At 71.6% G+C, this 111,711-nt stretch carries 109 protein-coding genes and 2 pseudogenes (1 of these 111 only partly in view); 81 read left to right on the top strand and 30 right to left on the bottom strand.

What is annotated here, in order from left to right:
- The 4 genes from FV226_RS03280 to FV226_RS03265 form a co-directional block, all read left to right on the top strand.
- A protein-coding gene (locus FV226_RS03280; RefSeq protein ID WP_147761792.1) for an MFS transporter crosses the window boundary here: on the top strand, positions 1–1,195 show its 3' portion. Its footprint begins 140 nt before the window's first position; the window shows 1,195 of its 1,335 coding nt (coding positions 141–1,335); its start codon lies beyond the left edge, outside the window; its stop codon occupies positions 1,193–1,195.
- A 29-nt stretch (positions 1,196–1,224) separates the two neighbouring features.
- On the top strand, positions 1,225–2,544 hold the full coding sequence (locus FV226_RS03275) for a metallophosphoesterase (protein ID WP_147752213.1): 1,320 nt from the start codon (positions 1,225–1,227) through the stop codon (positions 2,542–2,544).
- A 79-nt stretch (positions 2,545–2,623) separates the two neighbouring features.
- The gene (locus FV226_RS03270; protein WP_147761791.1) at positions 2,624–3,877 is read left to right on the top strand and encodes an arsenic transporter; all 1,254 of its coding nucleotides are present in this window, start codon (positions 2,624–2,626) and stop codon (positions 3,875–3,877) included.
- A 43-nt stretch (positions 3,878–3,920) separates the two neighbouring features.
- Entirely contained in the window at positions 3,921–4,850 is a 930-nt protein-coding gene (locus FV226_RS03265) for a DMT family transporter (protein WP_147752215.1), read from the top strand.
- A 26-nt stretch (positions 4,851–4,876) separates the two neighbouring features.
- On the opposite strand, the gene FV226_RS03260 is transcribed toward FV226_RS03265, so the two are convergent.
- Positions 4,877–6,574, bottom strand: a complete 1,698-nt coding sequence (locus tag FV226_RS03260) for a thiamine pyrophosphate-binding protein (protein ID WP_147761790.1) — start codon at positions 6,572–6,574, stop codon at positions 4,877–4,879.
- A gap of 135 nt (positions 6,575–6,709) precedes the next feature.
- Positions 6,710–7,027 carry a hypothetical protein gene (locus FV226_RS27865; RefSeq protein WP_187278699.1) on the bottom strand — a complete coding sequence of 106 codons (318 nt, stop codon included), beginning with the start codon at positions 7,025–7,027 and terminating at the stop codon, positions 6,710–6,712.
- A gap of 333 nt (positions 7,028–7,360) precedes the next feature.
- Here FV226_RS27865 and FV226_RS03250 point away from each other — a divergent pair, with 333 nt between their 5' ends.
- Both FV226_RS03250 and FV226_RS03245 read left to right on the top strand, forming a co-directional pair.
- Positions 7,361–8,071 carry a sigma-70 family RNA polymerase sigma factor gene (locus FV226_RS03250; RefSeq protein ID WP_147761789.1) on the top strand — a complete coding sequence of 237 codons (711 nt, stop codon included), beginning with the start codon at positions 7,361–7,363 and terminating at the stop codon, positions 8,069–8,071.
- A gap of 118 nt (positions 8,072–8,189) precedes the next feature.
- Entirely contained in the window at positions 8,190–8,747 is a 558-nt protein-coding gene (locus tag FV226_RS03245) for a metallophosphoesterase (RefSeq protein WP_147761788.1), read from the top strand.
- 21 nt (positions 8,748–8,768) lie between these two features.
- Here the strand turns inward: FV226_RS03245 and FV226_RS03240 are convergent, their stop codons facing one another.
- Together FV226_RS03240 and FV226_RS03235 are read right to left on the bottom strand one after the other, a co-directional pair.
- The gene (locus FV226_RS03240; protein ID WP_147761787.1) at positions 8,769–9,197 is read right to left on the bottom strand and encodes a GFA family protein; all 429 of its coding nucleotides are present in this window, start codon (positions 9,195–9,197) and stop codon (positions 8,769–8,771) included.
- 70 nt (positions 9,198–9,267) lie between these two features.
- Entirely contained in the window at positions 9,268–10,413 is a 1,146-nt protein-coding gene (locus FV226_RS03235) for an MFS transporter (RefSeq protein ID WP_281406017.1), read from the bottom strand.
- Between the two features lie 21 nt (positions 10,414–10,434).
- On the opposite strand from FV226_RS03235, the gene gcvA reads away from it, so the two are divergent.
- From gcvA to FV226_RS03215, 4 genes are all read left to right on the top strand, one after another.
- On the top strand, positions 10,435–11,325 hold the full coding sequence (gene gcvA / locus FV226_RS03230) for a transcriptional regulator GcvA (RefSeq protein ID WP_147761786.1): 891 nt from the start codon (positions 10,435–10,437) through the stop codon (positions 11,323–11,325).
- A 29-nt stretch (positions 11,326–11,354) separates the two neighbouring features.
- Positions 11,355–11,792: a hypothetical protein gene (locus FV226_RS03225; protein WP_147761785.1), complete on the top strand. Its 438-nt coding sequence runs from the start codon at positions 11,355–11,357 to the stop codon at positions 11,790–11,792.
- 372 nt (positions 11,793–12,164) lie between these two features.
- Positions 12,165–13,610, top strand: a complete 1,446-nt coding sequence (locus FV226_RS03220; protein ID WP_246691473.1) for a PAS domain-containing methyl-accepting chemotaxis protein — start codon at positions 12,165–12,167, stop codon at positions 13,608–13,610.
- Positions 13,611–13,700: 90 nt separating this feature from the next.
- Positions 13,701–14,735: an HD domain-containing phosphohydrolase gene (locus tag FV226_RS03215; RefSeq protein ID WP_147761784.1), complete on the top strand. Its 1,035-nt coding sequence runs from the start codon at positions 13,701–13,703 to the stop codon at positions 14,733–14,735.
- A 30-nt stretch (positions 14,736–14,765) separates the two neighbouring features.
- On the opposite strand, the gene FV226_RS03210 is transcribed toward FV226_RS03215, so the two are convergent.
- Entirely contained in the window at positions 14,766–14,972 is a 207-nt protein-coding gene (locus tag FV226_RS03210; protein ID WP_147761783.1) for a hypothetical protein, read from the bottom strand.
- A 391-nt stretch (positions 14,973–15,363) separates the two neighbouring features.
- Between FV226_RS03210 and FV226_RS03205 the strand changes: the two genes are divergently transcribed.
- The gene (locus FV226_RS03205) at positions 15,364–15,756 is read left to right on the top strand and encodes a hypothetical protein (RefSeq protein ID WP_147761782.1); all 393 of its coding nucleotides are present in this window, start codon (positions 15,364–15,366) and stop codon (positions 15,754–15,756) included.
- Positions 15,757–15,787: 31 nt separating this feature from the next.
- Here FV226_RS03205 and FV226_RS03200 read toward each other — a convergent pair whose 3' ends face one another.
- The 3 genes from FV226_RS03200 to FV226_RS03190 all read right to left on the bottom strand — a co-directional run bounded on the left by FV226_RS03200 (position 15,788) and on the right by FV226_RS03190 (position 19,627).
- Positions 15,788–16,147 (bottom strand): STAS/SEC14 domain-containing protein, encoded by a 360-nt coding sequence (locus FV226_RS03200; RefSeq protein ID WP_147754169.1) that lies wholly within the window; start codon positions 16,145–16,147, stop codon positions 15,788–15,790.
- 80 nt (positions 16,148–16,227) lie between these two features.
- On the bottom strand, positions 16,228–18,399 hold the full coding sequence (locus FV226_RS03195) for a primosomal protein N' (protein ID WP_147761781.1): 2,172 nt from the start codon (positions 18,397–18,399) through the stop codon (positions 16,228–16,230).
- A 64-nt stretch (positions 18,400–18,463) separates the two neighbouring features.
- Positions 18,464–19,627 carry an MFS transporter gene (locus tag FV226_RS03190; protein WP_147761780.1) on the bottom strand — a complete coding sequence of 388 codons (1,164 nt, stop codon included), beginning with the start codon at positions 19,625–19,627 and terminating at the stop codon, positions 18,464–18,466.
- A gap of 174 nt (positions 19,628–19,801) precedes the next feature.
- Between FV226_RS03190 and FV226_RS03185 the strand changes: the two genes are divergently transcribed.
- Positions 19,802–20,200 (top strand): DUF3775 domain-containing protein, encoded by a 399-nt coding sequence (locus FV226_RS03185; RefSeq protein WP_147753183.1) that lies wholly within the window; start codon positions 19,802–19,804, stop codon positions 20,198–20,200.
- A gap of 197 nt (positions 20,201–20,397) precedes the next feature.
- Here the strand turns inward: FV226_RS03185 and rlmN are convergent, their stop codons facing one another.
- A complete protein-coding gene (gene rlmN, locus FV226_RS03180; protein WP_147761779.1) occupies positions 20,398–21,717 on the bottom strand; it encodes a 23S rRNA (adenine(2503)-C(2))-methyltransferase RlmN in 1,320 nt (439 codons plus the stop codon).
- A gap of 255 nt (positions 21,718–21,972) precedes the next feature.
- Between rlmN and FV226_RS03175 the strand changes: the two genes are divergently transcribed.
- From FV226_RS03175 to FV226_RS03165, 3 genes are all read left to right on the top strand, one after another.
- Entirely contained in the window at positions 21,973–23,064 is a 1,092-nt protein-coding gene (locus FV226_RS03175) for an alkene reductase (RefSeq protein WP_147761778.1), read from the top strand.
- A 232-nt stretch (positions 23,065–23,296) separates the two neighbouring features.
- Positions 23,297–25,153, top strand: coding sequence for a PAS domain S-box protein (locus tag FV226_RS03170; RefSeq protein ID WP_246691472.1), 1,857 nt, complete (start codon positions 23,297–23,299; stop codon positions 25,151–25,153).
- Positions 25,154–25,158: 5 nt separating this feature from the next.
- Complete coding sequence (locus FV226_RS03165) at positions 25,159–25,809, top strand: HAD hydrolase-like protein (RefSeq protein WP_246685308.1); 651 nt, start codon at positions 25,159–25,161, stop codon at positions 25,807–25,809.
- A 73-nt stretch (positions 25,810–25,882) separates the two neighbouring features.
- Here FV226_RS03165 and bamE read toward each other — a convergent pair whose 3' ends face one another.
- Complete coding sequence (bamE, locus tag FV226_RS03160; protein ID WP_147753187.1) at positions 25,883–26,380, bottom strand: outer membrane protein assembly factor BamE; 498 nt, start codon at positions 26,378–26,380, stop codon at positions 25,883–25,885.
- 224 nt (positions 26,381–26,604) lie between these two features.
- Here bamE and FV226_RS03155 point away from each other — a divergent pair, with 224 nt between their 5' ends.
- The 11 genes from FV226_RS03155 (at position 26,605) to FV226_RS03105 (ending at position 37,258) form a co-directional block, all read left to right on the top strand.
- Positions 26,605–27,165, top strand: a complete 561-nt coding sequence (locus tag FV226_RS03155; RefSeq protein ID WP_147753188.1) for a ubiquinol-cytochrome C chaperone family protein — start codon at positions 26,605–26,607, stop codon at positions 27,163–27,165.
- Positions 27,162–27,665, top strand: a complete 504-nt coding sequence (locus FV226_RS03150) for a DUF177 domain-containing protein (RefSeq protein ID WP_147761776.1) — start codon at positions 27,162–27,164, stop codon at positions 27,663–27,665. Before FV226_RS03155 ends, FV226_RS03150 begins: the two co-directional genes overlap by 4 nt.
- Before the next feature lie 129 nt (positions 27,666–27,794).
- Positions 27,795–28,829, top strand: coding sequence for a phosphate acyltransferase PlsX (gene plsX / locus FV226_RS03145; protein ID WP_147753190.1), 1,035 nt, complete (start codon positions 27,795–27,797; stop codon positions 28,827–28,829).
- Between the two features lie 130 nt (positions 28,830–28,959).
- Positions 28,960–29,937: a beta-ketoacyl-ACP synthase III gene (locus tag FV226_RS03140; RefSeq protein WP_147761775.1), complete on the top strand. Its 978-nt coding sequence runs from the start codon at positions 28,960–28,962 to the stop codon at positions 29,935–29,937.
- A 119-nt stretch (positions 29,938–30,056) separates the two neighbouring features.
- A complete protein-coding gene (locus FV226_RS03135) occupies positions 30,057–30,374 on the top strand; it encodes an integration host factor subunit alpha (RefSeq protein WP_147761774.1) in 318 nt (105 codons plus the stop codon).
- Between the two features lie 56 nt (positions 30,375–30,430).
- Positions 30,431–30,922 carry a MerR family transcriptional regulator gene (locus FV226_RS03130; protein ID WP_147761773.1) on the top strand — a complete coding sequence of 164 codons (492 nt, stop codon included), beginning with the start codon at positions 30,431–30,433 and terminating at the stop codon, positions 30,920–30,922.
- A 57-nt stretch (positions 30,923–30,979) separates the two neighbouring features.
- A complete protein-coding gene (locus FV226_RS03125; protein WP_238270925.1) occupies positions 30,980–31,399 on the top strand; it encodes a hypothetical protein in 420 nt (139 codons plus the stop codon).
- A gap of 140 nt (positions 31,400–31,539) precedes the next feature.
- Positions 31,540–32,010 carry a 4-aminobutyrate aminotransferase gene (locus FV226_RS03120; RefSeq protein ID WP_246691471.1) on the top strand — a complete coding sequence of 157 codons (471 nt, stop codon included), beginning with the start codon at positions 31,540–31,542 and terminating at the stop codon, positions 32,008–32,010.
- A 229-nt stretch (positions 32,011–32,239) separates the two neighbouring features.
- A complete protein-coding gene (locus tag FV226_RS03115; protein WP_147753194.1) occupies positions 32,240–34,192 on the top strand; it encodes a PrkA family serine protein kinase in 1,953 nt (650 codons plus the stop codon).
- Between the two features lie 101 nt (positions 34,193–34,293).
- On the top strand, positions 34,294–35,595 hold the full coding sequence (locus FV226_RS03110; protein WP_147761772.1) for a YeaH/YhbH family protein: 1,302 nt from the start codon (positions 34,294–34,296) through the stop codon (positions 35,593–35,595).
- A 94-nt stretch (positions 35,596–35,689) separates the two neighbouring features.
- Positions 35,690–37,258, top strand: a complete 1,569-nt coding sequence (locus tag FV226_RS03105; RefSeq protein WP_147761771.1) for a SpoVR family protein — start codon at positions 35,690–35,692, stop codon at positions 37,256–37,258.
- A 327-nt stretch (positions 37,259–37,585) separates the two neighbouring features.
- On the opposite strand, the gene FV226_RS03100 is transcribed toward FV226_RS03105, so the two are convergent.
- Complete coding sequence (locus FV226_RS03100; protein ID WP_147761770.1) at positions 37,586–38,890, bottom strand: leucine-rich repeat-containing protein kinase family protein; 1,305 nt, start codon at positions 38,888–38,890, stop codon at positions 37,586–37,588.
- Between the two features lie 205 nt (positions 38,891–39,095).
- Between FV226_RS03100 and FV226_RS28460 the strand changes: the two genes are divergently transcribed.
- The 5 genes from FV226_RS28460 (at position 39,096) to FV226_RS03075 (ending at position 44,127) form a co-directional block, all read left to right on the top strand.
- Entirely contained in the window at positions 39,096–39,782 is a 687-nt protein-coding gene (locus FV226_RS28460) for a hypothetical protein (protein WP_246685306.1), read from the top strand.
- Positions 39,727–41,004 carry a terminase family protein gene (locus tag FV226_RS03090; RefSeq protein ID WP_246691470.1) on the top strand — a complete coding sequence of 426 codons (1,278 nt, stop codon included), beginning with the start codon at positions 39,727–39,729 and terminating at the stop codon, positions 41,002–41,004. Before FV226_RS28460 ends, FV226_RS03090 begins: the two co-directional genes overlap by 56 nt.
- A 126-nt stretch (positions 41,005–41,130) precedes the next feature.
- Complete coding sequence (locus FV226_RS03085; protein WP_147761768.1) at positions 41,131–42,291, top strand: phage portal protein; 1,161 nt, start codon at positions 41,131–41,133, stop codon at positions 42,289–42,291.
- Between the two features lie 50 nt (positions 42,292–42,341).
- On the top strand, positions 42,342–42,836 hold the full coding sequence (locus FV226_RS03080; RefSeq protein ID WP_147761767.1) for an HK97 family phage prohead protease: 495 nt from the start codon (positions 42,342–42,344) through the stop codon (positions 42,834–42,836).
- A 7-nt stretch (positions 42,837–42,843) separates the two neighbouring features.
- Entirely contained in the window at positions 42,844–44,127 is a 1,284-nt protein-coding gene (locus FV226_RS03075) for a phage major capsid protein (RefSeq protein ID WP_147761766.1), read from the top strand.
- 30 nt (positions 44,128–44,157) lie between these two features.
- Here the strand turns inward: FV226_RS03075 and FV226_RS03070 are convergent, their stop codons facing one another.
- The 3 genes from FV226_RS03070 to FV226_RS03060 all read right to left on the bottom strand — a co-directional run bounded on the left by FV226_RS03070 (position 44,158) and on the right by FV226_RS03060 (position 46,638).
- Complete coding sequence (locus FV226_RS03070; protein WP_147761765.1) at positions 44,158–44,733, bottom strand: PAS domain-containing protein; 576 nt, start codon at positions 44,731–44,733, stop codon at positions 44,158–44,160.
- A 182-nt stretch (positions 44,734–44,915) separates the two neighbouring features.
- Entirely contained in the window at positions 44,916–45,791 is an 876-nt protein-coding gene (locus FV226_RS03065) for a trypsin-like serine protease (protein ID WP_147761764.1), read from the bottom strand.
- A gap of 103 nt (positions 45,792–45,894) precedes the next feature.
- Entirely contained in the window at positions 45,895–46,638 is a 744-nt protein-coding gene (locus FV226_RS03060; protein WP_147761763.1) for a S1 family peptidase, read from the bottom strand.
- Positions 46,639–46,690: 52 nt separating this feature from the next.
- Between FV226_RS03060 and FV226_RS03055 the strand changes: the two genes are divergently transcribed.
- From FV226_RS03055 to FV226_RS03010, 10 genes are all read left to right on the top strand, one after another.
- Positions 46,691–47,248: a phage head-tail connector protein gene (locus FV226_RS03055; protein ID WP_147761762.1), complete on the top strand. Its 558-nt coding sequence runs from the start codon at positions 46,691–46,693 to the stop codon at positions 47,246–47,248.
- A gap of 55 nt (positions 47,249–47,303) precedes the next feature.
- Positions 47,304–47,651 carry a head-tail adaptor protein gene (locus FV226_RS03050; protein ID WP_147754761.1) on the top strand — a complete coding sequence of 116 codons (348 nt, stop codon included), beginning with the start codon at positions 47,304–47,306 and terminating at the stop codon, positions 47,649–47,651.
- Positions 47,648–48,094 carry a DUF3168 domain-containing protein gene (locus FV226_RS03045; RefSeq protein ID WP_147761761.1) on the top strand — a complete coding sequence of 149 codons (447 nt, stop codon included), beginning with the start codon at positions 47,648–47,650 and terminating at the stop codon, positions 48,092–48,094. The genes FV226_RS03050 and FV226_RS03045 overlap by 4 nt, the downstream gene beginning before the upstream one ends.
- Positions 48,091–48,501: a phage major tail protein, TP901-1 family gene (locus FV226_RS03040; protein ID WP_147761760.1), complete on the top strand. Its 411-nt coding sequence runs from the start codon at positions 48,091–48,093 to the stop codon at positions 48,499–48,501. Before FV226_RS03045 ends, FV226_RS03040 begins: the two co-directional genes overlap by 4 nt.
- A 203-nt stretch (positions 48,502–48,704) precedes the next feature.
- On the top strand, positions 48,705–49,025 hold the full coding sequence (locus FV226_RS03035; RefSeq protein WP_147761759.1) for a gene transfer agent family protein: 321 nt from the start codon (positions 48,705–48,707) through the stop codon (positions 49,023–49,025).
- Positions 49,022–49,240 (top strand): phage tail assembly chaperone, encoded by a 219-nt coding sequence (locus tag FV226_RS03030; RefSeq protein WP_147761758.1) that lies wholly within the window; start codon positions 49,022–49,024, stop codon positions 49,238–49,240. Before FV226_RS03035 ends, FV226_RS03030 begins: the two co-directional genes overlap by 4 nt.
- Before the next feature lie 28 nt (positions 49,241–49,268).
- A complete protein-coding gene (locus FV226_RS03025) occupies positions 49,269–49,844 on the top strand; it encodes a phage tail tape measure protein (RefSeq protein ID WP_147761757.1) in 576 nt (191 codons plus the stop codon).
- A 29-nt stretch (positions 49,845–49,873) separates the two neighbouring features.
- Entirely contained in the window at positions 49,874–50,515 is a 642-nt protein-coding gene (locus FV226_RS03020; protein ID WP_147761756.1) for a DUF2460 domain-containing protein, read from the top strand.
- A gap of 13 nt (positions 50,516–50,528) precedes the next feature.
- Positions 50,529–51,404 carry a DUF2163 domain-containing protein gene (locus FV226_RS03015; RefSeq protein ID WP_147761755.1) on the top strand — a complete coding sequence of 292 codons (876 nt, stop codon included), beginning with the start codon at positions 50,529–50,531 and terminating at the stop codon, positions 51,402–51,404.
- A gap of 11 nt (positions 51,405–51,415) precedes the next feature.
- Entirely contained in the window at positions 51,416–51,868 is a 453-nt protein-coding gene (locus FV226_RS03010; RefSeq protein WP_147761754.1) for a peptidase P60, read from the top strand.
- A 60-nt stretch (positions 51,869–51,928) separates the two neighbouring features.
- Here FV226_RS03010 and FV226_RS03005 read toward each other — a convergent pair whose 3' ends face one another.
- Together FV226_RS03005 and FV226_RS28890 are read right to left on the bottom strand one after the other, a co-directional pair.
- Positions 51,929–52,210, bottom strand: a complete 282-nt coding sequence (locus FV226_RS03005; RefSeq protein WP_147761753.1) for an addiction module antidote protein — start codon at positions 52,208–52,210, stop codon at positions 51,929–51,931.
- 80 nt (positions 52,211–52,290) lie between these two features.
- Positions 52,291–52,410 (bottom strand): annotated as a pseudogene (locus FV226_RS28890) (type II toxin-antitoxin system RelE/ParE family toxin); the annotation flags it as partial.
- A gap of 162 nt (positions 52,411–52,572) precedes the next feature.
- On the opposite strand from FV226_RS28890, the gene FV226_RS02995 reads away from it, so the two are divergent.
- The 6 genes from FV226_RS02995 to FV226_RS02970 all read left to right on the top strand — a co-directional run bounded on the left by FV226_RS02995 (position 52,573) and on the right by FV226_RS02970 (position 60,365).
- The gene (locus FV226_RS02995) at positions 52,573–56,466 is read left to right on the top strand and encodes a glycoside hydrolase/phage tail family protein (protein WP_147761752.1); all 3,894 of its coding nucleotides are present in this window, start codon (positions 52,573–52,575) and stop codon (positions 56,464–56,466) included.
- Positions 56,467–56,532: 66 nt separating this feature from the next.
- Complete coding sequence (locus FV226_RS02990; protein ID WP_147761751.1) at positions 56,533–58,128, top strand: DUF2793 domain-containing protein; 1,596 nt, start codon at positions 56,533–56,535, stop codon at positions 58,126–58,128.
- Positions 58,129–58,178: 50 nt separating this feature from the next.
- Positions 58,179–58,799, top strand: coding sequence for a lysozyme (locus FV226_RS02985; protein WP_147761750.1), 621 nt, complete (start codon positions 58,179–58,181; stop codon positions 58,797–58,799).
- A 59-nt stretch (positions 58,800–58,858) separates the two neighbouring features.
- A complete protein-coding gene (locus FV226_RS02980; protein WP_147761749.1) occupies positions 58,859–59,380 on the top strand; it encodes a hypothetical protein in 522 nt (173 codons plus the stop codon).
- A 56-nt stretch (positions 59,381–59,436) separates the two neighbouring features.
- Entirely contained in the window at positions 59,437–59,856 is a 420-nt protein-coding gene (locus FV226_RS02975) for a hypothetical protein (RefSeq protein WP_147761748.1), read from the top strand.
- Complete coding sequence (locus FV226_RS02970; RefSeq protein WP_147761747.1) at positions 59,853–60,365, top strand: hypothetical protein; 513 nt, start codon at positions 59,853–59,855, stop codon at positions 60,363–60,365. The genes FV226_RS02975 and FV226_RS02970 overlap by 4 nt, the downstream gene beginning before the upstream one ends.
- Here the strand turns inward: FV226_RS02970 and FV226_RS02965 are convergent.
- Positions 60,322–61,611 carry a family 16 glycosylhydrolase gene (locus FV226_RS02965; protein WP_147761746.1) on the bottom strand — a complete coding sequence of 430 codons (1,290 nt, stop codon included), beginning with the start codon at positions 61,609–61,611 and terminating at the stop codon, positions 60,322–60,324. The genes FV226_RS02970 and FV226_RS02965 overlap by 44 nt on opposite strands.
- A gap of 459 nt (positions 61,612–62,070) precedes the next feature.
- Here FV226_RS02965 and FV226_RS02960 point away from each other — a divergent pair, with 459 nt between their 5' ends.
- From FV226_RS02960 to FV226_RS02920, 9 genes are all read left to right on the top strand, one after another.
- Positions 62,071–62,442 (top strand): PepSY domain-containing protein, encoded by a 372-nt coding sequence (locus FV226_RS02960; RefSeq protein WP_147761745.1) that lies wholly within the window; start codon positions 62,071–62,073, stop codon positions 62,440–62,442.
- 37 nt (positions 62,443–62,479) lie between these two features.
- Positions 62,480–63,157, top strand: coding sequence for a response regulator transcription factor (locus tag FV226_RS02955; RefSeq protein ID WP_147753953.1), 678 nt, complete (start codon positions 62,480–62,482; stop codon positions 63,155–63,157).
- A gap of 261 nt (positions 63,158–63,418) precedes the next feature.
- Entirely contained in the window at positions 63,419–64,861 is a 1,443-nt protein-coding gene (locus FV226_RS02950; protein WP_147761744.1) for a sensor domain-containing diguanylate cyclase, read from the top strand.
- A 263-nt stretch (positions 64,862–65,124) separates the two neighbouring features.
- Entirely contained in the window at positions 65,125–66,543 is a 1,419-nt protein-coding gene (locus FV226_RS02945; RefSeq protein WP_147753951.1) for a sensor histidine kinase, read from the top strand.
- Between the two features lie 227 nt (positions 66,544–66,770).
- Positions 66,771–68,291 (top strand): c-type cytochrome biogenesis protein CcmI, encoded by a 1,521-nt coding sequence (ccmI, locus tag FV226_RS02940; protein WP_147761743.1) that lies wholly within the window; start codon positions 66,771–66,773, stop codon positions 68,289–68,291.
- A gap of 143 nt (positions 68,292–68,434) precedes the next feature.
- Complete coding sequence (gene ccmE / locus FV226_RS02935) at positions 68,435–68,956, top strand: cytochrome c maturation protein CcmE (protein ID WP_147754465.1); 522 nt, start codon at positions 68,435–68,437, stop codon at positions 68,954–68,956.
- A gap of 30 nt (positions 68,957–68,986) precedes the next feature.
- Positions 68,987–70,990 carry a heme lyase CcmF/NrfE family subunit gene (locus FV226_RS02930; RefSeq protein WP_147761742.1) on the top strand — a complete coding sequence of 668 codons (2,004 nt, stop codon included), beginning with the start codon at positions 68,987–68,989 and terminating at the stop codon, positions 70,988–70,990.
- Entirely contained in the window at positions 70,987–71,454 is a 468-nt protein-coding gene (locus FV226_RS02925) for a cytochrome c-type biogenesis protein (RefSeq protein ID WP_147754467.1), read from the top strand. The genes FV226_RS02930 and FV226_RS02925 overlap by 4 nt, the downstream gene beginning before the upstream one ends.
- A gap of 119 nt (positions 71,455–71,573) precedes the next feature.
- Positions 71,574–72,230 (top strand): glutathione S-transferase family protein, encoded by a 657-nt coding sequence (locus FV226_RS02920; protein ID WP_147754468.1) that lies wholly within the window; start codon positions 71,574–71,576, stop codon positions 72,228–72,230.
- Between the two features lie 209 nt (positions 72,231–72,439).
- Here the strand turns inward: FV226_RS02920 and leuC are convergent, their stop codons facing one another.
- On the bottom strand, positions 72,440–73,852 hold the full coding sequence (gene leuC / locus FV226_RS02915; RefSeq protein WP_147761741.1) for a 3-isopropylmalate dehydratase large subunit: 1,413 nt from the start codon (positions 73,850–73,852) through the stop codon (positions 72,440–72,442).
- Between the two features lie 167 nt (positions 73,853–74,019).
- On the bottom strand, positions 74,020–74,238 hold the full coding sequence (locus FV226_RS02910; protein WP_147761740.1) for a DUF1127 domain-containing protein: 219 nt from the start codon (positions 74,236–74,238) through the stop codon (positions 74,020–74,022).
- Positions 74,239–74,353: 115 nt separating this feature from the next.
- On the opposite strand from FV226_RS02910, the gene FV226_RS02905 reads away from it, so the two are divergent.
- The 3 genes from FV226_RS02905 (at position 74,354) to FV226_RS02895 (ending at position 77,609) form a co-directional block, all read left to right on the top strand.
- A complete protein-coding gene (locus tag FV226_RS02905) occupies positions 74,354–75,682 on the top strand; it encodes a PLP-dependent aminotransferase family protein (RefSeq protein ID WP_147761739.1) in 1,329 nt (442 codons plus the stop codon).
- A gap of 137 nt (positions 75,683–75,819) precedes the next feature.
- Positions 75,820–76,773 carry a 2-hydroxyacid dehydrogenase gene (locus tag FV226_RS02900; RefSeq protein WP_147761814.1) on the top strand — a complete coding sequence of 318 codons (954 nt, stop codon included), beginning with the start codon at positions 75,820–75,822 and terminating at the stop codon, positions 76,771–76,773.
- On the top strand, positions 76,770–77,609 hold the full coding sequence (locus tag FV226_RS02895; RefSeq protein ID WP_147761738.1) for an AprI/Inh family metalloprotease inhibitor: 840 nt from the start codon (positions 76,770–76,772) through the stop codon (positions 77,607–77,609). The genes FV226_RS02900 and FV226_RS02895 overlap by 4 nt, the downstream gene beginning before the upstream one ends.
- 38 nt (positions 77,610–77,647) lie before the next feature.
- Here FV226_RS02895 and FV226_RS29050 read toward each other — a convergent pair whose 3' ends face one another.
- Positions 77,648–78,337: a PRC-barrel domain-containing protein gene (locus tag FV226_RS29050; protein ID WP_147761737.1), complete on the bottom strand. Its 690-nt coding sequence runs from the start codon at positions 78,335–78,337 to the stop codon at positions 77,648–77,650.
- Between the two features lie 215 nt (positions 78,338–78,552).
- On the opposite strand from FV226_RS29050, the gene FV226_RS02885 reads away from it, so the two are divergent.
- On the top strand, positions 78,553–79,122 hold the full coding sequence (locus FV226_RS02885; protein WP_147761736.1) for a glutathione peroxidase: 570 nt from the start codon (positions 78,553–78,555) through the stop codon (positions 79,120–79,122).
- 17 nt (positions 79,123–79,139) lie between these two features.
- Here FV226_RS02885 and FV226_RS02880 read toward each other — a convergent pair whose 3' ends face one another.
- A complete protein-coding gene (locus FV226_RS02880; protein WP_147761813.1) occupies positions 79,140–79,700 on the bottom strand; it encodes an NAD(P)H-dependent oxidoreductase in 561 nt (186 codons plus the stop codon).
- Between the two features lie 428 nt (positions 79,701–80,128).
- On the opposite strand from FV226_RS02880, the gene FV226_RS02875 reads away from it, so the two are divergent.
- Positions 80,129–80,536, top strand: a complete 408-nt coding sequence (locus FV226_RS02875; RefSeq protein ID WP_147761735.1) for a DoxX family protein — start codon at positions 80,129–80,131, stop codon at positions 80,534–80,536.
- Positions 80,537–80,546: 10 nt separating this feature from the next.
- Here FV226_RS02875 and FV226_RS02870 read toward each other — a convergent pair whose 3' ends face one another.
- The 3 genes from FV226_RS02870 to FV226_RS02860 all read right to left on the bottom strand — a co-directional run bounded on the left by FV226_RS02870 (position 80,547) and on the right by FV226_RS02860 (position 84,272).
- Positions 80,547–81,752, bottom strand: a complete 1,206-nt coding sequence (locus FV226_RS02870; RefSeq protein ID WP_187278697.1) for an L-dopachrome tautomerase-related protein — start codon at positions 81,750–81,752, stop codon at positions 80,547–80,549.
- A 13-nt stretch (positions 81,753–81,765) separates the two neighbouring features.
- The gene (locus tag FV226_RS02865; protein ID WP_147761734.1) at positions 81,766–82,743 is read right to left on the bottom strand and encodes an SMP-30/gluconolactonase/LRE family protein; all 978 of its coding nucleotides are present in this window, start codon (positions 82,741–82,743) and stop codon (positions 81,766–81,768) included.
- Between the two features lie 134 nt (positions 82,744–82,877).
- A complete protein-coding gene (locus FV226_RS02860; protein WP_147761733.1) occupies positions 82,878–84,272 on the bottom strand; it encodes a dipeptidase in 1,395 nt (464 codons plus the stop codon).
- Positions 84,273–84,518: 246 nt separating this feature from the next.
- Here FV226_RS02860 and FV226_RS02855 point away from each other — a divergent pair, with 246 nt between their 5' ends.
- The 14 genes from FV226_RS02855 to FV226_RS02795 all read left to right on the top strand — a co-directional run bounded on the left by FV226_RS02855 (position 84,519) and on the right by FV226_RS02795 (position 97,013).
- Positions 84,519–85,070, top strand: coding sequence for a (2Fe-2S)-binding protein (locus FV226_RS02855; RefSeq protein ID WP_147761732.1), 552 nt, complete (start codon positions 84,519–84,521; stop codon positions 85,068–85,070).
- Positions 85,067–86,080, top strand: coding sequence for a xanthine dehydrogenase family protein subunit M (locus FV226_RS02850; protein WP_147761731.1), 1,014 nt, complete (start codon positions 85,067–85,069; stop codon positions 86,078–86,080). Before FV226_RS02855 ends, FV226_RS02850 begins: the two co-directional genes overlap by 4 nt.
- 10 nt (positions 86,081–86,090) lie before the next feature.
- On the top strand, positions 86,091–88,346 hold the full coding sequence (locus FV226_RS02845) for a xanthine dehydrogenase family protein molybdopterin-binding subunit (protein WP_147761730.1): 2,256 nt from the start codon (positions 86,091–86,093) through the stop codon (positions 88,344–88,346).
- A 174-nt stretch (positions 88,347–88,520) separates the two neighbouring features.
- Positions 88,521–88,889 (top strand): fluoride efflux transporter CrcB, encoded by a 369-nt coding sequence (crcB, locus tag FV226_RS02840; RefSeq protein ID WP_147761729.1) that lies wholly within the window; start codon positions 88,521–88,523, stop codon positions 88,887–88,889.
- A gap of 28 nt (positions 88,890–88,917) precedes the next feature.
- Complete coding sequence (locus tag FV226_RS02835; protein WP_147751867.1) at positions 88,918–89,355, top strand: EamA family transporter; 438 nt, start codon at positions 88,918–88,920, stop codon at positions 89,353–89,355.
- Positions 89,356–89,565: 210 nt separating this feature from the next.
- Positions 89,566–89,706 carry a hypothetical protein gene (locus FV226_RS27860; RefSeq protein ID WP_187273716.1) on the top strand — a complete coding sequence of 47 codons (141 nt, stop codon included), beginning with the start codon at positions 89,566–89,568 and terminating at the stop codon, positions 89,704–89,706.
- Complete coding sequence (locus FV226_RS02830) at positions 89,703–90,023, top strand: hypothetical protein (protein ID WP_147761728.1); 321 nt, start codon at positions 89,703–89,705, stop codon at positions 90,021–90,023. Before FV226_RS27860 ends, FV226_RS02830 begins: the two co-directional genes overlap by 4 nt.
- Before the next feature lie 120 nt (positions 90,024–90,143).
- Positions 90,144–90,338 (top strand): hypothetical protein, encoded by a 195-nt coding sequence (locus tag FV226_RS02825; protein WP_147761727.1) that lies wholly within the window; start codon positions 90,144–90,146, stop codon positions 90,336–90,338.
- A 263-nt stretch (positions 90,339–90,601) separates the two neighbouring features.
- Positions 90,602–91,939, top strand: a complete 1,338-nt coding sequence (locus FV226_RS02820; RefSeq protein WP_147751849.1) for an MFS transporter — start codon at positions 90,602–90,604, stop codon at positions 91,937–91,939.
- Positions 91,940–92,087: 148 nt separating this feature from the next.
- Positions 92,088–93,230, top strand: a complete 1,143-nt coding sequence (cyoA, locus tag FV226_RS02815; RefSeq protein ID WP_281406018.1) for a ubiquinol oxidase subunit II — start codon at positions 92,088–92,090, stop codon at positions 93,228–93,230.
- A 43-nt stretch (positions 93,231–93,273) separates the two neighbouring features.
- The gene (cyoB, locus tag FV226_RS02810; RefSeq protein ID WP_147761725.1) at positions 93,274–95,277 is read left to right on the top strand and encodes a cytochrome o ubiquinol oxidase subunit I; all 2,004 of its coding nucleotides are present in this window, start codon (positions 93,274–93,276) and stop codon (positions 95,275–95,277) included.
- A 4-nt stretch (positions 95,278–95,281) separates the two neighbouring features.
- On the top strand, positions 95,282–95,908 hold the full coding sequence (gene cyoC, locus FV226_RS02805) for a cytochrome o ubiquinol oxidase subunit III (RefSeq protein ID WP_147751846.1): 627 nt from the start codon (positions 95,282–95,284) through the stop codon (positions 95,906–95,908).
- A complete protein-coding gene (gene cyoD / locus FV226_RS02800; RefSeq protein ID WP_147751845.1) occupies positions 95,905–96,315 on the top strand; it encodes a cytochrome o ubiquinol oxidase subunit IV in 411 nt (136 codons plus the stop codon). The genes cyoC and cyoD overlap by 4 nt, the downstream gene beginning before the upstream one ends.
- A gap of 5 nt (positions 96,316–96,320) precedes the next feature.
- Complete coding sequence (locus FV226_RS02795) at positions 96,321–97,013, top strand: SURF1 family protein (protein WP_246691476.1); 693 nt, start codon at positions 96,321–96,323, stop codon at positions 97,011–97,013.
- A gap of 418 nt (positions 97,014–97,431) precedes the next feature.
- Here the strand turns inward: FV226_RS02795 and FV226_RS02790 are convergent, their stop codons facing one another.
- Positions 97,432–98,721: a PQQ-dependent sugar dehydrogenase gene (locus FV226_RS02790; RefSeq protein ID WP_147761810.1), complete on the bottom strand. Its 1,290-nt coding sequence runs from the start codon at positions 98,719–98,721 to the stop codon at positions 97,432–97,434.
- Between the two features lie 309 nt (positions 98,722–99,030).
- Here FV226_RS02790 and trxA point away from each other — a divergent pair, with 309 nt between their 5' ends.
- Positions 99,031–99,360, top strand: a complete 330-nt coding sequence (gene trxA, locus FV226_RS02785) for a thioredoxin (RefSeq protein ID WP_147751865.1) — start codon at positions 99,031–99,033, stop codon at positions 99,358–99,360.
- 178 nt (positions 99,361–99,538) lie between these two features.
- Here trxA and FV226_RS02780 read toward each other — a convergent pair whose 3' ends face one another.
- The 4 genes from FV226_RS02780 to trpA form a co-directional block, all read right to left on the bottom strand.
- Positions 99,539–100,447 (bottom strand): porin family protein, encoded by a 909-nt coding sequence (locus tag FV226_RS02780; protein WP_147751843.1) that lies wholly within the window; start codon positions 100,445–100,447, stop codon positions 99,539–99,541.
- Between the two features lie 166 nt (positions 100,448–100,613).
- Positions 100,614–101,939, bottom strand: coding sequence for a folylpolyglutamate synthase/dihydrofolate synthase family protein (locus tag FV226_RS02775; RefSeq protein ID WP_147751842.1), 1,326 nt, complete (start codon positions 101,937–101,939; stop codon positions 100,614–100,616).
- 14 nt (positions 101,940–101,953) lie between these two features.
- On the bottom strand, positions 101,954–102,874 hold the full coding sequence (accD, locus tag FV226_RS02770) for an acetyl-CoA carboxylase, carboxyltransferase subunit beta (protein WP_147761809.1): 921 nt from the start codon (positions 102,872–102,874) through the stop codon (positions 101,954–101,956).
- Between the two features lie 107 nt (positions 102,875–102,981).
- A complete protein-coding gene (gene trpA / locus FV226_RS02765; RefSeq protein ID WP_147761724.1) occupies positions 102,982–103,818 on the bottom strand; it encodes a tryptophan synthase subunit alpha in 837 nt (278 codons plus the stop codon).
- Between the two features lie 307 nt (positions 103,819–104,125).
- Between trpA and FV226_RS02760 the strand changes: the two genes are divergently transcribed.
- The 5 genes and pseudogenes from FV226_RS02760 to gluQRS all read left to right on the top strand — a co-directional run bounded on the left by FV226_RS02760 (position 104,126) and on the right by gluQRS (position 109,113).
- Positions 104,126–104,671: a hypothetical protein gene (locus FV226_RS02760; RefSeq protein ID WP_147751840.1), complete on the top strand. Its 546-nt coding sequence runs from the start codon at positions 104,126–104,128 to the stop codon at positions 104,669–104,671.
- Positions 104,672–104,850: 179 nt separating this feature from the next.
- Positions 104,851–105,699: pseudogene (locus FV226_RS02755) on the top strand (oxidoreductase).
- Between the two features lie 173 nt (positions 105,700–105,872).
- On the top strand, positions 105,873–107,897 hold the full coding sequence (locus FV226_RS02750) for an ATP-binding protein (RefSeq protein ID WP_147761723.1): 2,025 nt from the start codon (positions 105,873–105,875) through the stop codon (positions 107,895–107,897).
- 32 nt (positions 107,898–107,929) lie between these two features.
- Positions 107,930–108,217, top strand: a complete 288-nt coding sequence (locus FV226_RS02745; protein ID WP_147761722.1) for a hypothetical protein — start codon at positions 107,930–107,932, stop codon at positions 108,215–108,217.
- Positions 108,214–109,113 carry a tRNA glutamyl-Q(34) synthetase GluQRS gene (gluQRS, locus tag FV226_RS02740; protein WP_246691469.1) on the top strand — a complete coding sequence of 300 codons (900 nt, stop codon included), beginning with the start codon at positions 108,214–108,216 and terminating at the stop codon, positions 109,111–109,113. The genes FV226_RS02745 and gluQRS overlap by 4 nt, the downstream gene beginning before the upstream one ends.
- 13 nt (positions 109,114–109,126) lie before the next feature.
- Here the strand turns inward: gluQRS and FV226_RS02735 are convergent, their stop codons facing one another.
- Positions 109,127–111,178, bottom strand: coding sequence for a M23 family metallopeptidase (locus tag FV226_RS02735; protein ID WP_238271024.1), 2,052 nt, complete (start codon positions 111,176–111,178; stop codon positions 109,127–109,129).
- Positions 111,179–111,711 lie beyond the last annotated feature (533 nt).

Here is a 111,711-nt window from a genome sequence, read left to right as displayed (position 1 = left end):
GATCGCCGTGCGCGGGCCCGACCAGGGCTGGAACGAGGCGACCACCGGCCTGATCATGACGATCGCCGGCGTGGCCGGCCTGATCGCGCAGACGCCGGCCGGCGTGCTCATCGACGGCACCAACGCCAAGCGCGCCGTGGTGATCGCCGCCGCGCTCGCGGTGACGGCGAGCTGCCTCGCGCTGCCCTTCATCGGCAACTTCTACCTCGTAGCCGCGACCCAGTCGGTGGCGGGCGTCGCCGGGGCGATCTTTCCGCCCGCGCTCGCCGCCATTACCCTCGGGATCGTCGGCCCCAAGATGTTCTCGCGGCGGATCGGCCGCAACGAGGGCTTCAACCATGCCGGCAACGCCGTCTCCGCCGCCCTCGCGGGTGGGCTCGCCTACTTCTTCGGACCCGTCGTGGTGTTCTGGCTGATGGGGGGGCTCGCCGTCTGCTCCGTCGGCGCGATGCTGCTGGTGCCGGCCGACGCCATCGACGACGACCTCGCCCGCGGCATGACCAAGGAGCAGGAGGCGGCCCGGGACGCCGCAGGCAAGGACAACGCGCCGTCGGGCCTCGCCACCTTGCTCAAGAACAAGCCGCTGCTGCTCTTCGCCGGCCTGTGCGCGCTGTTCCACCTGTCGAACGCTGCGATGCTGACCTCGGTCGGGCAGCTCCTCACGCACCTGTCGGGCAAGGACCACGCGACCTCGTTGATCGCGATCTGCATTGTCGCCGCGCAATGCGTGATGGTGCCGGTGGCGATGTTCGTCGGCGCCAAGGCCGACGCGATCGGCCGCAAGCCGATCTTCCTCGCGGCGTTCGGCGTGCTGGCGCTCCGCGGCGTGCTCTACACGCTCTCCGACAACCCGTTCTGGCTCGTCGGCGTCCAGCTCCTCGACGGGGTCGGCGCCGGCGTCTACGGCGCGCTGTTCCCGGTGGTGGTGGCCGACCTGACCCGCGGCGGCGGACGCTTCAACGCGGCCCAGGGCGCGGTGGCGACCGCGCAGGGGCTCGGCGCCGCGTTCAGCGCGACTTTCGCCGGCCTGATCATCGTCTCGGCGGGCTACTCGGCCGCGTTCCTGGCGCTGGCGGCGACCGCCGGTCTCGGCTTCGTCCTCTACCTGACGCTGATGCCCGAGACGCGGGACGAGGCCGCGGTCGGGGGCGGCTCGGACGGCGGCATGTCGTCCGCGATGCCCGCGACCGCCTGATCGGACAGACCGTGGACGAAACCGCCCCCATGCCGCACGAGCCCCCGCCGAACGCCGCGAGCGGGACGCCGACTCCCGAACCGCTCGTGTTCCTGCATGTCGGCGACCTTCACCTCACGACGCCCGACGCCCGTAACGCCGACGACTTCCGCGCGATCCTCGATCAGATCGCGGCGATCGCGCCGCGGCACCTGTTCGATTTCGTCTACCTGCCGGGCGACCTCGCCGAGAACGGCTGGGCCTGCGAATACGCGATCCTCGCCGACGCCCTCGCCCGGCAACCGCAACTGCCGGTCCGTCTGATCCCCGGCGACCACGACCGCCAGCAGGGGGCGATGGACGACTTCCAGGCGTTCCATGCCGGGCTCGTGGCGTCGCGCGGGCTGGAACCGCCGCGCAACTGGACGCTCGACCAGCCGCCGGTGGGATCGCCGGTCGAGACATGGCCGACGGCGGAGATTCCGCATTACTGCGCGTGCGAGGACATCCGCGGCGTCCGCTGCCTGTTCGTCGATATCGTCAGCCCGGGCTACGGCCGGAAGGGGATCGGCCTCGATTTCCGGCTCGGGCCGCATCAGACGCTTTGGCTCAGCGAGGCGCTGGTGCGGGCGGCCGAGGACGGGGTCCCCGTCGCGGTCTTCATGCACGCCTATCCCGACGACCTGCGCGAGCCCGACGACCGGGCCGACGTCGGAGGGCTCTTCTGGGAGGCGGGCGTGCGCCTCGTGGAGATGGGCCACACCCATTACAACGAACTCGCGCATGACGGCTGCACGCTCTACGCGGCGGCGCGCTCGGTCGGGCAGAACGAGGACGGCTCGGTCGGCTACGCGGTGTCGGCGATCGACGGGCCGGTGACGAGCTGGCGCTTCAAGCCCCTCGACCGGCCGTGGCCGTTCGTGCTGATCACCAGCCCCGCCGACCGGCGCGTGGCGACGCGGCCGACGTCCAAGCGGAACACCGGCATGAAGGGGATCAAGCGGGGTCGGATCAAGGTCCGCGCCGTCGTGCTGTCCGACGTGCCGCCGAAATACGTCCACTGCCGCGCCGGGACCGGCGCATGGCACCTGATGACCCTCGTGACGGGGCGCGTCTACGAGGCATGGCTTCCCTGGCCGAAGGGGGCCTCCGAGATCCAAGTCGAGGCCGTCCATCCGGACTGGAAGGGGCACGGGCCGGATCTCGTCGACACCGACGTGATCGAGCCGGTCACCGTCTTCGACGACCCGGACCTTGCGCTTTCGATCCCGACGAAGCCCGGAAGCGACGTGCCGCGAGTCGATGCGTGGCCCGAGAAGGGCGTGCGCGGCGACCAGCTCGGGCCCAACCGGGCCGGGCGCAAGTGGTGAGCGCCTGACACCAGGCTTTCGAGACGCAATGCGCCCTGCGGGGCGCCAGGGGACTATCGACGTGATCGCTGGACTGGCCATGACACCCAACCTCGCGACCTGGGGGATCGCGGGCGCCGCGACGCTCGGCGTGATCCTGCGGCCGTTCGGATGGCCGGAGGCGGTCTGGGCGGTGCTCGGGGCCGTCCTCCTCGTCGTCCTCGGGCTGCTGCCCTGGCACGATGCGCTCGACGGCGTCGCCAAGGGGACGGACGTGTACCTGTTCCTCGTCGGCATGATGCTGCTCGCCGAAATCGCGCGGAAGGAGGGCCTGTTCGACTGGCTCGCGACGATCGCGGTGCGGATGGCCAAGGGCTCGGCCACGCGGCTGTTCCTGCTGGTCTACGTCGTCGGCACGGTGGTGACGGTGTTCCTGTCGAACGACGCCTGCGCCGTGGTGCTGACGCCGGCGGTCTACGCCGCCACCAAGGCGGCGAAGGTCGAGAACCCGCTGCCCTACCTGTTCATCTGCGCCTTCATCGCCAACGCGGCGAGCTTCGTGCTGCCGATCTCGAACCCGGCCAACCTCGTCGTGTTCGCCGACCACATGCCGCCGCTGGGGGAATGGCTCAAGACCTTCGGCCTGCCCTCGGTGCTGGCGATCGTCACCACCTATCTCGTCCTGCGCGTCACGCAGAACGGCGTCCTGAAGAGCCAGGAGATCGCCACCGACGTCGAGGCCGCGTCGCTCGGGCTCGGCGGCAAGGTCGCCGGCGCCGGCATCGTCGCCACCGCGGTTGCGCTGATCGGGTCGTCGGCGGCCGGGATCGAGCTCGGCCTGCCGACCTTCATCGCGGGTCTGGCCACCACCCTCGTCGTCCTCGCGATCAAGCGCGGCGGCTTCGTCGCGGTGGTGAAGGACGTGTCGTGGAGCGTGCTGCCGCTGGTGGCCGGCCTGTTCGTCCTGGTCGAGGCGCTGGAGAAGTCCGGCGTCCTCAAGATGATCGCCGACCAGCTCAAGGCCTACGCCCAGGCCGACCCGGCGGGCACCGCCTGGGGCTCGGGCGTCGTCGTGGCGGTGGGCTCGAACCTCGTCAACAACCTGCCGGCGGGGCTGCTCGCCGGGGCCGCCGTCCACGCCGCCGCGGTCTCGAAGACCATCGCCGCCGCGATCCTGATCGGCGTCGACCTCGGGCCGAACCTCTCGGTCACCGGCTCGCTCGCCACGATCCTCTGGCTCACCGCGATCCGGCGCGAGGGCGAGGATGTCGGCTTCTGGCGCTTCCTCAAGCTCGGCCTGCTGGTGATGCCGCCGGCCCTCCTGCTGGCGCTCGCCGGCCTGCTCCTCGTCTGACCTCTCGCGTCAAAACCCCGTCTCTCGGACCGGAGATCCGCCCTTGAACGCCGCCCTGCTCTATCCCTTCATCCTGGTCGCCGGCGCCCTCCAGGCGCTGGGCAACTCCATGAACGCCCAGCTGCGGGGGCGGCTGGTGAACCCGTGGCTCGCGGCGACGGTGTCGTTCGCGCCGATCGTGTTCGTGTTCGCGACGCTGTTCTTCATCATGCCGACCCCGCTGCCGACCCTCGAGACCTTGGGCAAGATGCCCTGGTACGCGCCGCTCGGCGGCGTCGCCGGCGCGGTCGCGGTGTTCGGGGGCCTCGCCTTCATCGACAAGGTCGGCGCCGGGCCGTTCAACGGCCTCACGCTGACGGCCAACATCCTGGCCTCCCTCGCGATGGATTCGCTCGGCCTGTTCGGGCTTCAGGGCGGCGGCTTCAAGCCGCTGCCGTGGCTCGGCGGGCTGCTGATGGCGGTCGGCGTGGTGTTCATCGCCCGCACCACCGCCGACAAGGGCGGGGAGAAGGACGAGGGCCACGGCCTCAACCCGAAGCTGCTCTACCCGTTCATCGTCGTCGCCGGCATCCTGCAGGCGGTGGGCGTCGTCTGGAATTCGCAGCTGCGCGGCGCCCTCGTGAATCCCTGGCTCGCGGCCACCGTCTCGTTCCTGCCGGTGGTGTTCGTGTTCGCCCTGGTGTTCCTGGTGCGCCCGACCCCGCTGCCGAAGCGCGAGGACGTCGAGGGCGTGCGCTGGTGGATGCCGTTGGCCGGCATCACCGGTGCGGTGGCGGTGTTCGGCGGCCTGCTCTTCGTCGACACGGTCGGCGCCGGCGCCTTCAACGGCCTCCTGATCACCGCCAACCTGCTGACCTCGGTGGCGCTCGACCATTTCGGCTGGGTCGGCATGAAGCAGGTCAAGGCCGGCCCGTCACGGCTCGGCGGTGCCGCGCTGATGGTGGCCGGCATCCTGCTGATCTCGATCTTCTGACGATGCGGGCGCAGGCGGACGACGCGTCAACTGCCGGCGCCCTTGCTCTGCTCTCCCTTGCCCTGCGCCACCGCCCCGGCGCGGATCGCGTCGAGCGTCTGGGTCGGCGTCAGGGCCTGCGGATCGACGAGGCAGTGCAGCATCGCGGGCAGCCCGGAGGCGAGCGCCCGCTCGAAGGCCGGCGCGAACTCCTCCGTCCGCGCCACCCGCTCGCCGTGGCCGCCATAGGCGCGGGCGAGGGCGGCGAAGTCCGGGTTGCGCAGCCGCGTGCCGGAGACGCGGCCGGGATATGTGCGCTCCTGGTGCATGCGGATGGTGCCGTACATGCCGTTGTCGAGCACCACGACGAGGATCGGGATCGCGTACTGCACGGCGGTCGCGAATTCCTGGCCGGTCATCAGCACGTCGCCGTCGCCCGCGAGCGCGACCACGATGCGCTCGGGCCGGATGCGCTTGGCCATGATCGCGGCGGGCACGCCGTAGCCCATCGAGCCCGAGGTCGGCGCGAGCTGGGTGCGGAAACGCCGGAACCGGTAGTAGCGGTGGATCCAGGTGGCGAAGTTGCCGGCCCCGTTGCACAGGATCGCATCGGGCGGCAGCCGTTCGCGCAGCCACGTCACGGCCTCGCCGTACTGGAAGTCGCCAGGCGTCGGGGCCGGGCGCTCGGACCAGTCGCGGTAGCTCGCATGCGCCGCCGCCGCCCGGCCGTGTGGGTTCGAGACGGGTGGCGGCGACGCCCGCAGCGCCGCCAGGAGCGGGCCGGGCGCGGACTGGATCGCCAGCGTCGGCTGGTAGACGCGGCCGAGCTCGTTCGCATCCGGGTGGGCGTGGACCAGCGGCAGGCCGGGATCGGGAATGCCGAGCAGGCGATAGGATTGCGCCGGCATCTCCGACAGGCGGCCGCCGACCATCAGCAGCAGGTCGGCCTCGCGGATGCGCGCGACGAGGGCCGGGTTCGGGCCGATGCCGAGCTCGCCGGCGTAGTTCGGATGGTCGGCGGGAAACAGGTGGGCGCGTCGGAACGAGGTCGCCACCGGCAGGTCCTCGGCCGCGGCGAAGGCGACGAGGTCGTCCCGCGCCGCCTCGCTCCAGCGCGAGCCGCCGACGAGCACGACCGGCTTTTGCGCGCCATCGAGCATCCGGCGCAGCGCGAAAACGTCCTCCGGCCGGGGCGCGGGCTCCGCCGGCGCGACGGACCCCGCGTCCGCGACGGCGACGGCGTCGTCGAGCATGTCCTCCGGCAGCGCCACCACCACCGGGCCGGGGCGCCCCTGCATCGCCACCCGGAAGGCACGGGCGATGAGCTCTGGGATGCGCGCGGCGTCGTCGACCTCGACGACCCACTTGGCCACCGTGCCGAACATCGCCCGGTAGTCGATCTCCTGGAAGGCGTCGCGGTCGCGCATGCCGCGGGCGACCTGGCCGACGAACAGGATCATCGGGGTCGAATCCTGCTGCGCCACGTGGAGGCCCGCCGACGCGTTGGCGGCGCCGGGGCCGCGGGTGACGAAGCAGACGCCCGGCCGGCCGGTGAGCTTGCCCGCCGCCTCGGCCATCATCGCGGCCCCTCCCTCCTGCCGGCAGACCAGCACATCGACGTCCGTGTCGTAGAGCGCGTCGAGGACGGCGAGGTAGCTCTCGCCGGGGACGCAGGTCAGCCGGTCGACGCCCTGCGCCAGGAGCTGGTCGACGAGCACGCGCGCGCCGGTTCGGGTTCGGACCATCGGCGGTTTCCTCGCGCGGACCGGATCGGTCGCGCTCGCCCGACGCAGTCTGGTTCGCCCGGCTCCGAAGGCAAGGCCGTACTGCCCGGCCGGATGGAGGCTCTTCCGTGGGGAGGCCGCCGCGCAGTCGGCGGTTCAGTCCGCCTCGTCCTCGGAGGCGGACATCGCATCGCGGAAGCGCCGCAGCCGGGCGCCGGCCGTCTTCGGTTCGGTCGCGCGCGCCGCGCCGAACGGAAGGGGAGGGGCATCGCGCAGGCCCGGCTCCGGTTGCGCCTGCACCACCGGCGCGCCGATCGCGGCCATCAGGACGCGCAGCCCATCGATCCATTCCTCGGCGTCGGCGAGCGAGGCGAAGCCCTCGCGCCGATACGTCTTGTCGGGCGCGACGGTGGCGGCTGCGTCGAACAGACCGTCGTCCCGGTCGTGGATGCGATAGGAAACTCGGCGAGACATGATGAATAGATACCTCAACCTTCCCCGCGCGAGAAGGTTGCCCGTGATGAAATCGGGCCTGATCGGATCGGTTCCGACTTGAGACCCACCTGCGACAGCCACGCGCGGCCCGTGCCGCGCACCCACCCTAAAGTCCCGCTCCGCCTCGATTGCCCGCCTTCACCATCCGGGCCACGATGAGGCCAGAGCAAAGGGGTTCGTTGCTAAAGCAACGTTCCGTCGGAGTCGGTTACGGTTAAGGGCCGTTCATCACCGGCTCAGAATTTAATATGCAATTACCTTAGACCAGCTCAAAAGAGCTTGACCGTGAGAACCTTGGGACGCTCCATCGGCATGACGCAAGCCATCTCCAACGGCCGGGACGAAACCTTCGACGCCGAGCTGGGCGCGGTCGACGTCGCGGCCGTCGTCCGCAACCATCTCGGCGGCGAGCTCCGCGCGTACTTCGCCTTGCCGGCGGGCGACGCCCTGCCGGAGCCGCTGCGCGCCCTGGTGCGCCGCTTCGAGGACGTGCTCGCGAGCCGCGGCGAGACGCCGACCACGGCGTTCCGCGACGACCTGATGGCCGTTCTCCCGGCGCTGCGCACCTTCGCGTTCTCGCTCGTCGGCGACATGAGCCGGACCGACGACCTGGTCCAGGAAACCTTGATGAAGGCCTGGATGAACCAGCACCGGTTCCAGGCGGGCTCGAACCTGGTGGCGTGGCTGTTCACGATCATGCGCAACCAGTTCTACACCGAGATCCGCAAGCGCAAGCGCGAGGTGGAGGATGCCGACGGCGTCCAGGCCGGCAAGCTGACCGCGGTGCCGGACCAGGAGGACGTCGTCACCCTCAAACGCCTCTACGCGGTCATGGAGACGCTTCCGGCGACGCAGCGCGAGGCGCTCCTCCTCGTCGGCGCCGAGGGCTTCACCTACGAGGAGGCCGCGGTGCGGCTGCAATGCCAGGTCGGCACGGTGAAGAGCCGGGTCAGCCGCGCCCGCGGGCAGCTCGCCGGCCTCCTCGGGCTCGAGAAGGAGCCGCCGCCGCGTCACGCGCCCTGAGGCGCGGCGCGGGAGCGCGGTCCGATGCCGCGTCGGCTGGCGCTGCCGGCGACGGGCGCCATCTCGGGTCTCTGCCGGGCGCACGGGCCCGGGCGGCCGAGGACCGGTCCGAAACCCCATGGCGACCTACTTCACGGCCGACACGCATTTCGGCGATGCCGACCTCGTCCGGCGCCGGCGCGGCGCCTTCGGCTCGGTCGAGGATCACGACGAGGCGCTGGTCGCCCGCTGGAACGCCCGCGTCGGCGTCGAGGACGAGGTCTGGCACCTCGGCGACTTCGCCGCCGGGGCCAGCCGAGACTATTGCGCGGCGATCTTCCGCCGGCTGAACGGCGTGAAGCGGCTGGTGCGCGGCAACCACGACACCAACCGCGTGCTCGACCTGCCCTGGGCGCAGCCGCCGGTGGACAGCGCCCGCATCAGCGTGGTCGACGCCGGCGGCACGTCGCGGAGGCTGTTCCTGTCGCACTATCCGCATCGCTCCTGGCCGGGCTTCTGGCGCGAGACCCGCCACCTCTACGGCCACACTCATGCCTGCCTGCCCGACACCAGCCGCTCCTGCGACGTGGGCGTGGACGCGCAAGACTATCGCCCGGTCGACCTCGCCGAGGTGCTCGCCCGGCAGGACGAAGCCGAGCAGGCGCCCGAGGAGATGGCGATCCGCGGCCTGCGCTGACTTGGCGCTGAGCCGGCGGCGTCAGTCCTCGGCCGGGACGAAGCGCAGCGTGCCCGCGCGCCGGGTCGCCGTGCCGGTGTCGCCGGTGTGGTTGATCCCGTCCATCACAGGCACCTCCGGGAAATCGAACGGGCTGACCCCGTCGAGGCAGGCGACGTTGACCGCGTACAGGTTTTGGTCGGACCGGCGCTGGTGATGGGTGTAGATCCCGCAGCGCGCGCAGAAGAAGTGTTGCGCCGTCCCGGTGTGGAAGCGGTAGCTCGTCAGCGCCGCCGCGCCCTGCAGGATCTCGACCCCGCCCGCCTCCGCCATCGCGACGACGGCGCCGCGCATCCGGCAGTAGGAGCAGGTGCAACGGCGGATCGACCGGAAGCCGGCGCCCAGCGTCGCCGCGAAGCGCACCGCGCCGCAATGGCAGCCGCCGGTCCGGATGGTCGTGTCGTTCGCCATCTCGTCTCCTTCTGCAGGCTTGGTCTGCGCATGCCGGATCACCCGCGCCGGGTCCGGCGCCGAACGGGGCTCATCCGGGGGCGCCCTTCCGTGGCGCGAGCCGGGGCGCGAGGGCGAGCATCAGCGGGACGACCGCCAACGCCGTGACAGCGGCAGCCATGGCCGCCCGGCCCGGGCCGAGCGCGTCGCCGAGCGGCCCGTAGAGCAGCGGCGTCGCCAGCGCGCTGCCACCGAGGGTGCAGGTGTAGAAGATCGCGAAGGCGCGCTCGACCCGGCCGCCCGGCGCCAGCTCCGGCACCGTGCCGTAGAGGACGGAGGAGGTGCCGTTGAGCAGCAGGCCGAGCAGCGGCAGCACCGCGATGGCGGGCGCCAGCGGCAGGGCGACGACGGCGAGGATCGCCGCCGCCGTCCCCACCTCGGTGAGGATCACGCTGCGCGTCACCCCGAAGCGGGCCCCGAGGCGTCCGAACGCCGCCTTGCCCAGTGCTCCGCCGACGGCGACGAGTGCGAACCCGACGCCCACCGTCGCGAGCGCCGCCCCCTTCGCCTGGAGCAGGAACGGCAGGTAAACGAGGAAGGCCGGGCGCGCCGCGTCGTCGAGCATACCGATCGCCACGAGCAGCCCGAACCCGGACTTTTTCTGCGCGCTGCGAGACGAAGCCACCCGCGCGGTCGCCTGTGCCGCCCCCCGCGCCGCCTCGCGGGCGGCGGGCTCGCGCGGCAGCAGGACGGCGACCCCGAGGCCGACCACGGCGCCGAGGCCTGCGACGAGCCAGAGCACCGGTCGCCAGCCGGCATAGGCGAGGAGGAACCCGACGAGCGGCGGCAGCGCCGCCTTCCCGAGGTCTCCGGCGATGTTGTAGGTGCCGAGCGGCCCGCGGGCGGCCTCGCCGTAGGCCCGGGCGATCACCGCCGAGGCGAGCGGATGCTGCGTGCTGCTGCCGGCGCCCGACAGCGCCAGCGCGAGGCACAGGACGACGAGGCCGCCCGAGGCGCCGGCGAGCGCGTAGCCCGCCGCGCCGACGAACGTGCCCAGAACCAGCACCGTACGCAGGCCGAGCCGGCGGGCGGGGCGGCGAGGCTTGAGTCGGCGAGGCTTGAGTCGGCGAGGCTTGGAGGAGCAAGGCTTTCGGCGGGCGAGGTTCGGCTGTCGGCGTTCATGGCCGGCACGATGCCGTCCTCGCGGTCCCCCGACAAACGCCTTATGCTGACGCACGTGTGAGGAAAGCTGACACGCATGCGTCGCCGGTTGCCGCCGCTGAATGCGTTGAAGGCCTTCGAAGCTGCCGGCCGGCACCAGAGCTTCACCCTTGCCGCGGCCGAGCTCCGCGTGACCCACGGTGCGGTGAGCCGGCACGTGCAGGCGCTCGAGGCTTGGCTCGGGGCTTGGCTCGGGGCGCCGCTGTTCGAGCGCCACAACCGCCGCGTGGTGCTCACCGAGGTCGGGCGCGCCTACCTCGCCGAGATCGGTGCCGCCCTCGACCGCGTGGCCCTCGCCAGCGCTCGGCAGATCGAGCGCGGACGAACGCGGGTGTTGCACGTGAACGCGCTCGCGACCTTCACCCTGCGCTGGCTGATCCCGCGCCTCTCGGCCTTCCAGCGGGCCAACCCTGCGATCGAGGTGCGGCTGACAACCTCGAACGTGCCGCTCGCCCACCTCGCCGAACCGTTCGACGTCGCGATCCGCGGCGGCCCGGACGCGTATCCGGATCACGCCGCGGTCGCCTTCCTGCCCGAGCGGCGCATCCCGGTCTGCAGCCCGGCGCTGCTGCGACGCCTGCCGCTTCGGGTGCCGGCGGACCTGGCGCGGCATACGCTGCTGCATGCGGCGACGCTGCCCGAGGTCTGGCCGCACTGGCTGCAGGCCGCGGGCGTGCCGAACCTGCGCCCGCAGCGCTCAGTGACGCTGGAACATTTCTACTTGACGCTGCAGGCCGCCCTCGACGGCCTCGGCGTGGCGATGGGCCCGGAGCGGCTGGTCGCCGACGACGTGGCCGCGGGGCGGCTGACGCTGCCGTTTTCCGGCCCGGCCCTGCCGGCGCGACGCTACCACGCCTACGTGCCGGAGGCCCGGGCCGAAGACCCGGCGGTGCGCGCCTTCTGCGACTGGCTCCCCACCGCCGCCTGAGCGGTTGCCAGCGGCACGCCGTGTCGGGCATGGCGGGCGGCGACGAGACGGCTTTCAGAGCGTTTTCAAGCGCGGTGGATGCCGGCTCGCGTGAAGAAAACGCGACCACACAGCAGGTCGGTGCATTTTTCCGTGATCCGGGGATCACGGAAAATGCTCTCGGGCCAAGCGACGGGATGACGATGGCGATCAATCAGGAAGCGGTCGAGCGGCTCGCGGAGGCCTCCGCCCTGCGGGTGCTGGTCCAGACGGTCGCCGTGCTGGTGTTCGAGCAGAGCGGCCTGCCGCCAGACCGGGTGCGCGCGCTCGGGAAAAGCCTCAGCGCCGAGATGTCGGACATCGAGATTCCCGGCGCCGGAGCCCCCGACCTCGACGCCATCCGCCAGGCCAACGCGCGGGCGGTGGTGGCGGCCTTCGAGAGCGTCGCCGAAGCGATGCGGGACGGCGACGCGACGCCCGGCGCCTGACGGCTTCGGGAGACGCGCCTGCACGGTCGTCGGCATCACGCAGAATTGTCTAGCGTCCGCGCGGGAGCCTGCCGCCCCGCGTCGTCGCGCGATCACGGGTCCTGTCCCCGCACGCGCCTCTGCGGCGGCGCCCCGCGCAATCGACATCGTGATCATGCCGGGGACTATAAGAATTGTGCGCAAGCGATGCCAGAGTGTCGCGGACCCAAGGGTTCGTAAGAAAATAAACCAGATTTAACGTCTCTCGACGTATCGTCCTCCCAAGCCGAGTCAGCCCGCCGCCACCCCTCTTCAAGGGTCCCGCGCGTCGTGGCGTCGATGTTCCATCGAGGGAGCGACATGCTGAGTCTTCTGAATCGCCGAACTTCGGTCATGTCGGATCTGCTGCACAAGTCGCAGGCCGTGATCGAATTCGACGGCAGCGGCAAGATCATCACCGCCAACGCCAACTTCCTCGCGACGATGGGCTACGCCCTCGACGAGATCCAAGGTCGGCACCACAGCCTGTTCCTCGAGCCGTCCGAGCGGACGAGCGAGGCGTATCGTCTGTTCTGGGAGGGCCTGTCGAAGGGCAAGGCGGATTCCGCCGCCTTCCGGCGCATCGCCAAGGGCGGCCGCGAAGTCTGGCTCCAGGCCTCGTACAATCCCGTGCTCGACCGGGCCGGCAAGACCGTCAAAGTCGTGAAGTTCGCCACCGACATCACCGCCTACAAGCTCGCGGCGCTGGAGATGGAAGGCCAGATCGCTGCGCTGCACCGCTCGCAGGCCGTGATCGCCTTCGAACCCGACGGCACGATCCTCACCGCCAACCCCAACTTCCTCGACGCGGTCGGCTACCGGCTCGACGAGGTGCAGGGCCGGCACCATCGCATGTTCGTCACCGAGGCCGAACGCGTAAGCCCGGCCTACCAGGCGTTCTGGGCGGCGCTCGCGCGCGGCGAATTCCAATCGGCCGAGTACCTCCGGATCGGCAAGGGCGGCCGCGAGGTCTGGATCCAGGCGACCTACAATCCCGTCACCGATGCGGAGGGCCGCACGACCAAGATCGTCAAGTTCGCCACCGACATCACCGAACAGGTGCACGAGCGCCAGCGCCGCGCCGAGGCGCAGCGGGCGATCGGCACCGACCTCGACGCGATCGGGACGGCGACGGAGGACGTCACGCGCCAGACGACCGACGCCGCCGCCACGGTGGGGCGCGTCTCCGGCGACATCCAGGCCGTCGCCTCCGGTGCGGAGGAGCTCTCGGCCTCGGTCGGCGAGATCAGCCAGCAGGTCAGCCACGCGGCCCGGATCGCCGGACAGGCCGTCGAGGAGACCGAGCGCACGGGCCTGATCGTCGCCGGCCTGAGCAGCCAGGCGGCACAGATCGGCGATGTCGTCGCGCTCATCCAGGGCATCGCGGCGCAGACCAACCTGCTCGCGCTGAACGCCACCATCGAGGCCGCGCGTGCGGGCGCGGCGGGCAAGGGCTTCGCCGTCGTCGCGGCCGAGGTGAAGGCGCTGGCCGAGCAGACCGGCAAGGCGACGGACCAGATCCGCACGCAGATCGCCGCGACGCAGAACGCGACCCGCGACGCCGTCGACGCGATCGCCTCGATCAAGACCACGATCCAGACGCTCAGCGACGTGTCGAGCGCGATCGCGGCCGCGGTGGAGGAGCAATCCGCGGTCACGCAGGAGATCTCGGGTAGCATGCAGACCGCGTCCTACGGCGTCACGGCGATCGCCTCAGGCATGGACCTGATCGCCCAGGCGAGCGAGCGGGTGGACGACGCGACCCGTCAGGTCCGCTCGGCCGCCCGCGCCTTCGGCTGAGGCCCGGCGGCTGCGGCGTGAGCCGCGTTCGCGACCTGCGCCCGCCTTTCGAGACCCGAACGACCACGATCTCCCCGGTGGACCGCCGTCATGGCCGAATTGCTCCTGATCAGCGACGACACGCATCGAACGGCGCGGCTGGCACGGGACCTCCCGAACGTCGAGCGCTCGACGGTCTTCGACCTCTACGACGACGCCTCCTGCCCGACGGCCGCGGAACTCATCGTCAGCGACGTCAAGGCGCTGACCTCGGAGGCGCTGTCGCGCCTGCGCACGCTGCTCGAGCGCGTCCGCGGCCAGTACGTGCCCTACGTCTGCCTGTTCCACGACAACGGTGCGCGGACCCGCGCCTACGCCGAGCTGCTCGGCGCCTCCAGCCTGCTGAGCGCCGCCTCCGGCCCGGCCGCCCTCGGCAGCGCCCTGGCGGAGCTGCGGAACCGGATCGATCCGATGTCCGACGCGATGCGGCGCCACGGCGAACGGGCCGAGCGGTTCCTGTGCACCACCTTCGTCCCGAGACGGCCGCTCTCGCCGGTCGAGATCGCGGCGGGAACGACGCTCATCGAGACCGCCCTGCAGGAGGGCGGCATCCGCTCCTGGGTGCGGGCGGTGCGACGCTTCGACGACGCCACGCACCGGCATTGCCTGCTGGTCGCCGGGCTCGCGGCCGCGTTCGGCGGCGTCCTGATGCTCGGCGCTGCCGACCGCCATCACCTCGTGAAGGCGGCCCTGTTGCACGATGTCGGCAAGATCGCGATCGACGCCGCCATCCTGAACAAGCCGGGCAAGCTCGATGCCGTGGAGATGGCCGAGATGCGCACCCACCCCGCGCACGGGCACGCCATGCTGGTCGGCCGCGGGTTCGACGAGAGCCTGCTCGCCGTCGCGCACTCGCACCACGAGATGCTCGACGGCTCGGGCTATCCGGACAAGCTGGTCGGGAGCCAGATCTCGGACTTGGTTCGCCTCGTCACGATCTGCGACATCTTCGGGGCGCTCACCGAGCACCGCCCCTACCGTGCGCGGATGGAGAGCATGCCGGCTTACGACATCCTCGTCGGAATGGCCGGGCGGCTCGACGGCGACCTCGTCCGCGCGTTCAAGCCCGTCGCCGACGCGTTCTGAGGCGCACGCGGACGGTCGGCCGCGCGGGCGTTACGAACGCGGGCGGACGTGGAGGAAGCTGCGCTCGCCGGTCGCGGCCTCCGTCACGTGCTGGATCGCATCGAGAAGGTCCGCCATGCGCTTGGGCGCCTGCGCGGACATCAGCCGCGCCGCGTCCACCCGGCGGGCGTCGGTCCGCCCGGTGGCGATCTGCGCCTGGCTCAGGGCATCGAAGTCGCGGCTCGGGCGTCGCTTCATGGCGGTGTCTCTCCTCGGGACAGCGTGGACGCGGCATGGTTGATGAAGCGTTAACGCGCCGCATCGGGCTGGATGCCGGGAGGCGCCCGCCGACGCCTGCAGGCCGCGTCGCCCGCCCGTGAAACCCGTAAAACTTTCGTTTTTGCGGTCATCATGCTATAAGACGTGATCAATGCGGCGGGCGCGCAAGGAACAGGTGCCCTGCCCCCAATCATCGCCGACGCGATCGACGGCCGAACGCGTATCTGTCGGATCCGCGTGGCGTCATCGTCTTGCCGCCACCGCCGTTCATCAATGTGGCACTGCGTCAGACGCCTCGTCGCGGTTTCGTCTTCCGATCTCGCTGCCATCGTGCCCGGTGGTCGCCTTCCGATCTACAGAAAGGTCCCGAATGCTGAAGCTCACCCCGATCGTTCTCGTCGGCCTCCTCTCTGGCGCGACCGTGTCGCCGGTAGCCGCCGGAGAACCGGGTGCCTTCAACGGGACCTGGGCCGTCGATCTCGTGACCGAGAGCGGCCTGTGCGACGCGCGCTACACCACCGCCATCGCGATCCGCGACGGGCAGGTGCGCACGGCGTCCGCGAAGGAGTCCGGCGCGCGGGTCACCGGCCAAGTCGGACCGGACGGCACGGTGGGGCTCAACGTCTCGAACGGGGCCGCGAGCGGCGCGGCCTCGGGCCGGCTTCAGGCGGCCGGCGGGGCCGGGACCTGGAAGGTGTCGGCGTTGTGCTCCGGCCACTGGACGGCGCGGCGCAACACGACGCACACCGCCCAGGCCGAGTAGAACGGTCCCGCCCGCGGCGGGACCGTCTGCGTCACGCGGCGGCGAGCCAGGTGCGGGCCTCGTCGAGGCGGGCGCGCTCGAACACCTTGATCTGGGCCGGGGAGACGAAGCCGAAGGTCTCGGCGACGACCTTGAGCCATTGCGCGTCGGTGACGAGCGCCACGTGGCTGACGCCCTTCATCATCGACAGGCCGAAGCGCGGGTCCTTGAAGAAGGCGGCCGGCTCCATGCCCTCGAAGGCGCGGATGTCCTCCAGCAGCTTGAGCTTGCCGCCCTTGTCGAGGTCGGCCTTCATCGCGGTCATGACCGCGTTCATCTCGTCGTCGGTGATCTTCCCGTCGACCACGATCTCGGCGACGCTGGACTCGGGCTTCTTGGTGTAGCTCAGCACGATGCGCGCTCCTGACAGGCCTGCCGCCGACCGAGTATCTCGCGGCACCGCACACTCCTACAGAACGCGTCCCGGATCGCCTACAAAAAGCTCTGCGGGTCGACGTCGACGGCAACGCGGACGTTGCCGCGCACCTTCGGCCCGCGCCCCAGCCAGTCGCGCAGGTAGCTCTGCAGGTCGACGTTGCGCTCGGTCTTGACCAGAAGGCGGAACCGGTAGCGCCCGCGCACCAGCGCCAGAGGCGCCTCGGCCGGCCCGAGCACCATCACCCCGTCCGGCGGCTCGGCGGCGCGCGCCAGCGCCTGCCCGTGGGCCTCGGCCGTCGCCCGGTCGTTGGCCGAGACGATCAACGCCGCCAGCCGCCCGAACGGCGGCAGGCCGGCCGCCTCGCGGGCGGCGATCTCCTCCTCGTAGAAGCGCTCGGAATCACCCGACAGGAGCGCCGCGATCACCGGATGCTCGGGCTGGTAGGTTTGCACCATGGCGCGGCCCGGCCGCTCGCCGCGGCCCGCCCGGCCGGTGACCTGCTGCAGCAGCTGGAAGGTGCGCTCGGCCGCCCGCGGATCGCCCGAGGTCAGCCCGATGTCGGCGTCGAGCACGCCGACGAGGGTCAGGTGCGGGAAGTTGTGGCCCTTGGCCACGAGCTGCGTGCCGACGACGATGTCGCATTCGCCGGCCGCGACCAGTTCCAATTCCTGCCGCAGCCGCTCGGCGCCGCCGGGAAAGTCGCTCGACAGCACGATGATGCGCTTATCCGGAAACAGCTCGGCCGCCTCCTCCGCGATGCGCTCGACGCCGGGGCCGCAGGGGGTGAGGTTGTCGAAGGTGCCGCATTCCGTGCACGCCTCGGGCCGGCGCTCGCTGTAGCCGCACTGGTGGCAGACGAGCGCCTTGCGGAAGCGGTGCTCCACCAGCCAGGTCGAGCAGTTCTTGCACTGATAGCGGTGGCCGCAGGCGCGGCACAGCGTCAGCGGCGCATAACCCCGGCGGTTGAGGAACAGCAGCGCCTGCTCGCCGGCAGCGAGGTTGGCCTTCACCGCGTTGACCAGCGGCGGCGAGAGGAAGCGCCCGCGCTCCGGCTTGTCGAGGCGCATGTCGATCGCCTGGATGTCGGGCAGGCGCCGCCCGCCGAAGCGCTCGGGCAGCCGCACGCGGCGGTAGCGCCCGCGTTCGACGTTCACCCGCGTCTCGATCGAGGGCGTCGCCGAGGCCAGCACCACCGGGCAGCCCTCGAGCTTGCCCCGCACCACCGCCATGTCGCGTGCGTGGTAGTGGACGCCGTCCTCCTGCTTGTAGGCGCTCTCGTGTTCCTCATCGACCACGATCAGGCCGAGCTTCCGGAACGGCAGGAACAGGGCCGAGCGGGCGCCGACCACCACCCGCACCTCGCCGTTAGCGACCCCTGCGCGCAGCCGCTCGCGCCGCCGTCCGCCGATGCCCGAGTGCCAGGCCGCCGGGCGGACGCCGAAGCGGGCGGCGAACCGGTCGAGGAACTGCGCGGTCAGCGCGATCTCGGGCATCAGGATCAGGGCCTGCCCGCCTGAGCGGACGCACTCGGCGACTGCCTCGAAGTAGACCTCGGTCTTGCCCGAGCCGGTGACGCCTTCCAGCAGGACCGCGCCGCCAGCCGCCTCCGCCGCGGCGGGCGCCCCGACCAGTTCCGCGACCGCCGCGGCCTGCGCCTCCGACAGCGGCACCCGCGGAAACTCCGGATCGGGGGGGAGGGCGATGGGCTCGGGCGCGAGCGCCACCGCCTCCAGTGCGCCGTCGTCGACGAGCCCGTCGACCACCGAAAGCGAGACCTCGGCCGCTTTCGCCAGCGCGCCCTTGCCCCGGACCTCGCCGTCGGCGGCGACCGCCAGCACCTTGTCCCGCGCCTTGGTCGGGCGGGCCGGCGCCTTGCCGGTGGTGCGGACCCCGACGCGCACGACCTCCGCCGCCGCGGCCTCGTCGGGCAGGCGCAGCACCATGGCCAGCGCAGAGCCCTTCGGCGCGAGGGTGTAACGCGCGATCCAGTCCACCAGCTTGCGCACCGGCTCGGAGAGCGGCGCCACGCCGAGCGGCCCGGTGACCGGGCGCAGGTTCGAGCCGCCGGCCGTCTCAGCCACGCCCCAGACCACGCCGACCGTCTCACGCGGGCCCAGTGGCACCTGCACCACGTCGCCGACGGAAAGCGTCAGGTGCGCCGGCACCGCGTAGCTGTAGGCGGTGTCGATCGCGAGGGGGATCAGGATCTCGGCGACGTGCGGCATGGGCGTGGGGCGTCGGTTTCGGAGAATGGCTGCATGTTCCGGTTTTGTACCATAAAACGTACCATCACGCAGAGGTCGTGCGCGCGGGCTCGGCGCGCAAGCGCAGGGCGAGCGGCACGGCCGCGAGGCTGAGCCCAGCCATCGCCCAGAAGGCCCGGCCGTGGAAGGCCGAAAACAGCGGGCCGGAGGCCAGCGTCGCCGCCGCGCCCGCAAGCCCGAGCCCGACGGTGCCGTAGAGCGTCAACGCCGTGGCGCGGGCCGTCGGCGGCACCGCCCGCTCGATCAGGCCGAGGCAGGCGAGGTGCAGCAGCGCGAAGCTCAGGCCGTGCAGGGACTGGATCGCGACGAGCCAGGGCAGCGCGACGGTCTCGGCCTGCACCGCCCAGCGCACGGCGCCGGCGACCGCCGCGACGGCGAGGCCGGCGGCCGGCCCGATCCGCGCCAGCAGCGGCGGCCCGGCGATCAGGAACACGAACACCTCCGCCGCCACGGCTTCCGCCCAAAGCAGGCCGGCGGCGCCTGCCCCGATCCCGGCGCCGCGCCACAGGATCATCGCGAAGGCGTCGTGCATCGCGTGCGCGCCGACCACCAGGGCCGCGACCAGCACCGTGCGGCGGAAGGCGGCGAGGCGCAGCAGGCCGGCAAAGCCGATCTCAGCCTCCGAGGCTTGCGCGCGCGCGCCGCCCGACGCCCGCCCGGCGAGCGCCGTCGCGCCGGCCCCCACGAACAACACCGCTCCGGCGACGAGGCCGGCCGCGAGCCCGAACCCCTGCACCAGCCAGCCGGCGGCGCCGACCCCGGCGATGAAGGCGGCCGAGCCCGCCCCGCGCACCCAGCCGTAGGGAAACGCCGCCCCGCCCCGCGCGGCGGCGAGCGCCAGCACGTCGGCCAGCGGCGCCAGCGGGGCGGTGGCCGCCGCGTAGGCGATGCCGACCGCCAGCAGCGGCCAGAACCCGCTTGCCGCGAGATGCGCGAGGGCCGCGAGTCCGGTGAGGCCGCAGGCGGCGGCGAGGATCGGACGAGTCGCCGCGTGCCGGTCGGCGGAGCGCCCGGCCATCGGTCCCGCCACCAGCCGCACCAGAGTCGCGGCCGCGAGCAGGACCGCGATCCGCTCCGGCGAGAGGCCCCCTGCGGCGAGCACGTTGGGCAAGATCGGCGAGATGCAGCCGTAGGCGCCGTAGAGGGCGACGTAGAGCGCGAGGCAGCCGACGAGCCCGTCCCGCTTCATCCGTGTCCCCCGGCGCGCCCCCGTTCGGGCGGCAGCGTAGCATCGCGCAGGGCCGGCTGGCGCCGCAAACCCTGCGGCTCGGCGCATGATGGGGCCGGACGCGGCGAACCGGCACCGCTCTCGCCAGTTGTCGCTGCTTCAGGGCCTCGACGGGCCCGCCAACCGGAGCTCGACATGGACATCGCCCCCGATACGGTCACCGAGATCATCCTGCGCCTGCGCGCGGTCGAGGTGAAGGAGGGCGCGACCGATCCAGATTCCGGCTCCAACGCCATCGACGACGGCGCCACCGACGTGCTCACCTCCGGCACCGACGACGCCACCGAATCCGAGCTGCGCGGCATGATCGCCGGCCTCAACGACGACGAGCGCGCCGACCTGCTGGCGCTGCTCTATGTCGGCCGCGGCGACATGGAGCCCGAGGAGTGGGCTGAGGCGGTCCGCTTCGCCCGCGAGCGCGAAGGCGCCGGCGACGGCGCGGTGAAGACGCTTCTCGGCACGCCTGACGCCGGCGACCTCCTGGAGGAGGGCATGGACGCGCTCGGCATCACGCCGGACTTGCCGCAGGGCTGAGGCGGGCGGAGATCTCCCTTCCCCCCTCTGCGGGGGAGGGTGGCCCACGAAGTGGGTCGGGAGAAGGGTGCACGTTATCCGGATAGGGTGCATCCCTCTCCCGCCCCTCGCTGACGCGAGGCCCACCCTCCCCCGCAGAGTGGGGAGGGAAGAGGCGGCCACCTTCCACCGGACGACCCACCGATTGGCGGCCGGCCCTATTCCTCGCCGTCGTGCAGGGCGTAGAAGCCCTGCGCCGAAACCGCGCCTTCGGAGTCTCCGCCCGCGTCGAGCAGCATCCGCTCGCGGGCGCGCAGCTTCTCGGTCTCGCTCTTGAGCTGGCCGCAGGCGGCGAGGATGTCGCGGCCGCGTGGGGTGCGGACCGGCGAGGCGTAGCCGGCGTCGAACACGATCTCCGAGAAGCGCTCGATCCGCTCCCAGTCCGAGCACTCGTACTTGCTGCCGGGCCAGGGGTTGAACGGGATCAGGTTGATCTTGGCAGGGATCCCCTTGAGCAGCCGCACCAGCTCGCGCGCGTCGCCGTCGGTGTCGTTGACGCCCTTCAGCATCACGTATTCGAAGGTGATGCGCCGGGCGTTGGTGAGGCCCGGATACTCGCGGCAGGCGCGCATCAGCTCGGCGATCGGGTATTTGCGGTTCAGGGGCACCAGCTCGTCGCGAAGCTCGTCGCGCACGGCGTGCAGCGAGATCGCCAGCATCGCGTGCGCCTCCTCGCCGAGCCGCCGGATCTGCGGCACGACGCCGGAGGTCGAGACCGTGATGCGACGGCGCGAGAGCGCAAGCCCCTCCGGGTCCGACATCGTCGCCACCGCGTCGACGACGTTCTCCAGGTTGTAGAGCGGTTCGCCCATCCCCATGAACACGATGTTCGTGACGAGCCGTCCGACCTCGCCGCCGCCCGAGGCGTCGCGCGAGGGGATCAGGCCGGGCCAGTCGCCGAGCGCGTCGCGGGCGACGACGAGCTGGGCGGTGATCTCGGCGGCCGACAGGTTGCGCACGAGGCGCTGCGTGCCCGTGTGACAGAACGAGCAGGTCAGCGTGCAGCCGACCTGCGACGAGACGCAGAGCGTGCCGCGATCCGGCCCCGGAATGTAGACGCACTCGATCTCGGCGCCGCGGTTGTGGTCGTGCCGCCCCGTCGGCGCCATGCGCAGCAGCCACTTGCGGGTGCCGTCGCGCGAGACCTGCTGGCTGACGACCTCCGGCCGGTCGAGGGTGTAGGCCTCGGCGAGCTGCGCCCGCAGCGCTTTGCCGACGTTGGTCATCTGGTCGAAGTCCTGCGCGCCGCGGACGTTCAGCCAATTCCAGAGCTGGCCCGAGCGCATCCGGCTCTCGCGCTCGGTGACGCCGATCGCGAGCAGGCGCTCCTTCAGCGCGGCCCGCGGCAGGCCGACGAGCGAGCTGCGCTGACCCGGCACGGCCGTCGGCGTCGGCTCGGGCCGGAACTCGGGAGCCTTCTCGATGTCGGAGAAATCGCTGCCCGTGCGCCGGGCGGTGTCGAACGACGCCGTCGCCATGTTCTTGCTAAGACCTTGGAAAAGAGAGGCCAGATCATACCCGATCGGCCCCGCGAACGCGAATGCGTGCCCGGCATGCCCGGATCCTGTGATCAAGGCAGTGCGAAAGACGCCGCGGCGGACCGATGTGCGACCGCGCACGCGGGCTCCGCAGGCCATGCGCCCGGTGCCTTGCGGCGGGCGTCCTCCCCGCCACCTATGCGTCGCACGGGGTGCGACGCTCCGCACCCGCCACAGACAGAACACGGGAATGCCATGCCTTCACTGCTCGATCCGATCCGCGTCGGCGCCATCGACGCGAAGAACCGCATCTGGATGGCGCCGCTGACCCGCGGCCGGTCCACCCGCGAGCACGTTCCGACCCCGCTGATGGTCGAGTACTACGCCCAGCGCGCGACCGCCGGCGTGATCATCACCGAGGCGACCGGCATCAGCCAGGAAGGCCTCGGCTGGCCCTTCGCACCGGGGATCTGGAACGACGCGCAGGTCGAAGCCTGGAAGCCGGTGGTGAAGGCGGTGCACGATCGCGGCGGGCGCATCGTCTGCCAGATCTGGCACATGGGCCGGCTCGTCCACCCGGACTTCCTCGACGGCGCCCCGCCGATCTCGGCCTCCGCCACCACCGCGCCCGACGCCGCCCACACCTACCAGGGCAAGAAGCCCTACGCCGAGGCGCGCGCGCTGCCGGCCGAGGAGATCCCGCGGCTGCTCGAGGATTACCGGCGCGCCACCCGCAACGCGATGGCCGCCGGCTTCGACGGCGTGCAGATCCACGCGGCCAACGGCTACCTGATCGACGAATTCCTCCGCGACGGCACCAACCACCGCACCGACGCCTACGGCGGCTCGATCGAGAACCGCGTGCGCCTCCTGCGCGAGGTCACCGAGGCGGTCGCCGAGATCGCGGGCAAGGACCGCACCGGCGTGCGCCTGTCGCCCAACGGCGAGATCCAGGGCACCAACGATGCGAACCCCGAGCCGCTGTTCGTGGCCGCCGCCAAGGCGCTCTCAGACGTCGGCATCGCCTTCCTCGAGATGCGCGAACCCGGCCCCAACGGCACCTTCGGCAAGGCCGACCACCCGCCGATCGCTCCGGCGATGAAGCGGGTCTTCGCCGGCACGATGATCCTCAACGCCGACTACGACGGCCGCAGCGGACAGGCGGCGCTCGATGCCGGCGCAGCCGACGCGATCGCCTACGGCCGGACGTTCATCGCCAACCCGGACCTGCCGGCCCGCATCGCCGCCGACGCCCCGCTCCAGAAGGACGAGGCCGCGACCTGGTACAGCCAGGGCCCAGAGGGCTACGTCGACTATCCGACTCTCCACGCCGCGAAGGCCGCCTGAGGCTATCGTTCGCGGTTCGCATCGTATCATTTGTTACTTTGCGAACCGCAGCCCTATCGATCATCGATCAATTGCGGCGAAGGTCCTTCGAATTCGCCGGTTCGTCTGCCGGTGAATCTAGGCGTGGCCGTTCCGTGTCCCTATCTGTGACTGCGGAATCCGGGAGCGGCCGATTACGATTGCGAACCAGACGCGTGCGACGGAGCGGGAACGGTGGAACGAGGCCGAGCGCTTGGCGGAGCTTCGCGCGCTGCGGATCCTCGATACAGAGCCGGACCCGGCCTACGACGACCTCGCGCGCATCGCGGCCCTGGTCTGCGCCGTCCCCGTCGCACTGATCGGCTTCGTCGACGCCCACCGGCAATGGTTCAAGGCCGAGATCGGCTACGGCGAGCGCGAGACCGGGATCGACCGATCGGTCTGCGTCCACGCGCTCCATGCCGACGACGTGCAGGCCGACGGCCTCTTCGTCATCACAGACCTGACCGCCGATCCGCGCACCCGTGACAACCCCGCGATCCAGGCCGAGGACGGGTTCCGCTTCTACGCCGCCGCGGTGATCCGCAGCCGCTCGGGAGTCCCGATCGGGACGATGTGCGTGCTCGACCGCACCGTTCGTCCCGGCGGGCTGACGAAGGCGCAGGGCGAGACCCTGGGCGCGCTCGCCCGCCAGGTCTCGACCCTGGTCGAACATCGCCGGACCCTCGCCGACGTCGACGCCCGCGAGACCGAACTCGCCGCGAGCGAGCGCCGCTTCCGGGTGATGACCTCGGCCATGCCGCAGATGGTCTGGACGACGCTGCCCGACGGCTTCCACGACTTCTACAACGATCGCTGGTACGAGTTCACCGGCGTACCCTACGGCTCGACCGACGGCGCCGGCTGGACCGACATGTTCCACCCCGACGACCAGCCGGAGGCGTGGCGCCGCTGGCGCGACAGCCTCGCGACGGGCGAGCCCTACGAGGTCGAGTACCGCCTGCGCCACCACAGCGGTGCCTATCGCTGGACGCTCGGGCGCGCGATGCCGATCCGCGGCGCCGACGGGCGGATCGAGCGCTGGTTCGGGACCTGCACCGACATCCACGAGCTGAAGCAGGCCGTCGCCGACGCGCGCAAGCTCGCGGCCGTCGTCGAGACCTCGAAGGACTTCATCGGCCTGGCCGGCGAGGACGGCCGGATCGCGCACCTGAACGAGGCCGCGTTGCGGCTCGTCGGGCTGCTCGACCTCGCAGCGGCGCGGCGGACCGCGATTGCCGACTACTTCACGCCGGAAAGCCGCGAAGCCTTCGAAGGAACGGTGGTGCCGGCCCTCGCGCGCGACGGTTGGTGGGAGGGCGAGCTCGCCTTCCGGCACTTCGCCACCGGCGAGGCCATCGCCGTCCTGTTCACGGTGTTCGCCGTGCGGGATGCGGCCGGCCACCATGCCGGCTACGGCACGGTCACCCGCGACCTGCGCGAGCGCAAGCGCGCCGAGGAGGCGCGCGACCTGCTGATCAAGGAGCTGTCGCACCGGATCAAGAACATCTTCGCCGTAGTCGGCGGCATCGCCGCGCTCAGCGCCCGCAGCGATCCGGGCGCGCGGTCCTTCGCGAAGGTGTTCCGCGAGCGCCTCGGGGCGCTGGCCCAGGCCCACGAATACGTCCGCCCGCATTCCACCGAGAGCGCACGGCGCGACGGCGGCCAGACCGTCCTCGGGCTGATGCGTCTGATCCTGTCGGCCTATGCCGAGGAGGGGCGCTGCCGCGTCGCCGTCGACGGCGACGACGCTGTGGTCGGCGAGCGCACGGCGACGGCGCTCGCGCTGATCATGCACGAGCAGGCGACCAACGCGGTCAAGTACGGCGCGCTCTCCAACGAGGCCGGGACCGTGACGCTCACCGGGCTGCAGACCGCGTCGCGCTACTGCCTGACCTGGGCGGAGCAGGGCGGTCCGCCCATCGCCGCCGCGCCATCGCGAAAAGGGTTCGGCACGGAACTCGCCGAGCGCAGCGTCGCGGGTCAGCTCGACGGCAGCCTCGAGCACGATTGGGCCCCCGGCGGCCTGGTGTTGCGCCTCGACGTGCCCGCGGAGAATCTGCGGTTCTGACGCGCGTGGCCCCAGGCGGCGGATACCGCCTCGTCGTCCTCGATTTCGATGGGACGCTCGCCGACACCTTCCCGTGGTTCTGCGGCGTGCTCGGCACGGTGGCCGACCGCTACCGCTTTCGCCGGATCGCCGCGCACGAGGTCGACGAACTCCGCACGCTTCCTGCGCGCGCGATCATGGCGCGGCTCGGCGTGCCGCGCTGGAAGCTGCCGCTGATCACCCGCCACATGCACCGGCTCGCCGCCCGCGACGCCGCCGAGCTGCACCTGTTCCCGGGGATCGCGGAGGCGCTGGCGGGGCTGTCGGAGGCGGGGGTGGCGACGGCTGTGCTCAGCTCGAACACCGAGGCGAACGTCCGCCGCGTGCTCGGGCCGACGGTCGCCGGGCGGATCGACCGCTACGCCTGCGGCGCGTCGGTGTTCGGCAAGGCGCGGCGCCTGAGGGGCCTTTTGCGCCGGATGGGAATCGAGCCGGCCGGCGTGCTCTGCATCGGCGACGAGCTTCGCGACCTCGACGCCGCGCGGGCCGTGGGCTGCGCCTTCTGGGCGGTCGCGTGGGGCTACACCGACCCGGCGGCGCTGGCTGCGGCCGGCCCGGATCGCCTGCTCTCTGAGCCCGCCCAGCTCTTGGAGGCCGTCCTGCCCGCGCGGGGCTGATGAGCGATCAAGCGCTCCGTTTTTCCCTCCCCACAGAGGGGGAGGGGATACCGTCGGGCGTCCGCCCGACGCCTCACATGCCGCGCTGGGCGCCCGGGACCACGCTGGCGCCGTTGCCGGAGCCGAAGGGCTCGTACTTGGTCAGGCCCTTGAACAGCTGGCTGAGGAAGGCGCGGTCGGCGCCGCTGGTCGGCGTGGTGCGCTCGATGAAGTCGAACACCTTGCCGTCCTGCAGGCCGTACAGGGCCACGCGCTCGACCTTGAAGCCAGGGGTGAAGTACACCGCCGTGACCTTCTGGTCCTCGACCTGCTCGCCGAGGAACAGGACTGTGCGCGAGGTGTTCTGGGAGATGTAGTACCAGGACTTGTTGCCGACGGTGGAGACCGTGGACGGCGTGCCGAGCGTCTGCAGCACCTGCTCCGGGCTCATGCCGGGCTTCACGGTCGCGAGCGCGGCCTGGTCGATCTGGTAGCCGTGGCGGAGTTCCTCGCCGATGCAGCCGGACAGGCCGAGGCCCAGCAGGCCGACGAGGCCGAGACGCGCGAGGGACGGAACGAGACGGCGCGACATCGGCCACCTTATGTTGCTGATGGGACGGGACGCCGCTAGGCACGCCGGAGCGCGACACCAGGGGCGGTCTGAGAGTGCTTGCACCTTGACCGTGGGTTGCCGTACCGCGGGGTTATGGCTTTGACAAGGCAAGCTCGGCCACAGGCCACAGCGCAGCGGAAACGCGCCGGATCGTTCCGACGGGCCCCGTCCGGGGGTCGACCCATGGGGCCGAGGCGCACCGCATGATCGCCCGATTCTTTCGCCGCAACGACGCGCGGCGGCGGTCCATCGAGACCCTGCACATGCGCATCAACGCCGCCTCGCGGCAGCCCGGCCTCTATACCGGGCTCGGCGTGCCCGACGGCGTGGAGGGGCGCTTCGAGTCGCTGATCCTCCATGTCATCCTGGTGCTGCGCCGGCTGAACCGCCTGCCGGCGCCGGCGGCGGACGTGGCGCAGGACCTCGTCAACTCGGTCTTCCTCCAGCTCGACGCGTCGTTGCGCGAGCTCGGCGTCGGTGATTTCGGCGTGCCCAAGCGCATGAAGAAGCTCGGCGCCGCCTTCTACGGGCGAGCCGCCAACTACGATGCCGCGCTCGACGCGGGCGACGCCGACGCGCTCGCCACGGCGCTGTCTCGAAACGTGCTCGGCGGCGACGACGCGGGGGCGGCCTCGGGGCTTGCCGCCTACGTCCTCGCCGCCGACCGCGAGTTGGCCGAGGCCGACCTCGACGCATTGCTCGGCGCCGGGCCGCCCTTCCCGCCCGCGGACGCCACCCCGACATCCAACCCGGAACACCGATGAGCGCGAGCGAGACCCCCCTGTCCCGATGGGTGAGCGTGGCGCGGCTGCCGCCGGGCCGCGGCGCCGTCACCGTCGAGGCGACGCCGGCGGAGTGCGCGGCCCTCGCCGCCGACTTCAAGATCCAGGCGATCCGCGACCTCGTCGGACGCTTCGCCGTCGCCGGGCCGACGAGGCGCCTCGTCGTCACCGGCACGGTCGAAGGCACCGTCACGTTGGTCTGCACGGTTAGCCTGGAGCCGTTCGAGACGAAGGTGTCGGAGCCGGTCGAGGTGGCGTTCACCGACACCGACCGCCTCGCCGGCACCGATGCCGAGGATGCCGACATCCCCGACCCGATCGTCGGCGGCCGGATCGACTTCGGTTTGCTGACCGCCGAGTTCCTGGCGCTCGGCATCGATCCCTACCCGCGCAAGCCCGGCGTGGTGTTCGAGGAGGTCCAACTCGGCGAGGACGCCAAGCCCTTCGACGTCCTGCGCACCCTGCGCCCCGAGGAGCCCTGAGCGCCGCCCGGCGCGACGCCGCGCGAGAATTCGTTTGCCCGCCGGGGCGGGATCGCTATTTTCCGCCGCGCCGATCCCGGCCGTCGCCCCCGCGACGGCATCCCATCGAAGGCCGCGACAACCCCCCTCATGTCCCAACGCGTGCGCATCTCGCTCGACGCCATGGGCGGCGACCATGGACCGTCGACCGTCGTGCCTGGCGCCGCGATCGCCCGCGAGCGCCACCCCGAAACCACCTTCCTGATCTTCGGCGACGAGGCGGTGGTCGCCCCGCTCGTCGCCGCCGAGCCGCGCCTGAAGGGCGCCGTCGAGATCCGGCACACCACCTACGCCGTCGCCATGGACGACAAACCGAGCCAGGCGGTGCGCCAGGGCCGCGGCAAGTCGTCGATGTGGAAGGCGATCCAGGCGGTGAAGGACGGCGAGGCCGACGCCGCGGTGTCGGCTGGCAACACCGGCGCCCTGATGGCGATGTCGAAGATCTGCCTCAAGACCATGGCGGGCATCGAACGCCCGGCCATCGCCTGCCTGTGGCCGACGGTGCGCGGCGAGAGCGTCGTGCTCGACGTCGGCGCCACCATCGGTACCGATGCCGAGCACCTCATCGAGATGGCGGTCATGGGCTCCGCCATGGCCCGCATCGTGTTCGACCTCGAGCGCCCGACGGTGGGCCTGCTCAACGTCGGCACCGAGGAGATGAAGGGCAACGAGGCGGTGAAGGAGGCCGCGCGCCTGCTGCGCGAGATCGACCTGCCGAACTTTGCCTATCACGGCTTCGTCGAGGGCAACGACCTCGGCCGCGGCACCGTCGACGTGGTGGTCACGGAAGGGTTCACGGGGAACATCGCCCTGAAGACCGCCGAAGGCACCGCCAAGCAGATCGGCACCTACCTGCGCTCGGCGATGACGCGGACGCTGTCGGCCAAGATCGGCGCGCTGTTCGCCCGTCAGGCGTTCCGTGCGCTGCGGGAGAAGATGAACCCGAGCCGGGCCAACGGCGGCGTGTTCCTCGGGCTCGAGGGCATCGTCATCAAGAGCCACGGCTCGGAGAACGCGCAGGGCTTCGCCGCCGCGGTGGACCTCGCCCACGACATGGCGCGCCACGACCTGATGCGCACGATCCGCGAGATGCTCGACCAGACGCCCACCCTCGCGCCGGCGTGAACTCTTAGCCGGCGTCGACCTTTACGCCGATCCGGGACCCGGTTCGGCGGCTGAACGCGATGGAGATCGGAGCGATGCGGGTCTAGCAGCCGATGGTTGTGAAACGCGTTTCGCGACGGGAAGGAAACCGATGACAACCCTGCGTTCCGTCGTCGTCGGCACCGGCTCAGGGCTTCCTGCGCGGGTGGTGACCAACGCCGAACTCGCCGAGCGGGTCGACACCTCGGACGAATGGATCGTCCAGCGCACCGGCATCCGGCAGCGCTACCTGGCGGACGCCTCCGAGACCACGTCGGTGCTCGGCATCCGCGCGGCGCGCGCGGCCCTCGACGATGCCGGTCTGACCGGGGACGACATCGACCTCGTGATCTGCGCCACCTCGACGCCCGACCATACCTTTCCCTCCACCGCGACCCAGATCCAGGCGGCGCTCGGTATCCATGCGGGCGCGGCCTTCGACCTGCAGGCGGTGTGCGCCGGGTTCGTCTTCGCCGTCTCCACCGCGGACAAGTTTCTGGCGACGGGCGCCGCCCGGCGCGCGCTGGTCGTCGGCGCCGAGACCTTCTCGCGCATCGTCGACTGGGAGGACCGCACCACCTGCGTGCTGTTCGGTGACGGGGCCGGCGCGATCGTGCTGGAGGCGCAGGACGCGGCGGGCACGAACGCCGACCGGGGCGTGATCAGCGCGAGCCTGCGCTCGGACGGGCGCCACCGTGAAAAGCTCTACGTCGACGGGGGCCCGGGCTCGACCGGCACCACCGGCCAGCTGCGGATGGAGGGCAAGGAAGTGTTCCGCTTCGCCGTCGGCTCGGTGATGGACGTGATCGAGGACGCGCTGAAGATGGGGGGTGCGAAGGCCGCCGACCTCGACTGGTTCGTGCCGCACCAGGCCAACAAACGCATCATCGAGGCCTCCGCCGACAAGCTCGGCATCCCGCGCGACAAGGTGGTGCTCACGGTCGACCGCCACGGCAACACCTCGGCCGCCTCGATTCCCCTGGCGCTGGACGTGGCCCGCCGGGACGGCCGCATCCGCCGGGGCGACCTCGTGATGATCGAGGCCATCGGCGGCGGCTTCAGCTGGGGCGCGGCGCTGATCCGCTGGTAGCCCGGAATTTCCCCAGCCGCGCCGGTTGACCCGGGCGGGACCGGGGATTAGCGTGGCAGATCATAGAGATACGTCGCAAACGACGGCTCTCGGCAAGAAAATTCGCGAGGGGTCGTGGCATGGCAGGCAAGACGGTGACGCGCGCCGATTTGAGCGAGGCCGTCTACCAGCAGGTCGGCCTCTCCCGCACCGAATCCGCGGCCCTCGTCGAGACGGTCCTGTCCGAGATCTGCTCCTGCCTGTCCGAGGGCGAGACCGTGAAGCTGTCCTCGTTCGGCTCCTTTGTGGTCCGCTCGAAGGGCAAGCGCGTCGGCCGCAACCCAAAGACCGGCGTCGAGGTGGCGATCGAGCCGCGGCAGGTGATGGTGTTCAAGCCCTCGAACGTGCTGAAGGCCCGGATCAACGGACTGAACGGCGCCGCCCACGCCGAGGAATGAACACGTCCGGCCCCGCCGACCGCACCCTCATCGCCGCCTCGTAGCCGGATCGAATCATGGCGCTCGCTGCCCTCACCGAGGATTCGGGACACGCCGACAAGGAACCGGGCGCGTTCCGGACGATCACCGAGGTGGCTGAATCCCTTGACGTGCCGCAGCACGTTCTGCGGTTCTGGGAGACGCGGTTCGGCCAGATCCGTCCGGTCAAGCGCGCGGGCGGCCGGCGCTACTACCGCCCCGGCGACGTCGCCCTCGTCGCGGGCATCCGCCACCTGCTCCACGTCCAGCGCTACACGATCGAGGGCGCGCAGCGCGTCCTCAAGGAGAACGGCGTCCGGTTCGTCCAGGCGGTCGGCCGCGGCGAGGCGGTGGCGGCCGCACCGGCGGTGCAGGAAGCCAGCCTCGCGACGGCGCCCGCCGATGCGGACAACATTGGCCGCACCCTCGATGGGGATACCATCGACCGTGACGCCTTGGCCGGCGCGCTGCAGGAGCTGTACGCCTGCCGCGACGCGCTGGCGGCCTTCCGCGCTCCGCCCGAGGCCTGAGCGCCCGGTGATTCGAGCTTAGGCGAACTTTGCGTGTCGATCCGCGTTGATCGGCGCATGAGCGCCACCCGCCGTTCGATGACGCCGACGCAGGAACTCATCGGCCGCGTGATGCGGATCGTGCGGACCTGCCCGGAAGCCGCCTCGGAAGTGCTGGAACTGATGTTTCTCGTCAGCCAGATCGAGGCCGCGACCCACGTCGACCGGGATTACCGCGATGCCCGGCGGGTGGTCAGCCGCCTGCGCAACCCGCTCTGGGAGATGGGACCGGCCGACAGGGCCGCGCTGCTGGCTGCGGCCGAGACGATCCGTCGGGTCTGCGGCCTCGACGAGGGCGACATCCCGGTCACCCCGACGTCGGATGCGGGCGAGCGTGCGCGGGTCGAGCGCAGCCTCGCGACCGCGCTCGAAGGCGAACTCGACGCCGCCCAGATCGCCCGCGTCACCGGCGTCGTGGCGGCCGCGCTCCAGCAATAATCGGCACCGCAGCCGCGTTCCCGGCCCTGGTCGTCGGCCTGCGGCCTCGACGCGCACACGAGGCGTCCCCACATCGACTCGGCCGGCACGTGGCCTCACGGCCCCGGATGCCGCGCCAAAAGACCTTCGGAGACACGCCCGTGAGCGCCTACCTGACCGCCCTTCGTCCTCTCCTCGCGCGCCCTGTCCTCGCGCTCGCCGCCGGCGGCCTGCTCCTCGCCGCGCCCGCCTTCGCGCAGACGACGATCACCAAGAGCGAGACCGTCGCCTCGGGCAAGACCGTGCGGATCGCCATCGTCCCGAACCTGAAGAAGGACTGCTCGGCCGGGCCGATGCCGGAGTTCAAGGTCTCGGGCGCGCCGAAGAACGGTGCCCTGATCACCAAGGTCGGCAAGCAGAAGACTCCCGCGTCCTATCGTTGCCCGAACAAGGATACCGCAGTTCAGGGTCTGTTCTACCAGCCGAAGGTTGGCTACACCGGAGCCGACGAGGTGACGTTCGAGATCAAGAATTCGGACGGCCAAGTTCAGACCCAGAACATCAAAATAACCGTCGAGGCCGCTTCGGCCAAGAAGGATGGCGATGCCAAGAAAAACAGCAGCGATCTCTGATCGCAGGCAGTCGAAAGCTTTACGTGCATATTTTTTCGGCCGGATCGTTCTTCGGGTCCGGCCGAGCCAACGAGGAGAAGCTTGACGGATGCCGCAACTCGGCCCGACAGGTGTTGCATTCGGCACACGCAGCGTCACCGCGTTCGCCGCACTGCGACAAATGCGGGTCTGTCGGTTGCGTTCGCGGCAGGACAGGATGAAGCTGTTGACGGTCTGAGAGGGTTATCGAATGCCAATGCATGCGACCAACGACCTTTTCCAGAGCTTCGCCCGCGGGTACGAAGCGCGCCGCGACACGGAGATGACGCTCTCCGAATTTCTTGAGGCGTGCCGCGACGAGCCGCTGATGTACGCGAGCGCTGCCGAGCGCATCCTCGACGCGATCGGCAAGCCGGAATTCATCGACACGTCGAAGGATGCCCGCCTCGGCCGCATCTTCATGAACCGGACGATCCGGACCTATCCCGCCTTCCACGAATTTTTCGGCATGGAGGAGACGATCGAGCGGATCGTCTCGTTCTTCCGCCACGCCGCGCAGGGACTGGAGGAGCGCAAGCAGATCCTCTACCTGCTCGGCCCGGTCGGCGGCGGCAAGTCTTCGCTGGCCGAGCGCCTCAAGGCGCTGATGGAGGCCCACCCGGTCTACGTGCTGAAGGCCGGCAACGAGGTCTCCCCGGTGTTCGAGAGCCCGCTCGGGCTGTTCGACCCCGAGACCATGGGCGCCGAGATCCAGAGCCGCTACGGCATCCCGCGCCGGCGCCTGACTGGGCTGATGAGCCCCTGGGCGCTGAAGCGCCTCGACGAGTTCGAGGGCGACATCTCGCAGTTCAAGGTGATCAAGGTCCGGCCGTCGCGCCTGCGCCAGATCGCCATCGCCAAGACCGAGCCCGGCGACGAGAACAACCAGGACATCTCCTCGCTGGTCGGCAAGGTCGACATCCGCCGCCTCGAGACGCTGTCGCAGGCGGACCCGGACGCCTACTCGTATTCGGGCGGCCTGAACCGCGCCAACCAGGGCGTCCTCGAGTTCGTCGAGATGTTCAAGGCGCCGATCAAGATGCTGCATCCGCTGCTGACGGCGACGCAGGAGGGCAACTACGTCGGCACCGAGAACATCGGTGCGATCCCCTTCACCGGCATCATCCTGGCGCACTCGAACGAGTCCGAGTGGCAGACCTTCAAGACCAACAAGAACAACGAAGCCTTCATCGACCGCATCTACGTGATCAAGGTGCCCTACTGCCTGCGCGTGCAGGAGGAGCAGCACATCTACGAGAAGCTGATCTCGAGCTCCGAGCTCTCGGAGGCGTCCTGCGCGCCGGGCACGTTCGAGATGCTGTCGCGGTTCTCGGTGCTGTCGCGGCTGCGCGAGCACGCCAACTCCAACGCGTTCTCGAAGATGCGGGTCTACGACGGCGAGTCCCTGCGCGAGGTCGACCCCCGCGCCCGCTCGATGCAGGAATACAAGGATTCGGCCGGCGTCGACGAGGGCATGGACGGGATTTCGACCCGTTTCGCCTTCAAGGTGCTGGCTGCGACCTTCAACCACGACACCACCGAAGTCTCGGCCGACCCGGTCCACCTGATGTATGTTCTGGAGCAGTCACTCCGCCGCGAGCAGCTCCCGCCCGAGACCGAGAAGCGTTACCTCGAATTCATCAAGGGCGAGCTGGCGCCGCGCTACGCCGAGTTCATCGGCCACGAGATTCAGAAGGCCTATCTCGAATCCTACCACGATTACGGGCAGAACCTGTTCGACCGCTACATCGACTATGCGGACGCCTGGATCGAGGACCAGGACTTCAAGGATTCCGAGACCGGCCAGCTGCTCAATCGCGAGCTGCTGAACCAGGAGCTGACGAAGATCGAGAAGCCGGCCGGCATCGCCAACCCGAAGGACTTCCGCAACGAGGTGGTGAAGTTCGCGCTGCGCTCGCGGGCGCAGCATGGCGGCCGCAACCCGTCCTGGACCTCCTACGAGAAGCTGCGCGAGGTCATCGAGCGGCGGATGTTCTCACAGGTCGAGGAACTGTTGCCGGTGATCTCCTTCGGCTCGAAGAAGGACGGCGAGACCGAGAAGAAGCACGGCGAGTTCGTCGATCGGATGGTCGCGCGCGGCTACACCGAGCGGCAGGTGCGCCGCCTGGTCGAGTGGTACATGCGGGTGAAGCAGGCGGGGTGATCCGCCCCCTCGGGGGACGCGATCGGGATCCGCCGTGATTTCGGACGACCGGTCGGCGCGGAAGCGCCGCCGGATCTTGCGGGCGGGGATTTGATCACCGAATGCACATCGTCGACCGTCGATTGAATCCAGGGGGCAAGAGCCTCGCCAACCGGCAGCGCTTCCTCAGGCGGGTCAAGGACGTGGCCCAGCGGGCCGTGCGCGAGTCGGCGCGCGAGAAGGACATCAAGGACCTGGGCAAGGACGGCCGCGTCACCGTGCCGGCCGACGGGGTGCGCGAGCCGCGCTTCTCCCGGCAGCCGGGCACCGGCCTCCAGGACCATATCCTGCCCGGCAACAAGACCTACGTGGAGGGCGACCGCATCGAGCGACCGCCAGGCGGCGGGGGCGGCCGCGGCTCCGGCGAAGGCGGCGACGGCGGCGAAAACAACGAGGACGCCTTCCGCTTCGTCCTGACCCGCGAGGAGTTCCTGGAACTCTTCCTCGAAGACTTGGAGCTGCCCGACCTCGCCAAGCGCCGGCTCGCCGTGGTCGAGACGGAGGCGCTTCGCCGGGCGGGCTACACGGTGACCGGCTCGCCCGCCAACCTCGCGCTTACCCGGACGCTGCGCAACTCGATGTCGCGGCGCATCGCCCTCAAGCGGCCGAAGCCGGACGAGGTCGCGGCGCTTGAGGCGCGCATCGCCGAACTGCCCGCGGGCGACCCGGCGTTGCCCGGCCTTTCCGAGGCGCTGGCGGCCCTGCTCGAGCGTACGCGGCGCATCCCTTACGTCGACCCGATCGACCTGCGCTACCGCCGCTTCGAGCCCTATCCGCGCCCGGTGGCGCAGGCGGTGATGTTCTGCCTGATGGACGTGTCCGGCTCGATGACCGAGCATATGAAGGACCTGGCCAAGCGGTTCTACATTTTGCTGCACATCTTCCTCACACGCCGCTACCGGCACGTGGAGATCGTGTTCATCCGCCACACCGACCGGGCGACGGAGGTGGACGAGGAGACCTTCTTCGGCTCCCGCGAGACCGGCGGCACGCTGGTCTCCTCGGCACTTGTGGAGATGAAGCGCATCATCGCCGAGCGCTACTCGCCCGACGACTGGAACATCTACGCGGCCCAGGCGTCGGACGGCGACAACGTCTCCTCGGACGGCCCGACCTCGACCGACCTGCTGCGCGCCCACATCCTGCCGGCCTGCCAGCACTTCGCCTACCTCGAGGTGGGCGACGAGAACGGCCCGCGCGCCGGCTTCGTCGAGCACCGCACCACCCTGTGGCGGACCTACGAGGCCATTGCCAAAGCCGGCGGCCCGATCGCGATGCGCAAGGTCAACCACCGCCGCGAGATCTACGCGGTCTTCCGCGACCTGTTCGGCCGCAAGGACGCGCGGGCGGAGGCGGAGGGTTGATGCGCGCCGCGACGCGTCCGTCCCTCCATCTCTGGAGAGGGGAATGCCCGTCCCGAGCCTATCCGGGACATCGTCCGATCGATCGGGAGGTTGCATGACACTCGTCGAGGCACGCACGCCCCAGACCATCTCCGGTGGCGCCAAGCCCCTCTTCACCGGCAACGACTGGGACTTCGACACCATCCGGCGCATCCACGACGCCTGCGAGGTCGAGGCGCGTGCGCTCGGGTTGTCGTGGTATCCGAACCAGATCGAAATCATCACCGCCGAGCAAATGCTTGACGCCTATGCTTCGATCGGCATGCCCTTGTTCTACAAACACTGGTCGTTCGGCAAGCACTTCGCCCAGCATGAATCCGGCTATCGCCGCGGCATGATGGGTCTCGCCTACGAGATCGTCATCAACTCCGATCCGTGCATCTCCTATATCATGGAGGAGAACTCGGCGACGATGCAGACATTGGTTATTGCCCATGCTGCGTTCGGGCATAATCATTTTTTCAAGAACAACTATCTGTTCCGCCAGTGGACCGACGCCGAGGGCATCCTCGATTACCTCGACTTCGCCAAGACCTACATCTCGCGCTGCGAGGAGCGCTACGGGCACCAGGCCGTCGAGCAGGTGCTGGACGCCGCCCATGCCCTGATGAGCCAGGGGGTGCACCGCTACCCGCGCAAGAAGCGGCCGGACCTCGCCTCCGAGCAGCGGCGCGAGCGCGAGCGGGTCGAGCACGGCGAGCAGATCTACAACGACCTGTGGCGCACCCTGCCGGCCAAGGCCGGTGCCGCCCGCCCGGACCTCGCGATCGAGCGGCGCAAGGCGCTGCTCGAGCTGCCGCAGGAGAACATCCTCTACTTCCTGGAGAAGGCGGCGCCGCGCCTGCAGCGCTGGCAGCGCGAGATCCTGCGTATCGTCCGGCTGGTGGCGCAGTACTTCTACCCGCAGCGCCAGACCAAGGTGATGAACGAGGGCTGCGCCACCTATTGCCACTACCGGATCATGAACGCGCTCTCCGAGAAGGGCCTCATCGGCGAGGCGGCCTACCTCGAGTTCCTGCAGTCGCACACCAACGTCATCCGCCAGCCGAACTACGACGACCGGAGCTATAGCGGCCACAACCCCTACGCGATCGGCTTCGCGATGATGCAGGACATCGCCCGCATCGTGGAGCAGCCGACCGCAGAGGACCGGCAATGGTTCCCCGACATCGCCGGCACCGGCGACGGCATGGCGGTGCTGCGCGACTGCTGGGAGAACTACCGCGACGAGAGCTTCATCGCCCAGTTCCTGTCGCCGAAGCTGATGCGGGACATGCGCCTGTTCCACGTGGCCGACGACCCCGACCAGCCGGAACTGCACGTCGCCGCGATTCACGACGAGCGCGGCTACCGCAAGATGCGCCGGTCGTTCGCGCGCCAGTACGACGTGGCATGGCTCGATCCCGACATCGAGGTGGTGGACGTGGACCTCGAGGGCGACCGCCGCCTGATCCTCCACCACAAGGCGCTGAACAAGATCACCCTGCAGAAGGACGACGCCCGCCGCGTGCTGCAGCACCTCGCCGACCTCTGGGGCTACGATGTGGTGCTCAAGGAGATCGAGCCCGGCACCGGCACGGTGCTCGGCGAGCACCACGCGAGCGCACGGCCGATCTTCTTCTGAGATCGCCGACGCGCGAGGCGCAATCCGGTCGACCGTGAACCGCGGAGTTCCCCTCTCCCCGTGGGCGGGAAGCGGAGGCGAAGCCGAAGCGACGGTGAGGGGGAGGTGCCGAGTGAGGCTCCTCCGTTCGCGCCCCCTCACCTTCGGCTGCCGCCTCGCTTTGCCGACGACGAGGTCGGCAAAGCCCTCTCCCCCACCGAAGTCGGGCCTGCCCGACTTCGGCAGGCAGGTTCGGATCTCGGGCAAGCCCGAGATCCGTGCGGGGCGAGGGGATGCGCTGCCGCCGTCAGGACGCCCGGAAGTCCAAAGCAGCGCCGTCCCCACGCCTCACGACAGCGCGCGCAAAACTTCCGCCATCGCCGGGCGGGCGCCCACGTCGGCCTGGATGCAGGCCCGCTCCAGGTCGCGCAAGCCCGCCGCGTCCGAGAAATCCGCGCTCGCCCGGTCCAGCGCTTCCCCGAGCAGCAGCCCGAAGGCGCGGACCTCGATCCGTTGCAGGGCGGCGCCGGCCGGGCCGTCCGGCAGCACCGAGGCGGCGCCGAAATCGCTGAGCGCCGCCGCGCCGGTGGCGGCGTCCCACAGGATGTTGTGGCCGTAGACGTCGCCGTGCAGCAGGCCGCGCGCGTGAAGGTGGGTGAGGCCGGCGGCGACGTCGCGGACGAGGCGGAGCAAAGCCGCCGGGGCGATGCGGAGCGCCGGGTCGTAGACGTCGCGGCTGCAGCTCGCGAGGCTCGGCGGCCCGGCGAGCACCCGCCAGCCCGGCGGCAGCAGCGGCATCACGAGGCCGTCGGCTCCGTCCGGATGTCCGGTGATCCGCCCAAGCGCCCCGGTGAGGTTCGGGTGCGCGCCGGCCGCGAGGCACGCCTCCATCTCGCGCTCGGGCAGGCCGTCGCTGGTCATCGCCCCCTTGAACAGCTTGAGCGCGACGGCCTGCTGCGTCGCCCCCGAACGCCAGAGCGCGCGGTGGACCCGGCCCGACGTGCCCTCGCCGAGAAGCGGGCCTAGATCGAGGTCGGCGAACGGGATCGCGGCCGCCGCGGAGCGGGGCGCGTCGCCCTCGAACGCGTTGCCGGCCCACGAGGTCCAGGCGAGGCCGGGCAGGGCGGTGAGCCAGGCGGGCAGGGCGTCGAGGCGGTTGGCCGCGAGCCGGATCAGCTCGAGGTTTTCGCAACCCGCCAGGCTGTCCGGTAGGGTGCGCAGGCGGTTGCCCGAGAGCATCAGCTTCTGCAGCCTCGGGCGCGCGCCGAGTTCGTCCGGCAGGTGCGCGATCCGGTTGTCGGTGAGCGTCAGCCAGCGCAGGCGCGGCGGCAGCGCCTCGCCCGGCACGTCCGTCAGCCCGCAGCCGCGAAACCCGACCTGGCTCAGCGCGGTGCAATTCCCCAGGCCCGGCGGAAGCTGCGAGACCGGGTTTCCGGAGCAGAACAACACCTCCAGCCGCTTGAGGCGGCCGAGATCGTCCGGGAGGGCGGAGAGCGCGTTGCCCGAGAGGTCGAGCAGCTCCAGCGTGTCGGCCAACCCGAAGATCTCGGGTGGAAACGCAGTCAGTCCGGCGGCCGGCAGGCGCAAGGTGCGGGCGCCCGCGAGGTCGCCGCGGCGGAGGGCGGCGAGGGTGTCGTGCGTCGCGTCCGGCATTCTCGGGATCTGCGCTCCAGCCCGCTTGGTCAACCGGGGTCGTCGCACGAAGCGCAGGCTCCGGGCAAACACCGGATAAAGGATAAAAGGCCGGTAAAAGGATTATGTGCTTGAAATCGGCACGCTCCTCCGGCATAAGAACCGCACGCTCCAGAAGTGTGACGAGACGGCTCGGGAGGCGGCGATGGGCAGTCCGAACTACCGGGTGCCGCCGGAGCTGCGCGAGGCCGCCGCGCGATTGATGCGCGAGAGCGACCTCACCCTCAGCGCGATCGCCCTCACAACGGGCCTGTCGCTCGGTACGCTGTGCAAGTGGAACCGCGCGGAGAACTGGCGCCCGATACGGAAGCGGCGGCGGGACTGGGACGCGTCGCCGCCGAGGCTGGCCGCCCTGCATCGTCTCGCCCGCCCACGGCGCGGTCCGGAGCTTCAACCCAAGGGCGTCACGCCGGCCAGCACGGAACCCGACGCGGTCGTGCGGCCCGCGGTCGAGCACGCCGGGGCCGAACACGCCTTGGACGAACATGGCTTGGACGAGCACGCCTTGGACGAACATGGCCTGGCCGCCGCCGACCTGCCGACGCTGCGGGCGGCCTTGCGCGCCCATATCGGCCGGCAGATCGCGGCCTTCGACGAGGCGCTGCGGGGCGAGGGCGCCGCGGTGATCGATTCGGCACGGGTGCTGCGCGACCTCGGCGGCCTCAAGCGCCTGCTCGACGACCTCACGATCGAAGGGGAGGGGGATGGCCGCACACCGGACCCTTCCGCCCTCGACCTTGCGGGCCTCCGCGCGGAGATCGCGGGCCGCTATGGACGATGCCGCGACGAGCGGCCGGATGACGGCCTTCCTGGCGAGCCTGCCGCCGCCGCTCCTGCGGGCGCTGGCGCTTGACTGGCTCCACCAGGCCCGGCCCGACCAGCTTCCGCCGCCCTGGGAGGACGACTGGATCACCTGGGCGGTGATCGGCGGCCGCGGCTGCGGCAAGACGCGGACGGGGGCCGAATGGGTCGACGCGCTCGCCCGCGGCGACCCGGCCTTCACCGACGCGGCGATCGGCCGGATCGCGCTGGTCGGCGAGACCTTCGCCGACGTGCGCGACGTGATGGTCGAGGGGCCGTCGGGCCTCCTCGGCCTGCCCGAACGCGGCGCCCGCCCGCGCTGGTCGCCGAGCCGGCGCCGCGTCGAGTGGGCCAACGGTGCGGTGGCGACGGCGTTCTCGGCCGAGGAGCCGGATTCTCTGCGCGGCCCGCAATTCGGCGCTGCGTGGTCCGACGAGATCGCCAAGTGGCGGCGGCCGGAGGCCACCTTCGACATGCTGCAATTCGGGCTGCGGCTCGGCGCCCGCCCGCGCAACCTCGTCACCACCACGCCGCGGCCGATCCCGCTGATCCGACGCCTCATCGCCGACCCGCGCACCGTGGTCACCCAGGCGCGCACCGCCGACAACGCCCAGAACCTCGCCCCCGCCTTCCTGGAGGCGGTGGTGGGGCGCTACGCCGGCACCCGCCTCGGGCGGCAGGAACTCGACGGCGAACTGATCGACGACCGGCCCGACGCCCTGTGGACGCGGGACATCATCGAGGCGACCCGCGTCGCCGCGGCGCCCGAGCTGCCCCGCATCGTCGTCGCGGTCGACCCGCCGGCAAGCTCCGGCCGCTCGGCCGACGCCTGCGGGATCGTCGCGGTGGGCGCGCTCGGCGACACCGCCTACGTGCTCGCCGACGCGACCCTGGCGCGGGCCGGCCCGCAGGCCTGGGCCAACGCCGCGCTGGCGCTCTACCACCGGCTCGGCGCCGACGGACTCGTGGTCGAGGTCAACCAGGGCGGCGAGATGGCGACCGCGGTGCTCGCCCAGTGCGATCCCGCGGTGCCGGTGACGCCGGTGCGCGCCACCCGCGGGAAATACCTGCGGGCCGAGCCGGTCTCGCTGCTCTATGCGCAGGGCCGCGTCCGCCACGTCGGCGCGCTGCCGGCGCTGGAGGACGAGCTCTGCGACTTCGGACCGGACGGGCTCTCGTCCGGCGCCTCGCCCGACCGCCTCGACGCCCTGGTCTGGGCGGTGACGCACCTGCTGCTCGCCCCCCGCGCCGAGCCGCGAATCCGAAGCTTTTGAACAAGCCTCGATGAGCCCGGCTCATCGAGGTCCTGCCCCCGCGATTGCGGGGCGGCGGCGATCCGCCGGACCTCATGGGTTTCGACCCATGAGGCATAGGAAAACTTCCATTCCGAGGAGCCGCCTATGCCGACCCTGCTCACCCGGCTGGCGCGCGCCGCCGGCTACGTGCCGGCCGTGAAGGCCGCGCCCCTCGGGGGGCCGAGCGTCGCCTTGTACGGCGACGCCCGCGCCGTCTGGACCGCCCGCGACGGCACCGCGCTCGCCCGCGAGGGCTACCAGCGCAACGCCGTCGTCCACCGCGCCGTGCGCCTCGTCGCCGAGGGCGCCGCGACGATCCCGCTGGTCGTCACCGGCGCGGAGGCCGTCGACCACCCGATCGCCGCGCTGCTGGCGCGGCCGAACCCGCGCGAGGGCGGCACCCGGCTGCTGGAGACGCTGTACGGGCACCTGATGGTGTCCGGGAACGCCTACCTGGAGGCGGTGTCGCTGGACGGGGTCCCGCGCGAGCTGTTCGCGCTCCGCCCCGACCGGATGCGGGTGGTGCCGGGCGCCGACGGCTGGCCCGCCGGCTACGTCTACGAGGTCGGCGGGCGCCGCGTCGTCTACGACCAGTCCGGCGCCGTGCCGCCGATCCTGCACCTCGCGCTGTTCCACCCCACCGACGACCATTACGGGCTGTCGCCGATGGAGGCTGCGGCCGTGTCGCTCGACATCCACAACGCGGCCGGCGCCTGGAACAAGGCGCTGCTCGACAACGCCGCGCGCCCCTCCGGCGCGCTGGTCTTCGCCGGGGCCGGGGCGTCCCTAAGCGAGGCGCAGTTCGTGCGGCTGAAGGCCGAGCTCGAGGCGAACTACCAGGGCGCCGGCAATGCCGGGCGGCCGCTGCTGCTCGAAGGCGGGCTCGACTGGAAGCCGCTGGCGCTCTCGCCGAAGGAGATGGACTTCGTCGAGGCCAAGGCCGCGGCCGCACGCGAGATCGCGCTCGCCTTCGGCGTGCCGCCGCTGCTCCTCGGGCTTCCGGGCGACAACACCCACGCCAACTACGCCGAGGCCAACCGCGCCTTCTACCGGCAAACCCTGGTGCCGCTCGCCCGCCGCACCGCGGAGGCGCTCGCCCACTGGCTCGCGCCGGCCTTCGGCGACCTCCGCCTCGAACCCGACCTCGACGCGATCGAGGCGCTGGCGACCGAGCGCGAGTCGCTCTGGCGCCGGGTGCAGGCGGCGGACTTCCTGACGACGGCCGAGAAGCGCGAGGCGGTGGGCTACCCGCCCGAGCCCGCCTGACGCGGCGGGCCACGCCTGCCTTCTGCCCGTGTTCGCTTCGGAGACCGCCCATGGACGGCCATTTCACCGGCTATGCCAGCCTGTTCGGCGTGCCCGACCTCGGGCGCGACGTGGTGCAGGCGGGCGCCTTCGCCGCGAGCCTGCGGCAGCGCGGCGCCGCCGGGGTGCGGATGCTGTGGCAGCACGATCCCGCCGAGCCGATCGGCCGCTGGCAGGCGCTGGCCGAGGACGCGCGCGGCCTGCGCGTCGAGGGCCGCCTCAACCTCGCGGTGCAGCGGGCGCGCGAGGTCGACGCGCTGATGCGCGACGGCGCCCTCGACGGGCTGTCGATCGGCTTCCGCACCGTGGCGGCCCGCCCGCGCGGCGGCTTCCGCCAGCTCCACGCGGTCGACCTCTGGGAGATCTCGCTCGTCACCTTCCCGCTGCAGCCGGGCGCCCGCGTTGCGCAAGCGCCGCTGCCGGCGGAGCTGCGCGCCTTCGCCCGGCGGCTGGCACCCGGCGGCGGCGTCCGCCGCCCTCCATTTCCCTTCGCTTTCCAACGGTGAGGTTCCCATGACCCGTCACGATACCTTCGAGACCAAGTCCGACTTCGCGCTCCTGGAGAACAAGGCCGGGCGGCCCGCCTCCGATCCGGGCACCGCGCGGGACGCGTTCGACGGGCTGACCCAGGCCTTCGAGGCGTTCAAGGAAACGAACGACATCCGGCTCGGCCAGATCGAGGGCCGCCTCGGGCCAGACGTGCTCACCGAGGAGAAGCTGGCGCGGATCGACGCGGCCCTGGACAGCGCCCGGACGCGGCTGGACCGCATCACCCTGGACCGCGCCCGCCCGCCGCTCGGCCGCCCCGAGCAGCCGCGGGACGCGATGACCGACGAGCACAAGGCAGCCTTCGACCTCTACGTCCGGGCCGGCGAGAGCGGCGGCCTGAAGGGCCTGGAGGCCAAGGCGCTCTCGGCCGGCTCCGGCCCGGACGGCGGCTACCTGGTGCCGCAGACGATCGAGCGCGAGGTGCTCAAGCGCCTGTCCGCCCTGTCGCCGATCCGCGCCATCGCCAGCGTCCGCACCATCTCGGGCGGGCAGTACAAGCGCGCGGTGGCCACCGGCGCCCCGGCGGCCGGCTGGATCGGCGAGGCCGCGCCGCGCCCGGCCACCGACGGGCCGGTGCTGTCGGAGCTGAACTTCCCGGCGATGGAGCTCTACGCCATGCCGGCGGCGACCCAGACGCTCCTCGACGACGCCGTCGTCGACCTCGACGCCTGGCTCGCCGACGAGGTCGAGACCGCGTTCTCCGAGCAGGAGGGCGTCGCCTTCGTCACCGGCAACGGCGTGAGCCGCCCGCGCGGCTTCCTCAGCTACGACACCGTGGCCAACGACGCCTGGGTGCCGGGCAAGGTCGGCATCGTCGGCACCGGCGCGGCCGGCGCGTTTCCGGCGGCCAACCCCGCGGACGTGCTGTTCGACCTCGTCTACGGCCTCAAGGCCGGCTACCGCCAGAACGCCGGCTTCGTCATGAGCCGGCGCACGCAGAGCGCGATCCGCAAGTTCAAGGACGCGGACGGCAACTACCTCTGGCTGCCGCCGACCGCCGCCGACCGGGCCGCGACCCTGCTCGGGTTCCCGGTGACGGAGGCCGAGGCGATGCCCGACATCGGGCCGGCCAGCCTCGCCGTCGCCTTCGGCGACTTCCGCCGCGGCTACCTCGTGGTCGACCGCACCGGGCTGCGGGTGCTGCGCGACCCGTACTCCGCCAAGCCCTACGTGCTGTTCTACACGACCAAGCGCGTCGGGGGCGGCGTGCAGGACTTCGCCGCGATCAAGCTGCTGAAGTTCGCCTGAGGGCAGGGCGGCGCGGGTCTCGCGCCGGCCTCACGCGTCCGGGCGCCTCGCCAGCGCCCGGCCGACTTCGAGGAGGAGCGTGTCGACGAGCGTCCGCAGCCGCGTCTGCCCGGTGCGGTCGATCGCCAGGCGCGCGGCGAGGATCTGGTCGGCGGCCTGCTCCAGTGGGTCGGACGGAGGCAGCACGCGAAGCTTCGGCCCGGACAGCACGCTGAAATTCGGACGTGTGTCCGTGATGTCCACGTAGGCGCCGTGGCCGTGCATCCCGTTTGCCGTGGGCACCAGATGCCCGCGGTTCCGGATCCAGCGGATTTCGCCGGCCTGCGTCAGGATGCGGAACTCGGCGGCGAACGTCCCGCCTGTCCGGCGCACCCGCTTGATCTGTGCGAAGACCCAATCGCGATCCTCGGGATGGATGCGGGCCAGCGCCTCGTCGAGGGTGAGCGGCTTTCCGGCCAACGACGCGTCGCCCGCCATCACGCTGGAGGCCCCCGCATCCAGCACCGACCGCCCCGACGCGACGTTCGTCTCCCAGACGCCGACGAACCCGAAGGCGTTCAGCGCCGAGGCGAGCGAAGGCGTGACGGGTGTCGAACCGTCGAACATGAACGATACCCTTGCACGAAGGCGCATCGGGTTTGCGGGGCCCGGATGCGCCGATGCCGATGGCGCCAGCGGTATCATCCACTGAATTGAAAATACAATCGCGCCGCCACTCCCGGCGATCGACGCGCAGCCGGTACGACGACCGTGTGTTTCGCCGCCATTCCAAGATCAGATGGTGGGTCTCAGCGGGCGCGGCCGGGCCGGGCCATCCAGTCCGAGCGGTTGCCGCGGCCGGCCGGCATCGCCTGGCCGACCTCGATCCGCGCGAGTTCCGCCGAGCGGGCGGCGATCCACCCGGTGTGCTCGGCCACCGGCGTCACCGCGGTGAAGCCGCCGCAGGCGGTGCGGTGGCGGGCGTCCTGGCGCATCGCGCCGCTGGACCAGCTCACGACGCCGACGATCTGGTAGCCGCCGGGGCCGCCCGACAGGATCGGGCCGCCGGAATCGCCCAGGCATGCGCCGGCGCCGGCGGTCTCGGCCATGCGGCGCCGGTCGGTGACGACGGTGACGCGGTTGGCGACCTGCAGCGAGCCGATCGAGACAAGGTGGGCCTGGCGCAGGGTGCGGGCGCTGTTGCGGCGGTTCTCGGCGACGACGCCGAAGCCGGCGATGTCGACCGCGTCGCCGTTGCCGATCGTCCCGGCGCCGCGCGGATCGAGGGGGGCGTAGTCCGCCCCGAGCGGCTGCTCGAGCTTGAGCAGGGCGAGGTCGATGCCCGGCTGGTCCTCCGGCGTGGTGCCGGGCACGAAGTCGGGATGCATCGAGGCGGCGATCGCGGAGACCCGGCGCTGGCGAAAGCCGCGGTCGACCGCCACGATGCTGTAGCCGGCCGGCTGCATCACGCAGTGGGCGGCCGTCAGCACGAGGTCGGGTGCGATCAGCGTGCCCGAGCAGATCTCGCCGAGCGTGCTCTCGATCCGGACGACGAAGTTGCGCGTGCCGTTGGGGTCGCGGGTCACCGCGCCGTTGATCACGGCCGAGGCCGGCGCCGGCAGAAAGCTCAGCAGGCCGAGGGACAAACCGCCGAGGAGGGCGCCGCGGAGGACAGTGGCGAGCATCGTTCACTCCGGGGGCCGAAGGCGCACTCGGCCCGGTGGGACTCAAGCGTAACGTAAAGCAATCCGTCGGCCAAGGTTCCGTTCCTTGAGGGAGTGGGTCCGCTCAGCGCCAGCGCGCCGCGCCGCCCCAGCCGGCCAGCGTGCGGTCGAGCCAGTCCCGCTGCGGCGCGACGAGCACGGCTTGCGTGAGGCCGCCGCAGGCGCCGCCGATCCAGGCGGTGACGGCGACGACGCCCGATCCGTCCGAGACCGGGCCGCCGGAATCGCCCTGGCAGCCGCCGGCGCGGCCAGGACCCTTCAGCCAGACCAGGATGCGGCTCGGGCCGTGCGGCTCGATCACCGGCAGCGCGACGCTGCGGAAGGTGCCGGTGGAGCGTGGGTCGCCGGGCGTGTCGGCGCCGTAGCCGGAGAGCGTCAGGGTCTCGCCGGCCCGCGGGCCCGCGGCGCTGAACGTCGCCGGGGCGAAGCGCGACGGCAGCGGCGTGTCCGTGCGCAGGAGCGCGAGGTCGATCGACCGGCGCCGGCCGGCGATCGCCCCGGCATCGTAGCCCGGATGGACCGCCCGGGCCGCGACCGCGACGAGGACCGGTTGCCCGGAGGCGTCGCGGAAGTGGACGCGGTGCTCCAGCACCGCGGCCGCGCAATGGCCGGCGGTGAGCACCACGTCGGGGGCCACGACCACGGCCGAGCAGACGCCGCCCTTCGAGGACAGGACCATCACCGCGCCCTCGGGCGTCGCCTCGGCGCCGCCGACCACCGCGCCCGCCGGGCCGCCGGCGAGGGCCACGTTCGCGAGCCACGCCAGGCCGATCGCGGCCGGGCGCTGAACGCCTGCTCGGAACACCATCGAGACCCCTCGATCCACCAACCCCTCGATCCCCGATTCATGGAGATGCGCGATGATGCCGATACGCGTGGCCGGCGCCGTCGTCGAGCCGGTGACCGTGCCCGAGCTGCGCGGCTACCTCCGCCTCGATCCGGACGACGCGGCCGAGGACGACCTGCTCGCCGCCCTGATCGCCGCCGCCCGCGCCGAGCTCGAGACCGAGACGCGGCGCATCCTCGTGCCCGGCACCTGGCGGCTGGTGCTGGACCGCCCGCCCGCGGACGGCCGGGTGCCGGTACCGCTGAGCCCCCTCGTCGACTTGGTACGCGCGGGCTTCTCCGCCGCGGATGGCGGCTTCGTCGCACTCGGCCCTGGCCTCGTCGCCCTCGGCGCCGACCGGATCGAGGCGCCCGGGCTGCAGCTCGGCGCCCTTCCCGATGCGGCCGGCCGCGCCCTCCTGGTCGAGGTCGCGGCCGGATACGGCGGCGACGGCCCGCCGCTGGCGCCGCCGCTCAGGCTCGCGGTCCTGCGCCGGGCCGCCGCCCGCTACGAGCACCGCGGCGACGACGCCGCCCCGGATGGCGGCGACCTCGCGGCCTGCGCCGCGCCCTTCCGCCGGCTGCGGCTGTGACCCGCGCCGCCGCATCCGCCTCCCGCTTCCAAGCACCCGTTTCCCGGAGCCCGCCATGCCCGCCACCGTTCCGCCGGCGATCGGCGCGCGCCGCCGCCGGCTCGTGCTGGAGCTGCCGATCGACGAGCCGGACGGCTTCGGCGGCACCCTCCGGCGCTACGTCGCCGGGCCGGTGCTGTGGGGGGCGATCGAGCCGGTCGGCATCGTCGATCGCCTGCGCGGCGGCCGCGACGACGGCGTCGCGACCCACCGCATCACCCTGAGAGCGCGGGCAGGCCTCACCGCGGCGATGCGGCTCGCCGCCGGCCCGCGCCGGTTCGCCATCCGGGCGATCCTCGACCCGGACGACCGCGGCCGCGACCTCGTCTGCCACGTCGAGGCCCTGCCGGAGGCGAGCGCATGAGCGGCATCCCCTCCGTCGCGCCGCCCGCGCCGAGCCCGCTCCTCGCCATGCGGGCGGCGCTGATCGCGCGGTTCTCTACCGACGCGGCGCTCGCCCGTCTGATGGGCGGGGCGTTCCGCCTCTACGACGAGCCGCCGGCCGGCGCGCAGCCGGTCTACGCCCTGTTCGGCGACGCCGAGATCCGCGACGATTCCGTCGACGGCGCCGTCCGCCACCAGCACAGCCACGCCCTCGTGGTGTTCGCCCGGCCGGGCTCGGTCCGCACCGCGCTCGACGCCGCCGAGCGGATGTCGGCGCTGGTCGCCGACCCGGCCCTGGCGCTGACCGGCCACGCCCTCGTGACCCTGCGGGTCCAGGCCATCGCGGCGCGACGCGACGAGCGCACCGGCGAGGCCCGCGCCACCCTCACGCTCCAGGCCGTCACCGAAAGGAACCCACCATGACCGCTCAGAAGGGCAAGGACCTGCTGATCCGCGCCGGCAACGGCGCCGGCGGCTTCGTCGCCGTGGCAGGCCTGCGCGCGCGCCAAGTCGCCTTCAACGCCGAGGCCGTGGACGTCACCAACGCCGATTCCGCCGGGCGCTGGCGCGAATTGCTCGCCGGCGCCGGCGTGCGCCGCGCCGCGATCTCGGGCTCCGGCGTGTTCCGCGACGAGGCCTCGGACCTGCGGCTGCGGCAGGTGTTCTTCGACGGGGTGATCGAGACCTTCCAGGTGGTGGTGCCGGCCTTCGGCACCCTCGAAGGTCCGTTCCAGATCACCGCGCTCGAATATCGCGGCGACCACGCCGGCGAGGTCACCTTCGACATGAGCCTGGAATCGGCCGGCGCCGTCGCCTTCACCGCGCTCTGATCCAGCACGGACATCCCGACGGCAGTCGGCCAGCGCGACCGCGCGCCGCCGCGGGTGCGGCGGGCGCCTTCGACCGGTTTGGGTCGAAGGCCACCAAGCCGAGCATCCCGACCTTGGGAGGCCAGCGCGACCGCACGCCGCCGCCGGTGCGGCGGACGCCTTCGGCCGAGCCGGTCGAAGGCCACCCAAGGAGACACCCATCCATGGCCAACCGCAGGCGCGGCGAGGTGCCGCTCGATCTCGGGGGGACCCGCTACACCCTCTGCCTCACCCTCGGCGCCCTGGCGGAGCTCGAGGACGCGTTGCAGGCGGGCGACCTCGCCGGCCTCGCCGAGCGCTTCGCCGCCGGCCGGCTCGCGGCGCGCGACCTGATCGCGCTGCTCGGCGCGGCGCTTCGCGGCGGCGGCCACGCCCTCGACGACGCGGCGGTCGCGGCCCTGCCGCTGGCCGGCGGGCTGGAGCCCGTCACCACGGCCCTTGGCGAGGCCCTGCTCGCCGCCTTCGGAGCGCCGCCGGACCCTTGAGCGCCACGGGCGGGACGGCGCCGGGCACCACGCCCGCCTTCCCGTGGGACGACGCGCTGTCGCTGGCGCTCGGGCGCCTGCGCTGGCGGCCGCGCGACCTCTGGCGCGCCACGCCGCGCGAGCTGCTCTTCGCCGCCGGGCTCCGAGCCAGTGGCGCCGGGCTCGGCCGCGACGGGTTGGCGCGGCTGATCCAGGACCATCCGGACACGGCGTGAGGCCGGTCCGCGCTTGCAGGAGAGACCCATGGCGGAGACCGACCTCGACCGGGCGAACGCCGCCCGCATCAAGCAGCTCGACACCCTGGACAAGCTCGCCCAGCGCTTCGGGCAGAGCCTGTCGACGGCCCTGACGCGCAGCCTCACCTCCGGGCGCCAGCTCGACGGGGTGCTCGGCTCCCTCGGGACGCGCCTGGCCGGAACCGCGGTCCGGGCGGCGCTGAAGCCGGTCCGCACCGGCATCACCGGCCTGGTCAACAGCCTGCTCGGCTCCGCCGTCGGGGCGGACGCGGCCTTCGCACGGGGCGGCGTGCTCCAGGGCGGCCGGGTGCGGGCCTTCGCCGGCGGCGGGGTGGTCGCGGCCCCGACCTACTTCCCGATGAGCGGCGGCACCGGCCTGATGGGCGAGGCCGGGCCGGAGGCGATCCTGCCGCTCCGGCGAGGCTCCGACGGCCGCCTCGGGGTCGGCGCCGGACCGGGCGGGCGGCCGGTCGCGGTCACCGTCAACATCGCGACGCCGGACGCGGCCTCGTTCCGCAAGTCCGAGGCGCAGGTCACCGCGAGCCTCGCCCGCGCCGTGGCCCGCGGCCAGCGCGCGCTGTGAGAGCGTACGCCACGACCGGAGGAGAACCGATGCCGGACGATTTCCACGAGGTGTCCTTTCCCCTCGACGTCGCGCTGCGCGGCAGCGGCGGCCCGACCCGGCTGACCGAGATCGTCACGCTCGCCTCGGGGCGAGAGCACCGCAACAGCCGCTGGGCCGATTCCCGGCGCCGCTACGACGCCGGCTTCGGCATCCGCTCGCTCGACACGCTCCACGCGGTGCTGAGCTTCTTCGAGGAGCGGCGCGGGCGCCTCTACGGCTTCCGCTATCGCGACCGGGTCGACTTCCGCTCCGGGCCGCCGGGCCGGGTGCCGGCGCCGACCGACCAGCGCCTCGGAATCGGCGACGGGGCGTCCCGGGCGTTCGCCCTGCTGAAGACCTACGGCACCGGGCCGACGCCCTACCGGCGGGCGATCGCCAAGCCGGTGGCCGGCAGCGTGCGGGTGGCGGTGGCCGGCGTCGAGACGCCCGCGCAACGCTTCGCCTGCGATCCCGCCACCGGGCAGGTCGTCTTCGCCGCCGGCGCCGTGCCCCCGGCGGGCGCCGTCGTCACCGCGGGCTTCGCCTTCGACGTGCCGGTCCGGTTCGACGCCGACGACCTCGTGATCAACCTCGAAGCCTTCACCGCGGGCGAGATCCCGAAGGTGCCGCTGGTCGAGATCGTGCCCTAGGGAAACTGCAACCATGCGCGACCTGCCGCCCGCCTTCGCCGCGCATCTCGCCGGCGGCGTGACGACCCTCTGCCGCTGCTGGGCCCTGCGCCGCCGCGACGGCGTCGCCCTCGGCTTCACCGACCACGACCGCGACATGACGATCGCCGGCCTGACCTACGCCGCCCGCACCGGCCTGGAGGCGGCGGAGGCCGCGGCCGAGCTCGGCTTCGCCGTCTCCGGCGGGGATGTCTCCGGCGCGCTGTCCGGGCTCGGGCTGACCGAGGCCGACATCGCCGGCGGGCTCTACGACGGCGCCGCCGTCGAGACCTGGCTGGTGGACTGGACCGACCCGGACACCCGCCTGCTCCTCGACGTGGGCACGCTGGGCGAAATCCGCCGGGCCGGCGACGCCTTCGTGGCAGAGGTCCGCGGCCTCGCCGACCGGCTCGACGCCGAGCGCGGCCGCACCTACCGCGCCACCTGCGGCGCGGACCTCGGCGACGCCCGCTGCGGCGTCGACGTGGCGCGGTTCCGCACGGCCGGCACGGTCGATCGCTTGGCCGAACCCGGCACGCTCGCCGTGTCGTTCGCCGGCATCGTCGCCGACGGGCTGTTCACCGGCGGTCGCCTGACCTGGACCGGCGGCGCCAACCTTGGTCTGTCCGGCGACGTGCGCACGCATCTCGGCGCGCTGGTCGAGCTGTGGGAGGCGCCGCCGCGCGGCGTCGCGCCGGGCGACGCCTTCACCCTCGTCGCCGGCTGCGACAAGCGCCTGTCCACCTGCCGCGGCACCTTCGCGAACGCCCTGAACTTCCAGGGCTTTCCGCACATGTCGGGCAACGACTTCGTCGTGCGCTACGCCCCCGGCGCGGGCCCCGGCCTCGACGGCGGCTCGCTGTTCCGCTGAAGGAATCTCCGATGCGCAACCGGTTCGACGGCGCCGCGGTCGAGGCCGAGGCCCGGCGCTGGCTCGGCACGCCCTACCGGCACCAGGCCTCGCTGCTCGGCGTCGGCTGCGACTGCCTCGGCCTGCTGCGCGGCGTCTGGCGCGGCCTTCTGGGCGACGAGCCCGAGGCGCCGCCGCCCTATGCCGGCACCTGGGCGGAATCGGCCGCCTCCGGCACCGACCCGTTCCTGGAGGCCGCGTCCCGCCACCTCCTGCCTGTCGCGGCCGACCTCGCACGCCACGCGCCCGCTCCCGGCGAGGTGTTGCTCTTCGCCTTCCGCGCGCACCTGCCCGCCCGCCACTGCGCCATCGCGACCGGTGCCGGCATGATCCACGCCCACGACCACGCCGCCGTGACGGAGGTGGCCTTCACGCCGTGGTGGCGGCGGCACCTCGTCGGCGTGTTCCGGTTCCCGGCGGAGTGAGGATGCGACGGGAAGCGCCCCGCGCCCTCGCTTCGGCTGCCGCGGGCACTTCCGACGCGCTCAAACCCGCGACGCGACCGTCAGCTTGACACCGAGGACATCCATGACCTTGCGGATCGTCTCGTAGCGGAGCTTCGACCCCGGTGTCAGAGCCTTGTACAGGCTCTCTCGCCCGACACCCGCCTCGCGCGCGATCTGCGTCATGCCCCGCGCCTTGGCGACATCGCCGAGCGCTGCGACGAACAAGTCGGGATCGGGGTCGGCCAGAGCCGCGGCGAGGTATTCGGCGATGGCCTCTTCGTCGTCGAGGAACTCGGAGGCGTCGAAAGGCGTGAAGCGCATCGGGAGATCCGATCAAGGTCGCCGGCCATCACCTTCGCCTTCTGAACATCACGACTCTGGCTGGCTTTGTCGCCGCCGATCAAGAGCAGGTAGAGAGCCGCTCCTCGACGGAGATAGTAGAGGCGGTAGCCCGGACCATGATGGATGCGCATCTCGTCGACGCCATCCCCCACCGGTTCGACATCTCCGAAATCGCCCAGCGTCGCTGACCGGATGCGTGAGGCGATGCGGGCCTTCGCTCAGCCAGCCCCTGAACGCGTCGGACATCAGGATCGTCGCGACAGTCTGGATCGTATCCGACCGGATACGATTCCACAAGCCTTCGAATGTGCCCGCCCCACATCTCCACCACGGAGCCCGCCATGGCCACGCTGATCCTGTCCACGGTGGGGGCGGCGGTCGGGACCGCGCTCGGCGGGCCGATCGGCAGCGTGGTCGGGCAGGCGGTCGGCGCCGTGGCGGGGGCCGGCCTCGACGGCGCCCTGTTCGGGGCGGGCGCGAGCCCGCGGTACGTTGCCGGCCCGCGGCTGTCGGACGTCGCCGGCCTGTCCTCGACGGAGGGCGACCCGGTGCCGCGCGTCTACGGCCGGGCGAAGCTCGGCGGCACCCTGATCTGGGCGACGCGACCGCTCGAGGTTGCCAACACCGCCGTCGAGCGCGCCGCCGCCCCGTCGAAGGGCGGCGGCGGGCAGAAGACGGTGCGGACCAGCTACGCCTACTTCGCCAACCTCGCGGTCGGCCTGTGCGAGGGCGAGATCGCCCTCGTCCGGCGGATCTGGGCGGACGGGACCGAGCTCGACCGCACCGCGATCACCTGCCGCGTCCACGTCGGCGCGGCGACCCAAGCGCCCGATCCGCTGATCGTCGCCAAGGAGGGCGCCGACGCGCCGGCCTATCGCGGCCTCGCCTACGTGGTGTTCGAGGGGCTGCCGCTGGCCGATTACGGCAACCGCATCCCGCAATTCGCCTTCGAGGTGGTGCGGCCGGTCAACGGCGTCGCGCCGCTGGTCCGCGCCGTGAACCTGATCCCCGGCGCGTCCGAGTTCGGCCTCGATCCCACCGGCGTCACCGTCGACCTCGGCCTCGGGCGGACGCAGGGCGCCAACCGGTTCCAGCTGCAGGCGGCGAGCGACGTGGTCGCGTCGCTGGACGCGCTTCAGGCGCTGTGCCCGAACCTCGCCCGCGTCGCGGTGGTGGTGGCGTGGTTCGGCGACGACCTGCGCGCCGGACAGTGCACGGTCGCCCCGCGGGTCGAGATCGGCGCCAAGGCGACCGTCGGCGACACCTGGCGCGTGGCCGGCCTCGACCGCGCGCAGGCCCGGTCGGTCTCGACCGCGCCGGACGGAACCCCGGCCTACGGCGGCACGCCCTCGGATGCGGGCCTCGCTCGCCTGGTGGCGGAACTCGCCCGCCGCGGCCTCGCGGTGGTGCTCTACCCGTTCGTGATGATGGACGTCGCGGTCGGCAACGCGTTGCCCGACCCCTACCGGCCCGGTGCGCTCGGCCAGGCGGCCTACCCCTGGCGCGGCCGCATCACCTGCGATCCCGCCCCCGACCTGCCCGGCTCGCCCGACGGGACGGCGGCGGCCGAAGCGCAGGTGCTGGCCTACTTCACGGGTGCGGAAGGCTACCGCCGCCAGGCGTTGCACTATGCCGACCTCGCGGCGGGCTGGGCGGCCGTCGGCACGCCGCTCGCCGGCTTCGTGCTGGCGAGCGAGCTCGTCGGCCTCACCCGCGTGCGCGGCGCCGGCGAGGGCTACCCGGCGGTGGCGGCGCTGATCGACCTCGCCCGCGCGGTGCGAACGCGGCTCACCCACGGCGAGACGCTGGTCTACGCCGCCGACTGGACCGAGTACGGCGCCCACGTCCACGACGGCGGCGCGCGCGTACGCTTCCCCCTCGACGCCCTGTTCGCCGACCCGAGCCTCGACGCGGTCGGAATCGACTACTACCCTCCGATCTCGGACTTTCGCGACACCCCCGGCCACGCCGACCTCGCGGAGGCCGACGCGATCTACGATCGCGGCTATCTCAAGGCCCGACTCGGGGCCGGCGAGGCCTTCGACTGGTACTACGCCGACGCGGCCGCCCGCGCCGCGCAGGTCCGCACCCCGATCACCGACGGCGCCTACTCCAAACCCTGGACGTTCCGGGCCAAGGACCTCGTCGGCTGGTGGTCGAACGCCCATGTCGAGCGCGACGGCGGGGTCGAGACCCGCGCCACCGCCTGGGTGCCGCGCGGAAAGCCGATCTGGCTCACCGAGGTCGGCGTGCCGGCGGTGGACAAGGGTACCAACGGCCCCAACGTCTTCCCCGACCCGAAATCCTCCGAGAACGCCTACCCGCCGGCCTCGCGGGGCCTGCGCGACGAGCTGATTCAGCTCCGCGGCCTGGAGGCGATCCTGTCCCGGTTCGATCTCGCCGCGGCGGGGTTCACGGCCGCCGACAACCCGCGCTCGCCGGTCTACGGCGGGCCGATGGTCGATCCGCGCGCGGTCTTCGTCTGGGCCTGGGACGCGCGGCCCTACCCGGCCTTTCCCGACCAGGGCTCGGTCTGGGCGGATGCCGGCAACTGGCGGGTCGGCCACTGGATCACCGGCCGGATCGAGGGCTGCGACCTCGACCGGCTGATCCTGCGGGTTCTCGCCGACCTCGGCGTCGACGTGCCGGTGGCGATCGAGGCCGCGGCCTACCTCGACGGCGCGGTGATCGACCGGCCGCTCTCGGTCCGCGCCGCCCTCGAGCCGCTGGCGCAGCTCTACGGCCTCGACGTGTCGGCGGTCGCCGGCACCCTGCGGCTGCGCGGGCCGCGGCGCGAGGCGGCGGCGGCCATCGCCGAGGACGACCTCGTGCGCGTCTCGGACGACGAGGCGCCGCTACGCCGGGTGCGCGCCGAAGAGAGCGGCCTGCCGCGCTCGGTCGAAATCGGCTTCACCGATTCCGAGAACCCGGATTACCGCCGCGCCTCGGCCGCCGCGATCCGGCCGGCCGGCGGCCGGCGGCGCGAGACCCGGATCGAGGCCGCGATCGTCACCCGGCGCGAGACCGCCGAAAACCTCGCGGAGGCGCTCCTCGACCGGGCCATCGCGGGCCGCGACACCGCCGGAATGACGCTCAGCCCGCGCCGCCTCGACCTCGAGCCCGGCGACCTGCTCAGCACCCCGGCCGGCCTCCAGCGCATCGTCCGCATCGACGACGGGCCGGCCGGCCGCCGGCTGGAGACCCGCGGCATGCCGCTGCACGGGCCGGGCTCGCGGCCGGCGCGGCCCGCCCCGGTTGCCCGGCCGGTCCGGCCGCCGGTATTGGCCGGCGCGCCCTTCGCGCTCGCCCTCGACCTGCCCGCCGACCGTGGCGCGCCGACGGCGCTGCAAGTCCTCGCGGCCACCGCCGAGCCCTGGCCCGGCGCGCTGGCGGTCTGGCGCTCGGACGGGGAGGGCGCGCCGCTGGCGCTCCACGGCACCGTGGACTACCCGGCCTGCCTCGGCCGCACCCTGACGCCGCTGCCCCCCGGGCCGCTCTGGCGCCTCGACCGCGCGGCGCGCCTCGATGCGACCCTCCGCAACGCCGGTGCGCTGGGTAGCGTCGGCCTGGCCGCGATGCTCGCCGGCGCCAACCTGTTCGCGGTGATCGCGCCGGACGGCACCGTGGAGATGATCGCGGCGCAGGACGCCGTGCTCACCGGCCCGGAGACGTTCCGCCTCGGCGGGCTGCTGCGTGGTCTCGCCGGCAGCGAGGCGGCGGCGACGCGCCCGGCTCCGGCCGGCAGCCTGATCGTCCGGCTCGACGACGGCGCGGTGGTCCCGTTGGTCGACCGCCTCGACGAGGCCGGCCGCCGGTTCCGCTACCGGATCGGCCCGGCCGCCCGCGATCCGGGCGACCCGTCCTTCGTCGAGGTCTTCGCCGCGGCCGGCCTGTCGGCGCTGGCGCCCCTGCGCCCGGTCCACCTGCGCGCCCGCCGCGAACCCGGCGGCGTGCGCCTCTCGTGGATTCGCCGGGCCCGCCGCGACGCCGACGGCTGGGAGGCCGCCGACATCCCCCTCGACGAGGCGGTGGAGGCATACGCGGTCACGGTCTTTTCCTCCGACGGGCGCGGCCTGCGCACGCTGACAGCCTCCGGGCCGAGCCTGCTCTACGCCGACGAGGCTGCGGATTTCGGCGGGCCGCAGGCGCTGCTCGACGTGGCCGTCGCGCAGGTCGGGGCGGCGTTCGGGCCGGGTGCGGCGGCCCGCGCGCGGTTGGCGGTCGCCCGGGCCTGACGCCGAGCAGCCTCGGCAGCCTCGTTCGCAAGACGCCCTGGAAGAACTGCTGGAGAGAGCTCGCCGATGTCGGACGCCACGCACAACCTCGCGCTGCCGCTGATCGCGGCCAACCAGGCGCAGAAGCACGTCACCCACAACGAGGCCCTGGTGCAGCTCGATGCGCTGGTGCAGCTCGCCTGCCTCGACAAGGACCTCGCGGCGCCGCCCGCCGCCCCGGCCGAAGGCGACCGCTACCTCGTCGTCGCGGCAGCGCCCACCGGGGCCTGGGCGGGCCTATCGGGTCAGGTCGCCTGCTTCCGCGACGGGGTCTGGATCGGGCTCGCGCCCCGGCCGGGCTGGCTCGCCTACGTCGCCGACGAGGCCGACCTCTACACCTTCGCGGGCGGCGCCTGGACGAGCCTGCGCGCCACCTTCACCACGCTCCAGAACCTCGCCCGCCTCGGAATCGGCACCGCGGCCGACGCCGTGAACCGCCTCGCGGTGAAGTCCGAGGCCGCGCTGTTCTCCTGGGACGACATCACGCCCGGCTCGGGCAGCGTGCGGCTCACCCTCAACAAGCAGGCGGCGGCGCGCGACGCCGGCCTGGCGTTCCAGACCGGGTTCTCGACGCGCGCGCTGTTCGGCACCTTCGGCGCCGACGACTTCGCCCTGAAGGTCAGCCCGGACGGCGCGCGCTTCACGACCCCGCTCGCGGTCTCGGCCGCCACCGGCCGGCTCGCGCTGGGGCGGGTCGCCGGCCCGCTCGAGGTCAGCGCCAACGCCGGCGCGCTGCCCGACGCGCCGCCCCAGACGGTGCTGCGGGTCTCCGGTGCCGACGGGACGCCGCCGCGGCTCGTCCTCGACGGCTTCGGCGCCGGCGCCTCGGGGCATCTCGCCTTCCGGGCCGCGGCCGGGAACGCCGCCGCACCCGTCGCCCTGCAGTCGGGTTCCATGATCGGCCAGGTCTCGGCCTTCGGCTACGGCGCGACGGGCTACGCGGCGACGCCCCGGGCGCAGCTCGCCTTCCTCGCCACGGATGCCTGGTCGGACGCGTCGCAGCCGACGCGGATCAGCCTGCGCACGACGCCCGCCGGCACCGCGGCCAGCGCCGAGGTTTTGGCCGTCGAGGCCAACGGCGCGGTGCGGCTCGCGCCGCTGGCGGCGGACCCCACGGCTGGTCTCGCCCTCGGGCAGCTCTACGCCAGCAGCACCGCCACCGCGCTCAAATGGTACACCGGGGCGGGCTGGGCACGGATCAGCAACTTCGCAAAGGCCGCCGCCAGCACCAGCTTCGACAACTACGTTCCGGCCGGCGCCTGGACGAAGGTGCAGTTCAACGTCGCCGACAGCAACGACCAGGGCGCCTTCGCCGCCGGGACGAACCGCTTCACCGCCCCCGAGGCCGGGCTCTACCGGGTCTCGGCGATGCTCACCTACAAGCGCAACGGGGCCAGCGCGCCGACCGCCTTCGAGGTCCAGTTCTACAGGAACGGCGCGGCCGCCGGGCGCGGGCGCGCCGCCGCCACCGGCGCGCTGGTGGACGGGATCACCGCCCTGTCGCTCGCCTCGACCCTGAAGCTCGCGGCGGGCGACGGCGTCGAGGTCTGGGTCCGCTTCACCGGTGCCGACGGCTACGTCGCTGCGGCCGACTCGTTCTTCGGCGCCCACCAGCTCGGGTGAGACCCGAGCACCCGCCGCGTCGATCGACCTTTTCCCTCTCGGAGACTGCCATGAACCTTTCCCCCATCGGCGAGGCGTGCCTCATCGCGCGCGAGGGCCGGCGCCTGCGGGCCTACCGCGATTCCGTCGGGGTCTGGACGATCGGCGTCGGCCACACCTCCGCCGCCGGACCGCCGCAGGTCGCGCCGGGCCTCGCGATCACCGCCGCCGAGTGCGACGCGATCTTCGCGCGCGACGTCGCGGCCCACGTCGCCGCGGTCCGAAGCGGGCTGACGGCGCCGGTCGGGCCGCACGCCTTCGATGCCCTGGTCTCGCTCTGCTACAACATCGGGCCGTCGGCCTTCGCCGGCTCGACCGCCTTGCGGCGTATCAACGCCGGGGACGCGGCCGGCGGCGCCGAGGCGATGCTGATGTGGGCCAGGCCCGCGGCGATCCTCGGGCGCCGCCGCACCGAGGCCGAGCAGTTCGTCACCCCCTACGCCGCCGCCCTGCCGCGCCCGACCGACGCCGCGGCGCGAATTCGGATTGCGGCCCCCCTCGCGGCGGTGGCGGACCCGCGCGTCGCGACCCCGGTCCTGGTCCCGACCGCACCACGTCCCGCCCGGCTCGCGCGGCTCCGCGACGCGATCCGCGCCTGGCTCGCCGCGACGCCGGCCGCCGGCCGAGCCTGATCCGAGTTCCCGTGCCGGCCGGGCTCCGCCGCGCATCCCCAGCCAGAGGACTTGAAACCATGACCCGCTTCCCTGCGGCGCGCCCGCGCGCCCGTGTCTCGCTTACCGCCTGCCTCGCGACCTGCCTCGTCGCGTCGCCCGCCCTCGCCGCGGCGGCCCCCGCCGTCGTGCTGCCCTGGGGCGAGTGGGTCGTCGCCTTCGCCACCACGGCGCAGGCGGTGCTGATGCCGCTCCTCGTCGCCCTGGCGACCGGCCTGATCGCCCGGTTCGCGCCGCTCCTGAGCTACGTGCTGTCGAAATCCGTGGTCGAGGGCATGGTCCGGCGGGTCACGGACTATGCGCTCAACGCGGTGTCCGGGGCCGCCAAGGGGCAGGTGCTCACCGTGCCGGTGGGCTCGGCCGTGATCGCGGCCGCCGTCCAGCGCGCGTCCGACCAGGCGCCGGGCTTCGTCGTGAAGGCCGCCGGCGGCCTGCCCGGCATCGCCGAGAAGGTGTTTCGCCGCCTCGCGCTGGAGCAAGGCTCGACCGCCGCCAACACCCTCGCGCCGGCGTTGGCCGCCGTCGGCCTCGCGGCGCGCTAGCGAGAGTGCCCAGCCGCGGGTGACGGACCGACACGCTGGCACCCGCGGGAGGCGGCATGGACGCGACATCGCAGAGCCCGGAGGCGCGCGACCCCGCCTGCCGCCGGGCGGCCCTCGACGCGATCGGCGAGGGCGTCGGGCGGGTGCTGCCGCCGCCCGACGACGGCCTCGGCGAGAGCCTGATCCGCCGGGCCTACTCCGGCCGCGCGGCGTCCGAGGCCGAGGAGAATCGGCTGGTCGTCCGCTTCGGCACCGAGTGGCGCACCTTCATCCGGCGCCAGACGCCGGACCGGCTCACCGCCCTCGACGAGCTGATCGACGAACGGATCGAGCGGCGGGCGCTCGCCCGGTTCTACCGGCGGATGAAGCATGCGGCGGTCGTCGTCGTCACGGCCTTCGCCCTGGCGCAGTTCGGGGTCGACCGGCTGCCGCTCGTGCGCCAGCTCTGGCGCCTCGTCCGGGGAGATCTGCGATGAGCGCCGCCCTCGACCGCTGGCTCACCCGGCTCTACCACGCGGTCGGCGGGGGCCTGTTTCTCGGGCTCTGCGCGATCGTCTCCTACGCCGCCGGCGACCGGCACCGGCCCGGCCGGGTCGGGTCGTCCGTGCTTCTGGCGTCGGAGGTCGCGCCCGGCGGCGCGCTGCGGCAGGCGCGGGTGATCGCCGACCTCGCCGAATGTACGCTGCCCGACGCGCGCTGCCTGCACAGCGTCCGACCCGACCGGCACCAAGTGGCGCCGCCTGCCAACGCCGTCGATGCGCCGCCCTGGGACCGCGACGGCAGACCCCGGACCATCGAGACCGAGATCCCGGCCGACTTTCCCTGCGGGCCGGCGATGCCGGTCGAGAGTCCTTCGGCCGCCTGCAACGGGTTCCGGCGCACCGTCCGCCCGCAGCGCCGGCCGGATGCGGTCACGCCGTTCCGGGTGACCTGCGGTGGTGTCACCACAGGTCCGGCGGGGGCGAAGACGGCGCGAGTACCGTGAAGGCCGCGCCCTCATGGACCCAGGCGCCGCCGGCCTGCGCCTGCGTGAAGGCCGCCGTGTCGGCGGCCCCGGCGGTGTAGTAATGCGCCCCGGTCGCGGTTTCGACGAAGCGTTGGACCGTCAGCGCGTCGGCCCCGGCGAGCGCCGGGTCGGCGTAGGCCTGGAACGCCACGCCCTCGGCGTGGAAGCTCGGCAGCATGGCGGCGACGTGGTCGCGCTCCGCCACGCTCGCGGTGTAGAAGTGCTCCCCCGTCCGCGTATCGACGAAGCGGAACACGTCCACCGTATCGGGACTCGCCGCCGGCGACGCCCAGGCCACGCCCTCCTCGGTGTAGGAGGGCAGGTTCTGCGCGATGTAGTCCCGTTCGCTCGCGCTCGTCGTGTAGAGGTCGTCCCCCGTGCGCGCGTCGCGGAAGTGGAACGTGTCGTCGCGCGCCGCGTCCGGTGCGCTCGCGTAGCCCCGGATGTAGTCGATCGTCATCTGCGCCGGATTCGTCCCGTCGGGGTCGCCGGCCCAGGCCCCGCCGACGGCGAGGTTGGCGATCAGGTACATCGGCGTGTTCAGGTCCGCGGGCGTCGCCGCCTGGAAGGTCGGCTGCCCGTCGTAGTACCAGGTGATCGTGTCCGGCTCCCAGTCGACGCCGTAGGTGTGGAAGCCGGACGTCATGTCCGGCACCGCGACGTTCGACTCGTCGAGGTAATGGGTCGCGTCGACCCGGTGTCCGCCCGAGACCTGGCTGTGGACGGTGTTGCGTAGGATGTTCGGCGCGCCGCCGACCATCTCCATCACGTCGAGTTCGGGCGGCCAGCTCCCGTCCGCCGGCAGCATCCAGAAGGCCGGCCACATCCCCTGCGCCGCCGGAAGCTGCGCCCGGATCTCGAAGTAGCCGTAGGTCTGGCTGAACGTATGGGCGGTGTTGAGCATCCCGGACGTGTAGGCCTGCCCCTCGATCGCATCCCGGATGCCGGGCGCGGCCGGCGCCGCGGTGATCGTCAGCAGGCCGTCGGAGACGTGGAACGGGTCGGGCAGGCCGGCCGTGCCGCCCGCGGCCCCGTCCGACGCGGCGACGTAGTATTGCAACTCGTCATTGTATGGCATCGTCCCGGTGGCGTGGATCTTCGTCGACCATTGCGGCGCCCCGACCGTGTCGAGCCCCGTCGTGCCGTTCCAAGGCGTGAAGTCGTCGAACTCCTCCGCGAAGGTCAGGGTCGCGGTCTTCGACAGGTTGTTCGGATCGATCGCCATGGAGGCCCCCGCCGCGTGTGCGCCACCGGAGCGGCTTCGCACACTGAATGCAACTGAGGGTAGAATATTTCGTCTTAAGTTTTGGTTCCGGGCCGCGATCGCGCGATTGCGATCTGCCGGCACCGTTCGGGACGGTTCGTACGTCTTCGTGGGGCGGGGCCAGGTATAAATCACCGACGCCTTCGACGTTCGACAGTCGTTCCGTGCGGCACGTCGATCGCCGAGCTGCGATCTTGTCGCCCGCTTCCGGGCCGCGATCGCGGGGGATCGCACCCTGCACGAGGGAACCGCTGCCGGTCTCGGCCGTAACGCTTCGCAGCTCCCGATGGACCTTCGATGAGACCCGCCGCCCCCCGATCCACTCACCTCGCACACGAGGCTCTAACCGCGCCGCGAGACATGTCTCGGGCCGGGGGCATTCAGGGCGCATTCAGTGCCTTCGGCCGACAGTCCCGATCCATGCGCTACCCCTTCGCCCTCGCAGCGATCTGCCTGACCGTCGCGGCCCTCGCCGGCGGCGGTCTCGGCACGCTGGCGGAGGAGACCCGCGAGGCGGCCCCGGTCGTCTCGTCCGGGGCGTCGCAGCCGCGGGTCGAGGAGTGCCTGTCGCCCGCCGACATGCGCGAGGAGGTCTCCGAGCGCCGGGTGATCGCGCCGGTGGCGGCGATCAAGGCCGCGCGCACGGTGATCCCGCGGGCGGAGATCCAGCGCGCCAGCCTGTGCCGCCACGCCGACGGCCTCGTCTACATGCTGACCGCCTTGCGTCGGGACGGCCACTTCGTGCACGTGATGGTCGATGCCAAGACCGGCCAGGTGGCGGGCCAGTACTGACCGGCCGAGAAGGCCGTGGCTCGAGGGAGAGTGATCCGTGCGTCTGCTCGTGGTCGAGGATGACCGGGACATCAACCGGCAGGTGGTCAGCGCGCTGGAGGAGGCGGGCTACGTCGCCGACAAGGCCTTCGACGGGGAGGAGGGCGGCTATCTCGGGGAGAGCGAGCCCTACGACGCGATCATCCTCGACATGGGCCTGCCCAAGGCCGACGGCGTCAGCGTGCTGCAGAAGTGGCGCCGGGCCGGGATCAAGACCCCCGTCATCATCCTCACGGCGCGCGACCGCTGGTCCGACAAGGTCGACGGGTTCGATGCCGGCGCCGACGACTACGTGACCAAGCCGTTCCACATGGAAGAGCTGATGGCGCGGGTGCGTGCGCTGCTCCGCCGCGCCGCCGGCCACGCCACCAGCCAGATCGCCTGCGGGCCCGTCACCCTCGACACGCGCTCGGGCCGGGTGTTCGTCGACGGCAACCCGGTCAAGCTCACGAGCCACGAATACCGGTTGCTGTCCTACCTGATGCACCACACCGGCCGCGTCGTCTCCCGCGCCGAGTTGACCGAACACCTCTACGACCAGGATTTCGACCGCGATTCGAACACCATCGAAGTCTTCGTCGGGCGGCTGCGCAAGAAGCTCGCGGTCGACCTCATCCAGACGGTGCGCGGCCTCGGCTACCTGGTGGATCCGAGCCAGCCGCCGGCTCGGGTGTGACGCTTGGCGCCCGCTCTGCGCGATCCTTTCAGGACGAGATTTTTCGGATATTTCACAACCTAAAGGTGTGTTAGCAGTATCTCTAGTATGAAAAACGAAGTTTCGGTGTGCGAGATCAAATTTTCGTGGGCCGACGCATTGTGGATCGCGTGACGACCCTACGCCGAACACTGACGCGACGTTAAGGTTCGGTGATTTAGCCTGCGGATCACTTCGACGGGTTCGGCCCAAGGGTTGCCGAGCCTTCGCGCAAGGATCTCCATGGTTCCCCTTCCGCACAATGAGCCTGCGCGCCTGGCGGCGCTGCGCAGCCTCGACGTGATCGGCATGCCGCCCGAGCCGCATTTCGACGCGCTCTGCCGCACCGCGGCGGCCCTGTTCTCCCTCCCCATCGCGCTCGTCTCGCTCGTCGAAGAGAACGACCAGTGGTTCAAGGGCAAATGCGGCCTCGACCTGGACGGCACCTCGCGCGAGGTGTCGTTCTGTTCGCACGCCATCCTCAGCCCCGACGTCATGGTGATCGAGGATGCGACGCGCGACGACCGCTTCGTCGTCAACCCGCTGGTGACGGGCAAGCCGCATATCCGCTTCTACGCGGGTGCCCCGCTCGTCCTGGCGCCCGGTCTGCATGCCGGCACCCTCTGCACCATCGACACCCAGCCGCGGACCTTCTCCACCGAACAGCGCCGGCAGCTGCAGGACGTGGCTCAGGTCGTGGTGGCGCAGCTCCGCCTGCACGCGGCCGAGCGGGCCTTGCGTGAACGGGAGGCGGGCTACCGGCTGCTCGCCGACAACACCACCGACATGGTGGTGCGGTCCGATCTCGACGGAACGCGCCGCTACGTCTCGCCCGCGGCCAAGCTGCTGCTGGGCTACGAGGCCGAGGCGTTGGTCGGCACCCGGCCACTCGACTTCGTTCACCCCGACGATGCGGATGAATATCGGCGCCTCCTCGACGACATCGGCGCGGCGCGCGTCACCCACGCCGTGGGGCAGCAGCGATATCGGCGCAAGGATGGGACCTGGGTGTGGGTCGAGGCCTCCTTCAGCCTGACCTACGACGAGATCACGAGTCGACCGGACGGCTACGTCGCTTCCGTTCGCGACATCACGGTTCGCAAGGAGAGCGAGCAGCGGATGGCGCACCTCGCGCGGCACGACGCGCTCACCGGCCTCGGCAATCGCGTCCTCTTCCGCGAACGCTTCGACGAGGAGACTGCGCGCGCGTCGCGGGCGGAGGGCGGGTTCGCGATCCTCTGTCTGGATCTCGACCGCTTCAAGGGCGTCAACGACACGCTGGGCCATCAGGCCGGGGATCAACTGCTGCGCCATGTCGCCGACCGGCTCCGCTCGGTGGTGCGCATCGAGGATACGGTGGCCCGGATCGGCGGCGACGAGTTCGTCGTCATCCAGACCGGCTCCGGCCGACGGGAGGACGCGACCCGGCTGGCCGAGCGCCTGATCGCGGCGATGTCGCTCCCGATCGATCTCGACGGCCATCCCGTCGGGATCGGCGTCAGCATCGGGATCGCGTTGACGCGAGAGGACGGCTTCGACCGCGAGGCGCTTTATCGAGCCGCCGACCGCGCCCTCTACCGCGCCAAGGCGGAGGGGCGAAACGCTTTCCGGTTCGCCTACGCCCCGGACCAGGCTCAGGTCACGGGTGACGCAGCATTCGACCCCCTCGACCGGCAGGTCGCCTGAGCCGACGCCGGCGCGACCCCTGACACACTCGGTCGCCGCGCAGGGGCGCGCCTGCGCATTCACTCGGTTCGGGCGTCGCGATCTCGCGTCGGATGACCCTTGCGCTCGGCCGGAGGACCGACGAGACGATGGGCCTCCGCATCGCCGGTAGAATGGGCGTACGCGCGCCGCCCTCGAAACGTGGTCACGGCATGACTTCGACCTCCCCACGAGCCGAGCCGAAGGATCGTGAGCATCCGGCGCCCGAACCGCGCGTCGCCCCGATGCGCGCGGTCCTGAGCCTGTTCTCCCTCCGGCGTCGCTCGATCGCGGTGCGCCTGGCGGTCTCGGCGCTGCTGGCCAGCTCCGCGATCCTGCTGCTCGCCGCCTGGATCCTGACGACGCTCTACCGCGAGACCACCGAGCGGGCGTTCGACAGCCGCCTGCTGGTCTTCGCCAACAACCTCGCCACCGACCTCGTCACCCCGAGCGACACCGAGAGTCGCGCCTTCACCCTCGGGGACCCGCGCTTCGACCTGCCGCTCTCGGGCTGGTACTGGCAGGTCGGCAAGCCCGACGCCCGGCCGCGGGACCTGCGCACCTCGCGCTCCCTCGTCGGCGTGCCGCTGAAGCCCGCGACCGATCCCGACGGCAAGGCGGGAGTCGGGCAGATCCGCCAGGGCTACGGCCGCGCCCAGGACGACCGGCTGCTCCGCATCATCGAGCGCGACGTCGACCTCGGCGAGGACGGGCGCTACACCGTGCGCGTCGCCGGCCCGGCCGACGAGATCGTCAACGACGTCGAGCGCTTCCGCAACTCGCTGTTCATGACCTTCGGCCTGCTCGGTTTGTCGCTGGCGCTGACGACCCTGCTGCAGATCCGCTTCGGCCTGGCGCCGCTGAAGAAGATGCGCGCGGCGCTCGGCGCGATCCGCCGCGGCGAGGCCGACCGGATCACCGGGACCTATCCCCGCGACATCGCCCCGCTCACCGGCGAGGTGAACCTCCTGATCGAGACCAACCGCGAGATCCTGGAGCGCGCCCGCACCCAGGTCGGCAACCTCGCCCACGCGCTCAAGACGCCGCTGTCGATCATCGTCAACGAGGTCGGCGCCTCGGACGCGCCGGCCGACCTCGCCGAGAAGATCCGCGAGCAGGCGGCGGTGATGCGCGACCAGGTGAACTACCACCTCGACCGGGCGCGCGCGGCCGCGCTCGCCGGCACGCTCGGGACCTCGACCGACGTCGAGCCGGCGCTCGCCGGCCTCGTGCGGACCTTCGGGAAGATCTACCGCGACAAGGACATCGCCTACGAGGTCCACGTGCCGGCGGGCCTGCGCTTCCGCGGCGAGCGCCAGGATTTCGAGGAGATGGTCGGCAACCTCGTCGACAACGCCTCGAAATGGGCCGCCGGCCGCGTCGCGATCCGGGCCGAGGCGGTGGAGGCCCACGATTATCCCCACCTTCTCGTCGCGATCGAAGACGACGGCCCCGGCCTGCCGGAGGAGGCGCGCTCGGCGGTGCTCGGGCGCGGCCGACGCATGGACGAATCGAAGCCCGGCTCCGGCCTCGGCCTCTCCATCGTCGCGGACCTCGCCACCCTCTATCGCGGCCGCTTCCGCCTCGAGCAGGCGGCGTTGGGCGGCTTGCGCGCGGTGCTGGAGGTGCCGGGCGACCTGCCCAAGGGCGCGGCCGGGCACTGATCGCGGACGTTCGGGAAAGGTCCGCGCCCTCGTCGTCGCGAAAAGCTTGTCATCGCGAAAAACTTGCGTGACACCGTGACGCCGAGAGCGGGCATCGTACCGCCTGCGGCCGGTCTCTACGATCCGGCCGACGGCCATTCGGTCCCGACGAGGGCCGTCTTACAATCTGAGGGGATGAGGCGGCCGCGGTCTCGCGTGAGGCGAACCGGGACCGCTTCGAAGGTGTGATGACGGCGATCTGGTTCATTCTGGCGGGCATGACCGCCGCGGCCGTCCTGGCCCTGCTCTGGCCGATGTCGCGCCGCGTCGCCATCGTCCCCGATGCGGCCGGCACCGTCACCGAGACGGCGTTCTACGAGGATCAGCTCGCCGAGATCGAGCGCGACCTCCAACGTGGGCTGATCGCGCCCGCGGAGGCGGAATCGGCCCGCACCGAGGCCGCCCGCCGGCTCCTTCGCGCGAGCCGCGCCCCCGGCCCCGGCGAGGCGAGCGTGGCCGAGCCGCGCCTGCGCCAGCGCCGCGCGGCCTCGGCCTTCGCCCTGTCCACCATCCCCCTCGTCGCCCTCCTCGCCTACGGCCTCTACGGCTCGCCCGACCTGCCGGCGCAGACGCCGGGAGACCGGCAGGCGGCGCAATCGGGCGCGCAGGACTTGATGAAGGCCGTCGGGCAGATCGAGGCGCGCTTGGCCGCCGACCCGAACGACGCCCGCGGCTGGGCCGTGCTGGCGCCGGTCTACATGCGGCTCGGCCGGTTCGAGGACGCGGCGCGCGCCTACGCGGCGATCGTCCGGATCAAGGGCGAGACTGCGGAATCGCTGTCGGACTGGGGCGAGGCGATGGTGGCCGCCGGCAACGGCATCGTGCCCCCCGAGGCCAAGGCCGCCCTGACCCGGGCCCTCGCCCTCGACCCCAAGGCGCCCAAGCCCCGCTTCTACCTCGCCCGCGCGGCCGAGCAGAACGGCGACACGCCGGAGGCCATCCGCCAACTCAGCGCCCTGAACGACACCAGCCCGGCCGACGCCCCCTGGCTTCGCCTGGTCCGCGAGAACCTGGCGCGGCTGCGGGGCGAGCCCGCCCCGCAGCTGTCGGGAACGCCGGTCAAGGGGGCGGGCAACGGGGCGGCCAAGGGAGCCGGAAAGGACGCGCCCGGGCTGCCGCCGGAGCAGCGCGCCGCGATCCAGGGCATGGTCGACGGCCTCGACGAGCGCCTCGCGGCCAAGGGCGGCACCGTGGACGAATGGCTGCGGCTGGCCCGCTCCCGCAGCGTCCTCGGCGAGCCGGAGCGTGCGCAGGCCGTGCTGGAACGCGCCCGCGCCGCCCTGAAATCCGACCCGGCCGCGCTCGCGAGCCTGGAGGCCGGCGCGCGCGACCTCGGCCTGTCCGGCAAGTCGCCCGACGGCACGCCGCGCGACGCCGGCAGCGCCGTGCCCCCGGCCTCGCTGAACGCCGCCACGCCGGAATCCCGCGCCGAGACCGAGTCGGCGGCCGCCGCGGTGACGGCGATGCCGCCGGCCGAGCGCGACGCCGCGATCCGCGGCATGGTGGCCGGCCTCGACCGCCGGCTCGCGGCCAAGGGCGGCAGCGTCGACGAATGGCTGCGGCTCGTGCGCTCCTACAGCGCGCTCGGCGATCCGGAGCAGGCCGGCAAGGTCCTGAGCCGCGCGCGGATGGCGCTCGCCGCGGACCCGGGCGCCGCCGAGCGGCTCGACACCCTGGCGAAGGAACTCGGCCTTCCGCTGCGCCCCTGACGATCTGTCCCGGCACGGGCGACTTGACCCGCGGCCCGTCGGAGCCGACATCCGAGAGGATAAGAATGAGGACGGCACGGCGCCGGACCGACCTTCGTGGGTCGTACCGGGGCCGGACCACCCGCCGGGGACGGACTGAACTCGTGACGCGCAAGAGCCGCCGCCTGATCCTGATCGCCGCCTGCGGCGCCGTCCTGGCGCTCGCCGTCGGGCTCATCCTGTCGGCGATGAGCGGGTCGATCGTGTTCTTCCGCTCGCCGACCGAGGTGGCGAACCAGGGCGTCGGCCCCGGGACGCGCTTCCGCCTCGGCGGCCTGGTCAAGGACGGCTCGCTCCAGCGCGGGGCGAACCAGAAGATCGACTTCGCGGTGACCGACACGAACGCGACCGTCCAAGTCCAGTATACCGGCCTTCTGCCCGACCTGTTCCGCGAGGGGCAGGGCGTCGTCGCCGAGGGAACGCTGGAGCCGGGCGGCATCTTCCGCGCCGACACCGTGCTCGCCAAGCACGACGAATCCTACATGCCACGCGAGGTCGCCGACGCGCTCAAGGCGCAGGGGCGCTGGCAGGAGGGCGGCAAGGGCGGAAAGGGCTCCGTGAAGACGGACCCGCCGAAGGCCGCCGACGCCGCACCCGCGACCCTCGGCCCGCGCAGCGAGCGCTGAGCCGATGTCATTGACTCGAGGAACCGCCGCTTGATCGTCGAGGTCGGACATTTCGCGTTGGCGCTGGCGCTGGCGCTCTCCCTGGTCCAGTCGGTGATGCCGATCTGGGCCGCCCGCTCGGGCGACGCCGCCCTGCGGCAGGTGGCGACGCCGGCGGCGCTCGGCGCCTTCGCCTGCGTGCTGTTCGCGTTCGCGGCGCTGACCTACGCCCACGCCACGTCCGACTTCTCGGTCCAGAACGTGGTCGAGAACTCGCACACGACGAAGCCGTTCATCTACAAGCTCTCCGGCGTCTGGGGGAACCACGAGGGCTCGATGCTCCTCTGGATCCTGATCCTCACGCTGTTCGGGGCGATGGTGGCGGTGGCCCGCGAGTCGGTGCCGCCTGTGCTGCGCGCCAACACCCTGGCGGTGCAGGGCTTCATCACCTTCGTCTTCGTGCTGTTCGTGATCACCACCTCAAACCCGTTCACCCGGGCGGTGCCGGCGCCGGTCGAGGGCAACGATCTCAATCCGCTGCTGCAGGATTTCGGCCTCGCGGTGCATCCGCCGCTGCTCTACGTCGGCTATGTCGGCTTCTCGATCACCTTCGCCTTCGCGATCGCGGCCCTGATCGACGGCAAGATCGACGCCGTCTGGGCCCGCGCGGTGCGCCCGTGGACGCTGACCGCCTGGAGCTTCCTGACGCTCGGCATCGCGATGGGCTCGTACTGGGCCTATTACGAGCTCGGCTGGGGCGGCTGGTGGTTCTGGGATCCGGTCGAGAACGCCTCGCTGATGCCGTGGATCGCCGGCACAGCGCTGTTGCACTCCACCGTCGTGATGGAGAAGCGCGACGCCCTCAAGGTCTGGACGGTGCTCCTCGCCATCCTCACCTTCTCGCTGTCGCTGCTCGGCACCTTCATCGTGCGTTCGGGCGTGCTCACCTCGGTGCACTCCTTCGCCACCGACCCGACCCGCGGCATCTTCATCCTCGCGATCCTGATCCTGTTCATCGGCGGGTCGCTGACGCTGTTCGCGTGGCGCGCGCCGATGCTGCGGCAGGGCGGCCTGTTCGCGCCGATCTCGCGCGAGGGCGCGCTGGTGATGAACAACCTGTTCCTCGTGGCCGCCTGCGCCACCGTGCTCGTCGGCACGCTCTACCCGCTGCTGCTGGAGATGCTGACGGCGGAGAAGATCTCGGTCGGGCCGCCGTTCTTCAACTACACGTTCGTGCCCCTGGCGATCCCGCTCCTGCTGATCGTGCCGTTCGGGCAGACCCTGGCCTGGAAGCGCGGCGATGCGCTCGCCGCCTCGCAGCGCCTGTTCGCGGCCCTCGGCCTCGCCCTGGCGGTCGGCCTCGCCACCCTGGCCTGGACCTGGGGCGGCCCGGCCATGGCTCCGGTCGGCGTGGGCCTGGGCGCCTACCTCATCGTCGGCTCGGTGCTGGAGATCGTCTCGCGCGCCCGCGGCTTCGGCAGCAGCCGCACCCGCGCGCCCGGCCTGATCTGGCGCCGGGCGATCGGCCTGCCGCGCTCGGCCTGGGGCACGGCCATCGCCCATGCCGGCGTCGGCGTGGTCGTGCTCGGCATCGCGGCGCAGGGCTGGGCGACCGAGGGCCTCGCCACCCTGAAGCCTGGTCAAACCCTGGCGACCGGCCCTTACGTGGCGACGCTGGATCGGGTCGCGCCGCGGCCCGGCCCGAACTACGAGGAGGTCGCGGCCTTCCTCACCATCCGCGACAAGGCTGGCGACGAGATCGGCCAGGTCGACACCGGCAAGCGCTTCTACCCGAGCCGCAAGATGACGGTGACGGAATCGGGCCTGCTCACCCGCGGCGTCAGCCAGGTCTACGCCAGCCTCGGCGAGATCTCGCCCGACGGCAGCATCGGCCTGCGGCTGTACTACAAGCCGCTGGTGCTGCTGATCTGGCTCGGCGCGGTGGTGATGGCGCTCGGCGGCGGCCTGTCGCTCACCGACCGGCGCATGCGCGTTGGCGCGCCCGCCCGCGCCAAGCTCAAGCCCGTTCCCCCGCACGCGGTCCCGGCCGAATGAGCGCCGCGCGCACGCTCCGCGGCCTCCTGCTCGCCGGCCTCGTGCTCGGGGCGGGCGCGGCCCAAGCCGTCCAGCCGGACGAGGTCCTGAAGGACCCGGCCATGGAGCATCGCGCCCGCGAGATCTCCTCGGGCCTGCGCTGCCTCGTCTGCCAGAATCAGTCGATCGACGATTCCGACGCGCCGCTGGCGAAGGACCTCCGGCTGATCGTGCGCGAGCGGCTGAAGGCCGGCGACAGCAACCAGGGCGTCGAGGATTACGTGGTGAACCGCTACGGCGAGTTCGTGTTGCTGCGCCCGGTCCTGGCGCTCCACACCGTGCTGCTGTGGCTGACGCCGCTGCTCGCGGTGCTGCTCGGCGGCTTCGGGATCTGGCGCCTGTCGCGCCGCGCGGCGCCGGCGCCCGAGCGTGGCCTGTCGGCGTCCGAGCAGGCCGACGTCGCGGCTCTGCTCCGGCGCGAGTGATCCCCGTCGGGGTCCGTGGCAATTCGCCCACGCCCGAGGCATGATGTGCGCCTGCGGCGGCGAGTCGGCACGAGTCTTGGATCCGCCTCTCGCGAAAACGATCCGCGAAGGATGCGAGCATGGCCACGGCGACGCTGACGATCTCCAGCCGGAACTACTCGTCGTGGTCGCTTCGCGGCTGGCTGATCTGCAAGATGGCCGGCCTCGACTTCGACACCGAGATGTTGCCCGGCGGCGACGAGACCTCGCGCGCCGAGCTGCTCCACCTCTCGCCCTCGTTCCTCGTCCCCCGCCTGCACCACGAGGGCATCGTGGTTTGGGACACGCTGGCGATCGCGCAGTACCTCAACGAGACCTTCCCCGAGGCCGGCTTCCTGCCGAAGGACGTGGCCGCCCGCGCCCATTGCCGCTCGATCGCCGGCGAGATGCACGGCGGCTTCATCAACCTGCGCTCGGCCCTGCCGATGAACCTGAAGGCCTTCCACCCGAGCTTTCGGGTGTTCAACGGCGCCAAGGGCGACATCGAGCGCATCGTCACGATCTTCGACGACTGCCTCGCCCGCTACGACGGGCCGTTCCTGTTCGGCGAGCGCCCGACGCTGGCCGACGCGATGTACGCCCCCGTCTGCACGCGCTTTCGCACCTACGACGTGACCCTTCCCCCGCGCGCCACCGCCTACCGCGACGCCATCCTGCACTGGCCGCTGATGGTCGAGTGGGCCGAGGCCGCCGCCGAGGAGCCGGAGGAGATCGAAGAGCTCGATATGGAGTTCTGAGGGCGGAGCAGCCCTGAACCGCGTCCGTCGTCGGCGAGCCGAGGCTCCGCCAATCGATCACGAACACTCCCCGTCATCCCGGGGCTGCGCAGCAGAGCCCGGGATCTAGAGCCGCCGCCGACGCCAGCCGAAGCACGACCTGCGGTTCTGGATTCCGGGCTCGCCTTCGGCGCCCCGGAATGACGGCGAGGGGTGGTTGGCGGGAGCCCTTACCCCTTGGGCCAGGCCCGGATGTCGACGAAGCGGCCGGCCACGGCGGCTGCGGCGGCCATGGCCGGGGAGACGAGGTGGGTGCGGCCGCGATGGCCCTGGCGGCCCTCGAAGTTGCGGTTCGAGGTCGAGGCGCAGCGCTCGTTCGGGCTGAGGCGGTCGGCGTTCATGCCGAGGCACATCGAGCAGCCGGGCTCGCGCCAATCGAAGCCGGCGGCCTTCAGCACCGTGTCGATGCCCTCGGCCTCGGCCTGCGCCTTCACCAGGCCGGAGCCCGGCACCACCATCGCCGAGACGCTCTCGTGCACCTTCTGGCCCGCGACCATCTGGGCGACGATGCGCAGGTCTTCGATCCGGCCGTTGGTGCAGGAGCCGATGAACACCCGGTCGAGGGTGATGTCGGTGATCTTCGTGCCCGGCGTGAGCCCCATGTAGGACAGGGCCTTCTCCTTCGAGGCGCGCTTGTTCTCGTCGAGGATCGAGGCCGGGTCGGGCACCGAGCCCAGCACGGAGATCACGTCCTCGGGGCTCGTGCCCCAGCTGACGATTGGCGGCAGGCTGGCGGCGTCCAGGCGGACTTCCTTGTCGAAATGCGCGCCCTCGTCGCTGACGAGGCTCTCCCAGTAGGCCCGCGCCCGCGCGAAGGCCTCGCCCTTCGGCGCCATCGGCCGGCCTTCGCAATAGGCGTAGGTCGTGGCGTCCGGGGCGACGAGGCCGGCGCGTGCGCCGCCCTCGATCGACATGTTGCAGATCGTCATCCGGCCTTCCATCGACAGCGCGCGGATCGCCTCGCCCGCATACTCGATGACGTGGCCGGTGCCGCCGGCGGTGCCGATCTCGCCGATGATCGCAAGCACGATGTCCTTGGCGCTGACGCCGGCCGGCAGCACGCCGTCGACGGTGACGCGCATGTTCCTGGCCTTCTTCTGCAGCAGCGTCTGCGTGGCGAGCACGTGCTCGACCTCGGAGGTGCCGATGCCGTGGGCGAGAGCCCCGAACGCGCCGTGCGTCGAGGTGTGGCTGTCGCCGCAGACGATGGTCTGGCCGGGCAGGGTGAAGCCCTGCTCGGGGCCGATGATGTGGACGATGCCCTGGCGGCGATCGAGGGCATCGTAGAACTCGATGCCGAAATCCTTGACGTTCTGCGCCAGCGCCTCGAGCTGGATCCGGCTCTCCGGATCCTCGATGCCCTTGGAGCGGTCCGAGGTCTGGACGTTGTGGTCCACCACCGCCAGCGTCTTCTCCGGGGCGCGCACCGTGCGACCGGCGACGCGCAGACCCTCGAAGGCCTGCGGGCTCGTCACCTCGTGGACGAGGTGGCGGTCGATGTAGAGCAGCGTCGAGCCGTCGGCCTCGACGTCGACGACGTGGTCGTCCCAGATCTTGTCGTAGAGGGTGCGCGGGCTCGTCATGGATTCTGGTCGCTTCGCGGCGTGTCTGTTGCCGGCCAACGGCCGGCGCGGACGTCTTTAGTAAGGTTCGACGCGCGATTTCGGAAGTGCTCGCCGGCCGGTCGCCGCAAATGGCTGACCGGCATCGGCTGCAGAGGTGGGTGCGAGGTGGCGGCCGGCCGCTCGGGTCACGGCTTCCAGAACGGCTTGCGGGCTTCCGCGCGGACGGCGAAGCGGTCGAGGCCTGCGTCGCGGAGTTGGTCGTCGCGCAGGCTCGCGAGCTCGCGGCGCGCCCGGTGGCGCTTCAGCCAGATCCCTACGATCGACGCGTCGAATCCGAGGAACCGCCTGCGGTCGGGCGCGGATGCCGAGGTGGGGAACGACGCGGGCGACGAGGCGGCTTGCATGGTCGGCGATCCGAAGCGGGGAAGGGGAAGCGATCCGGCCGGGATTGCCTCGACAGGATTGATCCGATACGCATCTCGGTTCAATGTCTTTATTGAACTCGGATCAATTTAGCCGATGACCGATTACAGGAGCGTCGCCGACGCGGTCGCGGCGGAGATCGCCAGCGGGCAGATCGGGCCGGGGCATCGCCTGCCGCCGCAGCGCACCTTCGCCTATGAGCGCGACATCGCGGTCTCGACGGCGGCGCGCGTCTACGCCGAGCTGGCCCGCCGCGGCCTCACCCTCGGCGAGGTCGGGCGCGGCACCTACGTGCGCTCGGACCTGAGCGGGCCGGTCCTGCAGCCCGAGCCCGCGCCCGGCGCGGTGGACTTGCAACGGACTCACTCGAACCTGCCCGAGCAGAACCGCGTGTTGACCGAGGGGCTCGCCGCCCTCGCGCGGGCCGGCGGCGCGAGCGCGGCCTTGAACCAGTTCGGCCCAGCCGGGACGCCGCGGGCGCGGGCCGTCGCGGCGAACTTCCTCGCGCGCGGCGGCTTCGCCCCCGATGCCGATGGCATCCTGTTCACCGGAAACGGGCGCCAGGGTCTGGCCGCGGTGCTGGCGGCCCTGGCACGACCGGGGGAGCGCGTCGGCTGCGAGCCGCTGACCTACCCGGTGGTCAAGGGCATCGCCGCGCGCCTCGGCATCGCCCTGGTCCCCCTCGCCCTCGACGGCGAGGGCATGCGGCCGGATGCGATCCTGCGGGCGCATCGCGCCGCCCCGTTGAGCGGGCTCTACCTTCAGCCGACCCTCCAGAACCCGTTGGGCCTCACCATGGGGCCGAGCCGGCGGGCGGAGATCGCGGCGGTGCTGGCGCAGACCGGGCTCGTGGCGATCGAAGACGCGGTCTACAGCTTCCTCTCGGATGCGGTACCCCTGGCGGCCCAGGCGCCGGACCGGACGATCGTGATCGACAGCCTGTCGAAGCGCGTCATGCCGGGCCTGACGGTCGGACTGATCGCCTCCCCGCCCGATTGGACCGACCGCCTCGCCGCCTCCGTGCGCCAGGGCGGATGGGCCGCGACGGGGTTTCCGCTGGCCGCCGGCACCCACTGGATGGGCGACGGATCGGCGGCGCGGCTCGCCGTCGTCAAGCGCGCGGACGCGGTCGCGCGGCAGGCGCTGGCGCGCGAATGCCTGGACGGCCTGTCGGTAAGCGGCGAACGCGGCGCCTATCATCTCTGGCTCGACCTGCCGGAGACCTGGCGCGCCGAGGCCTTCGCCGCGGCCGCCTTGCGCCAGGGTATCTCCATCACGCCCGCCTCGGCCTTCGCCATCGGCCCTGGGCACGCCCCGAACGCCGTCCGCCTGGCGCTGGCGGCGCCCCCGCTCGACGCGCTACGCCGGGCGCTGATGGCTCTGCGCCGCCTCGTCGACGCGGCGGACGACCCGATGATCGACTAGGTCGGCGTCGGCCGCCCCGGGGCCGTGCGGCCTTGCCGCCAAAGCGGCGGCCCCTCATCATCGCGCCGCGAGACCATGCCCCGACGGCGCCGGGCGCCAGGAGCCGAGCTTTGAGCCTTTCACGACCCGACATCCTCATGCTGAAGCCGATGCACCCGAGCGTGGCGGAGGCCCTGACGCCCACCTTCGCCCTGCACCGGCTCGACACCGCGAACGACCGCGACGCGTTCCTCGCCGAGGTCGGCCCGCGCGTCCGCGGGCTCGCGGTCAAAGCCCAGGCGGTAGTGGACGGCGCGCTGCTCGACCGGCTTCCCAACCTGGAGATCGTCGCCAACTTCGGGGTCGGCTACGACACGATCGACGCCGCCGAGGCCGCGCGGCGCGGCGTCGTCGTCACCAACACGCCGGACGTGCTCACCGACGAGGTCGCGGACCTGGCGGTCGGCCTCCTGCTTGCCACGATCCGCCGGATCCCGCAGGCGGACCGCTACCTGCGCGCCGGGCGGTGGCCGGCGGCGCCGTTCCCGCTCACCGCATCGCTGCGCGGGCGCCGGGTCGGCATCCTCGGGCTCGGGCGGATCGGGCGGGCGATCGCCCGCAGACTCGAAGGCTTCGGCGTCGAGATCGCCTATCACGGACGGCGGCCGCAAGCCGACGCGCCCTACGCCTACCATCCGACCCTGGTCGGGCTGGCGCAAGCCGTCCACGTGCTCATGGTGGTGGCGCCGGGTGGCGCCGGCACGGACGGCCTCGTCGACGCCGCGGTGCTCGCGGCGCTCGGGCCGGAGGGCATCCTCGTCAACGTCGCCCGCGGCAGCGTGGTGGACGAGGCGGCGCTGGTCGCAGCGCTTGAGGCCGGCACGATCCACGGCGCCGGCCTCGACGTCTTCGCCGCCGAGCCGCACGTGCCGGAGCGGCTCGTCGCCCTCGACCGGGTGGTGCTGCTGCCGCATGTCGGGTCGGGCACGCACGAGACCCGCGCCGGCATGGGGCGGCTCGTCGTCGACAACCTGGTCTCGTGGTTCGAGGGCCGCGGCCCGCTGACGCCGGTGGCGGAGACGCCTTGGCCGGTTTCGGGCGCCCGCGCATGAGCACGGCCCACTCCGTCGCCGGCCTACGGTTCGCTGCCGGGGCTTGGCTCGCTCTGGCCGGCGCCGCCCGCGCGCAGGAGCCGCCCGCGGCCGACTCGCCCGCGCCCTTCGCGACGACCCTCCCCGAGGCGCGCGGCGGCGTGCCCGGCACCTGGGACTTGTCGCGCGACGGCACCAACCGGCGCTGCGTGATGACGCTGAGTTCGGAATCCGGCGAGGCCGGGCAGGTGGTGCGGTTTCCTGCCGGCTGCCGGCGGGCGGTGCCGGTGGTGGGGACGGTCGCCGGCTGGCTCTTCGCCGACGGCGTCGTCCGCCTCGTCGACCGAAACGTCCGCCCGGTGCTGGCCTTCGCCAAGCGCCCCGACCAGCGCAGCTACGTCGCCACGGCCGCGTCGGGCGAGAGCTACAGCCTGGTTCCGCTGGAAATCGCGGCGATGGGTACGCCGAGCCTCCTCGATCCGGCGCCGGTCGCGGTCACGCCGCCCGCGCTCGCACCGTCCGCCGCCGCGCCGGAGCCGGTGCCGACCCCGGCGGCCGCGCCCGGGCCCGGCATCGGGGTCCAGGCCGGGATCTACGCCCTCGACCGGCTGCTCAACCGCGACGTCTGTCGCCTCGATCTCGGCGGCGGTCCCGGCGCGCCGGTGCACCTGCTTCCGAATTGCCGCGACACCGGGATCGAGGTGTTCGACCCGGCGACGTGGCGCACCGGCGAGGGCCGGATGACCCTGGTGGCCAAGCGCGGGCACGTGGTGAACCTCGTGCCCGCCGGCGACGGCACCTGGCGGCGCGACCCCGAGACCGGCGTCGCCTTCGTGCTCCGCCGGATCGATCCCTGAGGCCGCCCTGCCGGGGCGCCGTCACATAGCGAGGGCTATTACTTGGCCCCGTCGGCCTTGGTGGCGTCGTCCTTCGGCTTCTCCTTGCCGAGGTAGATGTATTCCGGCGCAGCGCGGAGCTGGTCCTTGTCGGTGTTGATCACCGCCCGCAGCGCCTTGCCGTCGATCCGCTGGAGGTGAAGCGCGCTGGGATCGACCGCCACGTACTTGGTGCCGATCCCGAGGAAGCCGCCGACGCCGACGACCCAGGCCTTCACCTTGCCGTCGAAGCCGATCACCACGTCGGCGATCTCGCCGATGGTCTCGTTGGCGCCGTTGATGATGCTCTGGCCGACGAGCTTCGAGCTGACCATGTCGTCGGGCGACTGCGCGACGAAGGTCGGCCGCAGGTCGTTCGTGAAGGTCGCGGGCTGCCCCGGCACCGGCTCGACCGGCTTCAACGGCGCGGCCGACGCGTCGGGCTTCACCGTGTCAGACTTGGTCGTGTCGGAGCTGGTGGCGTCGGGCTTCACCACATCAGGCTTCACCACGTCAGGCTTCACCACGTCAGGCTTCACCACGTCAGGCTTGGGCGCGTCCGGCGAGATCGTGGCCGGCTTCTCCGGCGGCACCGCCTGGGTGCCCGGCGCTGGCGCGGTCGGAGCCGGCGTCTGCGCGAGCGCGAGGCTCGTTCCCAGGGCGGTCGTGCCCAGGGTGAGGAGGACCGTTCCGGCAATCAGGCTGCGCATCGCGTCTCGTCTTTCCATCGTCGCCCCGCGCCCGATCCGGCCCGAAGTCGACAGTCAAGGTTCCCCCGCAAAAGGCCCGTCGCATCAGAAGGTTCCACCGGTGCCGACGGTGCGCCGGCTCGTGAAATCGCGCGATCGGCCGCCCTGGACCTCTCGGCCGCCTGCGCCATGTGGTGGCTGACGTGATCTGCCACCGTTCCGGAGGCCGCAAGCCCATGATCCTTCACCGCCGCGACGCCCTCGCCCTCCTCGGTGCGGCCGTCGGCGCCGCCACCGCCGGCCGCGCCCAAGCCCTGGATGCCGGGATGCGTGCCACCGCCTTCGCCTTCGACGGGCCGGAAGGGGGCGCGATGCCGCTCTCGGCCTATGCCGGGCGACCGATCCTGGTGGTCAACACCGCCACCGCCTGTGGCTATGCCGGCCAGCTCGCCGGGCTGCAGACCCTGTGGACCCGCTTCCAGGAGCGCGGTCTGACGGTGCTCGGCGTACCGTCGCCCGATTTCGGCAACCAGGAGCCGCTGGACGGGGCCGCCATCGCCGAGGCCGCCCGCAAGAACCACGGCGTCACCTTCCCGCTCACGGCCAAGACGCGGGTGAAGATGCCGGGCGCGCACCCATTCTACCAGTGGGCGGCGCTCGAGAAGCCCGGCGAGACGCCGCGCTGGAACTTCCACAAGTACCTCGTGGCCCGCGACGGCACCCTGGCCGCCGCCTTCGCGACGCAGGTCGAGCCGACCGATCCGCGGGTGATCAGCGCGATCGCCGGGGCGCTCGACAAGGCTTGAAGGTCAAGGCCTGAGGGTCACGCCGCCGGCGCCTTGGCCCGGTCGGCCCCGCGCGTCACGGCGAGCAGGGCGTCGAGCTCGCGGCCGGCCGCTTCGATGCGCGCGGCCACCGTCGCGTCGGCGACGACCCCGTCCGCGATCTCGTCGCCGCCAGCATAGACCGAGGTCGGCGCGATGTGCGCGGAGAAGAACCCGAACAGCGGACGGAGCGAGTGCTCCACCACCAGCGCATGGCGCAGGCCGCCGCCGGTGGCGGCGAGCGCCACCGGCAGGCCGACGAGCGCCTCCGCGCCGACGAAGTCGAACACGTGCTTGAACAGGCCGGAATAGGCGCCCTTGTAGACGGGCGTCCCGACGATCAGCGCGTCGGCCCCCTCGATCGCCGCGACCAGCGCCTCCGCCGACTCCGAGAGGTCGTCGCGGGTGAGCGCACCGAGGCCCGGCCCGGCGTCGATCAGGTCGATCACGGTCAGGTCGATGCGGCGATGGCGGCCGAGTTCCGCGGCGATCGCCTCGACGAGGGTGCGGGTGCGCGAGGGCCGGTTGATGCTCGCCGAGAACGCGACGACGCGGGGCAGGGGCACGGATGGGACCTCGGGACTCGGCGGAGCGCCCTGGCCCGTGGAGGCCGGCGGCGCGATCGGCCCGTTGTGACCGGTCCGGCGACGCTTGGGAACCACCGGGGGGCGCGACTCCGCCGCCGTGTCGGGGGCCGTCCGTCCATTCGGCGGGATGCGCGTGAGGGGACCCGATGTCATGGCATTGGCCCTTCGCACGGGTTGGGGCGGCCCCGGCGGAGCGCCGGATCGGAGGTCGTGGACGGCCTCCCCTGCAAGTCCCTCGCCCGGCGCGTCCGGTGGGAAGGGAAGTATGACACGCACCGGTTGGAATTCCATGAACCGGTCGCGGCTCGCCGCACGGCGGCGGTCACCGAAGCCCCAAGCTTGACAGCGGCCACGAATTCTTCGCGATGGTGTCTCCCCCGGCCTCGGAGACCCGTCCGCTCATGAACTCGCTCGTCGCGCGCCTGAACGGCTACGCCCCCCTCGCCCTGTCGCTGCTGCGGGCGGTGACCGGCCTCGTCTTCCTCCAGCACGGCACGCAGAAGCTGTTCGGCCTGCCGCCCCGCGCGATGCCCGCGCCCGAGCTGCTCTCCCTCGCTGGCGCCGCGGGCCTGCTCGAACTGGTCGGCGGCGCGCTGATCATCCTCGGCCTGTTCACCCGGCCCGTCGCGTTCCTGCTCTCGGGCCAGATGGCGGTGGGCTACTTCCTCGTCCACGCGCCGAAAGCGCCGTTCCCGGCGGTCAACGGGGGCGACGCCGCGATACTGTTCTGCTTCGTCTTCCTGTACCTCGTCTTCGCCGGCCCCGGCCCGCTGAGCGTGGACGCCGCCCGCGCCGGCCGCCGCTACTGAGCCGAGGTCGTCACTGAGACAATCCGTCGACCGGGTCGGCGTCGATCCGCATCCGCAGGATCGCGTAGGGTGGTTGCTGCAGGTCCTTGCCGCGGTTGAACTCGGGGCGGCGGTTCACCTGCGCGCCCGAGATGTAGAGCCAGCGGTCGGCGGTGATCCAGAACGTGTCCGCCCAGATCAGGCGCGGATCCGAGGCGATCACCGTGATCGTGCCGTCGGGGTCGCGCCGGCCGACGGCGTTGTGCTCCTGCAGGCTGAGGTAGACCCGGTCCTTCGAGTCGGTGGTCAGGCCGCCGGTCATCCCCTTCTCGCCGAGATCCTTCACGGTCGCCGCCACCTCGGCATCCGTGACCTTGGGATCGAGGAGGCCCGCCGTCTCCACGGAATACAGCCGCCGCGCCATCAGCGGCGCGTAATACAGGCGCGTGCCGTCGGGGCTCAGCGCGATGCCGTTGGCGCCGCCCTTCGGATGCTGCGGCGGGCCGTCGCCCTTGGTCTGCATCACCGGGCGCTCCTCGACGAACTTCACCACGCCCTTCTGCGACTTGGTGCTGGCATGCTCGGAGAGCCGCCGCGCCACCTGTCCGGTAGCGAGGTCGACCGCGAGGATCGCCCCGTCCTCGCCCTGGCCCTGGTCGGTGATGTAGGCGCGCTGGCGCCCGGCTCGGACCTCGACGCGCAGGTCGTTCAGCGACGAGGTCGGCGTGACGCCGGCCTCGAGCGGGATCATGCGGACGATCCGGTTCGTGGCGAGGTCCATCTGGACGAGCTTGGCCCCGCCCGGCACCGGCGCGCCCTTGCCCTCGGGCAGGCCCGAATCGAGCAGCCACAGGCTGTCGTCGGGGGCGAAGACGCCGTTCGGCACGTGGAAGAACGTCGCCTGCGGCCTCCCCGCGTCCGGGGTGTTGGTCGCCTGGTCGGGATAGGCCTTCACCGAGCCGTCTGGCGACACCTCACCCACCGTGATCGGCTCCTTGCCGGTGAAGCGCGGCATCATCACGAAGACGCGGCCCTTGTGCGAGATCGCCAGCCCGGTCGGGGTCGAGGGCGCGTTCGCGGCGAGCGCCAGCTCCATCGGAGACGCCTTCCGGCTCGCCACCGCGGTCCCGCCTGGCGCGGGCGAGCCGCCCTCGGCCGCGACCGCGGGCAGGGCGAGGGCGGCGAGGCCGCCGGCGAGGAGGTGGCGCCGGGCGAGAGACAGTCGGGCGAAGGACATGGAGCTTACCGTTTCAGCCGCGGGGCGCGACGCGCAGGTCGATGGCGAGGATGGCGTGGCCGGCGGCGACGAACAGCCGGCGCCCGTCCGATCCGCCGAAGGCGAGGTTCGCGGCAGCCGTCGGCATGGCGATCCGCCCGAGCGCCGTGCCGTCGGGTGCGAAGATGCGGATGCCGTCGCCGCAGGCGGCGTAGACCCGGCCGGCGGCGTCGACCTTGAGGCCGTCGGGTACGCCGGCTTCGATCGCCGCGAAGGTCCGCGGCGGCCCAAGCCGACCGTCCGGACCGACCGCGAAGGCCATCACCGCGCGACCCCCCTCTGGGTTGAGCGACGCCCCGGATTCGCTGACGTAGAGGGTGCGCCCGTCCGGCGCGAAGGCGAGGCCGTTCGGCTGGTCGAGGGCGTCGGTCATCGCCTCGACGCGGGCCGCCGACGAGCCCGGCGCGGTGACGCGGTAGACGCGCCGCGCGGCCTGCTCGGGCTCGGCCAGGATGCCCTCTTCGGGCTGGGTGATGCCGAAGACGGGATCGGTGAACCACACCGCTCCGTCGGTGGCGACCACCGCGTCGTTGGGGGAGTTCAGCCTCTTGCCGCCGAACGCGTCCGCCAGCACGGTCTTGGTCCCGTCCGCCTCGCGCCGCACCACTTGCCGGGTGCGGTGCTCGCAGGTGATCAGGCGTCCTTGCGCGTCCAGCGCGTTGCCGTTGCCGTTCTCGGACGGGTCGAACAGGGTCTTCGCCGACCCGTCCTCCGCGAGCACGCGGATCCGGTTGGCCTTGGTGTCGCTGAACACCAGCCCGCCGAGACCGGGCGCCCAGCACGGACCCTCGCACCAGCGCCCGTCGTCGAACAGCGTCCGCAGTTGTGCGGACGGGTCGATCAGCGCGTCGAGCCGCGGATCGTCCACCCGCACCACCGCGCCCGCCGCCCGCGCCGTCGAGGCGGCGAGCAGGCCGAGGCCGCCCGCCAGGATCGTGCGTCGATGCGGCATGAGGCTCCCGGGACGGGCGACCGGCCGGGTTGCCGTCGCGCGGTCAGGGAAGGCGCAGAAGCACGCCTCGGTTCCCGCGAGCCGTCTCGCACCGCACCGCCTGCCCCAGCGGAAGGGGGAGGGAAAGCCGCCGCTCAGTGCCCCCGCCGTGCCCCCAAAGCCGACAGGATGCGCGCCCACGAGCGCGTGCCCTTGTGGAAGCTCCGCAGGTCGTACTTCTCGTTCGGCGAGTGGATGCGGTCGTCGTCGAGTCCGAAGCCGATCAGCAGGGTGTTGCGGTCGAGGAGGCGCTTGAAGTCGCCGACGATCGGGATCGAGCCGCCCGCGCCCACCGTCACCGCGGGCACGCCCCACTCGTCCTGGAGCGCGGCGCGGGCGGTCTCCAGCTCCGGCATGTCGAAGGGCAGGCTGATGGCGCGCGAGCCCTTGTAGCAGATCACGTTCACCGAGCAGTCGGCGGGGATGCGTGCGCGCACGAAGGCCTCGAAGGTCTCGGCGAGCTTCTGCGGGTCCTGGTCGTCCACGAGGCGGAACGAGACCTTGGCGCTGGCCTTGCCCGCGATCACCGTCTTGGTGCCCTCGCCGGTATAGCCGCCGATGATGCCGTTGACGTCGCAAGCCGGCCGCGACTGCACCAATTCGATCAGCAGACGCCCGCGCTCGCCGGCCGGCTCCGACAGGCCGATGGGGCCGAGGAACGTTTCGGGCGTGAAGTCGAGGCCGCGCCACTGCTCCAGCACCTCGGGCGGCCGCTCGCGCACGCCGTCGTAGAAGCCAGGCAGCGTCACCTTGCCGTCGGCGTCGTGCAGGTCGGCGAGGATGCGCGACAGCACGTGGATCGGGTTGCGCGCGGCGCCGCCGAAGAAGCCCGAATGCAGGTCGCGGTCGGCGCAGGTCACCTCGACCTCGAAATAGGCGAGCCCGCGTAGGGACGAGGTGATCGCCGGCGTCGTCGGGTTCCACATCGACGTGTCGCACACCAGCACGACGTCGGCGGCGAGCCGATCCTTGTTCCGCGCCACCCATTCCGGCAGCCCCTGCGAGCCGTTCTCCTCGGCGCCCTCGATCAGGATCGTGACCGCGCAGGGTAGCTCGGCGTTCATCGCCAGATGCGCCCGGCAGGCCTCGACGAAGGTCATCACCTGGCCCTTGTCGTCCGAAGCGCCGCGGGCGACGATTGTCTTCTCGCCCTTCGCGTCGGTGGCGATCCGCGGCTCGAACGGCGGCGTCTCCCACAGGTCCAGCGGGTCCACCGGCTGCACGTCGTAATGCCCATAGAACAGCACGTGCGGCGCCCCGGGCTTCGGCTTATGCGCCAGCACGACGGGGTGGAGCGAGGTCTCCTCCACCGAGGTCTCGAACCCGAGCGCCGTCAGGTCCGCGGCGAGCCAGGCCGCCGCCTCGCGGCAATGGGGGGCATAGGCTGGATCGGTCGAGATCGAGGGAATCCTGAGGAAGGCGAACAGGCGCTCCAGGGCGTTGTCGAGATCCTTGTCGATGTCGTTGAGGACGGAATCGAGGGCGGCCATCGGGGCTCCTGAGGCGGTTCGGCGGTCCGGCCCAGGGTTAGCCGAGGCGTGCGCAAACGGAAACCGCTTGGTCCGCAACGCGACGCCCGACGCGGCGACGACCACGGATTGGAACGGCGGCAGATTGGAACCGTTATCGAGTGCAACGGACAATCCGTGCGGCGAGCCCGGATGCACGCCTTGCGCGCCGTGTTCGCTCCGACCTGTTCGCCCTTTCGCGAAAAACCTTTTCTCCTGGAACGCCTCATGCTCATCGAAAGCGGTTCGCCGGTCGCCGCGGACACCCGGGTCGGCATCAGCCTGACCATCAACGGGCAGCACCGCGAACTCCAGGTCGCCCCCTGGACCACCCTGCTCGACCTGCTGCGCGAGACCCTCGACCTCACCGGCACCAAGAAGGGCTGCGACCACGGCCAGTGCGGCGCCTGCACGGTGCTGGTGGACGGCGTCCGCGTGAATTCCTGCCTCGCCCTGGCGGTGATGAAGGACGGCGCCGAGGTCACCACCGTCGAGGGCCTTGCCGGCCTGTCGAACGGCGGCGCCGGCAGCAACGGCCTGCACCCCATCCAGGCGGCCTTCGTCGAGCACGACGCCTTCCAGTGCGGCTACTGCACGCCGGGCCAGCTCTGCTCGTCGGTCGGCATGATGAACGAGGGTCACGCGCATTCGCGCGACGAGATCCGCGAGGCGATGAGCGGAAACATCTGTCGCTGCGGCGCCTACACCAACATCGTCGACGCGATCGAGGATGTGATGGCGCAGGACGGTGCGGCTCAAGACTTGGGAGCCGCCCGATGAACCGCTTCGATTACGTTCGCGCCGGCACCGTGGCGGAGGCCGTGCAGGCCTTCGCCGGCGCACCCGGCGCGCAGTTCATCGCCGGCGGCACCAACCTCGTCGACCTGATGAAGTACGACGTGACGCGCCCCGGCCGCCTGATCGACATCACTCGCCTGCCGCTCGGCGGCATCGCCGAGCACGACGGCGGGCTGCGGGTCGGCGCTCTCGTGACGAACGCGAACCTCGCCTACGACGCCCGCGTCAGGAGCCGCTACCCGCTGCTGGCGGACGCGATCCTGGCTGGGGCCTCGGGCCAGCTGCGCAACGCTGCGACCACCGGCGGCAACCTCAACCAGCGCACCCGCTGCTACTATTTCTACGACACGGCCACCCCCTGCAACAAGCGCGAGCCCGGAAGCGGCTGCGCCGCGATCGGCGGCCTGACCCGCATCCACGCGATCTTCGGGGCGAGCGAATCCTGCATCGCCACCCACCCGTCCGACATGTGCGTCGCGCTCGCGGCGCTGGAGGCGGTGGTGCAGGTGACGGGGCCGGAGGGCGACCGCAGCATCGCGTTCGCGGACTTCCATCGGCTGCCCGGCGACGACCCGGCCAAGGACAGCACCCTGAAGCCGGGCGAGATCGTCCTCTCCGTCGACCTTCCCGCCGCGGACCTCTCGAAGAACTACACCTACCTGAAGCTGCGCGACCGGCTGTCCTACGCCTTCGCCCTCGTCTCCGTGGCGGCGGCGCTCGAACTCGACGGCGACACGGTGAAGATCGCCCGCCTCGCGCTCGGCGGCGTGGCGCACAAGCCGTGGCGCAACCGGCAGGCCGAGGCGCTGCTCGTCGGCAAGCCGGCCACCCGCGAGACCTTCCAGGCCGCCGCCGACTTCGTCGTCGCCGAGGCCCGCCCCCAATCCGAGAACGCGTTCAAGGTCGAGCTTGCGCGGCGTGCGATCGTGCGAGGCCTGTCCCAGGCCGCCGCCGGCACGCCGCAGTCGCTCACCGACAAGCGCATCCAGTAAGGATCGCCGCATGACACAGACCTTCAGCTCCACCGGTCACGACAGCTTCGTCGGCACCCCCCGCAGCCGCGTCGACGGACCGGCCAAGGTGACGGGCCTGGCCAAGTACGCCGGCGAATTCACCGCCGCCGACCTCGCCCACGGCTACGTGGTGTCGAGCGCGATCGCGCGCGGCCGCATCAGCGCGATCGACACCGCCGCCGCCGAAGCCGTGCCCGGCGTCATCAAGGTGCTCACGCACGAGAACCGCTCGCGCACCGCCTGGCTCGACTACAATTACCAGGACGCGGTGGCGCCCCCCGGCTCGCCGTTCCGCGCGCTCTACGACGACAAGATCGCCTTCAGCGGCCAGCCGGTCGCCCTCGTCGTGGCCGAGGATTTCGAGACCGCACGGCACGCGGCTACCCTGGTGATCGTCGCCTACGAGGCCGAGGAGCCCAAGACCTCCGCCGACGCCGTCCGCGCCTTCGCCTACGACCCGCCGAAGAAGCGCGCCGGCATCAAGCCGCCGCCCAAGCCCTGGGGCGACGCCGACGCCGCCTACGACGCCGCGCCGATCAAGCTGCAGAACGAGTACCGGCTCGCGGTCGAGCACCACAACCCGATGGAGCCCCACGCCTCCACCGTCGTCTACGAGGGCGACGGCAAGTACACGGTCTACGACAAGGTCCAGGGCGTCTCGAACAGCCACAACTACCTCGCGGCGGTGTTCGGCCTGAAGAAGGACGACGTGCGGGTTCTCAACCCGTATCTCGGCGGCGGCTTCGGCTCGGGCCTGCGCCCGCAATACCAGCTCTTCCTGGCGATGCTGGCCGCCCGCGACCTGGAGCGCTCGGTGCGCGTGGTCCTGACCCGCGACCAGATGTGGTCGTTCACCTACCGCCCAGACGCGATCCAGACCGTGTCGCTCGGCTCAGGCGAGGACGGGCAGCTGCAGGCGCTGCGCCACGACGCGATCGGCGTGACCTCGCATTACGAGGATTACCAGGAGGTCGTCGTCAACTGGTCGGGCGTGCTCTACAAGTGTGACAACGTCGCGCTGACGTACAAGATCGCCCAGCTCGACACGGCCTCGCCCGGCGACATGCGTGCGCCCGGCGCGGTCACCGGCGTCTTCGCCATCGAGACCGCGATGGACGAGCTGGCGCACGAGGCCGGCCTCGACCCGATCGCATTGCGCCTGCGCAACTTCTCCGAGGCCGACGCGACCTCCGAGGACAAGCCGTTCGGCTCGAAGGCGCTGAAGGCCTGCTTCACGCAGGGCGCCGAACGCTTCGGCTGGGCCAAGCGCACGCCTGCGCCGCGCTCGATGCGCGAGGGTCACGAGCTCGTCGGCTGGGGCATGGCCACCGGCGTGTGGGAATCGATGATGCAGCAATCGAGCGCCCACGCCATCCTGAGCGCGGACGGCAAGCTCGAGGTCGGCAACTCCACCGGCGACATCGGCACCGGCACCTACACGATCCTCACCCAGATCGCCGCCGACACCCTCGGCCTGCCGATGGAGGACGTGACGACCAAGCTCGGTGACACGCGGCTCCCCGAGGCGCCGGTCGCGGGCGGCTCGTGGACCGCGGCCTCCTCCGGCACCGCGGTGATGAAGGCCTGCCGCAACGTCGGCGAACAGGTGTTCAAGCTCGCCCGCGCCATGGAGGGCTCGCCGCTCGCCAACGTCGATTTCGACCGCGTCGCCTTCGCGAACGGGCGCATCGCGGTGGCGGGCGACGATAGCCGCAGCGTCGCCCTGGTCGACGTGCTGAAGGCCGCCGACGTCGAGACGGTGGAGGCGACCGAATCCGCCGGTCCCGACAAGGATTTCGCCAGCCAGTACGAGGCCTACACCCACTCGGCCGTCTTCGTGGAGGTCCGGGTCGATGAGGAGCTCGGCCAGATCCGCCTCACCCGCGTCGTCTCGGCGGTGGCGGCCGGCAAGATTCTCAATCCCAAGACCGCGCGCAGCCAGATCCTCGGCGGCGTGGTGATGGGCATCGGCTCGGCGTTGCACGAGGAATCGATGATGGACCACCGCCTCGGCCGGTTCATGAACCACAACCTCGGCGAGTATCACGTGCCAGCCAATGCCGACATCTACGACATCGACGTGATCTTCGTGGACGAGGAGGACAAGGCCAACCCGCTCGGGGTGAAGGGCCTCGGCGAAATCGGCATCGTCGGCACCGCCGCGGCGGTGGCCAACGCGGTGTTCCACGCCACCGGAAAGCGCATCCGCCACCTGCCGATCACCATCGACAAGGTGCTCGGATAGCGCGCCCCACACTTGCGCGTTTGAACCTGGAACTTCGCTTGCACGCCGCCGGACCGTGATGGGGCCGGCGGCGTTCGTCATGCTTGCCGGCTTCTTGCATGCCGGCTGCCCGATGACAGACGCGGTGCCAGACGCTAGCGCTCGGGTGCACGCCTGCCCGGGATCGGCAACAGAATGAACCTCCTCTTCGTCTTCCTCGGCGCCGGCCTCGGCGGCGTCGCGCGCTACGGCGTCAGCGCGGCCTCCCTCCGGCTCGGCTCGGATTTCCCCTACGGCACCATGGCGATCAACGTCGTCGGCTCGGTGCTGATGGGGCTGTTCACCGGGTGGTTCGCCCTGCGCGGCGGCGGGCAGCCGCTGCGGTTGTTCATCGCCACCGGCGTGCTCGGCGGCTTCACCACCTTCTCCTCGTATTCCCTGGAAGCCGTGCTTCTGCTGGAGCGGGGCGAGGCCGCCGCGGCGGCGGTCTACATCGTCGGCTCGGTGGCGCTCGGCCTCGCAGGCTTGTTCGCCGGCCTGCTGCTGATGCGCGCGATCCTGTGACGGGCCGGCCCTCGTGATGGCGACGCTGATTCAGTCATCGATCCAGTCTTGGCGCTTCTGGGCCCTGCTCTCGGCGGCCTTCGCCGCGCTTACCGCGATCCTGGCCAAGGTCGGCGTCGCGGGCGTGCCCTCGGACGTGGCGACCCTCGTCCGCACGGTGGTGATCCTGGCGCTCACCGCGGCCATCGTGGTCGTCACCGGCCAGGCCGCCGACTTGGCCCGGATCCCGGGGCGGAGCGCGGTCTTCCTCGTCTTGTCGGGCCTCGCCACCGGTGCTTCGTGGCTTTGCTACTTCCGCGCCCTGTCCCTCGGCGACGCTGCCCGCGTCGCGCCGATCGACAAGCTCAGCGTCGTCCTGGTCGCGCTCTTCGGCGCGACCCTGCTCGGCGAGACGCTGAGCCCGCTGAACTGGCTCGGCGTCGCGCTGATCGCCGCCGGCGCGGTGCTCGTGGCCGTCGGAGCGTGATGGCAGGCGTCTACTGTGGAACGATTTCAAATATAAACTTGGAGATCGACAGCTGAAGACTGGAATTACAACGTTTCCAATATTTGATAAATCGCTTGATAATCGATTTGCGATCCTGCTAGACGGTCTATCGACGGTGTCGGGTTAGTCTGCAGTCAGGCGGCGGCATCGGCGAATGCACGGATGCTGGAGGCCGGAATGAGACGGGTGATGGACCTGATCGATACCTGCGTGACGGTGGCTTGGTGGGACGGCTCCTGCCTCGGCCTGCGCCTGCACCGCCTGCCGGACCTGATCGACCGCGTCGCGTCGGCGCCGCAGCGTGTCCGCCGCACCGGAGCCCGCGCATGATCCCGGAATCCCAAAGCTGCCGCTGCGACGAGACCCGCGGGCAGGCGGCGATCGAGCAGGCGCTGGCGCGCGCGTTCTGGCAGGCCCTCGACGGGCAGGTCCTGCCGGTGATGGCCGCCCTCGAAGCCGCCTCGCGGACCGTCGGCGCGCTCTACGGGCAGATCGCGGCGGCGCACGGGGCGGGCACGACCTGCGCCTGCGGCTGGGTGCCGGACCCGGACGGCGACCTGATCGTGCTCGAAGCGCATCTGGCCGCCGCCATTCTGCAGCCGCGTGCGCCCGACCTCGCCCGGATGGAGGCCGCCGGCAGCGCCTGACGGGACGGGCGGCCCGCCCCGCCCGGTCCTTGCGCCGCCTCGCGAGCGGGCGGACGTTACCGCTCGCTTAACCCGGCCGCGCGATCATTCCGCACCGCATGCGTGGTGGGAGTTCGGGCGATGGACGCAATCTACCACAGCCTCGAGACGTCGCTGCTGGCGTTCGGCTTCGCCCTGAGCGTCGCCGCCTTCGCCCTGCTGGCAAGCCCGCCTGCTGCGAGCCCCCGCTTCCTGCGCCCGCCCTTCGCGGACGCCTCCGCCGGCTCGATCCTCCTGCCGATGCTCACGGTCGACGTTCCTCGAAACGTGAACTGAGACGTCCGCTCGCGCGACTTCACCCGGCATTTCCCCGCGCCGGGGCATGCGCTCGGAACGGCAGGGACATGCCGGATTCATGGGGGACCGTCGCGCACGCTTGCGCTATCAGCCTCGAAAGCCTCTGATCGGCGCTGCGACTACGCGGCGGTGTCGCCGACGGTCCTGAGCGGGTACTTTCCGCTCCCCGGCCGTGGCACGCACGCCCCGTGAATCGCCGCACCGCGTCACCGTCGCCTCATCGAGCAAGCCGGCTGTCCGACATGATTCCTGAGCCCGCCCTGGCAAACTCCACCCCCCTGGAGCGCGACGCGCATCTGGTCTCCACCGACCACAAGGTCGCCCCGGGCGAGATCGCCGCCGGCGTGGTGATCGGCCGGGCCTCGGAATACTTCGACTTCTTCGTCTACGGCATCGCCTCGGTGCTGGTGTTCCCGAAGGTGTTCTTCTCGTTCGAGCCGGATGCGCTCACCGCGACGCTGTACTCCTTCGCGGTGTTCGCGCTGGCCTTCGTCGCCCGGCCGATCGGCTCGGTGATCTTCATGGCCGTCGACCGGCGGCACGGGCGCGGCGTGAAGCTGACGATCGCCCTTTTCATGCTCGGCGGTGCCACCGCGGCGGTGAGCTTCCTGCCGAGCTACGCCAGCATCGGCTACGCCTCGATCTGGCTGCTCGCCGGCCTGCGCATCCTCCAGGGCCTCGCGCTCGGCGGCGCCTGGGACGGCCTCGCCTCGTTGCTGGCGCTGAACGCCCCGCGCGAGCGCCGCGGCTGGTTCGCGATGATTCCCCAGCTCGGCGCGCCGCTCGGCTTCATCGTCGCCAGCGCCCTGTTCTCGTTCTTCCTCGTGAACCTCGACTCCGCCGACTTCCTCGATTGGGGCTGGCGCTTCCCGTTCTACTGCGCCTTCACCATCAACGTCGTGGCCCTGTTCGCCCGCCTGCGTCTGGTCGCCACCGACGAGTTCGTCCGCCTGATGGAGAAGGGCAAGCTCGAGCCGGTGCCGGTGTCCGAGGTGGTGCGCCATCACGCCCTCGACGTGTGGATCGGCGCCTTCGTGCCGCTCGCCGCCTTCGCGCTGTTCCACCTCGTCACGATCTTCCCGATCAGCTGGCTGACCCTGTTCACCGACCGCTCGCCCGGCGAGTTCCTGATCGTGCAATGCTCGGGCGCCATCGTCTGCGCCGGCGCGGTCGCGGCCTCCGGGCTGATCGCCGACCAGATCGGCCGCCGCAACGCGCTGCTGCTCAGCTCCGGCCTGATCGCCGCCTTCGCGCTGGGCAGCATCGTCGCGCCGCTGGTGTTCGGCGACAGCGCCATCGGCCAGACCATGTACGTCACGGTCGGCTTCATGCTGATGGGCCTCGCCTACGGGCAGACCGCCGGCGCGGTGACGGCGCGCCTCGGCGCGCGCTACCGCTACACCGGCGCGGCGTTGACCTCGGATCTGGCGTGGCTGTTCGGCGCAGGCTTCGCTCCGCTGGTCGTCCTCTGGCTCTCGTCCCGCTACGGGCTGTGGATGGTCGGCCTCTACCTGCTCTCGGGTGCGGCGGCATCGCTCCTTGCCCTGACCCTCGACCGTTCCGAGATGCGGCAGATGTAGTCGGGACGCCCGCGTCGTCCCTCACCCCGTCCCGATGCATGATCGCGCCGAACGGCCCCCGGGCCCGCCGGCCAGGCAAACCGAGTTGATCACCGTGGCACGTTCCGCCTCACGTCCCCGTCCTCCGGCCCGCACCGCCGCCCGGCTTCTGCGCGGCTTCTGCGCGGTCTCGCTCTCCGGGCTGCTCGCCGGCTGCAACCTCGTGGTGATGCAGCCCTCGGGCGACGTCGCCCTGCAGCAGCGCAACCTCGTCCTCGCCTCAGTCGGGCTGATGCTGCTGATCGTGCTTCCGGTGATCGCGCTGACCCTGCTCTTCGCCTGGCGCTACCGGGCGACCAACGAGTCCGCCCCCTACGATCCGGACTGGCACCACTCGACCCAGCTCGAGGTGGTGATCTGGACCGCGCCGCTTCTCATCATCATCGCGCTCGGCGCGCTCACCTGGATCAGCACCCATACCCTCGACCCGTTCCGGGCGCTCCGGCGCATCGACGCCACCCGTCCCGTGGCGGCCGGCGTGAAGCCGCTCACCGTCGAGGTCGTCGCGCTCGATTGGAAGTGGCTGTTCTTCTATCCCGAATACGGGATCGCCACCGTCAACGAGCTCGCCGCCCCCGTCGACCGGCCGATCGACTTCAAGATCACCGCCTCCTCGGTGATGAACGCCTTCTACGTCCCGGCGCTGGCCGGCATGATCTACGCGATGCCTGGCATGCAGACGCAGCTCCACGCGGTGATCAACAAGCCGGGTGAGTATGCCGGCTTGTCCTCGCACTACAGCGGCACCGGCTTCTCGCGGATGACGTTCAAGTTCCACGGCCTCGACGATGCCGGCTTCGACGCCTGGATCGCCAAGGCGAAGGCGCAAGGAAGCGAGCTCAGCCGCGAGGACTACCTCAAGCTCGAGAAGCCGAGCGAGGCCGAGCCGGTCAAGTACTACAAGTCCGTCGCCGACGGGCTGTTCGACACGATCCTCAACATGTGCGCCGTGCCGGGCAAGATGTGCATGAGCGAGATGATGACGATCGACGCCAAGGGCGGCGCCGGCAAGGATTCCACCGAGAACCGCGAGCGCCTGCGCTACGACAACCGCCACATCGAGCAGGGCGACGAGGCGCCGGGCTCCACCGCCCCGGCCTCCGGCCGCACCCCGCACGGCCAGGAGCAGCCGCAGGGCATGAAGCCGGACGGCAACAACCCGCACGGCCACGAAAACGGAACGAAACCCGAGAACCAGATGCCGGCGCCGGAGCGGGACTCGATCGCCCCGTCGCAGCTCAACAACAAGTAGGACCGGCGCCTCGCCGCCGCACCACCCTCAACGGATCGAACCCATGTTCTCCAATCCGGATCTCCAGAAGCTCGTCTTCGGACGGCTCTCCCTGGAAGACATCCCCTACCACGAGCCGATTCTGCAGGTGACCTTCGCCATGGTGGCGCTCGGCGGCCTCGTCGTCCTCGGCGCGATCACCTACTACCGCTTCTGGGGCCCGCTGTGGCGGGACTGGCTGACCTCGGTCGACCACAAGAAGATCGGCGTGATGTACATCGTGCTGGCCTTCGTGATGCTGCTCCGCGGCTTCGCCGACGCGCTCATGATGCGCGCCCAGCAGGCCGTGGCGTTCGGCGCCAACGAGGGCTACCTGCCGCCGCACCACTACGACCAGATCTTCACGGCGCACGGCGTGATCATGATCTTCTTCGTGGCGATGCCGTTCGTCACCGGCCTGATGAACTACGTCGTGCCGCTGCAGATCGGCGCCCGCGACGTGGCCTTCCCGTTCCTCAACAACTTCTCGTTCTGGATGACGGTCTCGGGCGCCATGACGGTCATGGCCTCGCTGTTCGTCGGCGAGTTCGCCCGCACCGGGTGGCTCGCCTACCCGCCGCTCTCGGGCGCGGACATGAGCCCGGGCGTCGGCGTCGACTACTACATCTGGGCGCTGCAGATCGCCGGCATCGGCACGCTGCTGTCGGGCATCAACCTGATCGCGACCATCGTGAAGATGCGCGCGCCGGGCATGACCATGATGAAGCTTCCGATCTTCGTCTGGACCTCGCTCTGCACCAACGTGCTGATCACGGCGGCCTTCCCGATCCTCACCGCCGTGCTCGCCCTGCTGTCGATGGACCGCTACGTCGGCACGCACTTCTTCACGAACGACCTCGGCGGCAACCCGATGATGTACTTCAACCTCATCTGGATCTGGGGCCACCCGGAGGTCTACATCCTCATCCTGCCGGCCTTCGGCATCTTCTCGGAGGTCACCTCGACCTTCTCCGGCAAGCGTCTGTTCGGCTACGCCTCGATGGTCTACGCCACGGTGGTCATCACCATCCTGTCGTACCTGGTCTGGCTGCACCACTTCTTCACGATGGGCTCGGGCGCCGACGTGAACTCGTTCTTCGGCATCACGACGATGATCATCTCGATCCCGACGGGTGCGAAGATCTTCAACTGGCTGTTCACGATGTATCGCGGCCGCATCCGGTTCGAGCTGCCGATGATGTGGACCGTGAGCTTCATGGTCACCTTCACCATCGGCGGCATGACCGGCGTGCTGCTCGCCGTGCCCCCGGCCGACTTCGTGCTGCACAACTCGCTGTTCCTGATCGCGCACTTCCACAACGTGATCATCGGCGGCGTGCTGTTCGGGATGTTCGCCGGCGTGACCTACTGGTTCCCGAAGGCCTTCGGGTTCAAGCTCGACCCGTTCTGGGGGAAGATGTCGTTCTGGTTCTGGACGGTGGGCTTCTACTTCGCCTTCATGCCGCTCTACGTGCTCGGCCTGATGGGTGTGACGCGCCGCGCCAACCACTTCGACGACCCGTCTCTTCAGATCTGGTTCGTCGTCGCCGCCTTCGGCGCGGTGCTGATCCTGCTCGGCATCCTGTCGATGATCGTGCAGTTCGTGGTCTCGATCCGAAACCGCGAGGCGCTGCGCGACCTCACCGGCGACCCGTGGAACGGCCGGACCCTCGAATGGTCCACCGCCTCGCCGCCGCCGGACTACAACTTCGCCTTCACCCCGGTGATCCACGACCTCGACGCGTGGTCCGACATGAAGAAGCGCGGCTACGCACGGCCGGTGGAGGGCTACCGGGCGATCCACATGCCGAAGAACACCGCCACCGGCGTGATCCTCGGCGTGGTCTCGATCGGCTTCTCGTTCGCGATGATCTGGTACATCTGGTGGCTCGCCGCGGCGACCTTCGCGACGATGTTCCTGGTCACTGTGATCCACACCTTCAACTACAACCGCGACTTCTACATCCCCGCCGCCGACGTGGTGCGGGCCGAAGGACAGCGTACGAGCGTGATGGCGGGGCGGGCCTGAGCCGATGATGCACACCGACACCGCCCCGCCGGGCGCCGAGGCACCGGCCTTCTACCTCGAGGAGGACCACGCCCACGAGTCGAGCACCATGCTCGGCTTCTGGATGTACCTGATGAGCGATTGCCTCATCTTCGCGGTGCTGTTCGCCACCTACGGGGTGCTCGGCCGCAACTACGCGGCCGGGCCTTCGCCGCGAGACCTGTTCGAGCTGCCGCTGGTGGCGCTCAACACCTCGATGCTGCTCCTGTCCTCCATCACCTACGGCTTCGCAATGCTGGAGATGGAGAAGGACAACCTCAAGACGATGCAGCTCTGGCTGGCCATCACCGGCCTGTTCGGCGCTTGCTTCATCGGCATCGAGCTCTACGAGTTCGCCCACCTGATCCACGAGGGCGCGACGCCGCAGCGCTCGGCCTTCCTGTCCTCGTTCTTCGCCCTCGTCGGCACCCACGGCCTGCACGTGTCGCTCGGTATCGTCTGGCTGATCGTGCTGATGGTGCAGACCGCCCAGAAGGGGCTGATCGTCGAGAACAAGCGCCGGCTGATGTGCCTGTCGATGTTCTGGCACTTCCTCGACGTGGTCTGGATCGGCGTGTTCACCTTCGTGTACCTGATGGGAGTGCTGCAGTGAGTCTAGCGACGGGGGCGGGCACCCACGCCGAGCCGCACGGCCACGGCCACGACGCGCATGGTCCCGGGACCGGCGCGCACGGGTCGTTCCGCAGCTACATGACCGGTTTCGTGCTCTCGGTGATCCTCACCGCGATCCCGTTCTGGCTGGTGATGAGCGACGTGCTCGGCAACGCCGTGCACACCACCTTGATCATCATGGCCTTCGCGGTGGTCCAGATCGTGGTCCACATGATCTACTTCCTGCATATGAACACGAAGTCGGAAGGGGGATGGACCATCCTCGCCCTGATCTTCACGCTGACCCTCGTCGTGATCACGCTGACCGGCTCGATCTGGGTGATGTATCACCTGAACAACAACATGATGCCGGCCTCCCCACACGACCTGATGCACCACAAGCCCTGAGGACGATCCGCCTCGGCCGGGCGGCGTTTAACCTCGCGAGCGCGCTGGCGGTCGCGGGGCTCGTCGCCCTCGGGATCTGGCAGGTCGAGCGCCGGACCTGGAAGCTCGACCTCATCGCCCGCGTCGAAGCGCGGGTGAGCGCTGCGCCGAAGCCTGCTCCTGGGCCCGCTGCGTGGCCCTCGGTCACCGAGGCGTCGGACGCCTACCGGCACGTGCGGGTGTCGGGCCGCTTCCGCCACGAATCCACGACGCTGGTCCAGGCCGTGACGGCGCTCGGCGGCGGGTTCTGGGTTCTGACCCCGCTGGTCTCCGAGGGCTTCACGGTCCTAGTGAACCGCGGCTTCGTCCCGTCCGACCGCCGCGACCCGGCGGGCTGGCGCCGGCCCGAGGGCGAGGTCGTGGTCACCGGGTTGCTGCGGCTGACCGAACCCGGCGGCGCGTTCCTCCGCAGCAACGCGCCGCCCGAGAATCGCTGGTACTCGCGCGACGTCGCGGTCATCGCATCGGCCCGCGGGCTGTGCGACGTGGCGCCGTACTTCATCGATGCGGATGCCGGGCCGGAGGGCGGCCTCCCGGTCGGCGGCCTGACGGTGGTGGCCTTCCACAACAACCACCTCGTCTACGCGCTGACCTGGTTCACCCTCGCCGCGATGATGCTCGGCGCGGCGATCTACGTGAATGGGGAGCGGCGGCGGTAGCGACGCACGTTCGTCGGCTGCTGCGAAGTTGTGGTGCTGTCCCTTCCCGGCAAACCTACCGAATTCACACATCGCCGCTGCTGTCGATCCGCTCTGCGCGCATCCCCTCGCCCCGCCTGCGGGGAGAGGGCATTGCCGAACTCGTCGTCGGCAAAGCGAGGTGGCGGCCGACGGTGAGGGGGCGACGCCGGAGGAGGCTCTTCCGCATACTCCCCCTCACCGTCGCTTCGGCTTCGCCGCCGCTCCCCGGCTGCACGACGGGGTGCAGCCGGGCCTCTCCCCGCCCGCGGGGAGAGGGGAACCCGCGCCTCCCTCGGGATGCGCGGCGAGCTGTGTGAATACAGTCTCTGGCAGCACGTGGAAGGAACACCAACGGGCGCCCGAACGCGTCGCATGCGTTCGGCAAGCGATGCCCCGATCAGCCGGCGTCGGCCCTGGGGGTCAGCTTCAGGATGCGGCCGTCCGCGCCGTCGGTGACGGCGTAGACCGCGCCGTCCGGTCCGACGCGGACGTCGCGGATGCGGGCGTCGAGGGGCACGCGCTCCTCGGTGACGACCTTGTCGCCGTCGCGCTTCAGCACCACGATCCCCTCGCTGACGAGGCCGCCGACGAGGAAGTCGTCCTTCCAGGCGGGGAAGAGCGTGCCGGTGTAGAGCGCCATGCCGGAGGGGCCGATCACCGGGTCCCAGTAGTAGACTGGCTGCACCGTGCCGGCGGCCTGGTTCACGCCCTCGCCGAGCGGCTCGCCGGAATACTCGATGCCGTAGGTCGCCACCGGCCAGCCGTAGTTGAGGCCGGGGCGCGGCCGGTTCAGCTCGTCGCCGCCGCGGGGGCCGTGCTCCACGGTCCAGAGCCGGCCCTGCCCGTCGAGGGCCGCGGCCTGGACGTTGCGGTGGCCGTAGGACCAGATCTCGGGCTTGGCCTTGTCGCTGCCGTAGAACGGGTTGTCCTTGGGGGCTTGGCCCTCGGCGTCGATGCGGAAGACCTTGCCGAGGCCGCTCGACAGGTCCTGCGCCTGCCCGCGCGTCGCCTTGTCGGAGCGCTCGCCCACCGTGACGAACAGCATGCCGTCGGGCGCGAAGACGAGGCGCGAGCCGAAGTGCTTGTCGCCGTCGTAGGTCGGCATCTGCCGGAACACGACCTTCACGTCGTCGAGCCTGCCCCCGCCCTTGCCGTCCTGGAGGAGCTTGGCCTTCGCCACGGTCGTGCCGTTGCCCTTGTCGCGGGGCTCGCTGAAGCTGAAGAACACCTGCCCGTCGGTGGCGAAGGTCGGCCCGAGCACGATATCGAGCAGGCCGCCCTGGCCGCGGGCGTCTACCTTCGGCACGCCGGAGATGGCCGGGCCGACGGTACCGTCCTTCGCGACGATGCGGATCTTGCCCGCCTTCTCGGTGACGATCATCCGGCCGTCCGGCAGGAACTCCATCGCCCACGGGCTCGCGAGGCCCTTGGCCACCGTGGCGACATCCACCTTCACGGCCTCGGCGGGTTTCGGGGAACGGGTCTGGTTCGGCAGCAGCGGCTTGTAGGCGGAGTTCGGCGCCGCAGTCTCGGCAGGCGCGTCGCCGGCGGTCTTGGCCGCGGGCACGCTGAAGGCATCGCCCTCGATGCGCGACGGCCGCGGGGCGGCGCTCTCCTCGCCGAATGCGACCGGTGCGAGCGCGACCGCCGCCACGGTGGCGAGCGTGAGGGAACGGAAGCGCGGCACCTGCAAAAATCCTGTCACCGTCGAGAATCCTCCTGGATCGGGTCCAAACGCCCGGGCGGCGGACACGGACGGTCGCCCGGGCGTTCCGACTCACATGGGGCGGGGCCTCCACCAAAGCGAGCGCGCGGGGACCCGGCCCCCGTCGCACGGCGCTTCGTGTGCGATTCGTCATGAACCGGGTGGGCAGCCGGCATGCGGCCCCGTCCGCCGCCTTGACCGCAGGACGCCCGGTCGCCAAGTCTCATGGCACCGGTCGGCGGGCGGCCTGTTGCAGGCGCCCGGGCGGCCTTTCGAGAAGGGTATTTTCCGATGGCGACGGTGAAAGTGACCGACGCGAGCTTCGAGCAGGACGTCCTCAAGTCCGTCGAGCCCGTGGTCGTGGATTTCTGGGCGGAGTGGTGCGGTCCCTGCCGGCAGATCGGTCCGGCGCTCGAGGAGATCGCCTCCGACATGCAGGGCCGCGTGAAGATCGCGAAGGTGAACGTGGATGAGAATCCCGGCATCGCCTCACAGTACGGGATCCGCTCGATCCCGACGCTGCTGCTGTTCAAGAACGGCGAGCGGGTCGACCAGAAGGTCGGCGCGGCGCCGAAGGGCGACCTGTCCCGCTGGATCAGCGCGCAAACCGCGAGCGCCTGACGCCCGCAGCGGCCGAACAGGCCCGCCTCCTCGAGGAGGCGGGCTTTTTCGTGCGCATCGCTTCACGCGCAAAAAGAAAGCCCGGCCGTGAGGCCGGGCTTTCTCCGTTTCGAAACCCAATTCGAATGGTTCGAGTCGACCCCGGGCTCTGGACGGCCCGTGGGTCGGAGATCGGATCCTAGTAGGAGCCGAACTTGTAGTTCAGGCCGGCGCGGACGACGGCGAACTCGGTGTCGCGACGGACGTTGCCGCCCGACACGAGCGTGACGCCCGGGCTGCCGACGCCGACCGGCGTACCGGCCGAGTTGACAGCGAAGATGCCGTTGTTGCGGTTGCCCTGGTTCAGGTTCACGTACAGGCCTTCGACCTTGAGGGTCACGGCCGACGAACGGAAGAAGTTCAGGAACGAGTCGGTGGGGAGCGCGTACTCGACGCCGCCGCCGACCGCGTAACCGGTCTGGAACGAGTCGGTCGAACGGTTCGGCAGGCCGAAGTCACGACCGCCGCCCGAGCCGTAGGCGAAACCGCCGGTGGCGTAGAACAGGGCCTTGTCGAAGGCGTAGCCGAGGCGACCGCGCACGGTGCCGAAGTAGTCGAGGCTGGAAAGGCCCGACGGGTTGAACACGAGGGTGCCCGGCAGGATGCCGCCGCCGGCGACCGTGGCGGACGAGAAGCGGTTCCGGTTCTGCCCGAAGTCGACGTACTGGGCGTCGGCCTCGATGCCGATCACGACACCCGAACCCGGGGTGAACTGGTAGTTGTAGCCAACCTGGCCACCGCCGGTGAAGCCGTCGTTGCCGCTGTTGTTGCCGAAGGCGAGGACGCCAGCGCGGTTGCCAGCGGGCACGCCGCCGACGGCGGGGCCGGCGAAGATCGCGTTACCCGGCGAGACGCCGACGACGGTCGGGGCGGTGGTGTTGCCGGCGTTGAAGCCGTAGCCGGCGTTCACACCGAAGTAGAAGCCGGTCCAGGTGAACACCGGGACGGGCGTGAAGACCGGCGGCGGAGCGCGACGCGGCAGGTCGGCGGCCGAGGCGGCGGCGGTGAGGGCCGTGAAGGCGGCCAATGACGTCAGAAGCTTGTTCATGTTCTCTTGATCCCCAGCATGTTGCCCGATCGATGCTGAGAATACGGGATTTCCCACAGCCAAGATGTAACATCGGCGCCACAGATGCGGCAGCTCTGCAATGGCGGGCCGACCGGACCTCGCGTGCGGCAGGCTCTAGCCCGCACGCCGCCGGGCCCGTCGGGCGTCAGGTCGGCGGCGTGCCGTTGGCGGTCAGGACGGCGCCGGCGAGGTAGAGCGAGCCGCAGATCAGGATGCGCGGCGGCCGCTCGAAGGCGATGTCGGCGACCGCCGTAAGGGCGGCCTCGATGCTCGGCGAGACGCGCGCGCTCAGGCCGACCTGCTGGGCGATCTCGGCGACCTCCTCGGCCGGCCGCGCCGCCATCTGCCCGGCGATCGGCACCGCGATCAGCGCGCGCGCCAGCCCGACGAAGTGGCGCAGGAACCCCTCGGCGTCCTTGGTGCCGAGCAGGCCGACCACAAGCACCAGCGGCACGTCGCTGCGCTCGCCGAGGTCGGCGAGCGCGGTGGCGAGGATGCGGCCGCCGTCGATGTTGTGGCCGCCATCGAGCCAGAGCTCGGAGCCGGCCGGGACCAGGGCCGCGAGTCGGCCGCGGGCGAGACGCTGCATCCGGCCGGGCCAGTCGACGTTGCGCAGGCCCGCCTCCACCGCGGCGACGCCGATGTCGCCGAAGCCCGCCGCCCGCAGGCCCGCGATGGCGGTGGCGGCGTTGGTGAACTGGTGCCGGCCGACGAGCTTCGGGCGCGGCAGGTCGAACAGGTCGGTCTCGTCCTGGTAGACGAGGCGGCCGCTCTCCTCGTGGACCGAGAAGTCCTGGTTGCCGACCCAGACCGGCGTCGCGCCCACGGCTTCCGCGCGGCGGCACAGGACCGCGTCGGCCTCGGCGTAATCCTGCGCGGCGATCACCGCCGGGCAGCCGCGCTTGAAGATGCCGGCCTTCTCGTTGGCGACCAGCTCGACGGTGTCGCCGAGATACTCGGCGTGGTCCCGGCCGATCGGCGTGACGACGGCGGCGGCGACCGTGTCGATCACGTTGGTCGCGTCGACGCGGCCGCCCAGCCCCACCTCGAGCAGCAGCACGTCGGCCGGCGCCTCGGAGAACAGCAGGAGCGCGGCCGCGGTGGTGATCTCGAACACCGTGATCGGGTCGCCGGCGTTGGCCGCCTCGCAGCGGGCGAAGGCCTCGGCGAGCCGGTCCTCGGGCACGTAGTGGCCGCCGCCGATGCCGCCCAACCGGATCCGCTCGTGGAAGCGAACGAGGTGGGGCGAGGTGTAGACGTGCGCGGCCAAGCCCCCGGCTTCGAGGATCGCCCGCATGAAGGCGATGGTCGAGCCCTTGCCGTTGGTGCCGGCCACGTGGATCACCGGCGGCAACCGGCGCTCGGGGTGGTTCAGGCGGGCGAGCAGGCTCTGGATGCGGCCGAGCGACAGGTCGATCGTGCGCGGATGCAGGGCCAGGAAGCGCGCCATCAGCGCGTCGGAGGAATCCATGGGCGCGCGCCGCGTCAGGCGGGTTCGAGGATCGGCGCGGACGGCGCGGACGGCGCGGACGCCGGCACCGAGGCCGGCCCGACGTTCATCAGGAGGCCGCAGATCCGCACGATGGTGTCCTTCAGCGCGTGGCGGTGGACGACCTGGTCGAGCATGCCGTGCTCCAGCAGGTACTCGGCGCGCTGGAAGCCGTCCGGCAGCTTCTCCCGGATCGTCTGCTCGATCACCCGCGGGCCGGCGAAGCAGATCAGCGCGCCGGGCTCGGCCAGGTGCACGTCGCCGAGCATCGCGTAGGAGGCGGTGACGCCGCCGGTCGTCGGGTTGGTGAGCACGACGACGTAGGGGAGGCGGGCCGCGCGCAGGCGCCGGATCGCCACGGTGGTCCGCGGCATCTGCATCAGCGAGAGGATGCCCTCCTGCATCCGCGCGCCGCCGGAGGCCGCGAACATCACGTAGGGCGTGCGCTTCTCAAGGGCCGTCTCGGCGCCGCGGATGAAGGCCTCGCCGGCCGCCATCCCGAGCGACCCGCCCATGAACGCGAAATCCTGGCAGGCCAGCGTCATCGGCTGCCCGCCGACCCGGCCGAACCCGACCTTGAACGCGTCCTGCATGCCGGTCTTGGTGCGCGCCTCCTTGAGGCGGTCGGCGTAGCGCTTCTCGTCGCGGAACTTGAGCGGGTCGACGGCGACCTCGGGCAGCGGCACGTCGATCCAGGTGCCCTCGTCGAACATCATCTTCAGGCGCGCGCTGGCGCTCATCTTCAGGTGGTGCTCGGAGCCGGGGATGACCCAGTGGTTCCCCTCCACCTCCTTGTGGAACACCATCTGCCCGGTATCCGGGCATTTCACCCAGAGGTTCTCGGGCGTCTCGCGCTTGAACAGGGTCTTGATCTTGGGGCGCACGACCTCCGAGATCCAGTTCATCGGTTCGACCATCATGTAGCGCCCGTCCGGTTCGATCAGACCGAGATCGTCGATCGGCCTTGCTCAGCGTGAGCCCTGCATATCGGGGCCGTCGCCCCGTTTGACCAGCGCCGCCCGCGTCAGGCGGCGCGGGCGGAGGCCGAGCGCACGCCGGCCGCGAGCTCGCGCACCAGCGCCGAGACCGCCTCGACGCTGCCACCGGTGGCCGCGCCCGCGCCGTCCAGCGTCCGGTGCAGCGCGTCGACCAGCGCCGAGCCGACGACGACGCCGTCCGCGCCCTTGGCGATCGCCGCGGCGTGGGCGCCGGTCTTCACGCCGAATCCGACCACTACGGGCAGCGCCGTGTGGCGGCGGATGCGACCGACCGCGGTGCCGACGGCGCCGAAATCCGGCGTCGCCGTGCCGGTGATGCCGTTGATCGAGACGTAGTAGACGAAGCCGGCGGTGTTCGCGAGGACGGCCGGCAGGCGCCGCTCGTCGGTGGTCGGCGTCGCCAGCCGGATGAAGGCGAGGCCCTTGGCCAGCGCCGGGAGGCAGAGCTCGTCGTCCTCCTCGGGCGGCAGGTCGACCACGATCAGCCCGTCGATGCCGGCCGCCGACGCGTCGTCGAGGAAGCGTTCGACGCCGTAGGTGTGGATCGGGTTGAAGTAGCCCATCAGGATCACCGGCGTGTCGACGTTGCCCGCACGGAACCGGCGCACGAGGTCGAGCGTCTTCGCGACGCCCTGGCCGGCCTTCAGCGCCCGCAGGCCCGCGGCCTGGATCGCCGGGCCGTCGGCCATCGGGTCGGTGAAGGGCAGGCCGAACTCGACGATGTCGGCGCCCGACGCCGGCAACGCCTGCAGCACCTTCAGCGAGGTCTCGGGGTCGGGGTCGCCCGCCATCACGTAGGTCACGAGGGCGGCGCGGCCTTCCGCGCGGCAGCGGGCGAAGGTGGCGTCGATGCGGGCGGCCATGGTGCCTGTCCGTTCCTGGTATCGAGACGTGTGCCGCGCGTCGCGAAGGGGAGCGCGGCGAAGGATCGATGCCGCGCCTACACCATCGGCGCCGGCCCGTGAAGCGGAAGCGGTTTCGCGACCCGTCCTCGTGCGCGCGAGGACGGGCAGAGCGTCTGCACCGGAAAGAGGCATGATCATCCACGCGCCAGCCGCCCATTGTGCAGGCAGGCGGGAATACTTTGCACACTATTGTGGCAGATCAAGAAAACCCCTAGGTCTCGAATCACGGTCGCCAAAGATCGACAGTCGAATCCGAGGACACGCCATGACCAACCCGTCAGAGATCAAGAATCGCTTCCACGCCAGCCTCGAAGCCTCCGAGGCGCGCGAGAACGGCTTTCGCAGCCGGCTGCTCGCCGAGGGCGTGCGCGCGCTGCAGCCGGTGCTCGGCGTCCTGACCTTGATGTCCGAGGTGCTGGACGAGCGCGACAACGTCCACGGCCGCATCGCCGGCCTCGACTGCGCGATCGACAAGGAGGACTTCGTCACCCTGCGCGCGGTCCTCAGCGGCACCTCGCAGCCCGAGCAGCGCATCGTCATCAAGTACGGCCCGGAGCTCGGCGGTCGCAACCTGATCTCGGTCTCCGGCATCGGCCAGCTCTACGCCGAGAAGCTCGTGGCCAAGACCCATTGCGCGGCGAGCCTCGGCCGGTCGGTCGGCAGCGACCTGCAACTCGACCTCGCCCGCGCCGACGACCTCGCCGAGGTCGTGCGCGAGATGGTCGAGGCCTACTTCGTCGGCCAGGCCCAGGTGCCGGTGCAGCACCATGCCGGCACCATCGAGGGCCACGCCCGCTACGCCGTCCAGTGATCTCGACGGGCCTGCCGCAGCGCAGCCCAGCACGATCCCCGCCCCGGCGACGGCCCAGCCCGTCGCCGGGGCGTCGCTGCGTCCTATCTGCGTGAGGACGCCGCGCGTCCCGGCCCTGGGCCGGATGCGCGTTTCCCTCACGCATCGCCCCGGCCGCCGGGGCGCACGGGACGATCCGCATGGCCTCCGCGACCACCCCCGTCTGGTTCATCACCGGCTGATCCACCGGCTTCGGCCACGACCTCGCCCGCGCCGTGCTCGCCCGCGGCTGGCGCGCGGTGGTGACGGCCCGCGATGTCGGCCGCGTCGCGGACCTCGCCGAGGCCGCGGGCGACCGCGCCCTGGCGCTCGCCCTCGACGTGACCGACCAAGCCCAGGTCGAAGCCGCGGTCGCGGCGGCCCACGCCGCGTTCGGCCGGGTCGACGTGCTCGTGAACAATGCCGGCTACGGCTACCAGGCTTCGGTCGAGGAGGGCGTCGAGGCCGAGATTCGCGCGCAGTTCGACGCCAACGTGTTCGGCCTGTTCGCGCTGACCCGCGCGGTGCTGCCCGGCATGCGGGCGCAACGCGGCGGCCGCATCCTCAACGTCACCTCGGTGGCGGGCTTCATCGGCTTTCCCGCCTCGGGCTATTATTCGGCGAGCAAGCATGCGGTCGAGGGCTGGTCGGACGCGCTCGCCGCCGAGACCGCGCCCCTCGGCATCAAGGTCACCTGCATCGAACCCGGTCCGTTCCGCACCGACTGGGCCGGACGCTCGCTGAAGCAGACCCCGAGCACGATCCCCGACTACGCCGAGACCGCGGGCGCGCGGCTGACCGCCACCTCGGAGAAGAGCGGCACCCAGGCCGGCGACCCGGTCCGCGCGGCGGAGGCGATGATCCGCGTCGCGGAGATCGACAATCCCCCGCGCCACCTCGTCCTCGGCGCCTGGGGCTACGACGCGGTCACCGCGAAGCTGAAGGCGCGGCTCGCCGAGATCGAAGCCTGGCGCGAGACCAGCCTGGGCGCGGATTTTCCGCAGAGTTGATGACCCGCGGCGGGTGACCGCTTGCGGCGAGGGAACGCTCGAACGGCGACGCGCCGCGACATCGGGAGGCGTGCGCGTCGCAACCTCCGATTAAGCGCCTTTCCCAACCGATCGTTCAGCCTCGCCTGCGATGGTCCACCCTGCCCGGGTGCGTCACGCCGGGGGAGATCCGCATGGACCCCAGGGACCTCGTCGTCGCGCTCGCGCTCCTCGTCACCGTGGGAAGCGTCGCCTTCGCCTGGGCGCGCCGTGGGCGGGCGGGCGCCCAGGACGACACCGAGCATCTTCACGACCGGATCTGGCAGGTCTCCGAGAGCGAGGACCGCTACCGCGCCCTGGTCGAGGCGACCACCGACGTGATCGTCCAGCGCGACGCGGCCGGGCGCATCACCTTCGCCAACGAAGGCTACGCCGCGCTCTTCGACCGGACGCCGCTCGCGATGATCGGCGCGACCCTCGACCTCCAGGTGCTCGAGGCCGCCGGCGCCGAGACAGGCCCGGACGGGGTGCGCCGGAGCGAGGTGCGGGTGATGCCGCCCGACGGCGTGCCGCGCTGGTTCGCCTTCGTCGAGGTGCCGATCGCCCGCGGGAGCGAGCCGATCCAATGGCTGCGCGCCGGCCGCGACGTGACCGGGCGCGTCGAGTCGGCGCGTGCCCTCGATGTGGCGCTCTCGCGCGCCGAATCCGCGAGCGTCGCCAAGTCGCGCTTCCTCGCCACGGTCAGCCACGAGTTCCGCACGCCGCTCAACGGCATCCTCGGCATGGCCGAGCTCGTCCTCGACACGGGCCTCGACGCCGAGCAGCGCACCTACGTCCAGGCGGTCCGCACCAGCGGGCAGGCGCTGCTTTCGCTGATCGACGGCATCCTCGATTTCTCGCGCATCGAGGCGGGCCGCATCGATCTCGCCGCCGAACCGTTCGACGTCGCGACCACCGCCGAGGCCGTGGTCGAGCTGCTGGCGCCGCGCGCGCAGGACAAGGGCATCGAGATCGCCCTCGACGTGGCCGAGGACGTGCCGGCCCTGGTGGTCGGCGACGGCGACCGGGTGCGGCAGATCCTGGTCAACCTCGTCGGCAACGCGGTGAAGTTCACCCAATCCGGCGGCGTCGGCGTCGGCGTGGCGCGAGCCGACGGCGCGATCCTGCTCACGGTCGCCGACACCGGGCCGGGCATCGCCGAGGACCGCATCGGCTCGCTGTTCGAGGAGTTCGAGCAGGGCGACGGCAGCGCCAGCCGCAGCCACGAGGGCACCGGCCTCGGGCTGGCCATCACCCGCCGCCTCGTCCTGCGGATGGGCGGCCGGATCGAGGTGGAATCGAAGCTCGGCCGCGGCTCGACCTTCCGCGTGGTGCTGCCGCTGCCGGAAGCCGACGACCAGCCCGCCCCCGCGCCGCGTCCGGTGCTGGCGGCGCGCAAGGTGCTGATCGTCGCCGACTCGCCGTTCCAGGCGCCGTTCCTGGCGCGCAACCTCGCCCGCTCCGGCGCGGCTGCCGTGGTGATGCCCAACCTCAAGGACGGACTCGACGCGCTGGCCGGCGTCGGCTTCGACGCGGTGATCGCCGACCGGGCGCTCGGCGACGACGCTGTTCGGCGGCTGGCCGACCAGGCCCGGGCCTGCGGCGTGCGCTGCAGCCTCGTCCTGCTCTCGCCGTTCGACCGGCGCGAATTCGGCGCGCCGGGTGCGGCCGGCTTCGACACCTACCTGATCAAGCCCGTTCGCGCCCGCTCGCTGTTCGACCGCCTGCTCGCCCCCGCGCCCCCGGCCGACGTCGCGCCCGAGGCGGCCAGCGCCGCCCCCGCGCGCGTGGGCGCGGGCCTGCGCGTGCTGCTGGCCGAGGACAACCCGATCAACGCGCTCCTGGCGACCAAGGCCCTGGAACGCCTCGGCGCCGAGGTGGTGCACGCGGCCGACGGGCTCGAGGCCCTGGCACGGATCGCGGACGGCGGCGTGTTCGACCTCGCCCTGATCGATATCCGTATGCCGAACTGCGACGGCCACGAGACCGCCCGCCGCATCCGCGCGGCCGAAGCCCGCGCGCGGTCCGGCCGCCTCCAGCTCGTGGCGCTCACCGCCAACGCGGGCCGCGAGGACGAGAAGGCCGCCCGCCGCGCCGGCTTCGACGGGTTTCTCGCCAAGCCCCTCGACCTCAAGCTGCTGCCCGGCCTGCTGGAACGCCGCGTGGCGCGGGCGGCTTGACGGACGCGTCCCCCCAAGCGAACACCGGCACCATGTCCGCTTCCGCCACGACCGCCGACCCGCACCCGAAGTCCCGCGACCCCGGCGGCCTCGCCGCCTGGGGCATCGCCGCCCTCGTGGCGGCGACGGTACTGCTCGGCGTGCTCCTGCCGAACCGCGCCCCCCACGGCCCGGTCTCGCCGGCCGCGGACGCGACCTGCGCCGAATGGGGCGACGGCTGCAGCGTCTGCCGGCGGCAGGCCGAGGGCCCGGCCTGCTCGCTGCCGGGCATCGCCTGCACGCCCGGCCCGCTGCGCTGCCTGCAGCGCGTCGGCGGTTGACGTCTGCCGGCGCGCCTCGGCCCACCTTTCGCTTTGCGCCGAGCCCGAACGGGCGCCTGCATCTCGGCCACGCCTATTCCGCGCTGCTCAACGCCGACCTCGCCGCCCGAACCGGCGGCCGTGTTCTGCTACGGATCGAGGACATCGACCCGGCCCGATCGCGGCCCGAGCTGGTGGACGCTATCATGTCCGATCTCGCCTGGCTCGGCCTCCGCTTCGAAGCGCCCGTCCGCCATCAGTCGCAGCACATGCAGGCCTATCGCGACGCCCGCGACCGGCTAATCGCGCGGGGCCTCGCCTATCCCTGCTTCTGCACCCGCGGCGACGTCCGCGTCGCGAGCGAGGGCAGCGTCGCGCGCGACCCGGACGGCGCGCCGCTCTATCCCGGAACCTGCCGCGGCCTCCCCCCGGAGGCCGCCGCCGCCCGCCGCGCCGCCCGCGCGCCGCACGCCTGGCGGCTCGACATGGCTCGGGCGTTGGCAACGGAATCCGGCACCCATGGGTATGCCGATCTCGCTCTCTCATCACCCGCCGAGCGGGGAGGGGAGGGAGTGTCTCATGAAACGTTTCGGGTCGCCGATCCCGTCCGCTGGGGCGACGCCGTAATCGCGCGCCGCGACGTGCCGACGAGCTATCATCTCGCCGTCGTCGTCGACGACGCGCACCAGGGCGTCACCCATGTGGTGCGCGGTTGCGACCTCGAGGCGGCGACCGACCTGCACGTCCTGCTCCAGGCGCTGCTCGGCTTGCCCACCCCACGCTACTACCACCACACCCTGATCCTCGGGCCGGACGGCGGCAAGCTCGCGAAATCGAAGGCGTCCGCGAGCCTCGCCGACCTGCGCGCGCGCGGCGACACCGCCGAAGCGATCCGCGCGACGCTCGGCTTCGCCTGACCCGAAAACCTTGTCAGCGCACCGCCGCATCGCGCTGCGCCATCGCGGTGGCGCTCTTCGACTTCTGCATCACCGCGTCGATCTGCTCGCGTTGGCGCTTGAACTCGGTGAGCATCCGGCCGTCGAGCTCGCGCCCGCGCGGCACCCGGATCTTCATCGGGTCGACGAAGTGGCCGTTGATGATGACCTCGTAGTGCAGGTGCGCGCCGGTGGAGAGGCCGGTGGAGCCGACATAGCCGATCACCTGGCCCTGGCGCACCCGCGCGCCTTCGGTGACGCCGCGCCCGAACCGCGACATGTGGTTGTAGGTGGTGACGTAGCCGTTGATGTGCTGGATCTCGACCCGGCGACCGTAGCCCGAGGTCATCTCGGCCCGGATCACGGTGCCGTTGCCGGCGGCCACGATCGGCGTGCCGATCGGGTTCGACCAGTCGACGCCGGTGTGGAGCTTGGCGTAGCCGAGCACCGGGTGGCGGCGATAGCCGAAGCCCGAGCGCATGATGCCGTCGGCGATCGGCTTGCGGATCAGGAACTTCTTGAGCGAGCGGCCCTGGTCGTCGAGGTAGTCGATCGAGCCGTCGTCCGGGGACTGGAAGCGGTAGACCTTCCGCTGTTCCCCGCCGAGGTTCAACGAGGCGTAGAGCAGGTCGGGCCGGTCGGCCGAGGCGCCGGCATCCTCGTCGTAGGTGTAGAACACGTCGAGGCCGTCGCCGGCCGAGATTCGCCGCTGGAAGTCGAGGTCGTAGCTGAACACCCGCACGATGTCCTCGACCGTGGCCCGCGGCAGCTCGTGCCGGGCCGCCGTCTCGTAGAGGCTCTGGTACAGGCGCGGACCCGAGCCGCCATCCTCCTCGTCGTCCTCAGCGTTCTCGGCGCTCGCCGCCGGCTTCTGCGACGGCGCCTCCTCGGGGGGAGGGGCCACCGAGACGAAGGCGCCCCGATCGTTGATCGCCGCGATCCCCTCGATCCCGCCCTCGCCGTAGAGCACGACCCGGGTCACTTGGCGCGGGTCGCCGGGCTTCGCGCCGGGGGCGATCTGCAGGCGGAACTGCTGCCCTTCCGCGAGCGCCCCGGTCTTGGTCCTACCGCCGAGCGCCGTGACGATGCCGCGGATCTGCTCTTCCGAGGCGAAGCCGGTGGCGCGCACCACGGCCTCCAGCGTGTCGCCGCGCTTCAATGCGAGGTCGCGCTCCTCGACGATCGGCGTCTCGTTGGGGCGCAACTCGACCTTGGCGAGCTTGGTCACGTTCTCGGGCACGACCAGCACTTCGATCGACTTGAACGGGTTGCCGTCGTTGGCGGTCTTGGGCGATCCCGCGAAGTCCGGCGTCGGCGCGCCCTGCAGGGTGCGCGACAGCAGGATCTGCGGCGCGATCGGGATCGCGGTGCGCCGGCCCGCCTCGGCCGAGATCCGGCGCTCCTCCTCGACCTGCGCCGTCACGTCGTCGTCGGACAGCGCGGCGGAGCCGGCCTCGACCGTCGCGTCGGCGAGGTCGCGCTTGACCACGCTGACCTCCGCGCCGGGCGCGTCGGCGGAGCCGGGATCAGGCGCCCGCTCGACCGGCTCGTCGGAAACGAACTTCATCGGATCGAATTTCGGGATGTCGCCGGCGAACACCCCGGTCGACATAGACAGCGCGGTGGTGATCCGCACGAAGGGGCGGACCTTGATGATCTCGCGGTCCCCCAGACGCACCGTCACCGGCGAGCGGAAACTTTGCTTGGCCGAGGCGATCATCAGGTTGCGCACGAGGCGGTCGCCCTTGCGCGCGAGGTTGGTGCCGCCCTCGCTAGGCTGGGGCCGGGGCGCCACGCTCACCCGTTCCGGGATGGCGGCGAAGGAGGCCTCGCCCTGCAGCGAGACGTGCAGTGCCGCCCCGATCAGCGCCGCGCCGGTGAGGCCGGTCAGCGCCGAGGCGCAGAGCCAGCGCAGGTTGACCTCGCGGCGGTCGATGCGCGTCGCATCCGATCCGAGCAGGTCGAGGGCCGGCTGAATCCCGTGGGCATGACCCGGCGGGGTCCGCGGGCCGCCGGCCTCGCCGATCTTGAGACGGTCGCGGTTCACCAAGAGCGCCTTGTCGGAGGAGGGCGGCTTCAAGGGCCGCCAAGACATGAGCATGTCGAAGGGCAGCATGTCGAGATTGAGGCGCCTCGTGCGCGAGCGCGCTTCCACTCATCGATCCGTCGGATCAGGTCCATCCGTCAGGAGAGATGCGCGACGATCCACTCGGGGCCGCCTTCCAGTCTCTGTCATGTCTCTGTCGTGAAAATCCGCAAAAGTTCCATTTCGCCTGTTGACGGGCTGCGTGGGTGTCCGTATACCCCTGTTCATCGAACGGGGGCGGCGGCGACGCGGTTCTGGTTCGGGACCACCGACATGACGAGCGAAGGGGCAGCTGGCGTGAGCCGGGTGGCCTGGTGTTTGTGTCGGCGGTGTTGTCGGTTTCGGGTCTGGCCTTGGTGTCGGGTTTGGGGTTGACAGGGGGTCTGGGCGGGCTTAGACGCCTCCCACCGCTGAGGCGGACCACCGAGTGGTTGGTTCGGTATCACGGTTCTCCAAGACGGGCAAGGTGGTTTGGGGTTGATAGCCCTGGATTT

It is taken from the genome of Methylobacterium sp. WL12, from assembly GCF_008039475.1.
GTDB lineage: Bacteria > Pseudomonadota > Alphaproteobacteria > Rhizobiales > Beijerinckiaceae > Methylobacterium > Methylobacterium cerastii.
The sequence above is the reverse complement of the archived record's forward strand: the minus strand, read 5'-3'. Positions and strand labels throughout refer to the sequence as shown.

What these genes read in the sequence shown, in the direction of transcription:
- FV226_RS03275 (WP_147752213.1), top strand. Translation starts at nt 1,225, where the DNA reads ATGCCGCACGAGCCCCCGCCGAACGCCGCGAGCGGGACGCCGACTCCC.
- FV226_RS03270 (WP_147761791.1), top strand. Translation starts at nt 2,624, where the DNA reads ATGACACCCAACCTCGCGACCTGGGGGATCGCGGGCGCCGCGACGCTC.
- FV226_RS03260 (WP_147761790.1), bottom strand. Translation starts at nt 6,574, where the DNA reads ATGGTCCGAACCCGAACCGGCGCGCGCGTGCTCGTCGACCAGCTCCTG.
- FV226_RS27865 (WP_187278699.1), bottom strand. Translation starts at nt 7,027, where the DNA reads ATGTCTCGCCGAGTTTCCTATCGCATCCACGACCGGGACGACGGTCTG.
- FV226_RS03250 (WP_147761789.1), top strand. Translation starts at nt 7,361, where the DNA reads ATGACGCAAGCCATCTCCAACGGCCGGGACGAAACCTTCGACGCCGAG.
- FV226_RS03245 (WP_147761788.1), top strand. Translation starts at nt 8,190, where the DNA reads ATGGCGACCTACTTCACGGCCGACACGCATTTCGGCGATGCCGACCTC.
- FV226_RS03240 (WP_147761787.1), bottom strand. Translation starts at nt 9,197, where the DNA reads ATGGCGAACGACACGACCATCCGGACCGGCGGCTGCCATTGCGGCGCG.
- gcvA (WP_147761786.1), top strand. Translation starts at nt 10,435, where the DNA reads ATGCGTCGCCGGTTGCCGCCGCTGAATGCGTTGAAGGCCTTCGAAGCT.
- FV226_RS03225 (WP_147761785.1), top strand. Translation starts at nt 11,355, where the DNA reads ATGGCGGGCGGCGACGAGACGGCTTTCAGAGCGTTTTCAAGCGCGGTG.
- FV226_RS03220 (WP_246691473.1), top strand. Translation starts at nt 12,165, where the DNA reads ATGTCGGATCTGCTGCACAAGTCGCAGGCCGTGATCGAATTCGACGGC.
- FV226_RS03215 (WP_147761784.1), top strand. Translation starts at nt 13,701, where the DNA reads ATGGCCGAATTGCTCCTGATCAGCGACGACACGCATCGAACGGCGCGG.
- FV226_RS03210 (WP_147761783.1), bottom strand. Translation starts at nt 14,972, where the DNA reads ATGAAGCGACGCCCGAGCCGCGACTTCGATGCCCTGAGCCAGGCGCAG.
- FV226_RS03205 (WP_147761782.1), top strand. Translation starts at nt 15,364, where the DNA reads ATGCTGAAGCTCACCCCGATCGTTCTCGTCGGCCTCCTCTCTGGCGCG.
- FV226_RS03195 (WP_147761781.1), bottom strand. Translation starts at nt 18,399, where the DNA reads ATGCCGCACGTCGCCGAGATCCTGATCCCCCTCGCGATCGACACCGCC.
- FV226_RS03190 (WP_147761780.1), bottom strand. Translation starts at nt 19,627, where the DNA reads ATGAAGCGGGACGGGCTCGTCGGCTGCCTCGCGCTCTACGTCGCCCTC.
- FV226_RS03185 (WP_147753183.1), top strand. Translation starts at nt 19,802, where the DNA reads ATGGACATCGCCCCCGATACGGTCACCGAGATCATCCTGCGCCTGCGC.
- rlmN (WP_147761779.1), bottom strand. Translation starts at nt 21,717, where the DNA reads ATGGCGACGGCGTCGTTCGACACCGCCCGGCGCACGGGCAGCGATTTC.
- FV226_RS03175 (WP_147761778.1), top strand. Translation starts at nt 21,973, where the DNA reads ATGCCTTCACTGCTCGATCCGATCCGCGTCGGCGCCATCGACGCGAAG.
- bamE (WP_147753187.1), bottom strand. Translation starts at nt 26,380, where the DNA reads ATGTCGCGCCGTCTCGTTCCGTCCCTCGCGCGTCTCGGCCTCGTCGGC.
- FV226_RS03155 (WP_147753188.1), top strand. Translation starts at nt 26,605, where the DNA reads ATGATCGCCCGATTCTTTCGCCGCAACGACGCGCGGCGGCGGTCCATC.
- FV226_RS03150 (WP_147761776.1), top strand. Translation starts at nt 27,162, where the DNA reads ATGAGCGCGAGCGAGACCCCCCTGTCCCGATGGGTGAGCGTGGCGCGG.
- plsX (WP_147753190.1), top strand. Translation starts at nt 27,795, where the DNA reads ATGTCCCAACGCGTGCGCATCTCGCTCGACGCCATGGGCGGCGACCAT.
- FV226_RS03140 (WP_147761775.1), top strand. Translation starts at nt 28,960, where the DNA reads ATGACAACCCTGCGTTCCGTCGTCGTCGGCACCGGCTCAGGGCTTCCT.
- FV226_RS03135 (WP_147761774.1), top strand. Translation starts at nt 30,057, where the DNA reads ATGGCAGGCAAGACGGTGACGCGCGCCGATTTGAGCGAGGCCGTCTAC.
- FV226_RS03130 (WP_147761773.1), top strand. Translation starts at nt 30,431, where the DNA reads ATGGCGCTCGCTGCCCTCACCGAGGATTCGGGACACGCCGACAAGGAA.
- FV226_RS03125 (WP_238270925.1), top strand. Translation starts at nt 30,980, where the DNA reads ATGAGCGCCACCCGCCGTTCGATGACGCCGACGCAGGAACTCATCGGC.
- FV226_RS03115 (WP_147753194.1), top strand. Translation starts at nt 32,240, where the DNA reads ATGCCAATGCATGCGACCAACGACCTTTTCCAGAGCTTCGCCCGCGGG.
- FV226_RS03110 (WP_147761772.1), top strand. Translation starts at nt 34,294, where the DNA reads ATGCACATCGTCGACCGTCGATTGAATCCAGGGGGCAAGAGCCTCGCC.
- FV226_RS03105 (WP_147761771.1), top strand. Translation starts at nt 35,690, where the DNA reads ATGACACTCGTCGAGGCACGCACGCCCCAGACCATCTCCGGTGGCGCC.
- FV226_RS03100 (WP_147761770.1), bottom strand. Translation starts at nt 38,890, where the DNA reads ATGCCGGACGCGACGCACGACACCCTCGCCGCCCTCCGCCGCGGCGAC.
- FV226_RS03090 (WP_246691470.1), top strand. Translation starts at nt 39,727, where the DNA reads ATGACGGCCTTCCTGGCGAGCCTGCCGCCGCCGCTCCTGCGGGCGCTG.
- FV226_RS03085 (WP_147761768.1), top strand. Translation starts at nt 41,131, where the DNA reads ATGCCGACCCTGCTCACCCGGCTGGCGCGCGCCGCCGGCTACGTGCCG.
- FV226_RS03080 (WP_147761767.1), top strand. Translation starts at nt 42,342, where the DNA reads ATGGACGGCCATTTCACCGGCTATGCCAGCCTGTTCGGCGTGCCCGAC.
- FV226_RS03075 (WP_147761766.1), top strand. Translation starts at nt 42,844, where the DNA reads ATGACCCGTCACGATACCTTCGAGACCAAGTCCGACTTCGCGCTCCTG.
- FV226_RS03070 (WP_147761765.1), bottom strand. Translation starts at nt 44,733, where the DNA reads ATGTTCGACGGTTCGACACCCGTCACGCCTTCGCTCGCCTCGGCGCTG.
- FV226_RS03065 (WP_147761764.1), bottom strand. Translation starts at nt 45,791, where the DNA reads ATGCTCGCCACTGTCCTCCGCGGCGCCCTCCTCGGCGGTTTGTCCCTC.
- FV226_RS03060 (WP_147761763.1), bottom strand. Translation starts at nt 46,638, where the DNA reads ATGGTGTTCCGAGCAGGCGTTCAGCGCCCGGCCGCGATCGGCCTGGCG.
- FV226_RS03055 (WP_147761762.1), top strand. Translation starts at nt 46,691, where the DNA reads ATGATGCCGATACGCGTGGCCGGCGCCGTCGTCGAGCCGGTGACCGTG.
- FV226_RS03050 (WP_147754761.1), top strand. Translation starts at nt 47,304, where the DNA reads ATGCCCGCCACCGTTCCGCCGGCGATCGGCGCGCGCCGCCGCCGGCTC.
- FV226_RS03045 (WP_147761761.1), top strand. Translation starts at nt 47,648, where the DNA reads ATGAGCGGCATCCCCTCCGTCGCGCCGCCCGCGCCGAGCCCGCTCCTC.
- FV226_RS03040 (WP_147761760.1), top strand. Translation starts at nt 48,091, where the DNA reads ATGACCGCTCAGAAGGGCAAGGACCTGCTGATCCGCGCCGGCAACGGC.
- FV226_RS03035 (WP_147761759.1), top strand. Translation starts at nt 48,705, where the DNA reads ATGGCCAACCGCAGGCGCGGCGAGGTGCCGCTCGATCTCGGGGGGACC.
- FV226_RS03025 (WP_147761757.1), top strand. Translation starts at nt 49,269, where the DNA reads ATGGCGGAGACCGACCTCGACCGGGCGAACGCCGCCCGCATCAAGCAG.
- FV226_RS03020 (WP_147761756.1), top strand. Translation starts at nt 49,874, where the DNA reads ATGCCGGACGATTTCCACGAGGTGTCCTTTCCCCTCGACGTCGCGCTG.
- FV226_RS03015 (WP_147761755.1), top strand. Translation starts at nt 50,529, where the DNA reads ATGCGCGACCTGCCGCCCGCCTTCGCCGCGCATCTCGCCGGCGGCGTG.
- FV226_RS03010 (WP_147761754.1), top strand. Translation starts at nt 51,416, where the DNA reads ATGCGCAACCGGTTCGACGGCGCCGCGGTCGAGGCCGAGGCCCGGCGC.
- FV226_RS03005 (WP_147761753.1), bottom strand. Translation starts at nt 52,210, where the DNA reads ATGCGCTTCACGCCTTTCGACGCCTCCGAGTTCCTCGACGACGAAGAG.
- FV226_RS02995 (WP_147761752.1), top strand. Translation starts at nt 52,573, where the DNA reads ATGGCCACGCTGATCCTGTCCACGGTGGGGGCGGCGGTCGGGACCGCG.
- FV226_RS02990 (WP_147761751.1), top strand. Translation starts at nt 56,533, where the DNA reads ATGTCGGACGCCACGCACAACCTCGCGCTGCCGCTGATCGCGGCCAAC.
- FV226_RS02985 (WP_147761750.1), top strand. Translation starts at nt 58,179, where the DNA reads ATGAACCTTTCCCCCATCGGCGAGGCGTGCCTCATCGCGCGCGAGGGC.
- FV226_RS02980 (WP_147761749.1), top strand. Translation starts at nt 58,859, where the DNA reads ATGACCCGCTTCCCTGCGGCGCGCCCGCGCGCCCGTGTCTCGCTTACC.
- FV226_RS02975 (WP_147761748.1), top strand. Translation starts at nt 59,437, where the DNA reads ATGGACGCGACATCGCAGAGCCCGGAGGCGCGCGACCCCGCCTGCCGC.
- FV226_RS02970 (WP_147761747.1), top strand. Translation starts at nt 59,853, where the DNA reads ATGAGCGCCGCCCTCGACCGCTGGCTCACCCGGCTCTACCACGCGGTC.
- FV226_RS02965 (WP_147761746.1), bottom strand. Translation starts at nt 61,611, where the DNA reads ATGGCGATCGATCCGAACAACCTGTCGAAGACCGCGACCCTGACCTTC.
- FV226_RS02960 (WP_147761745.1), top strand. Translation starts at nt 62,071, where the DNA reads ATGCGCTACCCCTTCGCCCTCGCAGCGATCTGCCTGACCGTCGCGGCC.
- FV226_RS02950 (WP_147761744.1), top strand. Translation starts at nt 63,419, where the DNA reads ATGGTTCCCCTTCCGCACAATGAGCCTGCGCGCCTGGCGGCGCTGCGC.
- FV226_RS02945 (WP_147753951.1), top strand. Translation starts at nt 65,125, where the DNA reads ATGCGCGCGGTCCTGAGCCTGTTCTCCCTCCGGCGTCGCTCGATCGCG.
- ccmI (WP_147761743.1), top strand. Translation starts at nt 66,771, where the DNA reads ATGACGGCGATCTGGTTCATTCTGGCGGGCATGACCGCCGCGGCCGTC.
- FV226_RS02925 (WP_147754467.1), top strand. Translation starts at nt 70,987, where the DNA reads ATGAGCGCCGCGCGCACGCTCCGCGGCCTCCTGCTCGCCGGCCTCGTG.
- FV226_RS02920 (WP_147754468.1), top strand. Translation starts at nt 71,574, where the DNA reads ATGGCCACGGCGACGCTGACGATCTCCAGCCGGAACTACTCGTCGTGG.
- leuC (WP_147761741.1), bottom strand. Translation starts at nt 73,852, where the DNA reads ATGACGAGCCCGCGCACCCTCTACGACAAGATCTGGGACGACCACGTC.
- FV226_RS02910 (WP_147761740.1), bottom strand. Translation starts at nt 74,238, where the DNA reads ATGCAAGCCGCCTCGTCGCCCGCGTCGTTCCCCACCTCGGCATCCGCG.
- FV226_RS02905 (WP_147761739.1), top strand. Translation starts at nt 74,354, where the DNA reads ATGACCGATTACAGGAGCGTCGCCGACGCGGTCGCGGCGGAGATCGCC.
- FV226_RS02900 (WP_147761814.1), top strand. Translation starts at nt 75,820, where the DNA reads ATGCTGAAGCCGATGCACCCGAGCGTGGCGGAGGCCCTGACGCCCACC.
- FV226_RS02895 (WP_147761738.1), top strand. Translation starts at nt 76,770, where the DNA reads ATGAGCACGGCCCACTCCGTCGCCGGCCTACGGTTCGCTGCCGGGGCT.
- FV226_RS29050 (WP_147761737.1), bottom strand. Translation starts at nt 78,337, where the DNA reads ATGCGCAGCCTGATTGCCGGAACGGTCCTCCTCACCCTGGGCACGACC.
- FV226_RS02885 (WP_147761736.1), top strand. Translation starts at nt 78,553, where the DNA reads ATGATCCTTCACCGCCGCGACGCCCTCGCCCTCCTCGGTGCGGCCGTC.
- FV226_RS02875 (WP_147761735.1), top strand. Translation starts at nt 80,129, where the DNA reads ATGAACTCGCTCGTCGCGCGCCTGAACGGCTACGCCCCCCTCGCCCTG.
- FV226_RS02870 (WP_187278697.1), bottom strand. Translation starts at nt 81,752, where the DNA reads ATGTCCTTCGCCCGACTGTCTCTCGCCCGGCGCCACCTCCTCGCCGGC.
- FV226_RS02865 (WP_147761734.1), bottom strand. Translation starts at nt 82,743, where the DNA reads ATGCCGCATCGACGCACGATCCTGGCGGGCGGCCTCGGCCTGCTCGCC.
- FV226_RS02860 (WP_147761733.1), bottom strand. Translation starts at nt 84,272, where the DNA reads ATGGCCGCCCTCGATTCCGTCCTCAACGACATCGACAAGGATCTCGAC.
- FV226_RS02855 (WP_147761732.1), top strand. Translation starts at nt 84,519, where the DNA reads ATGCTCATCGAAAGCGGTTCGCCGGTCGCCGCGGACACCCGGGTCGGC.
- FV226_RS02850 (WP_147761731.1), top strand. Translation starts at nt 85,067, where the DNA reads ATGAACCGCTTCGATTACGTTCGCGCCGGCACCGTGGCGGAGGCCGTG.
- FV226_RS02845 (WP_147761730.1), top strand. Translation starts at nt 86,091, where the DNA reads ATGACACAGACCTTCAGCTCCACCGGTCACGACAGCTTCGTCGGCACC.
- crcB (WP_147761729.1), top strand. Translation starts at nt 88,521, where the DNA reads ATGAACCTCCTCTTCGTCTTCCTCGGCGCCGGCCTCGGCGGCGTCGCG.
- FV226_RS27860 (WP_187273716.1), top strand. Translation starts at nt 89,566, where the DNA reads ATGGACCTGATCGATACCTGCGTGACGGTGGCTTGGTGGGACGGCTCC.
- FV226_RS02830 (WP_147761728.1), top strand. Translation starts at nt 89,703, where the DNA reads ATGATCCCGGAATCCCAAAGCTGCCGCTGCGACGAGACCCGCGGGCAG.
- FV226_RS02825 (WP_147761727.1), top strand. Translation starts at nt 90,144, where the DNA reads ATGGACGCAATCTACCACAGCCTCGAGACGTCGCTGCTGGCGTTCGGC.
- FV226_RS02820 (WP_147751849.1), top strand. Translation starts at nt 90,602, where the DNA reads ATGATTCCTGAGCCCGCCCTGGCAAACTCCACCCCCCTGGAGCGCGAC.
- cyoB (WP_147761725.1), top strand. Translation starts at nt 93,274, where the DNA reads ATGTTCTCCAATCCGGATCTCCAGAAGCTCGTCTTCGGACGGCTCTCC.
- cyoC (WP_147751846.1), top strand. Translation starts at nt 95,282, where the DNA reads ATGATGCACACCGACACCGCCCCGCCGGGCGCCGAGGCACCGGCCTTC.
- trxA (WP_147751865.1), top strand. Translation starts at nt 99,031, where the DNA reads ATGGCGACGGTGAAAGTGACCGACGCGAGCTTCGAGCAGGACGTCCTC.
- FV226_RS02780 (WP_147751843.1), bottom strand. Translation starts at nt 100,447, where the DNA reads ATGAACAAGCTTCTGACGTCATTGGCCGCCTTCACGGCCCTCACCGCC.
- FV226_RS02775 (WP_147751842.1), bottom strand. Translation starts at nt 101,939, where the DNA reads ATGGATTCCTCCGACGCGCTGATGGCGCGCTTCCTGGCCCTGCATCCG.
- accD (WP_147761809.1), bottom strand. Translation starts at nt 102,874, where the DNA reads ATGGTCGAACCGATGAACTGGATCTCGGAGGTCGTGCGCCCCAAGATC.
- trpA (WP_147761724.1), bottom strand. Translation starts at nt 103,818, where the DNA reads ATGGCCGCCCGCATCGACGCCACCTTCGCCCGCTGCCGCGCGGAAGGC.
- FV226_RS02760 (WP_147751840.1), top strand. Translation starts at nt 104,126, where the DNA reads ATGACCAACCCGTCAGAGATCAAGAATCGCTTCCACGCCAGCCTCGAA.
- FV226_RS02750 (WP_147761723.1), top strand. Translation starts at nt 105,873, where the DNA reads ATGGACCCCAGGGACCTCGTCGTCGCGCTCGCGCTCCTCGTCACCGTG.
- FV226_RS02745 (WP_147761722.1), top strand. Translation starts at nt 107,930, where the DNA reads ATGTCCGCTTCCGCCACGACCGCCGACCCGCACCCGAAGTCCCGCGAC.